The organism is Aeromonas sp. FDAARGOS 1406 (assembly GCF_019048565.1).
Classification (GTDB): domain Bacteria; phylum Pseudomonadota; class Gammaproteobacteria; order Enterobacterales; family Aeromonadaceae; genus Aeromonas; species Aeromonas caviae.
This window is the reverse complement of the sequence record NZ_CP077378.1, coordinates 863,819-979,161: the sequence shown is the minus strand read 5'-3', so window position 1 is coordinate 979,161 and position 115,343 is coordinate 863,819. Positions and strand designations below refer to the sequence as shown.

Sequence of the window (115,343 nt, the reverse complement as noted above, 5' to 3'; positions counted from 1 at the left end):
ACCGCCCGGCACTGACCCATGGCGGCTATGCCAAGTTCCTCGATGCCGAGGAGCTGTTCGACCAGGCTCGCGAGCTGCAACTGCGCGACGAGCTGGACTTCACCCGGGCTCGCGTCATTTCCGTCACCAAGCTGCTCAAGGGGTTGCAGCAGGATTTGGTCAACGCCAGCGAGATGACCGACCGGATTGCGCTCTACGACAAGATCCTGAAGGCCGAGCAGGCCCTCGACCGCAACATCCAGCGGATTGAGTCCATCGAGCGGACCCTGAGCGCCCTTCGCATCGACGAGGTGAGCGTGCCGAAGATTGAGGAGGACACTCGCCGGATCCGGGCTGCTGCGCGCAAGCTGACCGCCGAAGCCGATCGGCTCGAGAAGGATGGCGGCAGCGAGTCCACCCCGGTCAGCGAGATGGTCACCGAGCTGCAGGGGATGGGGACTGGTGGATTGATGTCGTGATAGCATACAAAATATAGCAACCGGTATAATTGGAGTGTGATGGTGGCTTCTAACGCGGAAATGGAAGAGCTGTACCGAAAACGACTAATGGTTGTGGCGACTGGAATACTTATTTTTGTAATTGCAGGCGGGTCTCTTAGCAAGGCAGATCCGAACGCTAATGCTACAGAAATTGTGATGTTTGGGGTGAAGCTGATATTCAGTCGCCCTAACTGGTTGGAATGGGCTGCGCTAGCCGTTATGGGATACCTCTGGTTGAGGCATCAACAATTTTCCTTTGAGGAGAATGAAAAGCTCAAAGCGCAGGTTTACGAAAACACTAGAATTAGCCGAAGAATTTCAGTAAAGGCCCTCGGGGCTGAATCAACATACTATCACGGCCCAGGCGACTATGGAGGAAAGTTCAGGAGTGTGAGATACTATCGCACAGCGTGGAAAGAATTGTTCGATGAGCACGAACCATATAATTACCCCATAAGCATCTGCGTTTCATCTTTTTATAAAATCATCGTATGTGTGACATTAATAGATAGAGACAGTGATAGGGCTGTTGGATGGAAGATGGAGAGGGTGAAAGGTGTTGTTGAACATCTTCAGTTTTATTTTTCATACGCAGTATCATATTTACAGTGTGCCTATAAGTATCCAGAGTTTTGTCATGCAAAACTGCCATCTTGGTTAGCCTGCATTAGCGCCATATCGTATTTAACAAGCCAGTTTATTATTTAGAGTCCAATATTAAGATAAACCCGCCTCGGCGGGTTTTTTATTGCCTGAGATCCCCGATGACTGAACCCGATACCTCCGCCATGACTGAGCAGGAGCAGATGGCCTACATCCGCTCGAAGCTCAGCGATAAGTGGTGGCGGATGAACAACCTCTACATGATCGAGAACGAGCAGGGCCAGCTGGTGCGCTTCCGGCTGCGCCCGGCGCAGGAGCTGCTGTTCCGGACCATGTGGTACCTGAACATCATCCTCAAGGCGCGTCAGCTCGGGTTCTCCACCGCCATCGACATCTATCTGCTGGACGAGGCGCTGTTCAACAAGAACCTCAAGTGCGGGATCATCGCCCAGGACCTGACGGCCGCCGGCGAGATCTACCGCACCAAGATTGAAGTCCCGTTCGATAACCTGCCCAGCTGGCTCAAGGCCCAGTTCAAGGTGGTCACCCGGCGCGGTGGGGCGAATGGCGGGCACATCCTGTTCCGGCACGGCTCCAGCATCCAGGTGGCCACCTCATTCCGCTCCGGTACCGTCCAGCGCCTGCATGTCTCCGAGCACGGGAAGATCTGCGCCAAGTATCCCGAGAAGGCCAAGGAGGTGCGAACCGGGACGCTGCAGGCGATCCACCCTGGCGCTGTGGCCTTCATCGAGAGCACCGCCGAAGGGGTAGGGGGCGACTTCCACGCTATGAGCATGAAGTCCCTCGAGCTGGCCAGGGCATCCGGTGAGCTCAGCCAGCTTGATTGGAAGTTCCACTTCTTCGCCTGGTGGCAGGATCCCAAGTATCGCGCCGACGTCCCCGCTTCCGGTGTGGTGATGAGCAAGACCCAGGCGGAGTATTTCGCCGCGGTCGAGAAGTCGATGGGTTGCACCATTACCGACGAGCAGCGGCAGTGGTACGTGCTGAAAGAGTCCACTCTGGGCGCCGAGATGAAGCAAGAGTTCCCCAGCACGCCATTGGAGGCCTTCCTGACCTCTGGGCGCCGGGTGTTCGACCCCATCCATACCATGGATGCCGAGGGCGATTGCATGGCCCCGCTCATCGTCTACGACATCGACCCGGTGACCGGCAAGCGGGAGAAGGCTCGCAAGCCTGAGAAGCTGGACGAGCGTGGCCAGCGCTCCCTCGAGAACATGCTGTTGGTCTGGGAGCTGCCAGACCCTGACGAGGATTACGCCATCGGCGCCGACGTGGCGGAAGGGCTAGAGCACGGCGATCGTTCAAGCCTGGATGTCACGGCCAAGAGCGACGGCCGTCAGGTGGCCCACTGGTTCGGGCATCTCGACCCAGGGCTATTTGCCCAACTGCTGGCCCACGTTGGCAGGTTCTACGGCACCGCAGAGCATGGCCCGGCCTACATCGGCCCAGAGCGCAACAACCACGGCCACGCTGTGCTGCTCAAGCTCCGTGAAATCTACCCGACCCGACGCATCTACACCCAGGAGCACATCGACCGGGACCGCGACGACGAGACGCCACGCCTCGGATGGCTCACCACCCGGCAGTCCAAGCCGATCCTCGTCGATGGCCTCAAGGCCCTGCTGCGTGCCGGGCAGTCCGGGATCCGCTGGATAGGCACCATTCACGAGGCCACCACCTACGTCTACGACAAGAGCGGCAGCATGAACGCCCAGGACGGCTGCTACGACGACCAGCTCATGAGCTACATGATTGCCCAAGAGATGCGTGCCCGGATGCCGGCCCGCATCGTCAAACCTGAATCCTTCCGCAAACCCAAGCACTGGATGGCCAACTGATGATCAACGCCCAACCCAAGACCCCTGAAAAAGGCGGCCTCGATACCCCGCGCCTGCTCAAACTGATGAGCGATATCAACGGCCAGCCGGACTGGCGAAGCCTTGCCAATCGAGCTTGCGCTTACTACGACAACGACCAACTGCCACCTGCGGTAAAAAAGGCACTCGATGAACGCGGGCAGCCCATCACGATCCACAACCTCATCGCCCCGACTATCGACGGCGTGCTGGGGATGGAGGCCAAGAGCCGCACCGATCTGATGGTGATCGCCGATGACCACGACGACGAGCTGGAGCAACTGGCCGAGGCCGTCAACGCTGAATACGCCGATATGTGCCGCCTTGGCGGACTGGACCGCGCCCGGGGCGAGGCGTATGGCGGCCAGATCAAGACCGGTGTGGGCTGGGTTGAAGTATGCCGCCGCGATGATCCGTTCGGCCCGCGCTACAAGTTCAGCAATGTCCACCGCGACGAGGTTTATTGGGACTGGCACAGCAGGGAGCCGGACCTAAGCGACTGCCGCTGGTTGATGCGCCGCCGCTGGGTCGATCTGGATGAGGCCAAGACCATGTTCCCGAGCAAGGCACAGGCGCTGCAGTGGGGCGTCAACGACTGGGAGGGGATGGTAAGCCTGACCGCCATCGAGGGGATGGATCCCAACCTAGTCAGTGCCTATGACGAGTGGAGTCAGTTCAGCGGCAAGGAGATAGAGTGGTGCAGCCGGGAGCGGGACCGGGTGCTGCTGCAAGTGGTCTACTACCGCACCTACACCATGCGTCAGGTGCTGAAGCTCGACTCAGGCCGGGCGTTGGAATACGACAAGACCAATCAACTGCATCTCGCTGCTGTGGCCATGGGGCGCGCCAAGCTGGAACGCTGCCCGGTGGCCGTGATCCGGGAATCCTGGTTCGTCGGCCCTCATCATCTGGTTGATCGACCCTGCTCTGCTCCCCACAACATGTACCCGCTGGTGCCGTTCTGGGGGTATCGCAAAGACCGCACCGGCGAACCCTATGGGCTGATTGCTCGAGCCATTCCGGCGCAGGACGAGGTGAACCTGCGGCGCATCAAGCTGACGTTCCTGTTGCAGGCCAAGCGCGTCATCGCTGACAAGGACGCCACCAACATGAGTCGAGAGCAGGTGCTTGAGCAGGTCGAGCGCCCTGATGGCTACATCGAGCTCAACCCGGACCGCGCCAACAAGACCAGCGTGAGTGATGCCTTCAAGGTGGAGCAGGACTTCAACGTGGCGGCCCAGCAGTTTCAGGTGATGCAGGACTCGGTGAAGCTGATCCAGGACACCATGGGGGTTTATGCCGCCTTCCTGGGGCAGGGCTCCACCGGGCAGTCCGGCGTGGCGATCAGCAACCTGGTGGAGCAGGGGGCAACCACGCTTTCCGAGATCAACGACAACTACCGGATGGGTTGCCAGCAAGTGGGGCAGTTGGCGCTGGCGTACCTGCTGGAAGACATGGCCAGCAAGCGCAACTACAAGGTGACCGTGAACCGGGATGACCCCCGCCGCCGCAAAACCGTGGTGGTCAACGTGGAGCAGGAGGATGGCAAACTCACCAATGATGTGACCCGGCTGCGGGCACATATCGCACTGGCGCCGATCCAGCAGACTGCCGCCTACAAGCAACAACTGGCCGAGCGGATGACCCAGGCTATGTCCCAACTTCCGCCAGAGGCTGCAGGTGCCTGCTTCGATTTGCTGGTTGAGCTGATGGATGTGCCGCGCAAGGCCGAGTTTGTGGAGCGGATCCGCAATGCCCTGAACATCCCGAAAGACCCGGACGAGATGAACGAGGAGGAGCGCGCCGCCGCCGAGCAGCAGGCTCAGCAGGCCCAGATGCAGCAGGAGCTGGCCATGCGCGAGATGCAGGCCAAGCTGGCAGAGTTGGAAGGCAAGGCTGCCAAGTGGCAGGCAGAGGCTCAGCGCATCGCCAAGTTGACCGACTCTATCCGGTTCGAGGATGCCCTCAAGCAGGCCCAGACCGGTAAGACGCTGCAGGAGATGGAGCAGTTGGCAGCCCAGCAGCAGGCGATGCAGACAGAGCAGGCAGCCCTGCAGGCGCAGCTGCTGGACAGCATCCAACAGCAGATCGACGCCATCGCGCTCTGATAGTTGCTTTCCTGACCTGCCAGCGTTACGATTTCCCCAACATGGCCCAGTCTGTCGAGATTGGGCCTTTTCTTTGGTTGAGTTGTCAATCAGTAGCGTAACTGACTCCCTTTGAGTATGATTTGTGGTGAGTCTAATGACTCCCGCACTTGTTTTAAGCCCGCCCTCCCGCGGGCTTTTTTTATGGACCAGCCTCGAGCTGGTTTTTTTGTGCCCAGCTCCAGCCGGAGAGGGCTTTCACCGAGAGCCTTCCCCCGCTTGGGCAGCGATACCACCCACTGAAAACCCACGAGGACAACCATGGATATGAACATCGACGACCTGAACGGCACTGAGAGCCTGGACGAACTGGAAGCCATGCTGGAAGCGATCGAGCGTGAGCCCGATGGCGAGCTGGATGATGGCACTGCTACCGAGCAAACGGACGTACAACCCGCGCCGTCGGCGGGCGAGGTGGCAGCCGGTAACGAACAGGGCTGCACCGAGCAGGGCGGTGAAGGGGTCGCGGAGCCTGAGAAGGTGATCCTGGCCAAGAGCGGTCAACACACCATCCCGTATGAAGTGCTGGAGCAGTCGCGCAATGAGGTCAAGGTACTGCGTGAGCAGTTGGCCGCATCGCAGCAAGCCCAGGCCGAACGGGACAAGCTGCAGGCGCTGATGGAGAAGCACGGGATCAACCCCGACGTGGACCCCGACGACATCAGCCAGGAGGAGCTCGAGCAGTTGGCGCAGGACTACCCGGATCTCGGCAAGTCCATCGCCGCCATTGCCCGCAAGCTCCAAAAGCTGGAGCCCCAGGTCGCCCCGCAGCAGGTTCAACCCACCCTCAACCCGGTACAGGCCGCACTGCAGGCGGTACCTGATCTGGTGAGCTGGCGGGAAAAGGACCAGGACCGTTTCGACTTCGCCATCATCGTCGATGAGAAGCTCCAGGCTGATCCCGCGTGGCAAGGCAAGTCGCTGGATGAGCGATTCGCAGAGGCGGCACGCCGCACCAAGCTGGCCTTTGGTGATGAGGTCATCCCTCCCGCCAAGGTACCCGGCAAGGGTGCAGAAAAGCCCGCTGATTTCATCCCGTCCAGCCCTTCGGCACTCGGCCAGACCCATCATGCCGCTCCCACTGGAGTGGAGCGCTTTGGCGCCATGTCTCAGACCGAGCTTATCGGCGAGATGGGCGCCATGACGGACGCCCAAATGGAGGCGCTGCTGGAGCAGGCCGGGTACTAACCCACCACCCATTTCAATAAGCCAACCCCGACCACTGTGTCGGGGTTTTTGTTTTCATGCAGGAGAGGATCATGACCCAAGTCACCTCGGCGCAAGCCAACAAGATTTTGCAGGCCGCACTGTTTACGGCGGCCAACCGTTCTCACTCGCTGGTGAACATGCTGACCGAAGAGGCCCCCAAGGGTGCCAAGGTAAACGGCGGCAAACAGACCAGCGCCGGCGCCCCCGTGGTGCGCATCACCGACCTCGGTAAAGGCGCCGGGGATGAAGTGGACATGCAACTGTTCCACCAACTGTCTGGCCGCCCGACCATGGGTGACAAGAAGCTGGCAGGGCGCCTCGAGAGCATGTCCTTCGCGGACTTCTCGCTGAAGATCAACCAGACCCGCCACGGTGTGGACGCGGGCGGCAAGATGAGCCAGAAGCGCACCAAGCACGACATGATCAAGACCGCACGTGTGCTGTTGGGCGATGGCTACTACGGTCGCCTGGTTGACCAGCGTGGCTTTGCTCAGCTGGCCGGTGCTCGCGGGGATTACTCTGCCACCGATATCATCCTGCCGCTGGCGGATGACCCCGAGTTTGCCGACATCATGATCAACGAGCTGACCGCGCCGACCTACGAGCGCCACTTCTTCGGTGGTGATGCGACCAGCTTCGAAGCCCTCGATGCAGCGGATCGCTTCAACCTCGGCTGCGTGGACAACATGGCGCTCTATCTGTCCGAGATGGCCAACCCCATCCAGCCGATCCGCATGGTGGCGGACCCGTCAGGTGGTGAGCCGCTCTATGTGCTCTACGTGACCCCGCGCCAGTGGCACGACTTCTACACCTCCAGCTCCGGCAAGGACTGGAACGCCATGCTGGCGGCGGTGGCGGAGCGAGCCAAAGGCTGGAATCACCCCATCTTCCGCGGGGAAGGCGCCATGTGGCGCGGCATCCTGGTCAAGCCCTACAAGGGCATGCCGATCCGCTTCAACCAGGGCAGCATCGTCAAGGTGTGTGCGGCCAACTCCGCGACCGGGGCGGAAGTGGACAAGGTTGCGGGCACCCTGATCGACCGCGCCGTGCTGCTTGGTGGCCAGGCGCTGGCCAATGCCTTTGGCTCTGGCGAGCAGGGGGGCTCTTTCGGCATGCACGAAGAGAAGACCGACCACGGCAACAGCACCGAGATCTCCATCAGCTGGGTGTCCGGTCTGCAGAAGATCCGCTTCAAGCAGCGCAACGGCAACATTCAGGACCATGGCTGCATGGTGCTGGATACCGCGGTGAGCGCCATCGCCCGCTAAGCCGCTGACCCATGGGGCTTCACGGCCCCATCACATCACTATCTGACCAGACAAGGAGCCATATCATGGCCAAGACTACCCTGCTCGCCCGAGCGTACCGCTGGTTTGTCGGCGCGTTCGGCAACCTCTCTATCTCTCCGACCCTGGTGGCCAAGCTGGCGGCAGTGCCCTCCGGCGACGTCATTGCCTTTGGTGACAAGGTGGAGCCCAACCTGAAAGTGGTGGGTGTGACGATGTTCAGCACTGCGCTGGGCGCGAGTACCACCATCACAGCCAAGATCGGCACGACCACCATCATCAACGCCGAGAGTACGGTGGGGACGGTGGCAAAGTATTACCCGGTCGATGACTTGCTGACCGAGCCTGACCAGGAGCTCACCCTCACGGTTGGCGGCGGCGCTGCGACGGGCACCGTCAAGCTCAAACTGCATTACGAGGTAGTCGGCAACCTGTAAGGCAGCCGATCACTGTCCGCCCGGCCCCGTGCCGGGCTTTTCGTTTCTGAATAGGAGTCATCGCCATGAGCGACAAGATTGCCGTGGTTTACATCGGCGACAAGCCGAGCAAGAAAGACACGGTCACCGGCAGCCGCCTGGTCTTCCCGCGCCATACCGCAGTGGATGTGGAGAGTCACATCGCCATGCAACTGCTGGAGTTCCCGAGCGTCTGGGTCCGCCATGAGGCACTGGCTGGCGAGCTGGAGCGGCAGGAGACCACTGCCCAGGCTGCCGCCAAAGAGAAGGAGCGCCTCGCCGCTGAAGCTGCCCGCCTGGCGGAAGAGCAGAGCATGGTGGTCGGTGAGCGCGATCTGGCCAAGATGACCTCTGCCCAACTGGCCACCCTGGTGGAAGGGGAAGATCTGGATATCGAGCCGCAGGGCCCGCAAGAGAAAGTGCCCGATTACCGGGTGCGGGTGCGTGATGCCCTGAAGGCCAAGCTGGCAGAGCAGGGGGAATAGCATGCAGATGGTGTCGCGTGAGCAGTTCCTGCCCACTGTCAGGCTGCACATCACCGGCCCGCTCGAAGTCATGCTGAGTGAGGCCGTCACAGAGGCGGCCATCACGTTCTGCCGGGAGTCGGCCTTGCTGACCCTTGACCGGCTGATGCCCAGCGCGTCAGCCGGCAGCCTGGTGGAGGTCTGCAACATCAGCGGGATGACATCGTGCAATGTGCTGCACCTGACCGGAGAAGGGGGCGCGCCATTTGTCAGCGGGCGAGACTACTTCGCCATGTCTGCCAATGAACTGAGCATCCTGACAGATCTCTGCAATGTGCGGATCTGGTATGTGGCTGCCCCGGCCAAGAACGCCACCGAGCTCCCAGCCCAGCTCTACCACGATCACGCCGATGCCATTGCCCATGGCGTCGCTGCCTTGCTCTATGCACAGCCAGACCGCCCCTGGTCTGACCCTAAGCGGGCAGGATACCACCGGACTGAGTTTGTCGAAGGTTGGCGTCGCGCTGGCCGGTTCCGCAAAGAGCACAGCGCCCCGACCCAGGTCGAATTCCACAACCCGCCCCGCAAACACACTTTTTTCTAAAGGACTCCACACATGGCAACCGTTACCGTTGACTCTATCTTGAAGCGGGTAAATACCCTGCTCAATGATCGCACCTGGGTTCGCTGGCCCAAGCAGGAGCTGTTGGACTACTACAACGATGCCGCAAAGGCGATCGTGTTGATGCGTCCTGACGCCCACACCAAGAACGTTCAGTTCAACTGCGCCGCTGGTACCAAGCAGACTCTGCCAGCAGATGCCCTGCGGCTGATCGAGGTGCTGCGCAATGCCGACGGCAAAGTGATTCGCTTTGTGCCGCGGCGCGCTCTCGATGACAGTTACCCGGACTGGCATGCAGGTAAGGATGGCACCAGTGTGGCCGCCTACACCTATGACGATCGGGACCCCAAGAACTTCTATCTCTACCCGGGCCCCGCCGCCGCAGTGGAGGTGGATGTGATCTACTCCGTGGCGCCGCAATCTAAGATGCTGGCGGACGTGGAAAACGTGGGCACGCCGGCGATGGCCGATCTGGATGACATCTACATCAACCCGCTTATCGACTTCATCATGTACCGGGCCTTCTCGAAGGACTCCGAATACAGCGCCAACTCCAATCGGGCTGTCGGCCACTACAACGCCTACCTGCAGCAGCTGGGTGAAAAGACCCAGGTTGACGCCAACTTGGAGCAGCGCAAGACCGAAGGCTTCTCCCGCGTGACCGGGCAGTAAGGGGGTAGCATGGCTGGAGTGTGGAAGCGTGACGGTACGGTGGCTGTCACCAATGGCAACAAGAAGGTGACCGGTACCGGGACCACCTTCGCAGGCACCAAGAACGGGGTGGCCAAGGGCCACCTTTTTTGTATCACCAGTGGCACCTCGGTGGATTTCTACGAGGTGGACTACGTGGTGTCCAACACGGAGTTGTATCTGGTGCAGGCCTATCGTGGCGTTACTGCCACGGGCAAAGCCTACGAGATCATCACGACTTTCTCGGATTCCGTTCCGGAGTTCGCCCGTCGCCTGACGGCCACCCTGAGCGCCTATCAGCAGCAGAGCGATGCCTTCCAGGCGCTGCTGACGAGCACTGCCACCACTGTTGAGGTGACTGCACCGGATGGAACCAAGCAAACACTGATCCCGTGGAAACGTGTGACCAGTGAAGGGGAGGGCCAGGCTGCCCGCGCCAAGACGGAGGCGGACAAGGCAGCAGCAAGCGCGGCCCTGGCTGGCGATATTGTCGCAGCGTCGGCCCTGCCGCTGCCGGATGTGTGGGCACCGCTCTCTGACAGCCTGCGCCTTATCACCGGTTATGGCCGTGACGTGCTGGTCGGGTCGGATGTGGTGGCGAGGATGGTCAACTTTTCCCGCAACTCAACGGCTACCTACATCGGCAAGGATGGCCAACTTAAAACCGCCGCCGCGAATGAGCCGCGCTTTGAGAAAGAGGGTCTGCTGATTGAGGGGCAGAGCACAAACTTAGTGCCACGGGGTTCACTGAGAATTTCAGAGGTCGGAGGGGTGGAAGGCTGGAGCTTGTCTGGGGCGGCGGGTATCACAAATAGCGTCTCTGAAGTGGTTGACCCACGTTACGGCACCCTCGTGAGATTCGGAGCCGGCGTGTCTCGGACAGCATATGTTTTGCAGTCGCTAGGAGGGTTTGAGGTCGGGGCCACGTACACAATTAGCGCGCATTGCCCACACGATGATACAGGGCTACCCATCATGCGCGTGCTGGATAAGGCGCTCACATACTCACGCGTCGGAGATCGGGTTTTTGCGACTTTTGTGGCCGAGGCTACAAGTCTCGCATTTCAGATCGGCAAGGGCGTTATGGCGGGCACGACCCCACTAGAGAGTTCGGTCGTCATGGGGAACATCCAGATCGAAAAACTCCCCTTCGCCAGCTCTTACATCCCAACAAATGGCGCTGCGGTAACTCGGGCAGCAGATGTGTGTTGGATACCGAACGCGCTCAACGTCACGCCTGACTATGGCGATATCACAATAACGGCGGAGGTGCGCCGAAATATAGCCATTCCCGCCAATTTATTCCCTCGGGTCATTAACATCTCCCTACATCAGTTTGTGGTAGCTGACAGCACCCGGATCATGGCCAGAGGCGGGGGCATTGATCAGGTTAATCTCGCCACAGCCGCTACGGGCAAGCTGGAGCGAGTAGCCGCAACAGTCAATGGGAACACAATCGCGTGTTTCCTGAACGGGGCAAAAGCCACGATGCAACAGACGCCAATATTGCCAGTGTCTGAAGGGGAGAAGTGCTTTATTGGCTCTCGCAATGGATTGAATGGGCTGTTTGGCCACATTCGTAATGTGCGGATTTGGCAGCGCACTCTCTCTGACGATCAAATCAAGGCGGTCACATGACAAACTATATCGACCTCAACCTCAAGGCGGCCGACAAGGCCGCCATGACCAAGGCCCTGCAGGCCGCTGGCTTCGTAAAAGACAGCGAAACCGGCACCCTCTATCACCCTACCGCCTCACTGCAACTGCTGCCGCCGGGCATGGTAACCAGACCGACTGGCGAGGTTCAGCTGGTCGATGGGGTGGAGATCGCCGTGCGCGAGGCAGTACCGGGCTATCACGCCAACGTCAGAACCCAAGACCCTGCCATGGCCGCCGCGTTGGCGCCGGTGACCGTGGTTGTCGAAACTCCCCAATATGTCTGGGCATCAGATCCCGCCAGTATGTGAGCCTTGCCTCCTGGCGCTCCCGGCGTTAGGATTCACCCATCATGGCCCTGCTCTTTCGAGCGGGGCTTTTTCGTTTCTGCCTCTCTGAGATCCCCATGCCCATACTCGATATCGTCACCATGCGAGGGACTATGCCGCGCGTGGAGCCGCACCTATTGTCTGATGAGGTCGCAGTCATCGCCCGCGATTGTCATTTCGACCACGGCATCATCTCACCGCTTGAAGACGATGCCAGCGCAGGCGTGGAGCTGCCACTCGTGCCGACCACACTCTTTCACTATGGCCAGCACTGGTTTGCCTGGAGCAAGGTGGTGGAGGCCATTCGTTCCCCGATCGCTCAAGACCCGTATGGCCGGGTTTACTACACGGATGGCGAATACCCCAAGGTGACCCATGCCCAGATCGCGACTGGCGGGGCCAGCAAGCCTACTGCGTGGTATCGGCTAGGTATTCCAGCCCCCGGTGTTCCGGTCGGGGTTGGCACCATCACCCCACCTGTTGGTGGTGTGGATGATGACCTGACAGATGACGAAACTCGCTTCTACGTGGATACCTTCGTCACTGCGATGGGGGAGGAAGGCCCCCCTGGCCCTGTCAGCGGAAAGGTGAATATCGGGATCCCTGGGTCATCCGTCACCTTGATGCTGAGCCCACCGACAACCCAGAACAGTAACATCACCCAGCGCCGGATATACCGGTCAGTGTCCGGTGGCGGCTTGGCTGATTACCTGCTGGTCGCCGAGCTGCCCATTGCCCAAGCTTCGTTTGTCGATACCCGGGAGGATGGGGAGCTGGGCGCCGTGCTGGAGACCTACGACTACACCATGCCGCCGGATGGCATGCGTGGCTTGTGTCAAATGGCGAATGGCATGTGTGCGGGGTTTGCTGGCAACTCCCTCTACCTGTGCGAACCCTACCTTCCCTACGCCTGGCCGGAGAAGTACCGGCTGACCACTGAGCACGACATCGTGGCGATCGCTGCCATCGATACCACCTTGGTGATCGGGACCAAGGGGTACCCCTATCTTGCCCAGGGTGTGAGCCCGGCATCGGTGACCACCCAGAAGCTCAGCCAACTGCCGCAGTCCTGTGTCAGTGGTCGCTCTATGGTGGCTATGGATGGCGTTGTGCTCTATGCCTCTCCGGACGGGTTGGTCGGCATCGGTGCCAACGGTGGTCAGGTGGTCACCGAGGGGATCATCACCCGAAGCCAGTGGCGGGCAATGAAGCCAGAGAGCATGCGGGCATGGCACCACGAGGGGAAATATGTGGCCATGACCGACACCCACGCATTCATCTTTGACCCGAAAAGTGGCGACTTGCGTGAGCTGACGAACCGGTGGGATGCAGCTGTCTCCGATATGGAGAGCGATTCCCTCTACATTGCCAAGGGGCGCAGCTTGCAGATTTGGCGCGGCGGGAGCCCCAGCAATGGTCAGTTCGTCTGGCGGTCCAAGCCATTTATGGAGCCAGAGGGTTCGTCTTTCAGCTGCTGCCGGGTGTTGGCTCAGGATGTTGGCTTGGTCGGGATCAAGTTGTTCGTTGACGGGGAGCAGGTGATGGAGCTGTCCCCTGGCAACCTGGTGCCCGGGGCGTTCAGGTTGCCGCCAGTGCGGGGCCGGTTCTGGCAGATAGAGGTCTTCGGTACCTCGGAGGTGAGCCGCATCACTCTGGCGAGCAGCATGGCGGAGATGGTGAACTGATGGCCAAGAAACCCGCATATCGCGCCGGCCGTGACCAGGCCGCAACAGCCGAGAACGTGGAGCTGCTCACCGGGCAGCGTGGCGATCGCCTTGATAAGGCAGTCACGTTCAGGGAGCTGGCGGCATTGGGGCTGTCTACGTTGCGTCCTGGTGCTGGCGGTGTTTATGTCCCTGGCAAGAACCCAGACCTTTTCCCGCCGGGCCAGATGGAGTTTCCCCACGCTCCGGTCAATGTGATCGCCAATGGCGCATTTCACACGGTCCTTGTTGAGTGGGATCCGCCGCAGTACCGGGGGCATGCTCACGCCGAGATATGGCGAGCTGAGAGTGGCAACCAAGCCGAGGCCACCCTGGTGGGGACCTCTTCGGCCAATCTCTTCTCTGACGCCATTGGCAAGGGCGCCAAATTTTACTACTGGGTGCGCTTTGTCAACGGCAAGGATGACAAGGGCCCCTTCCAGGGTATGCAGGGAGTCGAGGCTGAAACCAGCCGGGACGTGCAGGACATTCTCGACGAACTGCAGGGGAAGATAGAGGAGAGCCACCTGGCCCAGGCGCTGCTGCGGCCAATAGAGCAAGTTCCCCAACTCCAGCTCGACATTGCGATCCTGAAGCCTAAGGTTGATGAAATCGAGGTCATGCGCCCCAAGGTCAATGAGATCGATCTCATTCTCCACAAGGTGGATGAAATCGAGGTCATTCTCCCCAAGATTGATGAAATCGAGGTGATCCGCCCCAAGATTGCCGCCATCGAGGGCAAGATCCCAGGCATCGAACAGGAGCTGGCCGGGTTGGATGAGCGCCAGAAGGTAGCGCAAGAGCTGCTGGATGATGCCCAGCAGCAGCTTGGGATGTCGAGCATTGAGCTCGGTTTGGTGCAGGACCGCCTAAATGCCAAGCTGGACAAGTACAAAGGCGACTTTGACTCGTTCCGGGATGCCGTGTTTGTCATCGACCCAGAAAACGGCAGCATGACCATGGATGCGGTCAATGCCGTGCGCGAGGAGATGCGGACTTCTATCACTGAAGTCCATCTGGGGCTTGATGCCGTCGCCGGCCAGATCGACAGCAAGGCCGACAATGTAACCGTGGATAGCCAGGGCTCGCGTCTCACTGAAGCTGAGCTGCGCATTAATGGTCTGGATGCCAGTCTGAGTCAAACGGTCACCAAGGGGGAGTTCACTGACGAACAACAGCGAGTCACCCAGATTGGGCAGGAGCTAAACGCAACAAAGGGGGAGTTGACCCAGAAGGCCGCCCAGCAAGAGGTGGATGAGCATGGCCAAAGGCTGGCCAACGCAGAAAGCAAGCTGACGGTGCATGCTGAAGCTCTATCCACCCAGGCCCAGCGCATCGATGGCCTACAGGCGACCGTCAGCAGTAGCAGCGGAGAACTGGACGCCAGGATCACAGAGTTGGCTCGAGTGACGGCTGATGCCAATGGGGCGACCGCACAGCGCATCGATGGCCTGCAGGCTACTGTCAGCAGCAGCGGTGAAGAGCTTGACGCTAAGATCACCGAGCTGGCGCGCGTGACAGCTGACGCCGATGGCGTCGCCGCCCAGCGAGTCAGCGGACTAGAGGTGAGGGCCAGCAAGGCGGAAGGCAAGATCCTAGCGCTGGAGGAGGTTATCGAGTCGGAGGGGGGGATCACTGCCGGGCGGTTCGATGAAATTCAGGTTGAGATTGAGCTGGCAAAGGATAAGGCGGATGGTGCCTTGGATGTCGGCCAAGCTGCCATTGATGCAGCGCTGGCTGGTGATGAGCGAGATAGGGGAAATCGCAGTGCATTTGGCTCCATTCGCACCCAGCAGCAAGTGATCGTGGATGAGCAGTCCGCTCAAGCCAAGCGTATCACCGACATGAACGTCAAATTTGAAGGGAGGGATGCCAATACTCAGGCACGGATTAGCGGCGTGGAGGTAGTGCTTGCTGACACTAGTGGCGCGCTGGCCCAGCGCATCGACAACCTGAGTGCCTCAACAGACACAGCCCTTGATGAGACGACCGCCACCATCAAGGCACTGGAGAAGGTATCGAGCGACGCTGACGCTGCGCTTGCACTGAGACAGGATCAGATGCGCGTCGAGATGACCGAGGCTGATAACACGCTAAGTGCAGATATCGCCAGTGAGTCGGAGGCCAGGGTCACCGCCGATGAGGCCATCTCGAGGCGGGTGTCTGAGGTCGAGGCGCAGTTCAGCAGCGACCTCGAGGATGCGAAAGCGAGGATTGCGGCCGAGGAGCTGGCTCGGGCAACAAAAGACGAGGCGCTTGCCCAGCAGATCAGCACTGTAGATGCTGCTTTCAAGGCCGCGGATACAGAGCTGTCTGCCTCCCTCGCTGAGTCGAGCAAGGCCCTGGCAGATTCCGACCGAGCGCTTGGTGAGCGGATCAGCACCATCGATGTGACGGTCGGAGAGAACTCGGCCAGCATCACTGAGCTGCAGCGGGTCGTGGTGAGCAATGAGGAGTCGCTGAGCCAGCGCCAGGACAAGCTGGAATCAGAGGTAGATGTTGGCGCCGCCAGCCTGGTTGAAGGGGCTCTGGCCGGGGATGAACGCGACCGGGAGAACCGGAAAGCTCGCGGTGTCATTCTCCAGCAGCAGAACACGCTGGCGAATCAGCAGGAGGCGCAGGCCAGGACAGTTGAACAACTGACCGCTGAGTTTGATGCCGAAACGGCAGATCTGAAGGCGCAGATTACCAATGAGCAGTTGACCAGGGCGACGGCTGATGAGGCGCTGTCACAGCGGATCAGTGTTGTTGATGCCGAGTTCAAGGCGGCCAATGCGGATACCAATGCCGTTATCAGCGCGCTTGAACAATCGAACGCATCGGCAAACGAAGCGCTGTCTCTTCGCCAGAATCAACTGGCTGCCGCACTTTCAGATGCTACTGCCGAGCTTGTCGCAAACATCACCAGCGAGGAGTCGGCCCGGGTCACCGCCGATGAGGCCATTTCGAGGCGAGTTGTCGAAGTGGAGGCGCAGTTCAGTAGCGAACTCGCGGATACGAATGCAAGGATTGCGGCCGAGGAGCTGGCTCGGGCAACAAAAGACGAGGCGCTTGCCCAGCAGATCAGCACTGTAGATGCTGCTTTCAAGGCCGCGGATACAGAGCTGTCTGCCACCCTCGCTGAGTCGAGCAAGGCCCTGGCAGATTCCGACCGAGCGCTTGGTGAGCGGATCAGTACCATTGATGTGACGGTTGGAGAGAACTCAGCCAGCATCACAGAACTCCAGCAGGCCGTGGTGAGCAATGAGGCCTCGCTCAGCCAACGCCAGGACAAGATGGAGTCGGAGATCGTTGTCGGTGCCGTCAGCCAGGTTGAAGGTGCCTTGGCCGGGGATGAACGTGACCGAGAGAACCGAAAGGCTCGCGGCGTCATTCTCCAACAGCAGAGCACGCTGGCGAATCAACAGGAGGCGCAAGCCAGGACTGTTGAGCAACTGACCGCTGAGTTTGATGCTGAGAATGGGGAGATCAGGGCGCAGATCACCAATGAGCAGTTGACCAGGGCGACGGCTGATGAGGCGCTGTCACAGCGGATCAGTGTTGTTGATAGCGAGTTCAAAGCGGCGGACGCCGCGACGAATGCTGCTGTTGCAGCTGAAGTGCGGGCGCGGAGCGATGCTGATAGCGCGCTGGCTGAACAGTTGTCCACCTTGGATGCAGAGTTCAAGGGGGCGGAGCAGGCCCTGGCGGCCAGCATCGATGAAGTGTCCCGTGTTAGTGCTGAAGCAAACCAGTCCCTTTCTGAGCAATTGAGTCAGGTGAAGGCCACAGCAGAATCGGCGGGCACCGCTGCGGCAGGAGCCCAGAGTAGTGCAAACCAGGCAAAAGAGGATGCAGCGGCTGCTGCGGGGATAGCCAATGGAAAGGGCAAGGTGCTCATTCAGTCAGCAGCTCCAGCAGTAGCAGATCGGCTTGCTCAGAATCTCTGGATTGATACGACCAGCGGCATCAACACTCCGAAGCGGTGGAGTGGGTCAGCCTGGGTTGCAGTAACAGACAAGGTCGCGATCGATGCAGCTCAAGCCGCCGCCGCAGCTCAGGCAAGCGCTGATCAAGCCGCACAGGGTGTTGCGAGAAATACTGCTGCCATCAATGACGAAGTGAAGGCGCGGGCTGATGCAGATTCGGCCATGGCACAGCAGATCCAGCAGGTAACGGCAAACTATCAGCAGGGAGATCAGCAACTCCAAGGCCAGATCACTGCAGAGTCAGTCGCCCGTGCCGATGCGATGCAAGCCCTCGGCAGCCAGATTGATACGGTGTCTGCTGTTGCAGGTAGCAAGAATAAAACGTTCTTCCAAGCCACTGCCCCAGGGTCAGCGATGGGCACCGGTGATCTGTGGTTTGACACAGCCAACAACAACAGGCCGTATCGTTACAGTGGAACTGCGTGGGTTGCCACTGACGACCCGAGGATTGCAGCCAATGCCGCCGCCGTTCAACTCCAGAGCCAAGCTATTGCCGACTTGCAAAATGGTGCCCAGGCCATGTGGACAGCGAAAGCCAGCGCGGGCCAGATCACTGCCGGGATAGGGTTGATTGCAAACTCTGACGGCACGAGTCAGGTGGCTATCTCTGCTTCCCAGGTGTTCGTATTCAACCCGAATAGCTCAACGCCCATGGCGCCGCTGTTTGCCATCGACAATGGCCAGGCGGTCATTGCAGAGGCCATCATCCGCAAGGCCACTATCCAGATCCTGACGTCCGAGAAAATCACGGCGGACTACATCAAAGCAGGGGTCAGCATGTCGGCGCCTGCGATCTCGGGCGGTTCCATCGATATGGGCAATGCCTTCCTGTCTGGTGGGGCAGCAGGGTTCGGTAAAGGCGGGCCTTATGCCAGTTGGGGATTCGGCTGGTACACGATGATCTATGCGGACGGCAGCATCTATACCAATCGACTTCGTGCAGAAGGCGGTTATGTGAAGAACATGACCATGAACAACTGCACGATTGCTGCCGATTGCGTGGTCCTGGGGACGTTGGAAGCGGATCGGATTGTGGGTGATATCACAAGGATGATTAGGGCGTCAGGTAACTTCTCTTTGGCAGGTTACAAGCGAGCCAGAAACATGGTCTGCATCAAACCACTCACAGGTCTAGCAGAGGTTTCCGGAGCCGGCACGATAGGGCTCATATTGTTGTGCAAGCTCAACGGCACTGAAGTAGCCAGGGCTACGTCCACAGCCTCGTTCCCTGTGGGTACGAATAGAGCGCCAATGAGTGTGACCTTCCAAGATGCTTTCGTGATCCCCGCTGGGACTGCGACCGTCAACATCACCTTCGAAGTGGTGGCCTATCCTGGGTCATCTATCCAGAACCAGCGCCTTATCGGGGAGAGCCTATGGCTGATGGGTCTATGGTGAGGGCTGCTTTGAACCGCATAGTCAGGGATACCGGGAATCCTAATCTCCCTCTCAAACTGCAAGACGCCATCCGAAACCGGATGGCGTTTTTATTTGTGCGTGGCGATGACGGGTTTGTGCTCAAGCCACAGGCAGAAGATGGCGTGATCGGTGTCCTGGTCTGGGTGGGGTGGGGGGATGGTGGGGCACCTGAGCGGCACCTGCCGGAAGTGAAGCGCCTGGCACGCCTGATTGGGGCACGCTGGCTGCGCTTCCACTCGGTGCGTAAGGGGTGGCTCAAGGTTGCGCCAAGAATGGGATGGGTCCGTCAGCCGGATGATGCTGATGGGCTCTATGTGTTTCAGATCAACCTATGAGGTGTAGGTGATGGGGAAGGGTGGCTCGAACGAAATTCAGGAGACCGAGGCTCAGAAGGCTGCGGCCAGTGTGGCCATGGAGCAGTGGGATCTCTACAAGAACGACCTGCAGAAATACGAGGACATCTTCATCGAGAAGGTGGATGACCTCAACAGTGAGGGGGAGTTCGACAAACTGGCAGGCACGGCAGCGCTTGGCACTGCTCAATCCTTTGGTGAATCGCGCGCAGGGCTGGCTGACTCCATGGCTGCCAGTGGAGTAGATCCAACCAGCGGCAGGTACCAGGAGGCGATGGAAGGACTGGCAACGGACCAAGCCCTGAGTCAGACCGATACCACTAACCGCGCACAGTCCAGCCAGCAGGACAAGCATGTTGCTGGGCTCAAGGATGTGGTGAGCATTGGCGCAGGGCAGAAGGCTGAATCGCTGGCTGGTATTGGCGATGTGGCCACAACCAGCTTGCGCAAGGCAACCAGTGATGCACAGAGCTCTTACCAAAGCCAGCAGGCGACGGCTGGTTTGGTGGGAACCCTGGCAGGAGCCGCCACCTCGTATGGGCTGGCCAGCCTGAAAGCGCCGGCTGCAACGGAGATCAAGAAAATCAGCCCGACAGCATCCGTGCTGCAGGGTAAGGGTTACTAAGGGGGTTCCATGGGTTACGCCGCAGACACTTACGCCAAAATCACCCGAGAGCAGTACCAGGACTGGAAGACACGCTTCTACCCCAAGCAGCAGGAGTTGATGGAGTTGGCCACCAACGGTCAGCTTCTGCGGGAGCAACTTGGACGGGTGGATGAGAACAACGCCAACGCGCTCCGCTCAGCTCAGCAGGCTACGGCCAACCGCAATGCGCGGATGGGGCTGAGTACCAGTAGCAATGCCAACGATAACAGCCAAGGGCTGCGCATGGCGCTGATGACGGCGGGTACCGAGAACGGCCTTCGTGAACAGGAGCAGACCCGACAAATGGGGATCCTGACCGGCGCGGATGCGGGGCTACGTGAGGCAATCAAAACCGGAGGGGGTGTGTGATGGGGTACGGCATTTTGGATATCGGCGGCCAGACACGCCAGCAAGGCCTGGCGGGGTTGCGCGATGCTGCCAACCGAGAGTCGGAGATGGAGGCTGCCAACAAGAGTCTCAAGACCGCTCGCAAGGGGCAAACCCTGAGCACAATCGGTACTGGCGCATCGATGGGCGCCGTGTTGGGCATGGCGGGTTCACTCGGTGGCCCTCTGGGCGCACTGGCAGGTGCTGGGGTTGGGTTTCTGGCAGACAGCTTGTTTTAAGGGGGCATGATGAGCGTATCGGGATTGGCGGAAGGTTTTCTGGCTGGCTTCAACACCATGGACCGTTATCAACGTGGCCAGAAAGAAGATGAGCGGATGGATAAGGCCATGAGCCTGCGTGATGCCATGTGGCAGAACGAACAGGGCCGGCAGAAGGTGGCGGATGAGCGCTACCAGAACGAGCTGGTGTACCGCGAGGGGCGCGATAAGCTGGCTGATGCCAAGTATGACAGGCAGTTCGCCCTCACCGAGCGTCAGGTGAAATCTGCAGAGGCGCGAGTCGGTGCTGCTGAGCGGCGAGCGGCGGCACAGGAAGCTCGGCAGCAGCAGGAGTATGAGTGGCAAAAGACACTGCGGGACAAGCAGCTTTTCCAGCAGGAGAATCTGCCAATTTACCAATCTGGCTGGCAACTATTGCGAGAGGGTAAAGACCCTGGAGAGCAATTTTGGGCGGCAGCTAAGGACGAGCGAGCAGGTCTATTTAACCCTCATCGCTGGGTGGAGCCGGGTGCACTTGACAAATCTACCTACGTAGTCAAACACACCGGCAATCTTATGAATTTGCTCAAAGATGGCAAATTGGACCCCAGCACGCCGGAAGGGAATGCACTGATTAATGACGCTAAATACCTTGAGGGAATGGACTATTTGTATCGGGATGAGGTGCGTAAAGGTGTGGGAGATATAGATCCCGCCAGCGGCAAGACCATCACCGATAAGAAACTGGCGAATATGATGATCACCCCTGATGGAAGAGGCTTGGTGTTGGGGGTGGAGGTCACCTATAACGATGGCAGCAAGGATGTGCGCCCAGTAACGAATAACCGAACTTCTGCGCCGGATGACCACCCCAAGGTGATACCCATCAATGACTTCCTGAAGCCTGCCTTCCAGCGAGCAGCTTTAGTAAAGGAGATTTCCTCCAAAGCTGGCGACATAAGTAGATGGATAGGCCTGGCGGCCGGGCCTGATCAGGGTGGCTACAAGAAGGCGGTCACCGAGCTGGAGAAGCAGCACGGCCAGAACAGGGCGCGCATCTCTGCCAGCAACGCAGAGGATAAAGACTTGCAACTGGATGCGCTGGACGCCCAGCTGGAGCAGAGCAAGGCGGCGTTGGCCGACACCTTCGGCATGACTTCCAAAGCTGAGGAGAAGGAGGCGGGGGCCCCTATCAAAGAGTGGACTGGCGGCGATCCCGAGCGCCTGCAGTTCGTGAAGGAGGCCAACCAACATGGCAAACTGAGCAGTCTGCTGGAGTCCCCGGCCAAGATGAACACGGCCTTTGAGCTTTGGCGCCAGCAGGCGGCCAAACAGCGGCAGACTGAGCAGGCTACCGTCACGGCCAATCGACTCCGTGCCACGGAGACCAACGCCTATCAGGCAATGAGCCTGGCCCAGGCTCGCCGATAGTTGCCTTTCACCTACCCCAGCGTTAGCATCTCTCCATCGTCGATCAGTCTGCATGCTGATCGCCCCATCTCAAAAGCCCCGAACGGTTCGCCGCTCGGGGCTTTTCTTTTGCTCGAAATCCGAGGACACCATGGACAAACCTGGACTGCGTGACGCCCTGCCACAACCGCGACAATCTGACACTCGTAATGACCCCTTCTGGAGCTCGCTCGATAGCAGCCTGTCTGCCGCAGCGGCTGCAACACCCCAACCATCCGAGCCTGTAGCCAAACGTGATCTTGATGTCGGCCTGGGCGATGTCGCCCGCGGGGTGGGCGCTGGCGCACTTGATCTGGTGGGCGGCATTGGTGAGCTCGCACGGCAGGTAAGCAACTTCGGCAAAGAGAATGCCGGGAAGCAGGGGGGCGACTACCTGGAACAGGCTCGTGCCAATATGGCCAATAAGCTGAGCCCGTTGCTGGATGTGGTCGCAGGTGCAGGCGATCTGGCCGCATCTGGGGCAGAGTCTCTGAATGATGGGATGAGTGCTGACGCCAAGGAGGCACTGGGACGCCGACTGGTCGATGAAACGCCAGAAGGCCGGTTGACCCTGGGGGATGGCGCAGGGGATATCGATGTCTGGGCGATGAAAATGGCGCAGGGCGTTGGCTCTTTGCTACCGACACTCGCCGCTGGCGGGGTGACTGGGGTGGCCGCCAAAGCCTCTATCGGCCGCGCTGTCACTGCATCCATGGTCAAGCGTGGCGCGACCCAGGAGGTAGCCGAAGCGGTCGCCGCCAAGGCAGTATCCAAAATTGCCACCGGCGCCGCTGTGACCACCGGGGCGACCGGATCGGTTGGCAGTGCCGGGGTGAACACCCGCGACACTGTGCTGGGAATGAGCTTTGACGAGCTGGCGGGCAGCGATACCTTCCGCCAGTCGTTTACTCGCATCGACCAGGATCAACAGACCGCCCATCTCTCTGATGAGGAAAAGCTGGGGCTGGCCCGTGAGGAAACGGCCAACTTGGCCAGCCGAGCCACTATGAGCGACGCCAAGGTGTGGGGAGCTGCCGCCATGGGCTCCATGATGGGCGACGCCATGCTGTTCAAGATGCTGGCTGGCAAGGCAGCCACCGGTGGAGTGCTGAAAGGTGCTGCCAAGGGTGCGGCAGGTGAGGGTATCAGCGAAACCCTGGAGGAGGGGGTGCAGCAATACGCCGTCAACGAATCCCTCAACGAGGTGGCCGCCGCTGATATCGACCCGATGAAGGGGGTCATGTCGAGCGCGATCGAGGGTGGCTTGATAGGGATGGGGACAGGTGGTGCGGTAGGTGCTGTCGGTGGGGCGCGAGGCGGTAAGCATGCCAGCCAGGAAGATGGCGTTGGGACCGATCCGGTTGCAGAGCCTTCCGCGCCGGTGACGGAGGGCGCTGCTGGTCCGGCAGTGGATCCGAACTTTGCTTCTGTTCCACTGGAAGACGGCGAGCAGGCGCCCTCCGCCTCGCAGGCCGAGGGGAAGCTGAATCCGCTCGGCCCCAGCGCCAGCCAGTTTGACGAGCTGCGTGATGTGCCGGCCTACCTGCGCCGCGACGATACCGCAGCGCGGTTCAAGGGCATGGCTGCCGATAGCGAGGTGCAGCGCGCCCTGGCTGGTGAGTTTGGCCAGTCAGTGCAGGAGCTGGTTGCTTCCCAGATGCAGGCTGGCGATCAGGGCAAGAGTCTTTATGAGCGAGCTCAGGCTGGTGAGCTTGGGCTTGACCCGTTCGCAGGAAACAAGAGCGCCCAGCAGGTAGCCATGGAGAACCAGCGCCTAGCCCTGCCGCTCAAGGATGTGATCTTCGCCGGCGATGCGAATGCCAAACCCGTGGGGGAGGCTGTGGCAGCCCCAGGGGATCATGATGACCGACAGGCAGGCCCTGGCCCGCAGTTTCGAGGTGGTGAGCGAACCCATTGGCAGAACGGGCAGGAGGGGGAACTGCTCCCGCCTGAGGCTGGCACGGCCCACCCTGTCGGCGAGCTGCCGGGAGCCGTGATCGATGGCGAGTCCCGCGAGGTGGGAACAGAGCTGCCCTATCGCGACTTCATCGTCGGCGAGGATGGCCGCCCGGCCCAGCGCCGCGCCGCCGACATTCAGCGCCGCGCCGCCGATCTGGCCCGCCGTGAGCGCGAGCTGAACAACCAGCCCCCGCAGATCGGTCAGTCAGAGACCCTCTTTGCCGGGGGCACGCCGGGCGCTGACCCGCGCAATAGCGCCTATACCCCGCCCAAGCTGTCACGGGATCAGGTCGATACCAGCATGGGCGAGCAGTCCACCCGCGATCCGCGCAGCCCGGTGGCGCAGTCCATCGAGCAGGCAGGCAGCGCCACCGATTCGGTATTTGGCCCGCTCAAGTCGTTGCGCATCACCCGCAAGGGCAAGCCGTTCGCCAGCGAGAAAGAGGCCGCCATGGCCAGCCGCAAGGGCAAGGAAACCCCGGTTCCCCTCAATGGCGGCGGCTTCGGGGTAGCGGCTATCGGTGAGGTGCAACAGGCCCAAGCGCAGCAGGGCGCAGTCAAGCAACCGTCAAGCAATTCGGCCCAGCAGGATCGCCAAGACGGAAAGACTGAGATCGCGCAAAATGGCATGGTGATCGTTCATGGTTCCGGCAATCCAGGCATGAGCGAGCAGGATATTCAGATTGTCCGCGCAAGTGGTCAGAAGCAGGGCAAAAAGGGCCGTGTCTATGGTGGCTTCTATGGCTCCAGCGAGCAGGACGCGCACCAAGCGCAAGCCTACGCCGATATGATGGGCGGCACGCCCACCCTGTACGATGTCAAGATTAAGCCTGGCACCAAGGTGTTGCACAAGCAGGGTGATATTACCCGCCTTTCTGAAAGCTACATCAACGAGTTGGTGAGTCAGGGATATGGAGTGGTCACCGGCACCGACCCGCGCGGCCAGACAGAGCATGTAGTTATCGACAAAAGCGCCGTAGCAAGCATGGCCCCGCGCGGCGCGCAAGCAACCCCGTCCCAAGTCAACGACACGAATGTCGCTGACATGCGTCAACCATCTGATCAGCCAGCTGCAAGCGTAAGCGCTGAAACAGTTCCGGCGCCGTCTGCCACCGCGGGCGAGGCCAGCCAACTAGCACCAGCCATCGATACCGGATACCGAGAGGTTATCCCCGTCAAGCAACCCAAGACAGAGGTGAGCAATGAGCCAGTTACCCCAGTACCTGCAATCAGCAGTGAGCGATCAGGTGATCAGCCTGGCGCAGGCGATCCGGTTGCAACAAGTGTTGGACCAACCCCTGCCGAACTCGCGGAGCGAGCTGGACCCGGAGATCCGGCAGATGGCACTTCTCTTGCACCTGTACCTGTTACCCAACCAGGAGAGGAAAATTCACTGACAGCCCCGGCACCTGCCGGGGTTGCTGTATCTGAAGAGGCGCAAACTGAACAGGCTCGCACGACTGCCGGGCCAGCGGCGGCGCCGACACCCTGGTCGGAGATGATTGATAACCCTGATGGCACCATCACCCTGAAAGGCGAAGTGCCGATCATCAAGCAGTGGGCTAAGGATAACGGCGTGAAGGCGATCCCGGGTAAGGGTGGCCTGGTAGTAGCCAAGTCGTTCACTGCCAAGGTGCGAGGCCTTACTGCTCCGGCCGCCAATGAGCCTTCGGCACTGGTCGAGGCTGCTCGAGGTGGGGTAGTTCCGGAGCCAACCGAGGTAGATCTTATTGATCGCGACTTGCTGAAGGAGCATGCCGGACGCTGGAAGTACCGATCTGCTGTTGGGGCTGGCTGGTTTACCTCCAACACCAAAGAGGGCGCTATTGACAGGGCGCGGGAGGCCTACCGGAGGGCTTTCGAGAAGGGGGACCCCGTGCCGACTCGCGAGGAGCGCTGGGAACAGTCTGAGCGCGAGTTTGCTGGGCGCATGGACAACCGCTTTGGCGGGATGACCATAAATGAGTTGGAAAAACGCCACCAGAACCTCGGCGGTACCATTGCGGATTTGCAGTTGGCTGGCCGGCACGAGATGAATGGCAATGGCGGGCGTCGCACCGGTGCCGCAGTAGCCAATGAGGGGGCTCGTCAGGCAGGCCAAGAGAAGATGGATCTCGAGCGTTATATCCAGTTGCGCCGTGATCGAGAAGAGATGGCAGGCAGTGCGCCGGCTCGGATGATAGAGGCGGCTCGCTCCGAGGTTGCGCCGGAACCCACCGAGGCGCAGAAGGAGGCGGGGAACTACAAGAAGGGCCACCTCACGCTGCAGGGGTTGGATATTGCGCTCGAAAACCCCAAGGGATCCACCCGTTCAGGTATTGACCCGGATGGCAAGGAGTGGCAATCCACCATGGCCCACGACTATGGCTATATCAAGCGTACCCTGGGGGCGGACGGCGATCATGTCGATGTGTTCATCGGCGATAAGCCGGATAGTGAGACGGTCTATGTGGTGGACCAGGTGGACCCCAAAACCGGGAAGTTTGACGAGCACAAGGTGATGATGGGCTTTGCCGACGAGCAGGCCGCCCTGGAAGGCTACCTTGGCAATTACGAGGAGGGCTGGCAAGGCCTGGGTGCCATCAAGGCCATGACAGTGGTGGACTTCAAGCGCTGGGTGAAGGAGGGGGATACCACTAAGGCAGTCAGTGACTTGCCCGCCAGTGAACCAACCATCAAGCAATGGGTTGACTCCGCCCCAGACGACCTGCTGGGTGGTATGAGCAGGCTGTTCAAGGGTGACATGAGCTATGGGGAGTTCCGCGACTTCGCCGAGCGGACCATCATCAGCGGTGAGGGCATCAAGGCCATGTTCGGCGGCTGGACCGTGCCCAGGCTGAAGGAGTACCTGACCGCCAACAATGCCTATGTGTTCAGTGGCACCAAGAAGGCTGAGCTGGTCGAGCGTGCCACCCGCATCATGCAGGGCGAGGTGCGCTGGCCGTCTGCCGGTGGAGCCGGCGTGCTGACCACCACCAACAACCCCTTCGCCAAGAGCAATGCCAGTCCGGCCGATGCGCTGCGCGCCGAGGTGCAGGGCATCACCGAGGCCCGCTATGGCGAGTTCGTTGCTCGCCGCAAGGAGCTGAACGCCGCACACGAGGCTCGCAAGCAGGCCATCGCCAAGGCTATCGAGAACCCGCAGACCCTGGACGACTATCGCACCCTGGCCCGCATGAAGGGGCGCGAGGGCATGACCGCCGAGCAGGTGGGCGAGTATGAGCGCCTGCTGACCGAGGCTCAGCTTGATAAGCAGGACGCCGACAAGGCCGCCGAGCAGGCCGCCAAGCTGACCGCCACCCCCAGCGGGGACATCATCAAGACCAAGCACACCAAGCACGGCTACGACCTGTTTGTGGTGCAGATGGCCAACCGCGTGGAGAAGGACGAATACACCCGGATCAACGCTAAGGCGAAAGAAACGGGCGGCTGGTACTCCTCCTTCAAGGGATCCGGTGCCGTGCCCGGCTTCCAGTTCAAAGAGGAGGCCCAGGCTACCGACTTCCGGGCATGGTTGACCGGTCAGGGGCAGGCAGAGAGCAAGCCCAGCGTGACCGCCGAGGCGCCGACTGTGAACATGGAGGAGCCCGCCAGCAGCCCAGACGATAACGTGGCCAAGCAGATCGCCGGCCTGCGCCAACGCGCCGAGACGATCCGCACCAAGGCCAACGCTGCCCTGGCAGTGGACCGCAAGGCCAACACCCTGCGCCGTGCTGGCATGGCAGCCCGCGCCACTGCCGCTGCCGAGGAAGAGCTGAAAACCGCCGATCTGCTGGACGCCATTGCTGACGGCGTGACCACGGGCAAGGCCAACATCCTGCGCAACCTGACCACCAAGGCCCAGCTTGCCACCCTGCGCAGCCGACTGGCCCGCGCCATGTATGATCTGCCGAACGCCGAGTACGAGCGCCTGAAGGGTGAGGGGCTGATCCGCATGGGTAGCCAGGGTCGCCACGAGTGGACCGATAAGGCTGGCCCGCTGGTGCGCGTCGAGGGCGCCAAAATGCCAGGTCTGGACTACTGGACTCGCCAACTGGACGATCTCGCCAGCGAAATGCAGGCCAGCAGCAACCGCAGCCACAAGGCGGCCGGGGTCAAACTGAAGAATCTGGCCAAGGCGGCTGAAGCGAACCAGTTGCGGCAGGTGGCCGTGACGGATCGCGACCTGATCGACAAGCTGACCGCGTTCGTTCGTGGCAGCCAGGAGGGCACCCAGGCGTTCCGCGTAGCCGAGCAACTGACGGATGCTGACCGCCTCAACAAGATGGGGATCTTCTCCCGCGCCAACCTGAGAGCAGCACTGGTGGAGCTGCAAGCCATCGAGGCAGGGCTGGGCAAGCGGGCCGAGGTGAGCCCGCTGCGCACCAAGGAGCAGGCGCTCAAGCTGAAGCTGCTGGGCAACCGCAATGCCTTCATCGACTTCTTCCCCACCACTGAAGACGACGCCGCCGATCTGGCCGGTCGCCTCGGGATTGAGCCTGGCATGACCGTGCTCGAGCCTTCGGCCGGTCACGGGATGCTGGCCGATGCCGCCCGCGATGCCGGGGCCAAGGTGGATGCCGTCGAGATTGCCGGCGACCTGCGCGACATTCTGACCGAGAAGGGGCACACCCTGATCGGCAACGACTTCATGGCGCTGACCCCGACCGCCAGCTATGACGCGGTGATCATGAACCCGCCATTCTCCAACGGCATGGACATGGACCATGTGCGCCATGCTTATGACTTCCTCAAGCCGGGCGGGCGACTGGCGGCCATCGTGTCGGCCGGCGCAGGCCAGCAATCCACCCGCAAGGGGCAGGAGTTTGCGGCGTGGCTGGATGCCCTGGGCGCCGAGGTGGAGCTGATGCGCGAGGGAGCATTCAAGGACTCGCTGAACCCGACCAGCGTCAGAACCAAGATCATCGTGCTGGAGAAGCCGGTCGGAGAAACCGCTCCGTCGCCGTCTTCCGAGGGCAAGCGCGTGACCGTGGCCACGCCGAAGGGGAATGCGGTCGAGGTGCAATACCGCGTCGTGGAAGCGGCGGATCTGGTGACGTCCCACGACTTCGAGGGGAACATCAATCACAACTACCCGCAGCAACTCCAGCCCCGGGATCGCTCCAAGCAGACCTACCGGGTGCAGGTGGGCCAACTGGCCGCCGCGCCGGACGGAGCGCGACTGGCGGCCAGCCCGGAGACAGATCGCGGCGCCCCCATTGTCAGTGGGCTTGTCGTGGAAAGCGGAAACGGTCGCTCTATCGGGCTGAGGCAGGCTTACCAGCGCGGTGACGCCGACGCTTACCGCCGCTACATCGAGGCCAATGCGGCCGACTTCGGGATCGACCCGGCCGTGATCGGCGCCATGAAGCAGCCCGTACTGGTGCGCGAGCGGATCACCACCATGACCGACGACCAACTGCGTGACTTCGTGGTGGACTCCAACACCGACGCCAAGATGGCGAACAGTGCCGCCGAGGATGCCGGCGCCGACGCGGGCAAGCTGACCGACGACATGCTGGATCTGCTCAACATCCCTGAGGGGGGCGACGTACTGGCGAGCCAGAACAACCGATTCCTCCAGGCGTTCCTGTCTGCCATCGGCGAGAACCAGAGCAACAGCTATGTGAGCCGGGACGGGCAGTGGAATGATGCCTACCGCAAGCGGGTGACGGCGGCCATCTTCGCCTACGGCTACGACAACCAGCGGCTGCTGGATGCGGCCACCGGCGAAGTGGACGCGGACGGCCGTAACATCACTACCGCCCTGATCAACAACGCCGTGGGCATGGCCAAGTTGCGCCAGCACTCGCCGGAGCGGGCCAAGGTTATCTCCAACTACCTCGCCGAGGCAGTGGAGAGCATCGCCCGCGCCAAGCGCAGCGGGCAGTCCCTGCAAGAAATGGCCGCTCAGTCTGATATGCTGGGAGGCGACACCAGCCCAGAGGGCAGCCTGCTGGCCCAGGCCATCGCGGCCAGCGCCCGCAGTGCCAAGGCGATCACCGGCATGGTTGGCGACATCCTGACTATGCTCAACAAGACCACTTCCGCCGACATGTTCGGCGCGGCGGTGGACCCTGCAACCCCGGAGACAGCGATCAATGAAACCCTCAAGGCCATCAGCGCCTACAACCAGCAAAAAGCCAGCCAACCCAAGCCCGGCGGCGATCTTTTTGGCCTCGCCGGAGCACGGAATAACCACGGCGCAGCGCCAAGCGTTCCGCGATCTGGTGACGCAAGCGCAGCAAAAGGCGCAGGAGGAGTAACCGAGGGGCGCCTCGAGCTGGACGGGGTAAGTATCCGTATTCCGGCCATCGACGAGGAGCAGCAACGCCTCTACAACCAAGCCACCCACCGGGGCCAGGGCGTGAACTTTGCCAGCGGCATCAGCACCGGCGTGGGGCGGATCCTCAATGACCTGAAGGATGCCGGCCTACTGGACACGGCAGAGCAGAGGGCGGCCGCCGAGGCTGAGGTGCAAGCCTGGGCCAATGAGGAGGCCACCAACGCCCGCAAGCTGATGCGCGACGGCATCAAAAACCCGAGCTGGGCGATCACCGGCCGTTCTGGTCGCAAGGCCCAGAGCAGCGCCGCCCAGGACGCCGAGAACCGCCGCCAAGCCGCCCACCACAAAGACCAGTCAGACCGCATCACGGCCCTGCGCGGAGAGCTGAAGAAGCTGCGCCCGAAGGAGGTGATCGGGAAAGAGTCGTTCAACTACGCATGGGGCAAGGCCAAAGGCATGATCGCCGACTACGCCAGCGCCCAGAGCAACGGGCAGCCCAATCTGCTGGCCAGTCTGCGCAAGAGCATGAATGCCGAGCTGGCCCGCTACCTGCAATCCATGGGCAAGATCGACGCACCCAACTTCATCAAGACCCTGAAGGAGCAGGATCAGCGCCTGAAGGCCGCCGGCCATGACGGCTTGGTGGCCATCGTGGGTGCGCGCTCCAACCCGGGCAAGATCATCTCCAACGCCATCGATGGTCGGATCCGCTTCTCCAAGCAAGCCATGTCACAAGGGATGCGACCTGCTAAACACCTGACTCGCAAGGAGGCTGAGCTGGTAACCAAGGGGTGGTTCAAGCAGTACCGCGGCGCTTCCGGCATAGATGTGCAGATCCACGCAACCCAGGCTGAACTGGAGGAATCCCTCGGGCTGGATGCCAAGGAGGGATTGATCCGCCGCGCCGCGTTTGACGACGATGCCGGCACCCTGCACGTTGCTGCGGACACCATTTCCGACCCCAAGCGGATGCGCGAGATCCTGCGCCATGAGGTGCTGGCCCACTATGGCCTGGCCAACGTCCTGGGTGACGGGGAATATACCAAGCTGATGAGCCGCCTCATCGGGTCCCAGAAGGACCCCAGCATGAAGCCGGTGTGGGACTGGGTAAACACCCATTACGCCGACGAGGACATCGGCACCAAAGCCGAGGAAGTGGTGGCTCATCTGGCGGAATTGGAGCAGGGGGCCTGGGGCCGTGGCTGGGATCGGGTCGTGGCCTGGGTCACCCGGGCGCTGCGTGCGGTCGGCTTTGTACCTGATGGCATTACCGCCGCGGAGACGCGTTCCCTGATCGAGGGGCTGGGCAAGAAGTTGCAGCGTAGCGGCCCAGACGACAGCGGGCCGGATGGCGGGAAGAAGTTCAGCCAGGAAGCCGAGCGGCCAGCACAGAAAGGCGGTATCAAGATGAGCCAGGCCAGTACCGCAGCTGATGCGGCCATGGAGAAGCTCAACCTGGGCCCCAAGCCCGACATCATCGACAAGACCAAGGCCAGCCTGAACAAGCTCCGTCAAGTTGACCGAGGCGTGGTCAGCTCATGGATCGATCGCGTCATCAAGAAAGCCAACACCGAGGTGCTCGACGCGCTGGCCCCCATCAAATACGCCGAGGAGGCTGCCGGCATTACTGATGCCGCAGACTCCGGTTATGTGGCGGCACGGATGGCGACGGGGGCCGCCTCCACCATGCAGGCTACCATGCTCTATGGTCTGCCGGAGTGGAATGACGGGGTGATCCAGCGCAAGGCGGGTACCGGCGAGAAAGACGCGCTGCTGGGCATCTTTGCCGACCTGGGAGCTGATCTGCACAACTGGCTTGGCTGGATGGCTGGTCACCGGGCGGAACTGCTGATGGCGCAGGGCAGAGAGAACCTGCTCGATGCCAATGACATTGCGGCGCTCAAGGGGCAAGGCAAGGGCAAGGAGGCCAAATTCCTTGATGCCAAAGCCCGCTGGAACCGCCTCAATGCCGCAACCCTGGACCTGGCACAAGAAGCTGGGCTCTTCACCAAAGAGGCGCGGGCCGAGTTTGAAAGCGAATGGTACATCCCGTTCTTCCGTGAATCAGATGACGGCGACGTGATCGCCCCCTTCAAGACGAAGGGCATTGCCAACCAGAACTCCGGCATCAAGAAGCTCAAGGGCGGGGAGGCCAACACTAACGACCTGCTCGAGAACATCTTCACCTCCACCTCCAAGCTGATCGACGCGTCCATGAAGAACATGGCGGCCCAGAAGACGGTTTGGAACCTGGCGGATACCGGCATCATCGAGGTCATTCCGAAGCCAAACAAGATGGATTACCAGGCCCTTGCCAATGGCAAAGACAGGATCATGGTCAAGCTGGAGGGGGAGGACTACATGATCCGGGTTGAGGATCCGGACCTCTATCGCGCTATGACCTTCTTCGACCGCAAGCCGTTCAGCGCCATGGTCAATGTGGCGGCCAAGGCCAAGCGCCTGCTTACTGCTGGGGTCACTGCATCTCCCGAATTCATGCTGCGCAACTTCCTGCGCGACTCACTCTCCAGCTGGGCGATCAGCAAAGACGGCTTCAGGCCGGTGATCGACTCCATCAAGGGGGTGAAAAAGACCCTGGCGATGGACGGCAGTACCATTGATGTGATGTTCAGCGGAGCCTCCTTCCTGGGCGGCTACGTGAATGGCAATGACCCAGAGGCGATGGCCGATACCGTGCGTAAGTCGCTGCGACGCAAGGGGATGACCCCGGAGCAAATCGCCCGCTACGAAAAGAGCATTATCCGCAACGCCGCTCAGGCAAAGGGCGTGGTTGCCAATGTGTGGGAGAAGTACAACCGCTATGGCGAGGCTTTCGAGAATGCCAACCGCGAGGCGGTCTATGCCGCAGCCATCAAGGCTGGCAAGAGCCACGCCCAGGCGGCGTTCGAGTCGAAGGACCTGATGGATTTCTCCATGCTGGGAGCCTCACGCACCATGCAGGTCATGACCCAACTGCTGCCGTTCTTCAATGCCAGGGTCCAGGGTCTCGGCAAGCTGAGCCGTGAGCTGCGCGACAACCCGCGCGAGATCGCCAAGCGTGCCGGCATGATCACGGCAGCAAGCCTGGCGCTGCTGGCCCTCAACTGGGATGACGAGCGCTATGAGACGCTGCCGGACTGGGACAAGGATGCGAACTGGCACTTCTGGATTGGGGATGAGGAGTTCCGCATCCCCAAGCCGTTCGAGATTGGGGTGTTGTTCGGCACCATCCCGGAGCGCATGGTGCGCGCCATGGGCGGGAAGGACACTGGCGCGCAACTCGGCAAGGCGATAGCCAGGGCGGTCGGTGAAACGTTCGCGCTCAACCCCACGCCGCAGATCGTCAAGCCGTTGGTGGAATCCTACTTCAACTACGATGCCTTCCGTGGCATCCCCATCGAGAACGCGCAGGACCTCGCAGTGCAGGCGGAGGCTCGCTACAACGAGCAGACCAGTCTGATGATGCGTGAGCTTGGCGAAACCCTGGGTATGTCACCCAAAAAGCTGGAGCACCTGCTGATCGGCTACACGGGCACGATCGGCAGCTATGTGATGGCCACGGCTGACGGCCTGATCAGGGCATCTCGCCCGGGCGAGTCTGCCAGCTGGCGTGCTGACGAGATCCCGCTGGTGAAAGCCGTGTATCGCGGCACTGGCCCTGCAAAGTCCACGCAGCACATGGAGGAGTTCTACCGGATGCTTAACGAGGTGAACCAGCTCAAGCGCACAGTTGACCAGTACCGCAGTGAAGGGCTGACCGACAAGGCGAACGAGCTACTGGAGGAGCAGGGCGGGATCTTGAAGTCGCGTCGCAGCCTGAGCCGCACTCAGCAGCAGGTCCGGGTGGTGCGCAACAAGATCGAGCTGATCCAGCGCGACCGCACACTGACCGCAGAAGAGAAGCGCCGGCGCATCGATGAGATGCTGGCCCGCCGTAATGACCTGGTGTATCTGGCGGTCAACAAGAACAAGGCGAACTGGGAGTAAGGGGGGAATAGCGGCCCTGGCTTGCCCCGGACAACAGGGGGTAAGCTGGGCCCTGACCAGTGAGGACCTGACCATGTGGATACTGTTTGCGTTGATAATGATGGTGGTGGCGCTCAAGGCGTTCAGCTTTAGCTTCACCCTGGCGCTGATACCCTTTGCTGCCGGGTGTTGGTGTTTCAGCAAATCCAACCGGGAGAGCTTGGAGACCTTTATGGCATTCAGCTTTTTCATTGCCCTGGTTGGATTTGCCGTTGTAGCGCTTGTTCAGCTCTTTTAATTATTTATTTTTGCATGGGAATGCTTGATTAAGGCCTTGCTCAATTAAATCTATCGCCGGCCCATTTAATTTTTCTGGGTGCTCTCGCATATATTTAACTGATATTAGCTGCAACTGACCTATTGTTATATTTTTGGCGTTATTCTCCGGGCAAATTGTTATGCCTTCATAGCTATCATAAACCCCAACTAGATACCCCATGCAAAAAGCATTTTTTTGAAAGTGATTATCACTCCTCTCATCACTAGAGCAGCGGTCAAGAATATCATTTCCTGAGTAAAATACTGCGTGTGAACTAAAACTTAGCAATGAGAAAACAATGGCTAGTGGAATTAATCGAAACATCATTTAGTAGCACCCATACTCATTGCAAATAACGGAGAAGGAATCGCCATCACTATCTGAGCCATTAATTATAGTAGAGTCGCCCATTTTGGTTGCGGTGCTATCCCACGAATTACCATCAGCATCCTGGCCGGTGGTATAGGTACTATTGCCAAGTCGCTGACTCTGCTGATTCCAGCTTGATCCCGTGCTGGGGTTCTGCCCGTTGACGTAAGTAGAGTTGCCAAATTTCTGAACGGTATATGTATTCCCGCTATCGTCATAGCAGGTCTTAAAATTACCAGTTCCAATGCAGTCTGCTGATACTGAACCAGACAAAAGCACCAGCGCAGCGATGAATGCTACACGCATCAAGATTCTCCTTTTCTATCTGCAAAAATCAAATGCTGCATCGTTTGAGGCTGTGCGTCAGTGACTGCGATCACATCAGCTCTTCTTGTTTTTCATTTCCTGCCTGATGTAGTCCAGCACTTCCTGTATTTCCTCGCGCCGAACGTAAGGGGTATAGCGAGGATCATCCTTGTCGATCTCGTGAGGAGTGAGGACAGTGCCGGGTGGCAGTGTAAATGCAGAACGATTGATACTCATGCCCTCGATGATCTTCACGCCACTATCAGCAATCTCGGCATCTTCATCAAAAGTCCGCTGTAATCGGTAGACGATCTCTGCGTTCATCGTGCGCCCCGCAGCGGCAGCAGCTTCATGGATAGTGCTGTGAAGATCTCTTGGTAGGCGCAACGCAGTCTTCTGTATGTCTTTGCTCATGAGGTGTGACTTTGGTTTGTTCAGTAAGCATTAGCTTAACAAAAGCAATAGGTGAATTCATTCGGACTTTATCAAATCGCTTGCCTTCACTGTGAAGGCTAACTATCATCAATTTAGACTTCACAGTAAAGTCTGTGTGAGAAGGAGGAGTGATGATAGAAGACAAAGTACGCAACACATCCCTGCGCTTACCGCGTGAGATACGCGATTGGTTAACGAACCGAGCAGTAGATAACTGCCGCAGCTTCAACGGTGAGATCACTATGATCCTGAAGCAGCAGATGGAGAGGGAGCGAGATAGTGAGAAAGCAGAGTCGGTCTGAAGTCAGAAAGAGTTCGACCCCAACTGGTGGAACAGTTGAGGCCGAGAGATGTAAACCCACCACGCAAATGATTGGAGTTACTATATGACTATACAACAACAGTATCAGCAAACCAAAGTTTTGGCAGGACCGCTGAATTCCATGCCGGTAATCGCCGGGGTGGAGATCACCACTGACGAGGCGGGGCGGTTCAACCTGAACGCCCTTCACCGGGCCAGTCAACTTGGTTCGAGCAAAGCCCCAGCTCAGTGGTTGCGCACCAAGCATGCGCAGGAGCTGGTCGCTGAGGTGGAAAAACAAACTGTGCAGATTTGCATAGTTTCCGTTGAAGGCCGTAACGGCGGTACCTTCGCCCACGAGTTGCTGGCGATCTCCTATGCTGGCTGGATCAGCCCATCATTCCAGCTTCAGGTCAATCAGGTGTTTCTGGATTACCGTATCGGCAAGCTGGGCTCGGTCACCCCACAACTGACCACCATAGAGATCCTGCAGATCGCCATGCAGTCCGAGCAAGAACGGCTGCGCCTGGAGGCCGCCAACCACGAGTTGGAACTGCAGATGGAGGCAGCCAAACCCATGGTGGAGGCGCTGGAGAGGATCGCTTTGGCCGATGGCTCGCTGAACCTGACCGAGGCCGCCAAGGCGCTGCAACAGCAGCCGAAGAAGTTCAATCAGCACCTGTGCAGCCTGCGCTGGATCTACAAGCGTGCCGGTGGCAAGCAGTGGCTTGGTTATCAGGACAAGGTGCAGCAGGGACTGGTTGAGCACAAGGTGACGATGGTGCCCTTGGCTGATGGCGGTGAGCGTCTTTGTGAGCAGGTTCGCATCACACCAAAGGGGCTGACCAAGCTGGCCCAGCAATTCTGTGTCGGGGGTGTGCAATGAGCGCCGCCCAACTACAGGATGAATTGAATGCACTGCTGGGAGAGTTGGAGGTTATCGATCTCTGTCCCCAGGAGCGCAGGGCACTGGTTGACAGGATCCAGCGCATTATGCATGACAGAGCTGAATGACACCGATGGGGCTGCGGCCCCATTTTTAATACCCAAATCAGTCCGAAAATGATAAATTCAAGAAGTGCACTGTATGGGTATACAGTGCTTCACAGTCGAGAGACTGGGAGAGCAAGGGGGAGATCGGATGGAATCACTACTAAGCGAACTGGAAGAGTTTGTTGAGACGCTGGACCTGGCGCCTGAGGAGGAGAGCAAGATCGCGCGCATTCTGGAAAAACTACGCGATGAAGCCACCGTGTCAGCGTGATGCGGAAGGATTCGGATTGGCCCGCCACTGTGCGGGCTTTTCTATGCCTGCGTGATACGAGATCCTGAGGGAAATTCTTGGGGCATTTTTGGGGCAAAACGAGGGGTAAAATGCGGGGGAATGCGGTGTTTGCTGGGGTATGAGTGAGGCCTAAAAAAGGGCCATAAGCCTTATGCCAAGCGGCTTGGCAATGGATCCTGATAGAAATCAGTCATTCCTTTGCCGATAATCCGGGGTCATAATATCGCAAACTGCACTTTCTCTGTAGCAAGGCCTGAGTAATGAAGTTATTTGTTAGAGATTTGACTGTGATCGATTCCAGCTATTTATGCGAGCGCCGCGGCATGGTGGGCGAGAGCTGGCTGGTGGACATCGAGATGAGTGGCGAGCTCAACGAGATGAGCATGCTGCTGGACTTCGGTCGGGTGAAGAAGCTCATCAAGTCGATCATCGATGAAGAGGTGGATCACAAGCTGCTGGTGCCGACGGAATGTCCCCTGGTCCATGTCCACGCGCTGGAGAACGACGAGAGCACCGTGGATCTGCTGCGTCCGGGTCGCGCCATCCACCTGCGTTGCCCGACCCAGGGCTTTGCCTTCATTCCGGCCCCCCAGGTGGATAAAGAGTCGGTGACCCGCTATCTGCTGGGGGTACTGGCCAAGCGCCTGCCCGGCAACATCAAGGATCTCTCCCTGACGTTGCGCCAGGAGCGCATCGAGGGCGCCTTCTACCACTACAGCCACGGCCTCAAGAAGCACGACGGCAACTGCCAGCGCATCGCCCACGGCCACCGTTCTCCCGTCGAGATCCTGGTGGACGGGGAGCGTGACGAGGAGCTGGAGTTCAACTGGGCCGAGCGCTGGGCCGACATCTACCTGGGCACCGAAGAGGACAGGGTGGCCCTTGGCGAACTCGCCCTGAGCGAGCGGGCCGAGGCGTCACTGAAAGAAGGGGACGCTCACTACATCGGCTTCAAGTATGTGGCGCCCCAGGGGCTGTTCCAGCTCGCCATGCCGGCGGCGGAGGTGGAGATGATCGACACCGACACCACCATCGAGCTGCTGGCCCACTACATCGCCCGCGAGGTGAAGAAGCAGGTAGGGGACAAGTTCGTCAAGATTGTCGCCTATGAAGGGGTCGGCAAGGGCGCCATCGCCTACGCCTGATCCAGGTTCTTCGCTGCCATGAAAAGGCCCCGCCAATGCGGGGCCTTGTCGTATCGGGTCGTGGCCATCAGGCACTGAGGCGGAAGCGCTGGACCAGCCCCTCCTGCTGCTCGGCAAGGGAGTCGAGCTGCTGGCTGGTCTCGGCGACCCGCTCTATGCCCTGATAGTTGAGATCCGAGATGTCGGAGATGCGGTTGAGGTTGGTGGCGATGTCGGCGCTGGTGGCCTGCTGCTGCTCGGCGGCGGAGGCTATCTGGCTCGACATGTCGCTGATGAGCACCACGATGCCCTGCACCTCTTCCATGGCGTTGTTGGCCTGGGAGCTCTGATCCACGCAACTGTCCATCTCGCGGGAGCACTCCTGCATCACGTTGACCGCCCGGGCGACGCCTTGCTGCAGGTTCTCGATCATGGTCTGGATTTCGCTGGTGGACTGGGCGGTGCGGCCAGCCAGGTTGCGCACCTCGTCGGCCACCACCGCAAACCCGCGTCCCTGTTCGCCGGCGCGGGCCGCCTCGATGGCGGCGTTGAGGGCCAGCAGGTTGGTCTGCTCGGCGATGCCGCGGATGACGTCGAGGATGTTGCCAATCTGGCCGCTCATGGCGCTCACGTCGCCAATCACCTTGCCGGTCTGCTGCAGCTTGCCCGCGAGCTGATGGGTGGTGGTGATGTTGCCTGCCATCACCTTGCGCCCCATCTCGGAGGCCTTCTCCACATCCTGCACCCGCTCCAGGGTCTGGTTGGCGGCCTGGGCCACCTCCCGCACCGAGGCCTCCATCTGGGTCATGGCGGCGGCGACCGAGGCGGTCTCCTGACGCTGTTTCTCCAGATCCGCCCGCACCGATTCGGTGGTGTGGCGGTTGTCGTGGGCGGCGCTGTTGAGCTGGGTCGAAGCCTGGGAGAGCTGCTTTAGCACATCCCCCATCTGGTGGATCAGCAGGTTGATCTGGCTGGCGAGCTGGCCGAATTCGTTCTGGCTCTTGAAGCCGACGCGCTGGGTCATGTCACCCTGGGTCACCTCGGTCAGCACCCGCAGCAGCTCTTTCAGGGGGCGGCGGATGGCCTTGCCCAGGGTGAAGGCCACCAGGATGGCGACGAAGATGGCGATGGCGATGCTGATCCCCTGGGTCAGGGTACTCTGGGTCTGCACCCGATCGGAGGCCTGGATGCTGGCGTTCATCAGCTGCTGGCTCTGGGCGGTGATCCCCTCCAGCTTGTTCTGGATGCTGAGGATGAGCTGGCTCGCCTGCTTGCTCTGCTCGCGCATGGCCTGCTGCTGCTTCATCAGAGCCAGGTATTGGGAGAGCACGCCGTCATTGCCCGTGGTGTCGCGCACGAAGCCATGGACGTAGTGGCCCATGTTGTTGTCGAAGTCCTTGAGCTCCCCCTGGAGATCCTTGATGGTGCTGTTGAAGCCCTCGATCTGCATCTTGTTGCGCTTGAGAGCCGCCTCGATGGGGGCGGGGATGCTCTGGTTGAGGGCATCCATGGTGGAGAGCTCGATGGCGGAGAGCTTGGTGGTCAGGGTCTCGGAGAGCATTTTGATGAAGCTGTCGTCGATGGTGACCATCATGTCCCCCAGGTTCTTCTTGAACTGGGGCAGGCTGACCTGGAACTGGCCCTTGGCCTGATTGACCTTGTGCAGCCGGGTGAGCAGGGCCTCGTGTTCGCCGGGCAGGGTCTGGGTCAGTTGCAGGTAGTCATCCACCAGCTTGACGAGGGCAGTCATGTCCGCCTGCAACTGGGGATGAACCGCCACCTGCTGTTTGAGGCTGGCGACCATCTTGTCGACCTGGCCCTTGGCCTGTTGCAACTCGGCCACTTCCGCCGGCAGTTGCTTGAGATCCTGCTCGGTCAGCACGTTGGTGAGCCATTTGTTGGCGCTGAGCAGGCTTATCTGGGTCTGGCTGCTGGCGAGTACCAGCGGCATGGACTCCTGGGTCACCTGATCCAGGGCGCCGCTGAGTTCGCTCTGGCCGCGAAAGGTCAGTACCGCACTGGCGACCATGACGGCGACCAGGATGGCAAAGCCCAGATAGACTCTCTGTAGGATCGAGAGGTCTGACATTGTTTGTTTCATTATTGTCCCGCTGTCTGTGCAAAAGTCCCTTGCCTGAGTACCCCGTCCCTTTGATACCCTGCATGCCCCGAAGGGGATGCCGTTGTGGTTCGCGGGACGTCTCCTCGCTATCGGTATTCTTCACAATAACTGAAGCGATTGGGACAACGGCTGTGCCAAATGTCGGCTTGTGTCACACTTGGCGCGTTGCGGCGGCCTGTTTGGGAGCCGCTTGAGCTTTATATTGAATTTTCTTTTTCCTATAAAGGAGTTACCCATGGCGCAAGAAACCATTTTCAGCAAAATCATCCGCAAGGAGATCCCCGCCGACATCCTTTATCAAGACGATCTGGTGACCGCGTTTCGCGACATCCAGCCCAAGGCCAAGACCCATATTCTGATCATTCCCAACGTGCTCATCCCCACCGTCAACGACGTGGAGCCGGATCACGAGCTGGCGCTGGGCCGGATGTTCACCGTGGCCCGCAAGCTCGCCAGCGACGCGGGCATCGCCGAGGACGGCTACCGCCTCATCATGAACTGCAACCGCCACGGCGGGCAGGAGGTCTATCACATCCACCTGCACCTGGTCGGTGGCGAGCCCCTGGGACCCCTGCTGAGCCTGTGATGCGCCTCGTCACGTCGACCGGCCTGCTGTTGGCCGGTCTGCTGCTGGGGGGCTGTGCCTCCCAGTGGAAAGACATGTTCGTCTCCTACTCGGATCAGATGGTGCCCTTGCGCAACCAGCTGCTGCTGGGCCATGCCGCCGAGGCCCTGCCCGAGGTGCGCGAATCGACCCCGGGGGACGACACCTTCGTGCTCGACCAGCTGGAGAAGGGGCGCATCGCCTGGCTGGCGGGTCAGGACGGCCCCAGCAAGCAGGCCTTTGCCGCCGCCGACAGCCGGCTTGCGTGGGAAGACAATCAGGCCGAGTACCGCCTGAGCCAGGGACTGGCCCAGGCGGGCAGCCTGCTCACCAACGATCAGACCCTGGCTTACCAGGCGCCCGATTACGAGCGCACCATGCTGCACCACTATCTGGCGCTCAACTACTTGCAGCGCGGAGATGCCGACGGCGCCCTGGTAGAGGTGCGCCGTGCCAATCAGGTGCAGGAGCAGGCCCTTAAACGGCGGGCCGACGAGGTGCGCAAGGTCGCGCAGGAGGGGGAGCAGGAGGACGAAGCCGGGGAGATGCGCCAGCTGATGTCGCGCGGCGCCCCCGAGCTCGATCGCCTGATAGGCCAGGTGAAAAACGGTTTCCAGAACGCCTACACCTTCTATTTCTCCGGCGTGCTTTACGAGGCGGCCGGGGATCTCAACGACGCCTGGGTCGATTACCAGCGCGGCTACCAGATAGCGCCGGACAACCAGAGCCTGCAGGATGCCCTGCTGCGCCTGGCCCGGCTTCGCGGCTCTCCCGAGGAGCTCAAGGAGACCGAGCAACGGATGGGCCGCAAGGCGCCGCCCTTGGCCAAGGATCAGGGCCAGCTGGTGGTGCTGTTTGAAGATGGCCTGATCCCGGCGCGCCGGGAGCTCTTCCTGCCGCTGCCCATCTCCACCTCCAGCGGCGATTTTCGTACCTTTACCGTGGCGGTGCCCTATTACGACAATCGGGCCAGCGACGGCGCCCCGCTTACCCTGTCGGTGGGCAAGGGGGTGGCACAGACCAGCGAGCTGGTGAGGCTGGAGGCGCTGGCGGCCAAGGATCTGCAGGAGCGGCTGCCCGGCATGCTGACCCGGCAGGCCCTGCGGCTGGTGGCCAAGGAGCAGGTACGGCGCACCGCCGCCAAGGAGGGGGGGGATGTGGGCAACATCCTGGTGGGGATCTTCAACACCCTCTCGGAGCGGGCGGATACCCGCAGCTGGCTGACGCTGCCCGCCAAGGCCTCGAGCTGGCAGGGGATGGTCCCGGCCGGGAACGTCACCCTGACCCTGGGGGCGGGCAGCGCCATGCGCACCCTGCCACTCAGCGTCCACGCCGGGCGCACCACCCTGGTGTGGGTACAGCGCCTGGGGAGCGGGCTCACGACCCGGGTGATGCCCCTCTAGGGGGAACCGGATATGGCAACTCAGATGAATGACCGGTCAGGCCGACGGCCACCGGCAAGGAGAACAAGATGAAAGCACAAGGGTTGGCCCTGGGCCTGGTTCTGCTGCTGACGGGCTGTGCCACCAATACTTCCGGCGTGGCGCTCTATGGCGCGGCCGGTGCGGCGGCGGTGGCCGAGCAGCATCAAAACGTCAACGTCACCCTGACCGAACTCAGCCGGCGCCAGCAGAACGGCCTGTTGCAGGTCAACGTGGCGGCGGCCAGCACCCAGCGTGGTGACAACAGGCTGCAATATCTCTTCTACTGGTATGACGACGCGGGGCAGGAGGTGGCCAGCGATGGCCGCGGCTGGACCCCCCTCAAGCTGCATGGCTACCAGACCCGCACCCTGTCCGCCCTGGCGCCGAGCCCGGCTGCACGGGGTTACCGGATTTACGTTCGCGAAGTGATGGAGGAATCCTACTGATGAAAATGAATCATGCCCTGCTGATCCTGACCGGCGCCCTGCTGCTGGGCGGCTGTTCCAGCACCACCGTCAGCTATGGCGATCCCACCGAGACCGAGACGGTGACCGTCGATTACGGCTCCTCCGACTTGCAGGCCATCGCCGACAAGATGGCGGATTCCATGCTGGCGTCCCCGGCCACCAGCGAGATCACCGCCGGGGGCCGCCCGGTGATGTTCATGGACTCCATCCGCAACAAGACCTCGGAGCACATCGACACCGAGGCCATCACCGACACTATCCGCACCAAGCTACTGCGCTCGGGCAAGTTCCGCTTCGTGGACATGAGCAAGGTGGCGGCGGTCAAGCAGCAGCTCGAATACCAGCAGGGCAGCGGCATGGTGGATCCCGCCACCATGGTGCGGCTCGGCAAGCAGACCGGTGCCCGCTACATGGTCTATGGCAACCTCGCCAGCATCGTCAAGGACAACGGCAAGGTGAAGGACGTCTACTACCAGATGACCATGAACCTGATGGATGTGGAGAACGGCGAACTGCTGTGGGCCGATCAGAAAGAGATCCGCAAACAGGCCAAGAAGTCCACCTTTGGCTGGTGAGGACCCGCGGGGGCAGGGGGATCTGGCGGAGCTGGCGCTCCTCGCCAGCCTGCCGGCGCCCTGGGATCAGGGGCGCCTTGAGCCGCTGGGTCAGGGCCTGACCAACGGCAACTACCGGCTCTGCCTCCCCACTGGCGAGCAGGCCTTCCTGCGCCGCGGTCATCCGGATCCGGTGCGCCTTGGCATCGACCGGGCCACCGAGTGGCAGCTCTACCAGGGGGCGGTGGGGCAGGGGCTGGCGTTGCCCTGTCATCACGGCGATCCCGCCACCGGTCTGATGCTGCTGGCGTGGTGCGACGAACCCAACTGGGCCGAGCAGGCGCCGTCTCTCGCCGCGCAACCCCGCCTGATGGCGGATGTGCTGGTGCGGCTGCACCGCCTGCCGGTGCCGACCGTGGTGATGGCGGTGCGGGCCCACAGCGGCGGGTATCGGCAGCGTCTGGCCCATATCCCTCCCTGGCTGCCCGCCCTGGAGCGGGCCCTGCTCTCGAGCCGGGAGCCGGACGACTGCTGGCTCCCTTGCCATCACGATCTCAATCCGGCTAACTTGTTGGGGTCGCGGCCCTGGGTCATCGACTGGGAGTACGGCGCCGCCGGCCATCCTGGGTTCGAGGTCGCCAGCATCCAGCGCACCCACGGCTGGAGCGAAGAGCAGCGGTGCCAGTTGGAGAGCTGCTATCTTGAAGCCATGGACGGGGCAGCGACGGGGCTGGGGCCCCGGGGATTCCAGGCCGATGCCTTCCTGCCCTGGGTCGATTACATCGGCCTGCTGTGGGCGCTGCTGATGGCCGAACAGCAACCCGGGCCCGAGTATCAGGCCCTGATCGACATCAACCGCCAGCGCCTGGAGTGATGCCAGGCAACGGCCCGCGCGACGCGTGTATTCAATGAATGGGAGGCATGCATGGTGACCACATTCTCATGGCGTCAACCGCGTAGCTGGAGCCTGCTGCTGCTCTGCCTGCTGCTGACGGGTTGCGCCACCCGGGTGATCTACTACTGGCTCGACTCGGCCATCGTCTGGCAACTGGACGACTACTTCTCCCTGGACCGCAGCCAGAAGAAGCTGCTGGACCAGGAGGTGAAGGGGCTGATGGCCTGGCACCGGCAGCATGAGCTGCCCATCTATGCCCGGGATCTCGACGCCCTGGCCAAGGCGGTGGCCAGCCCCATGAGCCCGGCCCAGGTGACCCTGCATCTGGACAGAACCCAGGCGAGCCTGACCCGTACCCTGGAGAACGCCATTCCCCGCACGGTGCGCCTCGCCAAGACCCTGACCGACGATCAGGTGGCTCGCTTCATGGCCGATCGGGTGAAGCGCCAGCAGGAGCGCCAGCACGATTTTGCCACCCAGTCGAAGGCCGAGATGATCAAGGGCTTTCGGGAGAAGATGAACGAGCGCCTGGTGTTCTGGATTGGCAAGGTGAAGCCGGCCCAGGAGCCCCTCATCACGCAGTGGGCCGAGTGGCAATACGAGATGATGGCCCCCTGGCTCGACTTTCAGGAGGCCTGGACCAAGGAGCTGGATCGGCTGATGAAACAGCGCCAGAGCCCGGATTTCGGCCAGGAGCTGACTCGCTTGCTCCAGCAGGGGGACGGCCTGATGGATGGCCGCTTCACCGGCTACACGGACCAGTCCCGCCAGCGCACCATCCAGTGGCTGAGCGATCTCAGCCACTCCATGGATCTCTCCCAGCGGGCCCACCTCTACACCCTGCTCAAGGACTATGCCGAGGACTTCGAGGCCATGACCCGCAGCCGCTGAGGACGCGGTGAGACAACACAAGGGCGGCGGGCCCCGGGCCTGCCGCCCTTGTTCTTGTGGGGCAGGCTGTGGTAGCTTGCCCTTTCTATTGTGTGGGAATTAACTTTTGAACCTGACCGACAACGTGAAACTGGCGGCGATGACCCTGCTCATCACCCTCGCACTGTTGTTCTCTACCCTCTCGGTGGAGGGGGTCAAGGTACCCGCGTTCCAGCCCTCGGCCCAGCAGGCCCACTCGCTGGCGGAGGGGGCGGCACCTGCCGACGCAAGCCCGGCGGCCCACGGCGTCAGCGGCAGTGACGATGGCATCGTCAAGTTCGTCGGCTCCCACCAGAATCACCTGCTGCGCCTCGAGCACTCCCTGAGCCGCGATCATCAGCCCGGCAGCGTGATCTACGAGCTGGTGATGAGCTGGTCCCAGCAGGCGATCCTGCTGCTGCTGTGCGGCCTGCTGTTCTATGCCGCCCTCTTCTACCCGGGGACGAGCTTTCGCGATCACTTCGCCGGCATTCACAGGCGCCGCCTGCAGCGCCGGCATCTGCAGTACCGCTTCGCCCAGAGCTTCCTCGCCTGATCCCGATGGGGTCAGCTTGCCACCTGTTGCCTCATCTTCTCTCTGTTGCTGTTCACTTTTAGTGAACGGCTAGGCTGTCTTGTTTCATTTTTTTGCACGGCGCGACCCCGGTGTCGCCCCTTGCCATCGCCTGACAGAGGCCGACTTCATGAGAAAAAAGAGTCATACCGTGTTGAACCGCATGAGCCTGTGGCAGTACGCCCTGTTGCTGCTGATGCTGGTCACGTTCGCGTTCTATTCCCTGCCCACCTTCTTCGGTGAGCAGCCCTCCCTCGGTCTGCACGGCCAGTCGCGCCTGAGCGACGCGCAGCGCACCCTGCTGGCCGAGAACCACATCGACCCCCTCAAGCAGATCGCCCAGGGTGGCCGGATGGCGCTGGTGTTCGCCAGCCAGGGGGAGCAGCAACTGGCCAAGCAGTTGCTGGAGCAGCAGGGGCTGGACAGCGCCGCCCTGACCCTGGAGTTCTACTCCAACGCCCCGGCCTGGATCAGCCGGCTCGGCGCCGACCCCATCAAGCTCGGGCTGGACCTGCGCGGCGGCTCCCAGCTGCTGATCGGGGTGGACGTGGATTTCGTCATCGACAACCAGACCAAGAACCTGGTGGATACCCTGCGCACCCGTTTTCGCGAGGCCAACCTGCGGGGGGCCAGCGTGATGCGCACCGCCCAGGGGAGCGTGGCCGTCACCCTGCCCGACGTGGCGGGGCAGGAGGCCTGGCTCTCCATCATCAAGGAGAGTGCCGGTACCCGCCAGGATCAGTGGACACTGAGCCGTTCCGGCAATGCACTGACCCTGGTGCTGAGCGACGCCGAGCGCACCCTGCTGGTGAACAACGCCGTGACCCAGAACCTGTCGATCCTGAAAAAGCGGATCAACGAGCTCGGCATCGTCGAGGCCTCGGTGGTGCGTCAGGGGCAGGACGGCATCCGCATCGAGCTGCCGGGGGTGCACAACCCCAAGCAGGCGAAAGAGGTGATCGGCGCCACCGCGTCCCTGGCCTTCTATGAAGCCAAGGCCGACAGCCGCTTCTTCATGGCGGATCGCAGCGGCCAGGCAGTGGGGCTGGCCCGCCAGCCGGTGCTGAGCGGCGAGCATATCGTCGATGCCCGCGCCAACATGGGGGAGATGGGGCAGCCCCAGGTCAACATCGTGCTCGACACCCTGGGGGGGAGCAAGATGAACCAGTTCAGCCGCCAGCACGTGGGCAAGCCCATGGCCACCGTCTTCACCGAGTACAAGACCAACGCCGAAGGCAAGCTGCGCGCCCGAAGCGAGGTGATCAACGTCGCCACCATCCAGACCGCCCTTGGCAACCAGTTCCGCATCACCGGGATCGGCAGCCTGCCGGAGGCCCAGGAGCTTGCCATGCTGCTGCGGGCCGGGGCCCTCACCGCGCCGCTGAAGATCCTGGAGGAGCGCAGCATTGGCCCGACCCTGGGTCTGCAGAACATCGAGGCGGGCTTCACCGCCCTGGCATTCGGCATGGCGGGCATGATGCTGTTCATGATGGCCTGGTATCGCAAGTTCGGCTGGGTCGCCATCACGGCGCTGGTTGCCAACCTGCTGATGCAGGTGGGCATGCTGGCGGTATTGCCGGGGGCCGTGCTGACCCTGCCGGGGATCGCCGGTCTGGTGCTCACCGTCGGCATGGCGGTGGATACCCATGTGCTGATTTTTGAGCGGATCAAGGACCGGCTGCGGGAAGGGGGTTCGTTGGCCAACGCCATCGACTTTGGTTATCGCTCGGCGTTTCGCACCATCTTCGATGCCAACATCACCACCCTCATCTGCGCCGTGGTGCTCTATGCCATCGGTTCCGGGCCGCTGCAGGGCTTCTCCATCACCCTGATCCTGGGGCTCATCTCCAGCATGGTGACCGGCATCTGGGGCACCCGCGCCATCATCAACCCCCTGTGGGGCAACAGCCGCGCCAAGCTGCTGAGGGTATGACCATGAACCGACTTCATCACCATGACGCCGCGCCCGTGAGTCTGCATGACCTGCGCACCGACCGCTTCCTGCCGGGAAGCCTGAACCACCTGACGTCGAGGGAAGAACAATGCTGAGAATGATCCTGGCCATGGGGCTGACCCGCTGGCGCTATATCGGGCTGTGGGCCTCCGTGCTGCTGACCCTGGCCTGCGTGGCCATCCTTGCGACAAAAGGGCTCGCCCTCGGGCTCGATTTCACCGGCGGGATCCTGCTGGAGTTTCGCATCCAGACCCTGAAAGAGGCCCATGAGCTCAATGCTCTGCTGACGGCGCCCCTGGCGGGGGTGGTGGAGCTGCACGGCGCCGGTGTGCCCGGCGAGTGGCTCATCAAGCTGCCCCCCCACGCGCTGCCCTGGGCGGCGGAGGATCTGGCGACCATGCTGGGGCAGCAACTCGCCTTGCCGGTGGAGCTCTTGCGCACCACCATCGTCGGGCCCCAGGTGGGCGCAGAGCTGTTCCAGCAGGGGATGCTGGCGGTGCTGGTGGCCTCGCTCGCCATCTCCGCCTACCTGGCGGTGCGCTTCGAGTGGCGCCAAGCCATCGGCATCCTGGTGTCGGTACTGCACGACGGTCTGGTGGCCATCGGGCTGCTCGCGCTCTTTGACATCGAGTTCGACCTCAACGTCATCGCGGGCCTGATGGCGGTGATAGGCTACTCCCTCAACGACAGCATCGTCATCTCGGACCGGTTGCGGGACTTGCTGGGGTCTCGTACCCGCATGGGGATCCACGAGTGCTCGGACGTGGCCATCAAGGCCACCTTCAGCCGCACCATGATCACCTCGGGCACCACCCTCTTCACCGTGGGGGCCCTGCTCCTGTTCGGCGGCGACGCCCTCTACGGCTTCTCCTTCACCCTGTTCGCAGGCATCCTGGTGGGGACGCTCTCCTCCATCACGGTGGCCTCCACCGTGCAGGAGCTGCTGGGGCTCTCCCCCCAGGCCTACCAGAAAAAAGAGGAGGAGCTGGCCGAGGCGGCGTGACCGGCGAGCGCCCTGTCACGGGGCTCATGGGCGGCCAGTGCGGCCGCCCCGGGCAAAAAAGGAAGGCGAATGCCTTCCTTTTTCCATTCTGCCAGAGGGGGGCGGCGGTCCCGAAGGCCGGGTTGGGGCGGCGGGTGTGACGCGGCCGAGCAGAAGTTGAAAAGTGTAATGAAATGCATGTTTTAGGCGCTATTTTCGGGGCCCGCATCGGCTACCCTGGCAGGGAGTCTATGGATGGAGTAAGCACTCATGAATATCGCTCGTCGGCTTCAACTCATTGCCCTGCTGGTCATGCTGGCCCTGGGGTGTCTCAGCTGGTTCAGTATCAGCAGACTCTCCTCCGCCAATGCGGATCTCAGCTATGTAACAGACAACACAGTCCCCAGCATTTCCACGATCAAGGAGATACAAACAGACTTCTACGCCCTGCATTCATTGATCCAGGCGCACGTGCTCAACACCGACGACGGCAAGATGAGTCAGATAGAGCAGAGCATTGCATCCCTTCACACCAAGATGGACGCCCTGCTGAGCCAGTATGAAAGCGGGATGATCTCCAATGAGGAGGACAGGCAGCTCGTCGCCGATGATCGGCGCCTGGTTGCCCAGTACGGCAAGGCCTCTGAAGACGTCCTGCGCCTGTCCCGCGAGAACAAGAATGTGGAGGCCAGAGAGGCGATCGACAAGGAGCTTGCCCCCTTGTTTGAGCAGCTTTCCCAGGCCATCGACAAGCACGTCCACTTCAACATCCAGCAAGGTGACGCCGTCAAGCTGCGAGGCGAGCAGAATGCCGATAGCAGCATGCAGGCCCTGTTGTTCATCTCGGTGGGCGCGGGTGCCCTCACGCTGGTGCTCTTTCTCTGGCTGTTCAGGCAGGTCGCCAATCCCCTCCGTCTGGCCATGGCGACCCTGTCCGAGATCCAGCGCGACCTGAACTTCACCCTGCGGGCCAATGTGAGCCAGCAGGACGAGATCGGCCAGACGCTGACGGCGGTCAACCGCCTGCTGGACACCTTGCAGCAGACCTTCACCGAGTTCTCAGTGGGCAGCCTGCAGATCAAGAGCACGGCAGAGTCCCTCTCCCAGGCGGCCCAGCACATGGCGGAGTCGGCGAGTCAGGCCAATGACGCCACCAGCCTTATCGCCGCCGGGGTGGAGGAGATGAGCGTGAGCATCACGGACATCTCCCAGCGCACCCAGGAGACCAGCCGCATCACCAATGAATCCGGCAAGCTCGCCAGTGACGGCGGGGCCACCATAGAGCGCACTGTGCTCGCCATCAACGACATCGCCGACGCCATTCGTCAGGCCTCCCGCGATGTGACGGCGCTGGGGGAGGGGATCTCCCGCATCGGTGGGGTGGTGAACGTCATCAACGATGTGGCGGGGCAGACCAACCTGCTGGCGCTCAACGCCGCCATCGAGGCGGCGCGGGCCGGTGAGCAGGGACGCGGCTTTGCGGTGGTCGCAGACGAGGTGCGCAAGCTGGCGGAGCGGACGGCCCAGTCGACCCAGGAGATCTCAAGGACGGTGGAGGCTATCCAGCAAGGGTCCGAGGCCACGGTGGCCAGAATGGTCCTGGTGGAGGAGAAGGTGGCGCAAGGGGTGGCCATGGCGACGGAAAGCGGGGCCATCATCACCCAGATCCGCCAGGCCTCCCATCGCGTCATGGATCAGGTCGGCGAGATCACCCTGGCCATCCGCGAGCAGACCTCGGCGGCGGAATCCATCGCCCTCCAGGTCGAGCAGATAGCCCAGGTGGTGCAGCAGACCAGCAGCACGGCGGAGGAGACCTCCGCCGCCGCAGAGGAGCTGAACGTGACCACGGAGAATATCCACCAGCAGATCTCCCGCTATCGCATCCAGTGAGGTGCGGATCGGTTGTTCTCTCCCCGCCATGCCCATGGCGGGGATTTTTTTATGTCAGAACCCCGAACCGGGCTGTTGCAGGAAGGCGGCCTCTTCCTACGTGCTCGCCCTGCTCAGGATGGCTTTGCGGTGGGGGAAGCGGCCAAAGCGATCGACGATCACCTGGTGGCGCCGGGCAAAGTCGGCAAAGCCTTCGAAGGTGGCCCGGGCCGGGCCTGTGGCCTGCTCGTCGGCCAGCGCCTCGAACAGGGCGACGCTTCTGGACTGCTGCTCTCTGGACTCCGCGTGCTCGAGGGGCAGATAGAAGAAGACCCGGGCCAGCGGCGAGAGCCCCTTGTCGACCCCGAGGGTGAGCCCCTTGAGGCACAGCGCCCTGGCCTTGTCGTCCTGGGCGAAGGCGGCGGGGGTGTTGCGGTGAAGGTTTCGCGGCAGCTGGTCCAGCAGCAGGATGAGGGCCAGGCGCCCTGCGGGATCGTCCTCCCAACGGGCGAGCTCGCCCGCTGCGGCACGGGCCGCCAGTTCGCCGAAGCGTGAGGCCAGCAGGGCATCGGTCTCGCTGCTCTTGCCCCACCAGAGGGGGGCCTGACGGGCGGCACGGGGGGCGTCGTCTGCGTCATCGCCAAACCAGAAATCGAGCAGAGGTTGCCAGGGTTGCATGGGAACTCCTTGGGCCGGTGGCCGTGAGGTGAAAACGGAGCAGGGGATCTGCCATGGGGGGCTGCAGCCGTGGCGGCTTCCCGTTACACTGTGCCATCTTTTGCCCCAAAGGGTGATCCCCGGATGGGCCCGTGATCCCCTGACCCCCTCATCACCCTGACCGGGGCAGCCCGGATGTGTCCCACTCAATAGAAGGAATGCCAGATATGGCCGGAGCCAGTTTGTTGACCCTGCTCGATGATATTGCCAGCGTGCTCGATGATGTCGCCCTGATGACCAAGGTGGCGGCGAAGAAGACGGCCGGGGTGCTGGGGGACGATCTCGCCCTCAATGCAGAGCAGGTCTCCGGGGTGCGGGCCGAGCGTGAGCTGCCGGTGGTGTGGGCGGTGGCCAAGGGGTCGTTTCGCAACAAGCTCATTCTGGTGCCTGCCGCCATCGCCATCAGTGCTCTTATCCCCTGGCTCATCACCCCGCTCCTGATGCTGGGGGGGGCCTACCTCTGTTTCGAGGGGGCGGAGAAGCTGGTCCACAAGTTCCTGCCCCACGAGGAAGAGGCGCATCAGGCGGCGCCGGTGCCCGAGGATCTGGCGGCCTATGAGCGCCAGAAGGTGAAGGGGGCCATTCGCACCGATTTCATCCTCTCGGCGGAGATCATCGTCATCGCCCTCGGTACCGTGCAGGGGGCGAGCCTGGGCCTGCAGATCGCCGTGGTGGCGGGCATCGCCCTGCTGATGACCGTCGGGGTCTATGGCCTGGTGGGGCTCATCGTCAAGCTCGACGACATCGGTCTGCACCTGTTGCAAAAGCCCGATGGCGGCGCCGTGCGCCGGGCGGTGGGGCAGGGGCTGCTGGTGACGGCGCCCCGTCTGATGCACCTGCTTGCCCTGGTGGGCACCATCGCCATGTTCATGGTCGGCGGCGGCATTCTGGTCCATGGCTGGCCCTTCCTCCATCACCTCATCGAAGGGACGGCGGACATGGTGGCCGCCCTGCCCGGGGTCGGCGGGGTACTGGCCGTGGTGACGCCCACCCTGCTGAGCGCCCTGGCCGGCGTGGTGGCAGGGCTGGTGCTGGTGGTGGCCATGACCCTGGTGAGCAAGCTTCAGCCCGCCAAATAGGCCGCTTGTCGGGGGAGGGCCGACAGGGGCCGTCGCACCCGGGGGCGCTCTTCTGCTGGTTGCCTCGAATGGGGGCTAGGCAAGTGCCTGGCCCCCTTCGTACTATCCGGTTTCACCCGCCCGCAGAGGCGGGGTGACCCGATATGGACGCAAACAGACAAGGACAACCATGAAACCACCCGTTTGGCGAGATGATCACATCTATGCCGCCCCCGACGATCCTGCCATCGAGGCCGCCTTCCAGGAGGCTGCCCGCGCCCTCACCCGGCTTGACGCCCTCCTGGCGGACCTGCCGGATCCCGCCCATCCCGTTGCGGATGCCAATGCCCTGCGCCACCTGCTGCGGGCCATCCGCCGCGAGGCCAACGGGGTGAAGACCCTGGCCTGGAACAGCCAGGTCTATGGTTACAACCGGCTGAGCCAGAACGGGCGCGACGAGGAGGCCCGGGTACTGCTCTCCCGGGGCCAGCAGCTGGAGGCGACCCTGGCCCAGCGCAGCAAGCCGGTGGACCTGTTTTGGGTTCGCGCCCCCGAGTCACTGGTGCGCACCCTGCTGCAAGATCCCGAACTCTTCGAGCTGGCCTACCAGATCCATCACGACAGAGCGCTGCAGGATCAGTGGCTTTCGCTCGAGAGCGAGCAGATCATCGAGGGGTTGGCGGTGGACGGCCTGCAGGGGTGGGGGGATCTCTACGACAACCTGGTGGGGCGGCTGCTGCCGGTGGTGGAGGGGGTGCCCATGGGGCTTGCCCAGGCGGACAACCTGCTCGCCCACCCGGACAGGGCGCGGCGCGCCAGTGCCTGGCACGCCATCCAGGGCGCCTGGGAGGCGGAGCAGGAGACGGTGGCCGCCATTCTCAACGCCATCAACGGCTGGCGCAACGAGCTCGGCCGCCAGCGCGGCAAGGGGCGCAGGCTGGATGCCCTTGAGGTCACCTGCCATCAGGAGCACATCACGGGCGCGACCCTGGAGACCCTGATGGCGGCGGCCGGGGAGCACAGGGAGCTCGGGCGCCGCGCCTTGCGGGCCATGGCCTGTGCCCAGCAGATCACCGACTTCGCCCCCTGGGATCTCTTTGCCCCGGCGCCCCAGGCCGTACACGGCAAGTTCGGCGTCGAGCAGGCGCTGAATCTGGTGATGGAGGCTTTTGCCGCCTTCGATCCCGAGATGGGGGCGTTTGTCCGCATGATGGCCGACAAGGGGTGGATCGATGCGGCCCCGAGCGAGCACAGGCGAAGCGGCACCTATTGCACCGAGTATGCCGATCCGCCCGAGCCAAGGGTCTTCCTCACCTTCGAGGGGACCATGGACAACGTCATCACCCTGGCCCATGAGCTCGGCCACGCCTGGCACAGCTGGTTGCTGCGGGATCTTCCCTTCGAGCAGCGGGGCTACCCCAAGACGCTGGCGGAGACCGCCTCCCTCTTTGCCGAGATCCTGGTGCGCGATGCCTTGCTGGCCGCCACCGACAAGGTGGAGCAGCGCAGGGCCATCGCCTGGCTGGACGGGGAGCGGGCCGCGAGCCTGCTGCTCGACATCCCCGCCCGCTTTGCTTTCGAGCGCGCCCTGGTGACGGCGCGGGAGGCGGGTTACGTGGGGGCGAGCCAGATGCGGGAAATGATGAAATCGGCGCAGCAGCAGTGCTATGGTGACGCCCTCAGCCAGTATGACGAGCTGTTCTGGGCCAGCAAGGGTCACTTCTCCATCGCCGAGTCCGGGTTCTACAACTACCCCTATCTGTTTGGCTATCTCTTCAGCCTGGGGCTCTATGCCCAGCATGCGCGGGCCGGGGGCGAGTTTGTGCCCGCCTATCGCGCCCTGCTGCGAGATACCGGCCGCATGAGCGCCGAGGCCCTGGTGGAGAAGCACCTGGGGGTCGACATCCGCGAACCCGGGTTCTGGCAGGAGAGCCTGCGCTATGTGGAAGAGGCGGTGGTGCGCCTCGAGCGGCTGGTGTGAAGCCTGCCCGCGAAGGTGGTGGCTCTGGCCACCTGGATTTCACGACGGGCCAGGCCCGTCCCTGACGATGAGCGTTCGATGCAACAACGAGTCTATCCACAGCAGTGGCAAAATGATCACATCTACCCCTCCCTCGACAGCTGTGTCCTCGAGGCGGACATGAGCCTGGCCCGCGCCAGCCTGGCCGAGCTGAGCGGTTTTATCGAGGGACTGGCCCAGGTTCCGCGCACCCCAGGCGCCTTGCAGGACTTCCTCAGGGAGGTACGCCTGCGGGCCCGGCGCATTCGCGACATCGGCTGGAACATCGCCGTGCTGGCCGCCTGCAAGGGGAGCCAGGACGCCCGGGATCCCCTCGCCAAGCAGGTTGCCTCCCGGGCCCGTGCCCTCAATGCGGATCTGTTCAAGACGCTTGCCCCCATCGAAGATCTGATGCTGGGGCTGCCTGCGCCCGAGTTTGAACAGCTGATGGCCGACCCCCTGCTCGGGGAGGAGGAGTACCGGCTGCGCCACGAGCGCCGCCTGCAGGATCAGCGGCTGCCGGTGGAGGCGGAGCAACTGGTCATCGGCCTTGGCACCGATGGCCTGCACGCCTGGGGCAACCTCTACAACGATCTGGTGGGCAAGATAAGGCTGGTGATCGCGGGTCGCGAGATGGGGCTGGCGGAGGCGAGCAACCTGCTCTCCAGCCCGGATCGGGCCCTGCGCAAAGAGGCCTTCGATGCCATCAGCGCTGGCTGGGAAGGGGAGCAGGAGACGGTGGCGGCCATCCTCAACGCCCTCAACGGCTGGCGCCTGGAGCTCTCGCGCCAGCGCGGCAAACACCGGCGCCTCGATGCCCTGGACGTTTCCTGCCACCAGAGCCACATCGAGCGGGCGACCCTGGATACCCTGATGGCGGAGACCTGGCAGGCCCGCCATCTGGGCCAGCGAGCCCTGGGGCTGATGGCCGGTCACCTCGGCCTCGAGGTGCTGGGGCCGGAGGATCTCTTTGCGCCGCCCCCTGCCGCCAGCCGCCGGGAGATCCCCTTCGAGGAGGCGGTCGACATCATCGCCCAGGCCTTCGCGCGCTTTGACCCCGAGATGGGGGACTTTGCCCGCATGATGGCCGAGCGCGGCTGGATTGATGCCGCCCCCACCCCCAACCGGCGCACCGGGGCCTATTGCACCAAGTTTGCCGAGCCGGTGGAGCCGCGGGTCTTCATCACCTATGCGGGCACCATGGACAACGTCATCACGCTGGCCCACGAGCTCGGTCACGCCTGGCACAACTGGCTCATCCGCGACTTGCCCATGAGCCAGCGCAGCTACCCCATGACCCTCGCGGAGACCGCCTCCATCTTCGCCGAGACCCTGGTGCGTAGCGCCCTCTACGAGCAGGCCCGAAGCGCCGAGGAGCGTCTGGCCATCGCCTGGGCGGATGCCGACGGCGCCGCCACCTTCCTGGTCAACATCCCGGCCCGCTTCGACTTCGAGCGGGCCCTGGTGGCCGAGCGCGAGCAGGGCTATGTGTCGTCGGCCCGGCTCAAGGGGCTCACCGACGAGGCCTGGGGACGCTGGTACGAGCAGAGCCTCGACCGCTATCACCCCCTGTTCTGGGCCGCCAAGGCGCACTTCTCCATCGCGGGCTTCGGTTTTTACAACTACCCCTACCTCTTTGGCTATCTGTTCAGCCTCGGGGTCTATCAGCAGCTGATGAGCCGCCAGGCCGCAGGGGAGGAGGGGGTGGCGAAGGCCTACCGCGCTCTGCTGCGAGACACAGGTCGCATGAGCGCCGAAGAGCTGGTCGAACGGCATTTGGGGCAGGACATTCGAAAACCCGCCTTCTGGCAGGGGAGCCTGGCCCTGGTGGAAGCGGCGGTGGCGCGCTTCGCCCAGTGCGGCAGTTAACCTCGCCAGACCCGGTTTGCGCCATGTCCCGCCGGGGCATGGCGCTGCCACAGCCGCCCCGACGCGCGGTTTGGTGGCCCGAAGGGGCGTGATCCAAAGCAAGAAAGTGGGATGTTTTGGTGGCGCAAGGCCCTGTCGCTGGGGTAGTTTCGATAGAACCGACACAGTTTTTGAGGTCTTGTCCATGATCATCTATCTGCATGGCTTTGATGCCACCAGCCCCGGCAATCATGAAAAAGTGCTGCAGTTGCAGTTTATCGATGATGATGTGCGTTTCGTGCACTACAGCACGGTTCACCCCCGCCACGACATGAGCCACCTGCTCAAGGAAGTGAAGAAGCAGCTCGACATGAGCACCGATCCCAAACCCCTCATCTGCGGCGTGGGCCTGGGTGGCTACTGGAGCGAGCGGATCGGGTTTCTGTGCGGCATCAAGCAGGTGGTCTTCAACCCCAACCTGCACCCGGAAGAGAACATGCAGGGCAAGATCGACAGGCCGGAAGAGTACGAGGACATCGGCACCAAGTGTGTAACCGAATTTCGTAATAAAAATTCAGGAAACTGCCTGTGCATCCTTTCCGTCCAGGATGAAATCCGCGATAATCGGGACACTGAACGTGAATTAAAGAACTATTACGACATCGTATGGGATGAGCGCGAGACCCATAAGTTCAAGAACATCTCGCACCATCTGCAACGGATGAAGGCCTTCAAAGAAGCCTGAGCCATCACGTCAACCGATTTCGTTTTAGGGAGCCAATGGCTCCCTTTCGTTTTGAGGAACCAAGGAAAATCATCATGATGAATATTGTCGTTGTAGGCGGTGGCGCCGGTGGTCTCGAGCTTGCGACCAGCCTGGGCCGCAAGCTGGGCAAGAAGAACAAGGCCAGGATCACCCTGGTGGATCGCAATCGCACCCACCTGTGGAAACCCCTGCTGCACGAAGTGGCCACCGGCTCCATGGATGCGGGCATCGATGCCCTGAGCTACCAGTCCCACGCCAAGAACCACGGCTTCGAATTCCAGCTCGGCAGCCTGACCGACATCAAGCGCGACGAGAAACGCATCGTGCTGGCCCCCATCCACGACGAGAGCGGCGCCCTGGTGGTCAACGAGCGGGAAGTGGCTTACGACATTCTGGTGATGGCCATCGGCTCGGTCTCCAACGACTTCAACACCAAGGGCATCAAGGATCACTGCATCTTCCTGGACAGCCCCTCACAGGCGCACCGCTTCTACAACAGCATGATGAACCGCTTCCTGCAGTTCGCCACCGAATACCAGCCCGGTGACAAGGTGAAGATCGCCATCGTCGGCGGCGGCGCCACCGGTGTCGAACTCTCCGCCGAGCTCTACAACGCGGTGGAGCAGCTCTACGCCTACGGCTTCAAGAACCTCACCACAGACAGCCTCAAGGTGACCCTGGTGGAAGCGGGCCCCCGCATCCTGCCTGCCCTGCCGGAGCGCATCAGCGGCTCCGCCCATCAGGAGCTGGTGAAGCTGGGCGTGGACGTGCGCACCGCCACCATGATCACCGAAGCCACCGCCGAGGGTCTGCATACCAAGGATGGGGAGCTGATTGAAGCAGACCTCATGGTGTGGGCCGCGGGCATCAAGGCGCCGGACTTCATGAAGGAGATCGCGGGCCTGGAAACCAACCGCATCAACCAGCTGGTGGTCCACGAGACCCTGCAGACCACCCGGGACGAGAACATCTTCGTCATCGGCGACTGCGCCGCCTGCCCGCAGCCGGACGGCAAGTTCGTGCCGCCCCGCGCCCAGTCCGCCCACCAGATGGCGACCCAGGCGTTCAAGAACATCCTGGCCAAGATGAATGGCGGCGAGATGAAGCCCTACCGCTATCACGATCACGGCTCCCTGGTCTCCTTGAGCCGCTTCTCCACCGTGGGCAGCCTGATGGGCAACCTGATGCGGGGCTCCATGATGGTGGAGGGTTACATCGCCCGCATCGTCTACATCTCCCTCTACCGGATGCACCAGGTGGCCCTGCACGGCTACATCAAGACCGGCCTCATCATGCTGGTGGGCCGCATCAACCGGGTGCTGCGCCCGAGCATGAAGCTGCACTGAGTGCATGGCGGCTGCCGCTGCGAACATCAAAAAGGAGAGGCTTGCCTCTCCTTTTTTTATGGCCGATGCGGGGCGACGCTAGAAACGTCTGCCGTAGTTGAGGGCGAAGAAGTAGAGGGCCGGTGCAGCTGCCGTCGTGTCTGCATCATCAAGGCCCCGCTTTCATCGTGGCCCGGAAGCCCTCTCCCCAGCACCGGTGCCCAAGGTCGCTTTGCGGGGGAAAGTGTCACGACACAGGCCCTATGGATGGCACCTTGATGAACCTGGCGGGCGCTGTGCTTGAAGCCCCTGGCCACGCCGGGCTTATGCTTTGGCAAACGCCTTGCTACCATGACGGCAACGGTGCTTCGCGCACCCAGCCCAACTCACAGGAGACCTCATGATCCTCTCAACCACCCCCACCCTGGAAGGCAAGACCATTCGCGAGTACCGCGGCATCGTCGTGGGCGAAGCCATCCTCGGCGCCAACATCTTCAAGGATCTGTTCGCCGGCATCCGCGACATCATCGGCGGTCGCTCCGGCGCCTACGAAAAAGAGCTGGCCCGGGCCCGGGAGATCGCCTTCGAGGAGCTCAAGGAGCGTGCCCAGGCGCTGGGGGCCAACGCCGTGGTGGGCATCGACATCGACTACGAGGTGGTGGGCCAGAACGGCAGCATGCTGATGGTCAGCATCAGCGGCACCGCCGTGGTAATCTAGCCCGCCAGTGCCCGGCCCTGCATGGCCAAACGCCCCGTCACAAGCCGACCCCGAGGTCGGCTTTTTGTTGGGTGTGACGCGCAAAGGTGGGCGCAAGTGAGTGGGGCTCAAGGCCTGAACGTATCGAACGCTCCGATGGCTCTGGGCTGGCCGGGAATGAGGGAGAAAATGGCCCGGCCCGGAGAAGGTGCGGGAACATGGGGGGGCACAGGGCATGAAGGTCGGCAAAGTTGTTCAATTTTGCTATTCGATAATGAGTTATCGTTTGATATATCTAAACAAAAAATGACCTGTCAGGGGTCGCAGAGCACAGGTCGGGACGAACATGGCGAGGTGCAGGCGGCACTGTACTCGCATCCCGCCCATAAAAAGAGGTCGCCCGGGCGACCTCTTTGTCGTCTGCTAGTTCGCTGCGGATCAGGGCAGGGCATCGGGCCGGAAGGTGTTGCAAGGATCTGTGTCCCTCGTGTCTCAATCGATCAGGGTAATGCATCGGGCCGGAAGCTGGCGCGGATCTGCGGCACCAGGGGGGAGGGGTCGAAGCCTTTCTCCTCCCCGAGCACCGGGTGGAGCAGGGGTTGGTCCCGGATGGGGGTGAGGTCCCCCGCCAGCAGCGGCCTTGTTGCCTGGCCCATCTGGTAGAGCTGGCGCACCGGGTCGAACTGGCGGGCGAGATCCAGCCCGTCCCCGGCCCGGGTGAAGGCCATCATGGGGATCTGGTAGCTGGCATCCCGTGGCGGTTTGGCGCCGTGGATGCCCTTGCCCGCCGACATCAGGAAGGGCTGGTGGTCCCCGAAGGCCACCACCAGGTAGCGCTTGCCGGAGTTGTCCAGGGTCTTGAGCAGCCGCTCCAGGGAGGCCATGGCGTCCACCACCCCGGTGTAGTAGGTGTTGAGCAACTGGGTATCCGCCGGGCTCTGATCCGGGCAGGCGCCGCTGCGTTGCTGGGCCCGGTAGCGATCCCCGTCGAAGGGGCCGTGCCCCTGCATGGTGACCGCGTAGGCGAACAGGGGCTGATCGTCCTGGTTGCTGCGTTTGAGCAGGTGATCGATGAGGGCATCGTCGGAGATGTAGAGCCCCTTGTGCTCGAGGGCGGTGAAGCGGGTATCGAACCAGCGCTCCTGATAGCCGAGAGCCGGGATCGCCTTGGCGCGGCCCCAGAACTTCTCCACATAGGGGTGGGCGAACAGGGTCTGGTAGCCGCTTTGGGCTGCGCTGCGCGCAAGGCCGGGCACCTTGTCCGAGAGGTAGTAGTAGGGCACCACCCCCTGTTTGAGCAGGCCCACCGGCAGGCCGGTGTTCATCTCGAACTCCGCCAGTACCGTCATGCCCCCCGTGGTGGGAGAGTGGATGGTCTTGCGCCATTGGGCCACGCTGGCGGGCAGGCTCAAGGTGGGGGCGGGGGCGCAGAGACGGCCCTGCCAGTCAAGCCAGAGCGACTCGTATTGCAGCACGATCACCAGATCGAAGCGGGGAGCCCTGGGCTGGGCGGGCAGGCTCAGCTCCGGGGTGCGCTCGTTGATCTGCAAGGGGTAGCGAAACACGTTGCCGCTTTGCAGCATCTCGTCCACCAGGTTGAACAGGTAGAGGCCGGGGCCGGCACGGATGATGTCCCTGTGGTAGTTCACCGCCCTGTCCACGTAGCGGATGTTGGCCCCGAGCAGCTTGTTGCCGGTCTGGGTGGCGAACACGCAGAGGGCGAAGAAGGCGGCGGTGGCGGCGGTGGTGCGCAGCAAGCCCCGCAGGATCCAGCGGGAGAGGGCGAAGCGCCACACCAGAAAAAGGAGCCCCAGCACGACGAGCACCGGCACCACAGGGTGCTGATCGAGCAGGATGTGCAGCAGGGCCAGCAGGTTGCCCAGATCGTCCCCCCCCAGCGGCACCCCGTAGATGGCGATCTTCATGAAGTTGGCGAGCAGCCCGATGCCCGAGAGGGCGGTGAAGAGCAGCCCCATATAGAGGCTGAAGCCTGCGAGGGCACAGAGGCTCCAGCCCAGCACCATGCTGCCCCAGGCGAGGTAGTAGTGCTCTGGCCGAAAGCCCGACCAGAACAGGAATTCCCCCAGCTTGAACACCACGAAGCCGTGCAGCAGCACGAAGGTGAGGTTGCCAAGCAGCAGGCTGCCTGCCACCCGGGCGCGGTAGCTTCGGCGCAGCCGCGGCAGCAGGGCCTTGAGCACGGCGGCGCTCACCAGCAGCACCAGCAGCAGGCTGGTCATCAGGTAGAGGAGGTTGAAACCGCGCTCCGGCAGGGTCTGGAGGATCTGGCTGTATTCGGCGCTCTCCGGCCTGTCTGCCAGCAGCAGCCCGATGCGCAGCTGGTAGCGGCTGTCCAGGGCGTCGTCGGGGGCGCGCAGGGCGCTGTTGAGGCTCAGGGTGCAGCGCTCCTTGCGGCACTTCTGGCGCTTGTCCACCGCCTGGCTCAGCTGATCGATGCGCACCCCTTTGTCGTTGAGCAGCTCCACCCGCACCTTGTCCCCCTCCTGCAGGGGTTTGAGCAGTTGCCACTGGCTGCGCACCACCAGATAGAAGCCCCGGTTGTCACTTTTGTAGAGCAGGCTGTAGCGATTGAGGGTAGCGATGGGCTGATCCGCCGGGCCCAGAATGAGGGGGGCGGCACGCCCGAGCCAGCTGACGGGGTTGAGCAGCGGCAGGGCGAGGGTCAGCAGCAGCAGGGCGGTCAGCAGACCCAGCAACAGCCCGGCCAGGGGCTGGGAGGCGGGGCGGTGGCCGGTGACGGGGGCATTCATAAGGGCTCATCCTTGGAGCGGTCATGGCAGCGACGACTGCCTCTATTTTGACCCGATGGTGCGTGGCTTGTTCCTTGATGTCAATTTAATGACAACAAGATGAATATTCCGTGATGAGCACTGTGAAGCAATTTGTGATCCCGATCCGCCAGGGGCACTCATTCTGTGATGAAAGCGTCATCATGAGCCTTTGCTGCTGGTCTGGGAGGGGGGCGCTGTTTAGTCTCTCAGTAACGATTGGAGGTACATGTATGAATCCCAAAGTTGCGGCGCGTCAGGCCAGATTGCTCCAGATGCTGGAGAGCAAAGAAGAGATCCGGATCGGGCGGGAGCGGGACTGCCCCCTGCCGCTGCCCCAGCTCGTCCGGCTGACCGAGGATCACCCGGACGTCGTCAAGGTCTACGGTCACGGGCTCACCGCCGAGGTGTTCCATCTCAAGGTGGAGGGGCACCACTGGTGCCTGAAACGCTGCCGCCAGGACTCTCTGGTGGCCAATGTGGACGGCAAGACCGCCTTTCTCACCGAGCTGGAGCGCCGCCGGGAGATAGAGAGCCTGCGGGAGCTGCACCCCACCATCCTCTCCAACGTGGTCTGCACCAGTTTCGGCTCCGCTCGGGCCGGGGTGCTGGTCTCCCCCTGGCTGCGGGGGGAGCCGGTGCGCACGCTCTGCGAGCGCAACCTGGCGCAGATGCTGGCGGTGGAGGCGGAGCTGGCCCGCTGGGGCTGGTTTGACTGGGATCCGAGCCCGGGCAACCTGCTGGATGACGGCCAGCATATCTCGGTGTTCGATTTTGGCTACATGTGGCCCTTCGATCCCCTGCACGAGTTCAATTCCAACGGCCTCACCGATCCCGACTTCCATGTGCCTGAGCGGCTGGAAACCCGCACCCTCTCCGGGCTCTGGCTGGACGAGGCGGATCCCTTGCCGCTGTTTCGCCGCTGGCGCGAGCTCTGCCTCGCCTGGGCCAGGGGAGAGCTGCAATACCTGTCGCGGGAGGGGGCGAGCGCCCCCGTGCTGGCGCGGATGCAGGGACTGGTGGGGGAGTGGAGTGCGGCGCTGGCAAGCGACGAGGCGCTGGCGGCCAACTGGTGGCGCGACATGTACCGCAGCCATCGGCTCGACATCCTGGACGATCTCAGCGGCAAGAGCTGCGGCCCGCTCACCCTGCGCCGCCTCGACTGGCTGGAGCAGGCGGTACGGGAGCACTTCCCGGCCCTGGTGGACAATCTGGCCCCTGACGAAGCGGGGCTCGGTCAGGCCGGGTTGCTGCAACGGCTGGGAGGGCTGCGCGAGCAGATCCGGGCCAATCAGCTGCCCACCCGGGCCACCCTGGTCACCAGCTGATGGTGGAAGAAGAGTGACAAGAGGGGCGCCGCGGCGCCCCTCTTTGCTGAGTGGGGAAGGCCGCCCCGGGTGATGGGGCGGAGGAGGCTCGTTGTGTGCCAGCGCCGGGGCGACTCAGTCGAGCAGTTCCCGGTGCAGGCAGTTGACGATGTGGCCCGCCTCGTCCTCTTTGACCAGGAAGCAGAGGTTGTGGGCGCTGGCGCCGTAGCAGATCATCCGGATGTTGTGCTCGCGGATGGCGTCGAACACCTGGCTGCCTACCCCGGCCGCCTCGCTCATGCGGTTGCCGATGAGCGCCACCAGGGCGAAGCCGGTCTCCACTTCCACCTTGCACAGCTGGCCGAGCTCCGCCAGCACCTTGTCGTTCAGGATGGGTTCGCCGTTGCTCTGGCTGCCGGTGTGATCCAGGGTCAGGGAGACGCTCACCTCGGAGGTGGTGATGAGATCCACCGAGATGCGGTGACGGGCCAGGATGCCGAACACCTCGGCCAGGAAGCCGTAGGCGTGGAACATGTTGAGGCTGTGCAGGGTCACCAGCACCTGCTGGCGGCGCAGGGCCACGGCCCGGAACAGCGGGTTGCTGCGGGTGGTGGCGCGGATCCAGGTGCCACCGGCGGCGGGGTCCTTGGCGGAGCCCACGAACACCGGGATGTCCTGGCGCAGCGCGGGTTGCAGGGTGGCCGGGTGCAGCACCTTGGCGCCGAAGGTGGCCATCTCCGCCGCCTCCACGAAGCTGATTTCGGGGATGGGGCGGGCGCGGGTGACCAGGCGGGGATCCGTGGTGTAGATGCCGGGCACGTCGGTCCAGATCTCGATGCTGCCTGCGTCCAGGGCCTCGGCCAGGAGGGCCGCGCTGTAGTCGGAGCCGCCACGGCCGAGGGTGGTGGTGCGGCCATCGCCGTCGGCACCGATGAAGCCCTGGGTGATGACCAGGCTGTCACCCAGCAACGGACCCACCGCCTGCTGGCAGAGGGCGCGGGTCGCCGCGAGATCCACGGTGGCCTTGCCAAAGCGGCTGTCGGTGCGCAGCAGTTGGCGCGCATCCTGCCACTGGGCCTTGACCCCGCGCTGGTGCAGGAGTTCGGTGAAGAGACGGGTGGACATCAGCTCGCCGCAGGCGATGAGGCGATCGGCGAGTTCGGCGTCGGTGTGCTGACTGGCCTGGCGGGCCATGGTGCGAATGTCGCCGAGCTGGGCATGGATGAGGGCGCTCACGTCGCTCGGGTTGCCAAGGGCGGCCAGAATGGCCAGCTGGATGTCGGCAAGCCTGGCAAGCTGGGCATCCTGTCCGGCTTCGTCCAGTTCACCCTGAGCCAGGCTCACCAGCAGGTTGGTGACGCCGGCGCTGGCGCTCAGCACCACCACCCGGGTCGCCGGATTGGCCAGCACCACGTCGGCGCAGTGGTTCATGGCCGCGGCATTGGCGACGCTGGTTCCGCCAAACTTGGCGACATTGATCGGGTTCATTGCATACTCCTGTCTCAAGGTGAAAATCCGGTTTCATCGGGCAAATAGAGAGGAGGAGGCAAAAAATGGCAGGAAAACGCGAGGATCCCGGCCAGAAGCACTCCACCTGCAGAGCCCATCCCGTACCGGCCCCAAGTGGGGCGCGGTGTGGGATGACCACTACCGATGACAACCCGGGGGATTCAGCCCCCGCAGCCGACGTGGCGGTGTCCAGTCACTCGCCTCGTCTCGGCGCTGCTCCCCCTGACCCAAGTTCACCGGACACTGGTGTCCTCCCCTGGGCTGCCTGGGCAGCGCTCCTCTTCTGGTGCCACCTGTGACAGGTGGCGTGCATGTACAAATACCTTGGTCTGGATTGCACTGTCAATCGAGTTCGTAAAAAAGAACAAAATTGACGGTAACCAGGCACAAGATCAATCAGTTACGAAATGGTCTTGGACAAAACCTTGGAGCGACGCTGCCAGTTGTAGAAGCGCTGGCGCTCCACCGGCAGATCTTCGACTTCCAGGGGATCGAAGCCCCGCTCCCGGAACCAGTGGATGGAGCGGGTGGTGAGCACGAACAGGCGACGGATGCCGAGCCGCTTGGCCCGCTCGGCCACCTTGGCGATCAGGGTGTCTCCCCGGTTGGAGTTGCGATACTCCGGGTGGATGGCGACGCAGGCCATCTCGGCCATGGCTTCTTCCATGAAGCAATAGAGCGCGGCGCAGCCGATGATGAGGCCGTCCCGCTCGATGATGGTGAACTTGTCTATCTCCATCTCCAGCTGCTCCCGGGAGCGGCGCACCAGGATCCCTTCCTCCTCCAGCGGACGGATGAGATCCAGGATGCCGCCGATGTCCTCAATGGTGGCGGCCCGGGCCCGCTCGGCGCTTTCGCGCACGATCTGGGTACCCAGCCCCTCGCGGCTGAACAGCTCCTGCAGCATGGCGCCGTCGTCCTGATAGCTCACCAGGTGGGAGCGGGGCACGCCACCCCGGCAGGAGGCGATGGCCGCGCGCAGGTAGCGGGCGGTGCCTGACATCTCTTCCCCCGCTTGCTCCAGCGCCACCAGCAGCTCTTCGGCCTGCTCGGGGAAGAGCTCGGAGATGGCCTCCCCGTACCTGTCCATGACCCCCTGGGTGCTGCTGAAGCAGATGAGCTTGTCGGCTTTGAGATCCACCGCCACCCGGCGGGCTACCTCTTCCGAGCTCAGGTTGAAGCTCTCGCCGGTGACCGAGCAGCCGATGGGGGAGATGAGCACCAGGCCGTGCTGATCCAGCTGGCGGGTGATCCCCTCCACATCGATGCGACGCACCCGGCCGCTGTGGCAGAAGTCGATGCCGTCATCCACACCCAGCGGCTGGGCGGTGACGAAGTTGCCGCTCACCACGCTGATGCGGGCCCCCTGCATGGGGGTGTTGGCGAGCCCCATGGAGAGCTGGGCGGTGATGTCGTATTGCAGACCGCCGCACACCTGCTTGATGATGGCGAAACTGGCATCGTCGGTGACCCGGATCCGCTTGTGATACTGGGCCTGGATGCCGGCGCGGGCCAGGGCCTCGTCATTTTGCGGACGCGAACCAAACACCAGTACCAGGCGGATCCCCAAGGTCTGCAGCAGGGCGATGTCGCTGACGATGTTGGCGAAATTGGGGTGACAAATGGCTTCCCCGCCGATCATCAGGACGAAGGTGGCACCCCGGTGCACATTGACATAGGGGGTGGATTGCCGAAAGGCATGGACCAGGCTGGGTTCGCGTTCACGCACGTGTTTCATTCCATAAAAAAGCAGCAATTCGCCCAATATATGAAAATAAATTCACAAATCAAGACTAAATATCGACTTGGTGTTTTTTTGTCGCCATTTTGACCAGTGTGCGAGGGGAGGGGAAGACGCAGGCGAGGGCGGGAGGGTCGCCCCGGGGGCCGCTCCCTGGTTGATCCGGGCTTATAACCTGATATCTTCGGTGTTCCTTTTCGTCAGCCGCATTGCGCGGGGTTTTATACAAGGACAGGGCATATGGAGCAGATTATTTCACCGGCAGAGGCGCTGCCGGGACGGCGGGAAGCACTGGAGATTGGCCAGGTGCACGCGGTAAACGGTCACCCGACCCAGGGGCCCTGGCCCGAGGGGATGGAGCTTGCCTGGTTCGGCATGGGCTGTTTCTGGGGGGGGGAGCGTCTGTTCTGGCAGCAGCCCGGGGTCTATTCCACCGCCGCCGGGTATCAGGGGGGGCTGACCCCCAATCCCACCTACAAGGAGGTGTGCAGCGGCCTGACCGGCCACGCCGAGACGGTGCAGGTGGTGTTCGATCCCAAGGTCATCAGCTATGGGGATCTCGTCAAGCTGTTCTGGGAACACCATGATCCGGCCCAGGGGATGCGCCAGGGTGGCGACATCGGCACCCAGTATCGCTCCGTCATCTTCGTCGGGGACGACACCCAGGAGGCGATTGCCCAGCAGAGCCTGGCCGCCTACCAGCAGGCCATGACGGCGAGCGGTGACGGGCGCACCATCACCACCCGCATCCTGCCGCTGGCCCCCTTCTATTACGCCGAGGATTATCACCAGCAATATCTGGAGAAGAATCCCGAGGGGTATTGCGGCCTGGGGGGCATCGGCGTCTGCCTTCCTCCCAGCCTGAATCGCTGAGGCGTCATTGCATACCACGGGGGCCATCAGGCCCCCGTGTCATTGTGATGAAAAATAATTGAAAAAAATGCGTCAGGTGGGGAACTAAACTGAACCCTGGCTGACCAACAGGGTAGCGACCACGGATGGTTGCCAAGACCAGACACATTTTTTTGCCCCGAAATTCATTACTCTGACAAGCGCGATGAATTGACAATGCTAGCAAGCAGGGCTGCCCGATGAGGCGGCCCTTTTCATTTTTCATTGGGCGTCCCGCCTCACTCCTCGCCTCATTGCATCTCGTCCCCTTGCCGTCACGGCAGGGGTGGGATCAGCTGATGGTGCTGTCGAACAGGTTCTTGATGAGGTCGATGAACTCGATGAGGAAGGCTTGCTGGGCTTCGCTGGGGGCGGACAACCAGACGGCGGAGAGCACCTCTTCCAGGTCGGCGACCACGGCATCGGCCTCCTGCATGATCAGGAAGCGCACCTTGGGGTCGAGCTGGGGGTTCTGCTCGCAGATGGCCATCAGGTTGTCGGCCACCCGGCTGCTCACCAAATCCTCGATGGTCTGGGCACCGCAGCCTTGTTGCTGGTTCTCGAACAGACCCAGACTCTCTACCAGATACTCGATCAGCGCAATGTAACCGTCGCTCTCTACCACCATGATGGCTGCCCTTTCTTCATTGCCTTGGGGAAATGGTGCGTATTTTAGTGGCTGAACCCGTCATGGCAAGCGGCAGTGGAGCCGATGGCGGATAAATTGGACACCGCCGCGCTCCACCGTCTCCAATCCGGTCAGCAGGAAGCCGTGACGCAGGAAGAGAGCGAGGCTGAAGGCGCTCGCCTCCGTGGTGAGGCTGCCAAGTCCCATCTGGCTGGCGGCTGCCAGCACCCGCTCCAGCAGCAGGGTGCCGAGCCCCTGGCGCGGATGATCCGCGCTCACGTAGAGCAGGCTGAGATGACCGTCATCGCTCAGGGTGGCAAAGCCAAGGGGCACATCGTCTTGCTCGATGACCCAGCCATGGTGCTCGCGCAACTGGCTGGCAAGCCCCGGGTGATGGGCGCCCCTGGCCCACTGCTCCACCTGATCCGGGCTGTAGTGTGCAGGCCCCAGGCGGCGTACCGACTGCTCGAACAGATCCAGCAGCCTTGGTATGTGCGCCTCCTCGAGGGGGACGATGCGGGAAGAAGAAAGAGACGGCATGGGTCAACCCTCCCTGATGGTCGCGCGGGGGGCCTGGGGCCGCTTCGCCCTGGGCAGGCCCGCCACCACCCGCTCATAGGAGTGGACTATCCAGCCCTGCCAAAGATCGTCAGACAGGCCTTCACTCAGTGTCACCGTGTTCCAGTGCTGCTTGTTCATGTGCCAGCCCGGTTTCACCTCGGGGTGGATCTCCCGCAGCAGCAGGGCGAGCTCGGGTTCGCACTTCAGGTTGATGGAGAGGGGCTCCGCCTGCCAGTCCACCAGGGCAAACATCTTGCCGGCGATGCGGTAGACCAGGATCTCCGGGCCGAAGGGGGTGTCCTCGGTGGCGCCGGGCTGGCTGAGCAAAAATTCACGCAATTGAACGAGGGTCATGGGGACTCCAGGCTGGTCCGATCATGGTGGAAGCATGTTCACCGGGGTGAGCCTTCTGTTAATATGCGCGCCGAGTATACCCCCCATCACCCCGGGAGCCCATGAGATGTTGTACCACAAGACCTTTGAACTGGGTCCCGATCGGGATTGGGTGGTGTTCGTGCACGGTGCGGGCGGCAGCTCCTCCATCTGGTTCAAGCAGTTGCGGGCCTACCGGGAGCACTTCAACGTGCTGCTGCTGGACCTTCGCGGTCACGGCCAGTCCAACCAGCTGCAGCAGGTGGTAAAGGGGCACTACAGCTTTCGGGCCGTGACCGAGGACATCCTGCGCCTGCTGGATCACCTGCGCATCCCCCACGCCCATTTTGTCGGCATCTCCCTTGGCACCATCCTCATCCGCCACCTGGCGGAGCTTCGCCCCGAGCGGGTCAAGAGCATGGTGCTCGGCGGCGCCATCCTGCGTCTCGACATCCGCTCCCGGGTGCTGGTGCAGCTTGGCCGCCTCGGCCAGCACTTCCTGCCCTACATGTGGCTCTACCGCCTGTTCGCCTTCATCATCATGCCGCGCCAGCACCATCAGGAGTCCCGCAACCTCTTCGTGCGCGAGGCCAGAAAGCTGTGCCAGAAGGAGTTCAAGCGCTGGTTCCGTCTCGCCACCGAGGTGAACCCCCTGATGCGCTACTTTCGCGAGCGGGCCCTGCCCATTCCCACCCTCTACGTGATGGGGGAGGAGGATCACATGTTCCTCGCCCCGGTGCGCGAGCAGGTAGCCCGCGACCCTTACAGTTGCCTCGAAATTATCGAAAAGTGCGGCCACGTCTGCAACGTGGAGCAGCCGGATCACTTCAACCGCCAGTCCCTGGCGTTTCTCTCCCGTCAGGCGGCGTCATCCGCCCTTTGAGGCCCGGCAAGGGCCTCAGATGAAGTAGTGGCCAATCTCCAGATAGCGCTGGCGGATGTGCTCGATGAGCAGCCTTATCTTGCGCGGCGGCTGGCGGGTGAAGGGGTAGACGGCGTAGATGCCGAGCTTCTTGCCCACCCGGTCGGGAAACAAGTCCACCAGATCCCCCTGCATCAGGTCGTGATAGACCAGACAGCGCGGCACATAGACGATGCCGCGCCCCCCCAGCGCCGCCTTGCGCAGGGCCCCGGCGTTGTCGGTTGAAAAGCTCCCCGACACCGACACCAGATAGTTGCCCTCTTCCCCCTTGAAGGCCCACTCCGAGGCCCCCGTGCTCTGGTAGGCGTAGCGCAGGCAGTTGTGGGCGAGCAAGTCTGATGGCTCGCGCGGTGCCCCGAAGCGGCGCACATAGGCGGGGGCGGCGCAGATCACCCACTGGGAGTCGAGAATGTGGCGGGCAATCATGCTCGAGTCATCCAGATAGCCGGTGCGAATGACCAGGTCGAATCCCTCTTCCACCAGGTTGACGAAGCGGTTGTCCAGCGACATCTCCACCGTGAGCCCCGGGTGCTGCTGGCAAAAATCGGCCACCGCATCGGCCAGCAGCAGCTCGCCGGAGATGGTGGGCACCGACATCCGCACATGGCCGCTCACCTTTTCACCAAAACCCGCCACCGCATCGAAGGCGTCCAGTGCGGCGGCCTTCACATTTTTGGCACCCTGATAGAGCTCCTTGCCCGCCTCGCTCAGGGTGAGCCGGCGGGTGGTGCGATAGAGGAGCTGCACCCCGAGCTCCTCTTCAAGACGCCCGATCCGTTTACTAACTACTGAATTTGTCAGGGAATTTTGTTCAGCCACCTTGCTGAAGGAGCCGGCCTCCACCACCTGGGCGAAGAGGATGAGGTCGTCGGTACTGGCCATATTGATCAACTTTTGGAACGAATGTTGTTCATTATTTCCATATATCGTGAAAAAGGAACAGGGTAAGGTCACGTCCGCTTAACAAAACAACAACAAGGTGCGCCTCTGCACCCCTCTGGACAAGGACGAAATGATGACAGACACCCTGCTGGCCCTGGTGGCCTTCTCGCCGATCCTAGTGGCCGCCGTGCTGCTGGTCGGCCTCAACTGGCCCGCCAAGCGCGCCATGCCCGTCGCCTTCCTGTTGACCGTGTTCATTGCCCTGTGGGGCTGGCAGATGAGCCCGACCCGGGTCTTCGCCTCCACCCTGCAGGGGCTGGTGATCACGGTGACCGTGCTCTGGATCGTGTTCGGCGCCATCCTGATGCTCAACACCCTGAAACACACCGGTGCCATCACCGCCATTCGCGGCGGTTTCACCAACATCTCGCCGGACCGGCGCATCCAGGCCATCATCATCGCCTGGTGCTTCGGCGCCTTTATCGAAGGGGCCTCGGGTTTTGGCACCCCGGCTGCCATCGTCGCGCCCCTGCTGGTGGCCATCGGCTTCCCGGCGCTCGCCGCCGTGCTGCTCGGCATGATGATCCAGTCCACCCCGGTGTCGTTCGGCGCGGTGGGCACCCCCATCCTGGTGGGCATCAACAAGGGGCTGGATAACCAGGCCATCGGCCAGACCTTGAGCGCCGGTGGCAGCAGCTGGGACATCTACCTGCAACAGGTGACCACCAACGTGGCCCTCATTCACGCCACCGTCGGCACCCTGATGCCGGTGCTGATGGTGATGATGCTGACCCGCTTCTTCGGCCGCAACCGCAGCTGGACCGAGGGGCTCTCCATCCTGCCGTTTGCGATTTTCGCCGGGCTCGCCTTCACCGTCCCCTATGCCCTCACCGGCATGCTGCTCGGCCCCGAGTTCCCGTCCCTCATCGGCGGTCTGGTGGGGCTGGCCCTGGTGGTGACGGCGGCGCGAGCCGGTTTTCTGGTGCCCAAGAACTCCTGGGATTTCGCCCCCGAGAGCGAATGGCCCGCCGAGTGGCTGGGCTCCTTGAAGCTCGATCTCAAAGAGGCCGCCGGCCGCCCCATGTCGCTCATGCTGGCCTGGTTTCCCTATGTGGCGCTGGCGCTCCTGCTGGTGGCGAGCCGGGTGAGCCCGGAGTTCAAGGCGAGCCTCCTGTCGGTGAGCCTCGCCTTCACGGATCTGCTGGGAGAGACGGGGGTCAGCGCGTCCATTGAGCCGCTCTACCTGCCGGGGGGCCTGCTGGTGCTCTGCGCCCTGCTCGCCACCTGGCTGCAATCGCGCTCCCTCGCCCCCTTCGGGCGGGCACTGGGGGAGTCCAGCCGCACCCTGATCGGCGCCGGCTTCGTGCTGATTTTCACCGTGCCCATGGTGCGTATCTTCATCAACTCCGGCGTCAACGGGGCGGATCTCGCCAGCATGCCGGTGACCACCGCCAACTTTGCCGCCGGGCTGGTGGGGGAGTTCTTCCCGGCCCTCAGCGCCACCATCGGCGCGCTGGGGGCCTTTATCGCCGGCTCCAACACGGTATCGAACATGATGTTCAGCCAGTTCCAGTTCGAGGTGGCCCAGACCCTGGGGGTCTCCACCGCCGCCATGCTGGCCCTGCAGGCCGTCGGCGCCGCTGCGGGCAACATGATTGCCATTCACAACGTGGTGGCGGCCTCGGCCACCGTGGGGCTGCTCGGCCGTGAGGGGGCGACGCTGCGCAAGACGGCGCTGCCGACCCTCTACTACCTGCTGGTCACCGGCCTTATCGGGCTGGCGCTCATGTACAGCTTCCACATCTCGGACGCACTGCTGCAGCTCAAGTAAGGAGAGCAAGTGATGAAGGTAATGCGGGTCTACCCGGCCAAGCCGGCCGATGTCTATCTCTACGCCACCTGTCTGGTGGACCTGTTCGACCCGGTGGCGGGGCTCGATGCCATCGCCCTGATCGAGCGGGAAGGGATAAGGGTGCACTTTGTCGAGAAACAGACCTGCTGCGGGCAGCCGGCCTACACCTCGGGTCACGAGGAGGAGGCGCGCAAGGTGGCGCAAAGCCAGATGGCGCTCTTCCCCGAGCCCTGGCCGGTGGTGGTGCTGTCGGGCTCCTGCGGCGGCATGATGCACCACCACTACCGCCGCCTCTTCCCCGAGAGCCCCAAGGTGGCGGATTTTTGCGATCGGGTGTTCGAGCTCACTGAGTTTCTGGCCCGGATCTGCCGGGTGCGCTGGCACGGGGTGGGGGAGGCGAGCATCGTCATGCACACCTCCTGCTCGGCCCGGCGCGAGATGCAGGTACACACCACGGCCCGCAGCCTGCTGGGGCAGCTCGATGGCGTCACCTTGCATGAACAGGCCTACGAGAGCGAGTGCTGCGGCTTTGGCGGCACCTTCTCGGTGCGCCACCCTCACATCAGCCAGGCCATGGTGGAGGACAAGACCCGCCACCTGCTGGCCACCGGCGCCGAGACCCTGGTGAGCGCCGACTGGGGGTGCCTCTTGAACATCAAGGGATCCCTGGCCTATCAGGGCAGGATCTTGCCTGCCACCCACTTGGCGAGCTTCCTGCTCGCCCACAGCCGCCCCGAGAGTGACGAAATAGCTCATAACGGCGCCGCTGTTAGCGATTTGGCTCATACCAAAGAGGCCCTGCCCCATGTCTGATCACGCCAAGTATTCGCCGCGCCGCTTCCATCCCCAGGCCGAGGCGGCCCTGGCCGACCCCGTGCTGCGCCAGAATTTTCGCGGCGCCATGGATTACCTGCGCGCCAAGCGCCGGGATGCCTTCGCCGACCCGCAGGAAGAAGCGGCGGTGCGCGATGCGGCGGAGCAAATTCGCCAGCGCTGTCTCTCGCGTCTGCCGGACCTTTTGGATCAGCTCGAAGCCAACTGCGAGCGCAACGGCATCCGGGTGCACTGGGCCCAGACGCCGGCCGAGGCCAACGCCATCATCCTCGGCATCGCCCAACAACACGGGGTGAGCAGCATCGTCAAGGGCAAGTCCATGGTGAGCGAGGAGATAGGCTTCAACCACGAGATGGCGCGCCACGGCATCCGCTGCCTTGAGAGCGACATGGGGGAGTTTATCGTCCAGCTCGACGGCGACACCCCGTCCCACATCATCATGCCCGCCATCCACAAGAACAAGCAGGAGGTGAGCGACACCTTCGCCGGCAACCTGGAAGGCTTCACCCCCACCACGGACGTGGACGCCCTGATCCAGACCGGGCGGCGGGCCCTGCGCGAAGAGTTTCGCCGCGCCGGCATGGGGCTCTCCGGCGTCAACTTCGCGGTGGCTGAGACCGGCAGCCTGTGTCTCGTCGAGAACGAGGGCAACGGGCGCATGTGCACCACGGTGCCGAAAGTCCACGTGGCCATCACCGGCATCGAGAAGGTGGTGGAGTGCCTATCCGACGTGCCGCCCCTCTACAGCGCCCTGACCCGCTCGGCCACCGGACAGGCCATCACGACTTACTTCAACGTCATCAGCGGCCCGCGCCGGGCAGGGGAGCTGGACGGCCCGGACGAGGTGCACCTGGTGCTGCTGGACAACGGCCGCAGCCAGGCTTACCGGGATGAGGAGCTGCGCAAGACCTTGCAGTGCATCCGCTGCGGCGCCTGCATGAACCACTGCCCGGTCTACACCCGCATCGGCGGCCACGCCTATGGCACTATCTACCCGGGCCCCATCGGCAAAATCATCTCCCCCCACCTGCTGGGGTTAGAGAGCACGAGCGATCTGGTGACGGCCTCGAGCCTGTGCGGCGCCTGCGGCGAGGTGTGCCCGGTGCGCATCCCCATTCCCGACATGCTGCAGCGCCTGCGCCGGGAGGCCAAGCACGACGCACAGCCCGGCCACGAACCGCTGGCGGGGCAGGGGGCGGCCAAAAGCCGACTTGAGACCCTCGCCATGCAGGGCTTTGCCTTTGCCGCCACCCACCCGCGCCTCTACCACGCCGCAACCGGGGTGGCCGGTCGCCTGCGGGGCTTGATGCCCAAACACCTGGGCCCCTGGACCCAGTGCCGCGAAGCCCCCAAACCCGCCCCCCAGAGCCTGCACGCCCTGCTGCGCCAGAAGAAGAAGGAGTCCTGAGATGTCGAGCAAAGAGGCCATATTAAGCCGCCTGCGCGGCGCCGCCGCCCCCATGGCCCACGCCCCCCATGGCTGGCAGCCTTGGCGCGGGGAGGATGATCAGGCGCGGCGTGAGCGCTTTGTTGCCGGGATCAGCGCCAGCCACGCCGAGATCCTCACAGTCCAACAGGCAACCCTGGCCCGGGATCTGAGCGCCTGGCTGGATGGGGAAGCAATAACGCATCTGGCCTGTGGTCAGGGCGGCCGTTGGCAGGAGGAGGTCGCGGCCGCTTGCGACGGGCGATCTGTGTTGACCCCCTCTGGCGAGTTCGCGAGCTGGAAAGACGATCTGTTCGACGTCTGTCAGGCGGGTATTACCCACTGCGCGGGGGCCATCGCCGATACCGGTACGCTCGTATTGCTGCCCGATGGCGGCGAGCCGCGCACCCTCTCGCTTGTGCCCCCCTGCCATATCGCCCTGCTGGCGGCCTCCACCATAACCGACAACCTGGCGGGGCTGGTGGAAGCCGGGCGCTGGCAGCAGGCCATGCCCACCAATCTGCTGCTGGTCTCAGGCCCCTCCAAGACCGCCGACATCCAGCAGACCCTGGCCTACGGCGCCCACGGCCCGAGTCGCCTGCTGGTGGTGCTGGTGGAGGATTGCTGATGCGCTGGAATGAATTTGACGCCGCCGTGCTCTCGCGCATCCCGCCGGAGCGGTTGGTGAGCGACCCGGACTTGCGATTGGCCCACGGCACGGACGCCAGCTTCTACCGCCTGGTGCCCGAGCGCATCGTGCGCCTCGACTCTTTGGATGAAGTGTGTTTCGTGCTGGGGGTGTGCCGCGAATTGGGCCTGCCGTGTACCTTTCGCGCCGCCGGCACCAGCCTCTCGGGCCAGGCCCTGAGCGAATCGGTGCTCATCACCCTGACCGACAGCTGGCGCGGCCACCGCATTCTGGACGAGGGCGAGCGCATCGCCCTGCAACCCGGGGTGATCGGTGCCGATGCCAACCGCTATCTGGCACCTCTGGGGCGCAAGATTGGGCCGGATCCCGCCTCCATCAACGCCTGCAAGCTGGGTGGCATCGCCGCCAACAACGCGAGCGGCATGTGCTGCGGCACCGCCCACAACAGCTACCACACCTTGCACGCCATGACCCTGCTGCTGGCCGATGGCACCGTGTTGGACAGTGGCGATCCGCAAAGCCGCGCCGCCTTTGCGGCTGTGCGCCCGGAGCTGCTCACGGGGCTTGCCGCCCTGCGCGCCGAGGTGCTGGCGAACGCCGAGCTTGCCGCCAAGATCCGCCACAAGTACCGGCTCAAGAACACCACCGGCTACGCCATCAACGCCCTGCTCGACCATGAAGATCCCGTCGATATCCTCACCCACCTGATGATTGGCTCGGAGGGGACCCTCGGCTTTATCGCCGAGGTGGTGCTCGATACCGTGCCCGAATACCCCCACAAGGCCTCGGCCCTGCTGGTGTTCCGGGATGCCGAGCAGGCCTGTCTGGCCACCTCGCGGCTCAAAGCTGCGCCGGTGGCGGCGGTGGAGCTGATGGATGGGCGCTCCCTTCGCTCGGTGGCGGGCAAGCCCGGCCTGCCGGACTTTATCAAGACCCTGGATCTGGCTGCCTGCGCCCTGCTTGTGGAGGTGCATGGGGAATCGAAGGAAGAGCTGGTGGATCGCTGCGAGCAGGTGACGGCCATGGCCGCCGAGTTCGTTCAGGTCGCCTCTGTGCCTTTTACCAGCGACAGCGCCGGGCTCTGGGCCATTCGCAAGGGGCTTTTCCCGGCGGTGGGGGCGGTGCGCACCACCGGCACCACCGTCATCATCGAGGATGTTGCCTTTCCCATCGAGCGTCTGGCGGAAGGGGTGGCGGGGTTGCAGCAACTGTTTGATCGCTTCGAGTACGGTGAGGCGATCATCTTCGGCCACGCGCTGGAGGGGAATCTGCACTTCGTCTTTACCCAGGGCTTTGATGATCCGGCCCAGGTGGCCCGCTACGGCGCCTTTATGGATGCGGTGGCCGAGCTGGTCGCGGTGCGCTTTGGCGGGTCCCTCAAGGCCGAGCACGGCACCGGCCGCAACATGGCCCCCTATGTAGAGCTGGAATGGGGGCCGGAGGGGATGGCGCTGATGCGCCGCATCAAGGCGCTGCTGGACCCCGATAACCTGCTCAATCCCGGCGTCATCATCAACGACGACCCCAAGGCCCACCTGGCCCATCTCAAACCCATGCCGGCGAGCGATGCCATCGTCGATCCGTGCATCGAGTGCGGCTTTTGCGAGGCGGTCTGCCCCTCGCGCACCCTGTCGCTGTCGCCGCGCCAGCGCATCGTGCTCTATCGCGAACTGGCCCGCCGCACTCGTGCCGATGAGCCCTCCAACCAGCTGGCCCGGCTGTTTGACTATCAGGGCATCGATACCTGCGCCGCCACCGGGCTCTGCGCCGATCGCTGCCCGGTCGGCATCAACACCGGAGCGCTCATCAAGAAGCTGCGCACAGACAAATATCAGCGCTTCGTGCCCATCGCCCGCTGGAGCGCCGATCACTTCGCCGGCGTTACCCGCACGGCACGCGGAGCCCTCGGCCTAAAAGCCATTGCCGGGAAGGTGTTGGGAGAGAAAGCGCTGGCAGGATTGGTGAACGGGGTTCGCCATCTGAGCGGCCAGCGCACACCCGCCTGGCTGCCCACACTGCCGGGGCCGAGCCGCTACCAGTGGCCACAAGGGGAGGGGAGCAATGACGAAGCAAGGGATCGCACCGTGGTCTATTTGCCGTCGTGCGCCAGCCGGGTGTTCGGCCAGCAGGAGAATGCCCCGTCACAGCCACAGGTGGTGCAATCCCTGCTCAAGAAGGCGGGCTGCCGGGTGATAGTGCCGCAAGGCATTGAGGGGCTCTGCTGTGGCATGCCCTATGACAGCAAAGGAATGATGGATCTGGCAGAGGCCAAGCGTACTGAGCTGGCCGAGGTATTGTGGCAGGCAAGCGAGCATGGGCGCTGGCCCGTGCTGCTCGACACCAGCCCCTGCGTGCAGCGGTTGCTCTCGGGGGCGCTCGGCAAGGGCCTTCGGGTGTTCGAGCCCTCCGCTTTTGTGCTGGAACACCTGCTGCCCCACCTTGAGCTGACCCCCATCGATGAGACCGTCATGCTCCATATCACCTGCAGCAGCCGGCGCATGGGGCTGGGGGATAAGATGCTGGCGGTGGCCCGCGCCTGTGCCCGCGAGGTGATCGTGCCAGAGCATATCCAGTGCTGCGGCTTTGCCGGTGACAAGGGGTTGATGACCCCGGAGCTCAACGCCGCGGCGCTTGCCAGCCTGCCCGCCCAGGTGCCCAGGGATTGCCGTCAGGGATTCAGCAATAGCCGCACCTGTGAAATGGGACTCAGCCAGCACGCTGGCATTCCCTATCACAGCATTCTCTATCTGGTGGATCAGGCGGCGAGATAGGGGAAAAAAACGGTTCTTCGCGGGATCCTGGGAAAGTGGAAGTTGACAGACAGGGTGCTGGTAAACTGGTTGTCGCCAAACACACCACCACCATCACCCTGCTGTCGCCGTGCATCATATTGATATTACCTCCTTCTGGCCAGGTTATACCGTCATCGCCCAAGCGCTTTCTGCCAACCATCACACCCTGTTTACCCTTGAGCCTCGCGCCGACTTCTTGCCCCGTTGTCGCCGATGCCTGCAACCCACGCCATTGATCCACGACCAACGTATCCGCCGGGTGCGTGAGCGAGACCTATTTGACCGACAAGTCTGGTTACAACTGCCTGTTCGCCGCGTCGACTGTCTGCGCTGTGGTCGCGTCAGTGAACATATCGACTGGCTCCCCTCTGGCTCCCGCCTCACCCGGCGCATGCAGTGCTGGATTGAAGCGCTCGTTCAGTACCTCCCCATCCGCCATGTCAGCCAGCTCACCGGGGTCGGTTGGCACACCATCAAGGAGATCGACAAGCGCCGTTTGCAGACTAGTGTGGGCACCATCGAACTTGGGGAGGTGCGGCGGCTGGTGATGGATGAGTTTGCCCTGCACAAGGGACACCGCTATGCCACCGTGATCATGGATGCCGAGCGAACCCGCGTCCTGTGGGTGGGGCACGGCAACAGTCGGGCCGCTATCCGTCCCTTCTTCGAGCAGCTCGGCGAGCGATGCCAGCAGATTGAGGCGGTGGCGATGGACATGAACACGGCGTTCGACCTGGAGGTGAAGCAACACTGCCCGCAGGCGGAGGTGGTCTACGACCTGTTCCACGTGGTGGCTCGCTATGGCCGAGAGGTGGTGGACCGGGTGCGAGTGGAGCAGGCGAATGCACTGAAAAGCGATAAACCGGCGCGAAAAGTGGTCAAAAGTGCGCGTTGGTTGCTGCTACGTAATCGGGCGAAGCTGAGTGAAAAACAGGATGTGAAGTTGCAGGAGCTGTTGGCGGCGAATCAACCGCTGGCGATGGTGTACGTGCTGAAAGAGGCGTTGAAGGGCATCTGGTATGCGCCGAGCGTGTGGGAAGGATGGCGACGATGGCGGAGCTGGATGCGGCAGGTGAAGGAAAGCGGGCTAGCGCCGCTGCAACGATTTGGTCGAAATTTATCGAAATATATGCGGGGGATCCTGGCGAGTGCAAACTACCCGATGCACACGAGTGTGCTGGAAGGGGTGAACAACAAGATCAAAGTGATAAAGCGCATGGCATATGGATTTAGGGACTCAGAATACTTTTTTCTGAAAATCAAGGCGGCCTTCCCCGGAAAGCCGCGATGAACCAAAAAAACGGCAGGATAACTATCCTGCCGTTTTCAATGGGGTGAACAAGGTGGCTTAAAAACGGGACTTGTCTGGTGCTACGTGCTATGAAAGGGGCCGATGCTGATACGAACGATGGCAAGGAAGGATTGATGACGCCGCTAAACCACTATCTGCCTGCCTATCACTTCTGTGAAGAGCACGCTCGCGACATTGCCGCCGACCCGCGCACCGTCATCCAGGCGGCGTCCAACTATCGACCGGAAGCGGATCCGGCCTTTCGCCACCTGATCGGCTTGCGGGAAGTGCCGATGCGCCTTGGGCATCTTCTTGGCCGCCAACAGAGCGCCAGCCCGCCTCCCTTTGGCTTGGACAGATTCGTGCCGCTCGACAGCCAGGACGACAACACGCTGCTCTACGGCCTTGTCGGCCGGTTCTGGCGGCCGGACTTTGGTCTGGTGACCATGGCGGACAGTCAGGCTTATCTGGACTTTGCGGCGCCAGGCGTCGCCAAGCTCGCTCTGGGGTTTTCGGCCAGCCGCCAGCCAAACGGCACCACCCGGTTGACCACCCAGACAAGGGTGTTCTGCCCGGATCTGGCCTGCCGCCTCAAATTCGCACCTTACTGGTATCTGATCCGCCCCGTCAGCGGCCTGATCCGGCGCCGGATACTGGGCGCCATCAAGGCAGAAAGCGAAAGAGGGTTGTAAGGCCATGCCGGAGTGTTCACCTGTACTTTCACTTTTTGGCACAAACAAGAAGATGAGGGATTAATGACGTCTGAGTTCCCCATTGCCGTGCTTGCAGCCATGGAATACAGCCGCACCTGCGAAATGGGGCTGACCCAGGGAAGGTGCGAACAAGTCCCTGATATGAGATCATGTTTGTCATCTGGAGCCATGGAACAGGGTTCATCATGAGTCATCAACTTACCTTCGCCGACAGTGAATTCAGGGAAAGTGCGAACAAGTATCCCACGAACAAAAAATGAAAATTTTAGTCATTTAATATCAATGGGTTACCAGTAAATGCTCTCGTGCCATATGACTTATTCGCACCTTCCCTTAGTCTTTCAAGTCGATGATAGAAATCATATATACTGGGGTAGCACAGAGTTCCAAGCGGAAATGTTACCAAGTGCACTCCCATCTGTTTAGTAAATAATCATCCACTGCATAGAGTTTTCATGGCTGGCTACAGGCTGTCAGATTTAAGACGGTAAGCAGCGTGAACCAGCCTATCAATACCCCGTCATCTCCAGATAGCCAACGCCTTTTGCATCCCCCGAGACGGACACCGCCCCTTCCCAGTAGTCAAAGCGCCCCGTCATGGCCTGATTGGGTTGACGCGCTTTAATAACGAGATTCAAATCGGCGGCTTCCAGCTGCCACTCGATGGGGTAGGCTTGCCCCTTGGGGCCGCGCCAGGTCTTGCCGGGGGTGAGGCGGATGCGATCTGGGCTTAATACCCGACTGCTGCCGTCTCGTTCAATCAGGATGCCGTAGCGGTTCTCAGGCTCAGTGTGGCCCGCTTTGGTGCGCAGGCGAAACAGCATCAGCTCGCGCCCGTCATCAAGTTGCAGGGAGAACCAGTCCCAGCCCGATTGCCACTCGGCCAATACCGAGCTGCTCCACTCGTGATCAAACCACCCCTCACCGCTGACGGTGCGGGTCTCGCCATCCAGGGTCAGGGTGCCGCTGATGGTCAGGCGCGGGTAGGAGTAGTAGAAGGAGGCGTTGCCCGGGCTCTTCTCGCTGTAACCCGCTTTGCCTTGCAGCACCGCGGGCTTGGCGGCGCTCACCTGCACATCAAGATCCCCCGCCTTGCTCTGCACCTTGAGGGTGGCGGGAAAGAGCGCTTCCCCTTGAGAGGCCAAGACCCACTCTTTCAGCCAATACTCACCGCCGCTGGCACCGGCGAGCCCAGGCCCCTGGCGGCTGGTGCGCTCGTCCTGCTGGTGGCTGCCTTTGCTCACATCCGTGATGGCGAACTGGGCCAGCCAGAGTTGAGGGGTGAGCCAGGGGTTTTCCGATGTGATCCCCTGCTCGATGCCTTGGCGAAACAGGGTCCACTGCATGCCGTAGCCGCGCCCCTGATCGTCTTTGAGGTTGCCGGTGAGATACCACCACTCGGAGCGGTAGTCGGGGTGGGCAGCGTGATCCGCGGGCAGGTTGATGGATTGACCCGGCTGGGCCTTTTTGAAGTGATCGTTGCCGCCACCCAGGATGGCCCCCAGAGCACTGGCCTGCGCGTGGCCGCTTATGGCAATAAGCGGGATCAAGCGGGCTGCAAGCCACAGGGTCCGTAAAGAGGACAAGATTCCCCTCACCCTGGCCCTCTCCCGAAGGGAGAGGGGATGGTTCGCGGCAGCTCTGTGCGCTTCTCTGCGCTGAATCAAGTGCGGTGACAGAGATCTGGTCAATGGGGACGTCAAGCCATGGCTGAGCCAGTGCGCCAACCGATATGTCATACCACTCTCCTTGCGGCGTACCAGGAGGCCAGCGCCCCGCACACCGGCGCCAGCAGAAGCGCCGTGACGGCGTGCAGGGGGGCGGCCTCGAAGGCCAGCCGCCAGCCAAAGGCGCGGGGGTTGACCACCTCAATCAGCACCCAGGCAAGGCCATAGCCCACCGGCAGGGCCAACAATGCGGTGAGCAGTCCCAATCCCGCCCCTTGCCACACCAGCAGCCGGCGGCAGTGGCGGGGGCTCAGGCCAAGGCTTTGCAGGGTCTGCAACTCGCCGCGCCGGGCCAGCCCCAGCACCATAAAGGCCGAGCCGATGCCGACGAAGGCGATCCCCAGAATGAGCAACTTCAATAGCTCGGTCACCACAAAGGTCTGATCGAACACCCTGAGGGCGGCGGCGTGGATGGCGGGGGCGGGCAACAGGTTCACCTGCTCGCCAAACTGGCTCCTGAGCCTGTCGCCAAGGTGCTCGGGGTCCGGGCTGAAGAGGGCAAGGGATTGCACCTTGCCCCCTTCGAAGGCATGCAGTATCTGCCCCTTGTCGCTGCCGTAATCCTGATAGACGCCGGTGACGGTGAAAGCCCTCGGCCCCCCCTCGCTGGTTACCTCGAGGCGCTGGCCCACCCTGACCCCGAGGCGAACCGTCAGCGGTTCGCTCGCCAGCACCTCGTCGGGAGCGGCGGGCCAGCGCCCGGCCAGCAGGGGATAGGCGGCTTTGAGCTCGGGAATAAAGTCCATCTGCGCCCACTCGATGGGCTGCCCCTGCCAGCGGGCGGGGAGCACGGCGCGGCGGGAGGCGGCGCGCACGTCCGGCGAGGCGAGGATGGTGTTGAGGGTCTGCTCGCCGAGGGCGCCCCTGCTGCCTGCCACCCCTTTGGGGGCGGTGACGTAGAGATCGGCGGCCAGACGCTGGCCGAGCCAGATCTCCACGCTCGAGCGAAAGCTCGACACCATGACCCCGATGCCAATGGCCGCGGCGATGGCCAGTTGCAGCGCCATCACCGCAATGGCGGTGCGATCCAGGTGATAGAGGGTTTCGGCCACCCCGAGCCGGGCGGTGAGGGGGCCGCGTGCACTCAGCCGCCCCAGCAAGGAGCGAAGGGCATCGGGCAGCAGGAGGGCCATGGCGAGCAGCCAGCCTCCGGCCACGAAGAGGGCGCCGCCAAGGCCGGTTTCTGGCCGCCATAGACACAGGGCGCACAGCAGCAGGATGGCGATGGCAAGGCCCCGGCGTTGCCAGGGGTGAGCCGGTGGGCGACTGTTGCCCTCTCGCAGCGCAAGGGGGGATTGGCGCAGCAGTTGCCACCAGCCGGGCAGGTTGGCGGCAAGCATCCCCAGAAGGCCAATCACCAGCGCCTTGCCAAGGCTCGTCGGGGAGAGGCGCAGCAGGTCGATGGGGTTGGGGCCATAAAGATCGGCCAGCGCCTGGGTGAGCTGCCCCATCAGGGCGAGGGCCAACAGGCTGCCCAGCAGCAGCCCGAGCAGGGTGCCGATGCTGGCGAGGATCAGGATCTCCAGGGTCAGCCAGCGCAGCACCCGGCGCGGCGGCATCCCGAGAATGATGAGCTGGGCGAGCAGGGGGCGGCGCACGCTCTGCACGAAGCGCTGGGCGTTGAACACCAAAAACAATCCCACCGCCATGGCGAGCAGGGAGAGGGCGGTAAGGTTCAGGGCCAGCGCATCCCCGAGCTGGCTGGCATCGAGCGCCGGGCTGATGGGCTCAAGCCAGAGGGGTTGATGGGGGGCATTGGATTGCAGGGCCGCCTGCAAGGCTCTTTGCAAGGTATTGGCCTCTTGCTCGCTGAGCTTGAAGACGATGCGATCCAGTCTGCCTTCCTTGCCAAGCAGGGGCTGGGCGAGGCCGATGTCGGTCACCAGCAGCCGCTCCATGGGGACGGCGCCGGGCTCGAAGGTGCCCGCCAGGGTCAGGGTCAGGGGGCGTTGCCCCTCATCCCCCAGCACAAAGGTTCGCGACTGGCCCGGTTGCCAGTCAAGGCGCCTCGCCTCGGGGGCGGCCAGCCAGACGCTGTCGGCGCGATTCAACGAGACATCGGGTTGGCTGTCTGGCGCATCGCCAAAGAGGCGGCGCAGGGGGCCGGGGTTGAAGAGATCCATCCCCAGCATCTGGAAGCTGCGCCCCTGCTCGTCCTTGAGCCAGGCGTGAAGCTCTGGCATGGCGTCAAGGTTCGGCTGGCTTCGCACCAGCCTCACGTAGACTTGCTCATCCAGGCCACCCTGGGGGGCCAGGCGGTAGTTGGCCTCCCCGGCGAGCTGGCTGCGGGCGGCGACGAAGTTGGTGCGGGCGCTGTGGTTCAAGAGCTCGATGGCCACCACCAGGGTGACCCCGAGGGTGAGCCCGGCCAGGCTCATCAAAAGCAACCAGGGGTAAGCGCGATAGAGGCGCAGCAGCGCCTTGAGCGGCAACATCAGCAGGCCCCCCGGCAAACGTCAGCCATGGCGGCGCCCCTTGAGCTCGACCAGTTGCCCCCCTTCAAGGCGCAGCACCCGATCCGCCAGGTCGCCATAGCCCGGGTTGTGGCTCACCAGCAAGAGACCGGCGCCGGTATCGCGCACCGCCGCCATCATCAGGGCCATCACCTGCTCGGCGTTGTGTTCATCAAGGCTCCCGGTGGGCTCGTCGGCAAGCAGCCAACGGGGCTGATGAATGAGGGCGCGGGCCAGCGCCACCCGCTGGCGCTGGCCGCCGGAGAGCTGCTCCGGCCAGGCGTGGCGCTTGTGGCTCATGCCAAGGCGCGCGAGCAGGGCATCGAGGCGCCCATCGTCCTGGGGCAGGTTGTTTATCTGAAGGGGCAGGGCGAGGTTCTCGGCCACGGTCAGGGTCGGCAGCAGGTTGAAATCCTGATAGACGATGCCGAAATGGCGCCCGCGAAGCCGGGCACGCTCGTCTGTCGGCAGGGTGTCGAGGCGGGTCTCTTCCAGCCAGATCTCCCCCTCGTCCGGGGCGATGAGACCGGCGATGAGGTTGAGCAGGGTGGACTTGCCACAGCCGCTTTGCCCCAGCAGCAGGCAGGTTTCCCCCGGGGTGAGGGCGAGATCCAGCCCCTCGAACAGGGGGAGCGTCTCGCCGCCGTTGGCGAAGCGTTTACTGAGGTTGCGCAGGCTAAGCATGGGATAACCGTTTGATGGTCAATGGCTTTCACAATGTCCGTCACTATGCCAGTTAGTGATCGCGCCTGCAAAAGGGATGGGGATCCTCGCTGGATCCCGCTCGCCTGAGGTGGTTAGAATAGGGTCTTCCATGGGTCACAGGATGAGCAAGGATGTTACACAAGCAAGTCAGTTTTATCGTCGACAGCAAGGGCGTCAAGCAGGCTGCCGTGGTCCCCATCGATATCTACAACGAGCTGATGACCCTGCAAAAGGCCCTCTCCGACAACAAGCCGGGGGAGCGAGAGCTCTACCACTTCAACGGCAAGGGGGCAGAGGCCCATGGTTATCCGGTGGGCAAGCGGCAAAACCCCGGTTTCATGGTCCAGGCGGGCTCCACCGCCAACGGCGAGGATGCGGCCTCCCTGCGCGAGGCGGTGATCGAGCTGCGCCAGGAGCTGCTGGGCAAGGGGGTACTCGTTCCTCACCCCGAAGGGGGCTTCATCTTTACCGCCGATCAGCTCTTCAACAGCCCGAGCCTGGCCGCGAGCCTGGTGGCGGGCAACAACCGAAGCGGACTGGATGCCTGGCAAAACAGCGCAGGCTACACCCTCAAGCAATCGGGTTTTGGCAAGAAGACCTCCTGATGACGGGGCCCGGCAACGGGCCTCGCTCATGTTTGCCTGAGTGCCCGCGGCGGGCCGCTCATCAGGATGACAAAGAGAGCAGCTTCCCTTTGCGCTGCTAGCCTCAATGCCAGACGCCTGCCAGGAGATGCCGCCATGTCTGGACTCCTTCGCCTCGTGCCCGGGGCGGCCCTGCTCAGTGCCCCCGCAGTTGCGGGCAACGGCCCCCTCGATCTGACCCACAGCGGGGTCGGGCTCTTCGCCCTCGCCATCTTCGCCCTGGCTTATGCCCTGGTGATGGCCGAGGAGCACCTGAAGCTGCGAAAATCCAAGCCGGTGCTGGTGGCCGCCGGCATCATCTGGATAGCCATCGGCCTGGTCTATACGGGGCAGGGGCACAGCGAGCTGGTTCAGGCCGGTTTTCGCCACAACCTGCTGGAGTATGCCGAGCTGATGCTCTTCTTGCTGGTGGCCATGACCTATGTGAACGCCATGGAGGACAGGCTGCTGTTTGCCGTGCTGCGGGTACGCCTGGTGCAGGCGGGCTTCAGCCTGCGTACGCTCTTCTGGCTCACCGGTTTTCTCGCCTTTTTCATCTCCCCCGTGGTGGACAACCTCACCACGGCGCTGCTGATGTGTTCAGTGGTGCTCAACGTGGCCAACGGGGAGCGCCGCTTCATCAACCTGGCCTGCATCAACATCGTCGTGGCGGCCAATGCGGGCGGCGCCTTCAGCCCCTTTGGCGACATCACCACCCTGATGGTGTGGCAGGCGGGCAAGGTGCCGTTCCAGCAGTTCTTGCTGCTCTTCATCCCCGCCCTGCTCAACTTCCTGGTGCCGGCCACCCTGATGAGCCTGATGGTGCCCCGTCTGGTGCCCGCCATGCCGGGCGAGATGGTGGTGCCAAGGCGCGGCGCCGTTGTCATCGTGCTGCTCTTTGTGCTCACCATAGTGACCGCCGTCGCCTGCCATCACTTCCTGGGGTTGCCCCCCGTGCTCGGCATGATGATGGGGCTGGGCTACCTGCAATTTTTCAGTTTCTATCTGCGAAAGACCCAGCCCGTCACCCTGGCCCGGGCACGGGCGCTGTATGAGCGCACCGGGGACGAGGCCAGGCTGCTGCGTCTGGGCTCGGTGGTGCCGTTCGATGTGTTCAACAAGATTGCCAAGGCGGAGTGGGACACCCTGCTCTTCTTCTACGGGGTGGTGATGTGCGTCGGCGGCCTCGGGTTTATGGGGTATCTGGCGCTTGCCTCCCATTTCCTCTATGACGGTGGCGATCCAACCCTGGCCAACGTCGCCATCGGCCTGCTCTCCGCCCTGATCGACAACATTCCGGTGATGTTCGCCGTGCTCTCCATGGAGCCGCAGATGAGCACGGGGCAGTGGCTGCTGGTGACATTGACCACCGGGGTGGGGGGCAGTCTGCTCTCGGTCGGCTCCGCCGCCGGAGTGGCCCTGATGGGGCAGGCCAGGGGCATGTATACCTTCGTCGGGCACCTCAAGTGGTTGCCTGCCATTTTGCTTGGTTATATGGTCGGCATAGGGGCGCACCTGTGGCTCAACAGCGCCCTGTTTTAGGGAATCCGGTTCCAGGCACCAGGGAGAGGCAAGATGGGACAACTGTTCGAGGCGCTTTCGCCGCGCCATGTCACCTTTATCGAGGGGCAGAAGATCTTCTTCGTCGGTACGGCAGCCGCGAAGGGATCGGTCAATCTCTCCCCCAAGGGCGGGGATTCGCTGCGCGTCCTCGATGCCCACACCCTGGCCTGGCTCAACCTGACCGGCAGCGGCAACGAGTCCGCGGCCCAGGTGCTGCAACAGCCGCGCATGACGGTGATGTTTTGCGCCTTCGAGGGGGCGCCGCTTATTCTGCGAGCCTATGGCCAGGCACGGGTGCTGCACCGCACTGATCCGCAGTGGCCGTCGTTGCTGGCGCTGTTCCCCCCAAGCGTCGCGGCTCGCCAGATCTTCCTGCTGAACATTGAACGGGTCCAGACGTCGTGCGGCATGTCGGTGCCTCTGTATGAGTACCAGGGAGACAGGGAGGATCTTGCCAACTGGTCCGAGCGGCAGGGCCGGGAGGGGATTGAGGCCTACTGGCGCAAGAAGAACCAGCTAAGCCTGGATGGGCTGGAGAGCGAGATCCTGGCGCGCAGCGGGTTGCAGGCCGATGACTGAGGCCTGCGCCCCGATGCAAAAAGCCCTGTCCATGGACAGGGCTTTTTCATTGCAAGGCATCAGGGGACGCGCTTGCCGCTCAGCAGCCAGTAACTGAGGGCCGACCCCAGGCCGCAACCGGCGATGGCGATGGCCATGGGGAGCGGCGATTCGGGGGGATTGAGGTTGACCAGTACCCCCACCAGGGCCCCAAGGCCAAAGCGCAGGGTACCCGCCAGCGCCGAGGCGGTGCCTGCGGACTGGGGGAAGTGGCCCATCAGGCCGGTCATGGCGTTGGCCCCCACCAGGCTGATGTGGCCGACGAAGAGCACGACGGGGATGACGATGCCCCACAGGCCCCCGGTCTGGTTCCAGGCGTTGTAGATGAGCAGGGCCCCGGCGAGCGGCAGCACGGTCAGGCCGTATCGCAGCATGCGTTCGGCACCCACCCCTTTCACCAGCCGGCTGTTGGCGAAGGTGACCACCATCATCAGCAGGATGTTGAGACCAAAGAGCCAGCCATAGTGCTCGGTCGGCACCTTGAAATACTCGATGTAGACATAGGGGGATGCGCTCAGGAAGGCAAACATGCCGGAGCTCGACAGGGCGCCGCACAGCACATAGCCCATGGCACCACGGTGGGAGAGCACCCCCCAGTAGTTGCGAAGCACCTGCCCGAGTCGCAGGGGCTGCTTGTGCTCGGGTTTGAGGGTCTCCTCAATCTTCCACTGCATCACCAGGCAGATGAGCAGGCTGATGGCCACCAGCAGCCAGAAGATGACCCGCCAGTCGCTGTGAGCGCTGATGTACCCCCCTACCACCGGGGCCACCAGGGGGGCGAGGGTCATCACCAGGATGACGAAGGACATGGCGCGGGAAAACGCATCCTTCTCGAACAGGTCGCGCAGCAGGGCGTTGACCACCACGGAACCCGCGGCGCCCCCTGCGGCCTGCAACATGCGCCAGGCGAGGAGCTCAGGCAGGGAGTCCGCCATGGCGCAGCCCACGGAGGCCACGGCAAACATCGTCAGGCCCGCCAGGATCACCGGCTTTCTGCCGAAGCTGTCGGCGAGCGGCCCGTAAAAGTGCTGGCCGATGGCAAAGCCCCCCAGGAAGGCGCTGATGGTGAGCTGGGCGCCGTCGATGCTGGTAGCCAGATCCCGGGCGATGGCGGGAATGGCGGGCAGATACATGTCCACCGCGAGCGGAGTCAGGCCCGCCAGGGCGCCGAGCAGGATGAAGAGGAAACGGGGGGAGAGGGGGGCGTGGGGCATAGGCTATCCAGTCTTGATGAGTGCGAAGTCAGGGAGTGACAAACATCCAGTCTACCAGTTTTGGTGACGGGGGTGATCCTGTATGCCGAGCCAGAGGCCGGGCTCGGCGTGAAAGCGGGGGGCAAACCAGACTCGCTGGCCACCAGCGGGCAGATCCTCCGGGCCGAGGGGGCGCCGGCTGAGCCGGCAGGCCCTTTGCGCCAATGCAAGGCGTGCATCCCCCTGATACCAGCCGTCGGTGACGGGCAGGGCCGTGGTCTCTCGCAGCAGCCTCACACCCCACTGGGTCACCAGCGCCGGGCACGCTTGCTCGGCCAGTCTGGAAGCCCGGGTCATGGCTGGTGCCGCCAGCGGGGTGAGGGTGCAGAGCAGCAGCACGAGGGCCCCCAGCATGGCTGGCAGCTCGCCCCGGCGTGGCAGCCAGCCTGCCAGCAGCACGATACCGAGCAGGGTGATGGGCGCGAGATGGCGGGGATTGTCCGGATTCTGGCCAACCAGGGTCCAGAGCAGCAGGGCGAGCCAGTAGAGCGTCCAGAGCACGGAGGGGGTCGCATTGTGATCTTTTGACCGTTGCCAGAGTGGCAGTATCAGCAAGGCTCCCATCAACAGGGGCCAGAGCGGGGTGAGCTGATCGTTGAAGGTATTCGCCCAGCTCAGCAGTCGATCCCCGTGGGCCGCCGCCGTGTTGCCCCACAAGGTAAAGTGACCGTCGGTAAAGCGGCGCCCCTCGCTGAAATAGGCCCAGCCATCGGCCTGCCAGACAAACAGCAGGCAGGCTAACCCCACCAGCGTGATGGGGAGCATAAACCTGACGCGCATTCCCTTTTGCGCCATCCCCAGCCAAAGGGGCAGCAGCGCCAGCACGAAGTAGGAGGGGCGCAGCGCCAGCATCAGGCCCAGCAGCAGACCCGCCAGCGTTATCTTGCGCTGTTGCAAGCCCAGGAGAGCTCCGAGCCAGGCGGCCAGCGCAGGCCCGTCCGAGAGGCCGGAAAGAGCGAGAGTCGGGGTGAGCGGCAGGGCCAGCACCAGCAGCCAGACCGGCGCCAGCAGGCTGGGCCGTTGCCACAATCTGACCGCCAGCGAGGCGGCGAGCGGCGCCAGCAAACAGCTCCCCAACAGGCTTGCCCACTGCACCGCGCGGGCCGGTTCGTCCACCGCCAGATTGATCAGCCGCGCCAGCCAGATAAAGGCGGGGTAGCCCGGAAAGTGGGGGGAGAACTCCAGCACGCTGAAACGCACCACCCCGTGGGCGAAGTTGAGGGCATCGTCGGAATCGAGGGCCACCGGGAAGGCCAGCAGCCAGCCAAGCCAGACCAGTTGTAGAAGGATCAGCAAGTAGGGTCGATTAGCGAAGCGTAATCGGCCGTGGTAACGCCCCCCTTCTCCCCTTGCGGGAGAAGGGGCGGGGATGAGGGGGGCCGTCGTCATCGATGAGAGGTCATCAAAGTGCGTAGGGTGGGTAGCGCGCAGCGAAACCCACCGCTTGTCACAGCGAGGTGGCGTAGTGATGGGCAGGTAGCCATCAGAGCGGTGCCAGCACGGCCATCAGCGCTTTTTCGGCATCGCTAAAGGCGGCCGCATCGGCGGGCTTGGCGCCCACCCCGAACACCCCAGGGTTGCCGATGGCATCGAGCACCTTGGCCAGCGCCTGTTCGGCGGCCTTGCGATCCCCTTCATTGAGGGAGGGGAGGATGAGATCCAGGAAGCGCTTGCTCTTGACCACCAGCACCTTGGCGGTCTGGTAGTCGCCAAGGTTCTGGCTGGCCCCCTCGAGGCGGCGCTCGATCTCCGCCTTGTAGGCCCGGTTGAGCAGGGCGGCGGTGGCTGCGGCGTCTTTGGCCTTGATGGCGGCTGCCAGCGGTGCTTGCAGCTCGACCTTGTGGTGCTGTTCCAGATAGGTCAGCTCCTCGGCAATCTCGCTCAAGGTGGCACTGGCATCCTTGCCGTCAGTGGCGGCGCCCAGCAGTGCCTCGCGAGCATCGATCAGCGGCTCCTTGCCGGCAGCGGCGTAGGAGTAAGCCTGCGCCTGCCCGCAGAGGGCCAGCAGCAGGGTGAGGGCAAGTAAACCCGGGCGGATGGTCATCCTGTTCTCCTTACTTATGCCAATGGCGCGGTCAGGCCACGCTCTGGGTTTCGATCACGGTGTTTTCGTTGCGATGATTGAAGATGGCGTGGCGTCTGTCCACCCCGTCGATCACCATGTCGGCGGCCATCATCCCCATCTCCATGGCGGTGTCGGTGAAGATGTAGCGGAATGTCCCCTGACGGCCGGTCATGATGAGGTTGGTGATCGGCATCAGCGCCTTGATGGCTTCGTTGCGGCGGGCCTGATAACCCAGATCCATCAGCGGATAGGCGTACTCGCTACGTGCTTCAAAAGTCTCATCGCCAAGTTTCTGGGTGTCGACGCCGAGGCTTGCGAGATCGGCGGTGACCCGGCCGCGCAGATCAGAGAGCGGTGCCTGCCAGGTGGCATCCCCCGGGTTGCAGGGGATCTCCAGCATCACGGATGTTTGCCCCATTGGTGCCATAAAGGGGCTGCGCCGGCGGGGCTCTTGCAGACGGGTCGCCAGAATATGGGGGTCGGAGAGGTACTGCCAGGTGTTGTCCGACAGGTTCTCCTGTTTGAGGGGCATATTGACGAAGCGAAGCGACCGGTAGTGGAGATCGCACGGCAAGCCCAGATGCTGGCAGGTGAGCGGCAGCGGCAGGGTGGAGATCACCTGATCAAAGCGCTCGCTCTGCTCCACGTCATCTTGTTTCCAATACACCCGTTCGATGCGGCCATCAGCCTGCTCGAGGCGGGTGATGGTGGCGCCGGTCTTGAGTGTGACGCCTTCTGTCACCAGCCGCTCCCCCAGGGTGGTGAAGATCTGGCCAAAGCCATACTTTGGATAACGATATTTGCGGGCATAGGTGCGCACCGAAAGGCTGCCGTTGCGCCTTGGCAACAGGCGGCGCGCCACGTCTTTGAGATCGATCAGGCTGATGCGCTGGCCAGCCCAGTCGGCGGAGAGCTTGTCCGGATTGATGCCCCACAGCTTGCCAGTGTAGCCCTCGAAGAACTGGCGGTAGAGGGTGCGACCGAAGTGGCTCTGGATCCACTCGGCAAAGCTCGCCTTGGCAAAATCGGTGGGCTTCCTGGCAAAGGGCAACAGCAACAGATCCTTCACCGCACCGGCCATCAGGGCCAGCGGCGCCGTCTTGAGCAAATTGGGCAGGTTCAGGGGGTAGTCGTAGGTGCGCCCGCCAAAGCGGATGACGCTCTTTCGCTCGGCGTGGAGCAGGTCGTCCCCCATCAGCTCGTCGATAAAGGCGAGCAGCTCGGGGTTCTTGGTGATGAAGCGGTGGCCGCCGTAGTCGAAGCGATACTCGCCGTCGCGCCCCTTGAAGGTCTGGGTGGCGCACATGCCGCCCACGACCGGCTCCTGCTCGAACAGGGTGACGGTAAAACCGGCCTGGCGCAGGCGCCAGGCGGCCATCAGACCGGCGGGGCCGGCGCCCAGCACCGCAATGTGCTTCTTGTTGCTGTCGTTCATGAGTGTTCCGAAACGGCGTGATAGCTGGGGGAGCGCGCCTGTGCGCGGCTCCCGAACAGAGTGTTATCCCGGGCTCAGCCCCTGGTCGGGGCGGCGCTCCCCTGGGGGCGATAGTTGCGATGCCAGAGGGTGACAAAGATGATGAGGTAGCTTGCCCAGGTCAGCAATTGCAGGCCGGCCGGTGAGGCGTTGTAGCCAAACAGGGCGCGCAGGAAGGTGCCGAATACCCCCTGATCGTCGAGGATGTGGCTGATGTTGAAGACAGGCGTGGTCCAGAAAGTGATGACGTCCGCTGCCTGCAACATGTTGACGGCGGACGAGAGCAAGCCTGCGGCGATGATGATGATGAGCAGGCCGGTCCAGCGGAAGAAGGGGGCCAGCGCCACCTTGCGGGTGGAGCGCAGCAGCCCCCACACCAGCACCACAGAGACCAGCAGCCCCGCCAGCGCCCCCATCAGCCCCTGGTGCAGATCCACCCCTTGCCCGGAGTAGACCAGGGCCGAGAAGAAGAGCACGGTTTCAAAGCCTTCGCGCATCACAGCCAGGAAGGCGAGCAGCACCAGACCAAACAGGTTGCCACCGTCGATGGCGGCATCGATGCGCGCCGTCATGGCCCCCACCTGGGATTTGGCCTGTTTTTGCATCCAGATAGCCATATAGGTGAGCACCAGGGTGGCAAAAATCAGGATCCCCGCCATCAGCAAATGGTTGTAGCGCTCGCTCTCGAACTGGCTCACCACCACCTGGAACAGGAAGGCGATGACAAGGGAGGCGACAAGACCGAGGCCCACCCCCAGATAGATGAACTTGTTGTAGCGGCTCGCCCCCAGCTTGGCGAGGTAGGAGAGGCAGATGCCGACCAGCAGGAAGGCTTCCAGCCCCTCGCGCAGGGTAATGAGAAAACTTGCGAACATCAGGATTGAGGCTCCGTATCGGGCGTAACGGGGAGGGGCTGCAGGGTCAGTTGCAGCCGATTGAGTTGCACTATGGGTGGCTCCGGCAAGCTCGGCTCGGCGGCGCGCACCGCATCATTGACCCACTTGGGGTAGGTGCGGAAATTGAGTCTGATATCGGCCTTGAAGGGCCCCTGGGCATCAGCCGGCAGCGGCCAGACTTCATCGCGCCAGCCATCGGCCGGGATGCGGGTGTCTTCAAGGAGCTTGGCGTAGTGCCAGAACTTGAGCCCCACCGGCTTGCCCTCGGCATCGCCGAACACCTTTCTAAATAGCCGTGCATCCTCAGGGACTGCGCCATCCACCGGCTGGCCGCTTTGGAGCACCAGCTTGCCGCTGGCGTCGGTGACGGTCAGCTCCAGCCAGAGTTCACGGAAATCGGCGACCCCGGTGGGCAGGGCGTGGCCGGCGCCGGTATTGGCGACTCTCACCACCAGCGCGGGTTGGCCACTCTGGTTTTCAATGCGGGCCGAGAGGGTGGCGCTGGAGCGCAAGAGCGCCAGGCTCTCCTGCTCGAGGGTTGCATTTCTCAGCCCCACCAGCTGATGCTGGGCGCCGGTAAAGTTGTGGCGATAGAGCCGCTCTTTCACGGTGCCGTTTTCGGTGGACTGGCCCGCCACCGGCGCGCCGCCGTTGCCAGGTGTAGGATTCATGTGGCAGTCGATGCAGGTGCGCCGTTTGGCAGGATCTTCGGCTTTGGCGAAGCTGGAGCTTTCCCACTCATCCCAGGTGTTGACGATATTGGCGCCGGTGCCGGGGGCGAACTCGTTGTGGCACGACTTGCACAGGGCCGCGTCCCGGTAGAAATCCTTCTGGTAGGAGGCCTTGTGCATGGCGGGGCGGGCGTTGATCTGCCGCTCTGCCAGCCAGTGCTGGAGGCTGCCGCCGGCGGCATCCTCGAACACATAGCTCTCGCGGTCTTTCAGATTCACGGTAAAGGCGCTGTTGCCGCCGGCATCCTCGAGCCGGGTGATGCGATGACAGAGCACACAGCCGGTGCCTTCTTCCACCACGGGCTCGCCTTTCTGGTGGGCCGCAATGAGCGAAGCACCGCCCTGCTCGAACATGTGAGAGCCCTTGGGCAGATCAGTCTGACCGTTCATCACCTGCTGGGGCATGTGACAGCCCTGGCACCACTGGCCGAAGGCCTCCCCTTCGGTTTCGCGGGCCAGCGCCTGCACCACCTTGTAGTAGGGGTGGGAGTTGCCCATCAGCCGGTGGTTGCTCTCGCTCCAGTCCTTGAACGCCTGTTGGTGGCAGTTCTGGCAGGAGGCGGAGTTGAGCCACTCTTTCGGGTGGGTGGTCGGCGCCTTGGCAGGATCCCTGCGCGGGGCATCGAGCCGCAGCCAGTTGGCCAGATAGGGGAGGTTGCCGTCACTGGTCACGAAAGCGTGCAGATCCTCCATCATCGCCTGCACCTCGGGCTGGGGCCTCGCGGGGTCAACCGCATCGGCCCCATCGCGGGTGTCATGACCCATGCCGCCCTGGGTCTGCTGGGTCATGCGCAGGTATTCGCCGATAAAGTCCCCCGCCACCATGTTGGCGAGGTTGGCGTGGCCGTTGATGGCGTTGTCACCGCTCTGCTGGCGATGGGCCGCCATCAGATAGCGGTTGGTGAAGTTGAACCCGTCCAGATGGCAGGAGTTGCAGCTCATCCAGTTGTCCCCCGCCATGGGGAAGCGGCTATTGGCGGCGGTATTACCCAGGTTGAACAATCGTTCACCGCGCTTGAGGGCTTTGGGGCGGGGATCCGTCTCTACCAGCTTGGCGAAGTGGGGCACATCGACGGTGACCCGGGCAAACGGGCCGCTGCCGCCGCTATTGAGACGGGTGAGATCCTGCCCCATGACGTTGTGCACCAGGATATGGTCGCCATCGATCAGCAGATCCCGCGGATTCTGGCCCGGCAGGTGACGCAATAGCTGGGTCGCCTTGGCGCCACCCTGAAACTTCTTGCGGCGGTGGCGGTTGTTGTTCTGCTTGCCGCTGCGCGACAGGTCGAACACCAGCAAGTCTTCAGAACCCGCCAGGGTCAGATAGACCCGCTTGCCATCGGCGGCGAAGCGCGCCGCGAACGGGTTGGAGACGATCTGGCTGCGGTTGCCGACGCTGGGCAGGTTGATCTGCAAGAAGAGCTGTTTTCTTTCATCGACCCGCTCCTTCTCTTCATCGAGATCGATGATGGAGACGGCCGGGAAGACGGTGCTCTGAAACTGGAAAGGGTGGTCGAAACTCCAGAGCACGTGGGGCAGCCAGGCTTCGCTGCCATCGGGGGAGAGGGCGATGCCATCCAGCAGGCGTGGCAAGCCCTGCGAGTCGCTTGGGGTATCGCTGTGGGTCTCGGCCAGGGTGATGAGCTTGGGCTTGGGCAGGGTAGCCCCCTTAGCGTCCTTCTCAAGCTTGGCGAGATCATAGATGGCGAGCTGGCCGGTCATGGCGTGGGTGAGCAGCAGGCGATCGTCGTCGGTCAGGGCCAGCCCGCGGGGTGTCTCGGCGGTTTCTGCATCCAGCTGCAGCTTGCCCGTGGTGTCGTAGGCTTGCAGGCGAGCGGATTCGAACAGCGTGACCCAGAACCACTGTCGCTTGGGATCGAAGATGACGCCGTAGGGCCTATGGCCGGTGGGGATCGCCTCTTCCAAGTCGAGATCACCATCCAACAGCAGCAGGCGATCGCCGCTGTAGTCGGTGACCAGCAGGGTGCCATCGCCGGCGCGGGCCAGCTGGCGCAGATCGCCCCCCAGTTGTGCCTCTTTAAGTCGCTTACCGCTATCGCGTTCAAGCAGGGTGACCGAGCCTGCGCTCTGGTTGGCGGTGACGAGGCGCGGGGCGTTCCCCTCGTCATAGGCAATCATGGCGGTGCCCATCTCCTGGGCCGAGGCGGTCCCCAGCAGCAGGGCGGCCAACATCAGGGATAACAACAACTTCAACATAAGATCAGGTGCGCCATTTCAAGATGGTCCAGCGCCAGGCGTGGCGAAGCACCAGGGGAGTCAACGCGAGGGCGCTCAGCCAGTGGGCCCAGCTGGCAAGGTTGCCGAGGCTGTCCCCCGGGGTGCCGTGCAGCACCAGCACCAGTCCGCTTGCCAGACAGACCAGCAGCAAGGCTTCGATGATGCGCCCCGTGGTGCGCAAAAAAGGCTTGCGGCTCTTGCGCAGCAGGCTGCGATGGGAGAGCCAGAAGGCGCCAAACAGCAGGGGGAACAGGGTGAGCGAGAGGGCGACGTGCAGGAACAGATTCCAGCGTGCCAGCGACCAGAGCGGGGTCAGCGGTTCCCACAGCAGCAGGCCGGAGAAGAACATCAGATAGAGGGAGCCCTCGGCGGCCTGATGGTGATAGGCCAGCCACTGCCAGCAGTGTCGTGGTGAGAGGGAAAGGCTTGTCATAGGTGCTCCAACGCCCGGGCAGTAAAGCCCGGGGGAGCAAGTTTACAATGCAGTAAAGGTAATGAAAAGAGTTATCAATTCGGCCTTTGATGAATAAAGGCTGAATGGAAACCGGAGTTACTTGTGGTCCGCCAGCCGCTCGGTGACAGCGTAGATGAGCGCTGCGGTGGAGAAGGCGAGGAAGACGATGACCGACCACTTCATCTCGATCTCGTTGCCGGTACCGTCGGTCAGGAAGGCCTTGAGCACCTCGATCCCGGCGATGGTGACCAGGGAGTTGATGACGATAAGTTTGAGGGAGGCGAAGTTGATCTTGCTGAGCCAGTTGTCGCCAAGGGCTGCCCGCTGCTCCGGGGTCTTGATGAACTGCACGTAGCCGCAGATGGCCACCAGGATCAGCATCTGGGCCACCAGCACGAAGTCCACCAGGGTCAGCACCCCTGTGATGAGATCCAGATAGGGGATGTCGATGATGTCGCGACACAGCTCATAGAGCTGCATGGCGAACTTCACCATCAAGAGGGCGACACAGACAAGGATGCAGACATAGAAGGGAAACATCATCAACCGGCTGCCATTGAGCATTAAGTTGAAACGGCGCATGAAAACTCCTGAAGAGGGTAAGGTTGCGCTGATTATGGCGCGAAATGGCCCTCAGGGGGATCCCTGTCGTTCACAACCCTTGATGACGAGCAGTGCGAGCCGGGCGACAGAATGCAAAAAGCCCAGCCAAAGGCTGGGCTTTCGAATGTGGCTCCCTCGACAGGACTTGAACCTGTGACATACGGATTAACAGTCCGCCGTTCTACCGACTGAACTACGAGGGAATTGGCTCCTCCTACTGGACTTGAACCAGTGACATACGGATTAACAGTCCGCCGTTCTACCGACTGAACTAAGGAGGAATGGCCTGTCTCGTCGAGACGGTGCGGATATTAATGGCCCGTCCGCCGGGTGTCAACCCGCGATCCGCTGCAAAAAGGGGATTTTGGACCGTTTGCCCAAAACTTGGCCGCTGCGGACTATTTTCAGCACAATCAGCAGCTTGGAGTGAGCCTCGCAGGCTCGCCAAGGGGGAAGCAGCCGAGTAAGGAGGTAGATGAAATGCATTGGCTGCCGGGACAAGATGAGGGAGGGGCGAGCGTCGGCACAGTATCCGACGGGTAGATATAAAGAGGGGGAGGGCGCGCGACCAGGATAAGGAAGGGGAAAATTGGTTAGCAGGCGAAGTGAGCGTGCTGCGTAATGGTGAGAAAAATGGTCGATATGCTGACTATCACCGGCAATATTGCGTGGTAACGGCCATTCATTGATCCCGCCCATCGAAATATTTCATCGGCTGGGGTATGGTTGGCCAAGATACCATCGCCGTGTCGACAGCTCTGCCGGCCCTTGATGATGATCGGGCGCCGGTTCAATCCGGCCTTTATCTCCCTCTTCTGGTATTACGAATACATGCACAACCAAGCACCTTTGCAAAGCGTGAAGCTGGCCATTGCTTTACGCCAATCCTGTATTGACGAACCCTACAGCGTTCCCCGCTTCGGCCGCGACCTGATCGCCGGCATCACGGTCGGCATCATCGCCATTCCGCTGGCCATGGCGCTGGCCATCGCCAGTGGCGTGCCGCCGCAGCACGGTCTCTATACCGCCATCATCGCCGGCATCGTCATCGCCGTGACCGGCGGCTCCCGCTTCTCCATCTCGGGGCCGACCGCCGCCTTCGTGGTGATCCTCTATCCGGTGGCCCAGCAGTTCGGCGTGGGTGGCCTGTTGATGGCGACCCTGATCTCGGGTTTCTTTCTGGTAGCCATGGGGGTGGCCCGGCTCGGACGACTCATCGAGTACATTCCGCCTTCGGTGACCCTGGGCTTCACCGGTGGTATTGCCATCGTGATTGCAACCCTGCAGATCAAGGACTTCTTTGGCCTGCACGTGCCCGAGATGCCGGAAACCTACATCGGCAAAGTCGAGGCGCTGGCCCATGCCCTGCCCAGCTGGCAGTGGGGGGATACGCTGGTCGGGGTTGCGACCCTGGCGGTGCTGCTGCTCTGGCCGCGCCTGCGCCTGCGCCTGCCGGTGCCAGGCCACCTGCCCGCCGTGCTGGTGGGGGTGGGCCTTGGCTTTGGCCTGCATCAGTTCGGGGTGGACGTGGCCACCATCGGCAGCAAGTTCAGCTATACCCTGGCCGACGGCAGTCAGGGCATGGGGATCCCGCCCATCGCGCCGACCCTGGTAATGCCCTGGGCGCTGCCGGGGCCGGACGGGGCACCGGTGGAGTGGAACCTGGCCGCCATCGAGCGGCTGCTGCCTGCCGCCTTCTCCATGGCCATGCTGGGGGCCATCGAATCCCTGCTCTGCGCCGTGGTGCTGGACGGCATGACGGGTCGCAAGCACAGCTCCAATGGCGAGCTGCTGGGGCAGGGGCTCGGCAACATACTGGCGCCCTTCTTCGGCGGCATCACGGCGACGGCCGCCATCGCCCGCTCCGCCGCCAACGTGCGGGCCGGTGCCACCTCGCCCATTTCCGGTATTGTCCATGCGCTGGTGGTGCTGGCTGCCATCCTGGTGCTGGCGCCCTGGCTCTCCTGGTTGCCGCTCTCTGCCATGGCCGCCCTGTTGCTGCTGGTGGCCTGGAACATGAGCGAGGCCCACAAGGTGGTGGATCTGGTGCGCCGGGCGCCCAAATCCGATGTACTGGTGCTGCTGGTCTGCCTGTCGCTGACCGTCATCTTCGACATGGTCATCGCCATCACCTTCGGGGTGATCCTGGCCTCTTTGCTGTTCATGCGCGAGATAGCCAAGATGACCAGGCTGCACAACCTGGCGGATCACAAACGCTATGCCAGCGAGGTGTCCCCCTCGACCCTTGTCTACAAGATCAACGGGCCACTGTTCTTTGCTGCCGCCGAGCGGGTCTTTGACGAGTTGCTTGCCCAGATGAAGGACCACAAGGAGTTGATCCTGCAAATGGAGGCGGTCTCCATCCTGGATGCTGGCGGTCTCACCGCCTTCCAGCAGTTCGCAAAACGCATGGCCAAGGCGGGGGCCCGTCTCAAGGTAGCTGAATTGCAATTCCAGCCTCTCAAGACCCTGGCGCGGGCCAAGGTGCGTCCGGTGGCGGGAGAGCTGGAGTTCTACGGCTCGCTGGAAGAGGCGATTCGAGGAGAACATTTGCACGAAGCGGTTGAAAATTGATGGAAAGGTATAGGAAATGGCATATTTTTAGTCACTTGGTTCGCTTATTGAGCAAACAGTGGCAAAAGATAAAAAATTGCATTGACCGCCTCGCGCCTATCCCTTACATTACGCCCCGTTCCAGCGCAACGGCGCAGCGAATTCGTGTTGGCTGAACACGTTAAAGCACAGACCAAAATTGGGTGCGGTGTCCGAGTGGCTGCCCACCGACGAAGTCGGCAAGATGCACGCGCAGCGTGCTCTGAAAGCCACTTCAAGCAGTGAAAATTTGGTGAGGTGTCCGAGTGGCTGAAGGAGCACGCCTGGAAAGTGTGTATACGGCAACGTATCGAGGGTTCGAATCCCTCCCTCACCGCCAAATATAACCCGTTGAATTTCAACGGGTTTTTTCATTTCTAGACTTACGTGATTTTTTTCCTGGATCAACTGGGTGGAACAATCATGTATCTGAGTAAAAATGCCTCCGGCACCTACTACACTCGTCTCCCGCTGCCTAAGTCACTACGTGATCGTGGCTTGCCCTTCGCTATCCGTACTTCCCTTTGCACCAAAGATCGTCAGCTCGCAGTAGACCGAAACCTGGCTGTGGCAGCTCGTACTCGCGCACTTATCGCGGCTACCCCTGCTGATACTTCCCCTCGCAGTTTCTATCGCTGGATCCGCGCCGATCTAGACGCGTTCAAAGCTGCGGGGTTCATCCCTCTTCAAACACCTTCCACACCTCGTGAACCTTCTGTTAATGCCTCAGCTTGCCCTAGCAGTGGGATCACGCTCAGCCATGCACTGGCGAGATTCATCGAGACTAAAGCCAGTGAGGGGATCCAGCACAAGACGATGGGCCAGCTCCAACTTCGGATCAACGCCTTCGTCACCTGGGCCAAAGGGGTTAAGGTCGATGAGGTGACGCCCGCGCAGGCACAGGAGTATCGCAACGGCTTGCTGCGTAAGAGCGACATCAGTTTCAAAACCAAAGGAGATTACCTCGCCGCCCTGAAACAGTTCTTCCGTTGGTGCGTGGCGCTGGACTATTGCAGCCGTAACCCTTTTGATGGGTTGACGGCAGGCAAGAAGCCGCACAAACGGGCGGATGAGGAGCGAGTGCGCTGGCATCGCCCTCAACTGGCTCAGCTGTTTGCCAGCCTGCGCAGCAAACAATCCCAGAAAGGCCAAAAATTGAGAGTTCAAGACTGGTGGGTGCCCCTGCTGTGCCTGTATGCCGGGCTGCGACCCTCCGAGGCTTGCCAGCTCAAAACTCAGAACATCAAACAGGTTGAGGGGATTTGGTGTCTGATGGTCGATGCGGGAGAGGCGGATCAACAGCTCAAAACTGCCAATGCGTACCGTACCGTGCCGTTGCATAGTGCGTTGATTGGACATCAATTCCTGGATTATGTGGAGAGTCGTCGCAGTCAAGGGAAGGTATTTTTGTTCGATGACCAACCATCAGGCAAAGACGACGACTGGGCGCATAACATCACCTGTCGCTTCCAACGCCACCTCAATGATGCTGGCATCGTAGGTCAGGGCCGTCCCACGCTTTACGGGCTGCGGCATAGCTTCATCGATGAGTTACAGCAGGCGGATGTCGCTGAGCATTTTGTGGCCGAACTTGCGGGACACAGTAAAAACGGCCTGACGTTTGGGCGCTACGGCAAGCGACTAGGTATTGCGTTGCTGCGAGAAAAAATCGAGTTAATCCCCAGCGATTTAGTCGATTTTTGAATATCAGGCGAAATAGGCATTCCTGATTACCCATGACCCTCAGCCAGCTTCAAGAGCCGATATGGCATCGGAGGGCTTGCCACGACTGCATGCCCCAATTCAACCAACATGCTCTTGAGGTCAAAACGATGATTAAACCGGAAGCAGTATTCCGCAAGATGCCTTGGTAAATGCTTCGCTCCGAGCGTATGGCAACTGCCCCGCAGCGAGTTTTTCACATTTCCTATCATCGTGTTTACCCAGTTGAATGCCGGATGATCCAGCCAGTCCAGGTTGCCCCCGGTGACAACACCCAGGTGCTCACAATTGGCCTCCTTGACCGCTTTGAAACAGGCCAATCCATCGGATATCACCGCGCTGCCACTGGCAATATGCCGTTTTGCCCAATCAGCAACGGACTTGGTTTTGAAACCATCGACCACCGTCATCCGCATCTTGATTGGATGTCCTTCCTTGTTCAGGGCCACTGCTGCCACAAACGGCGTCTTGCCTGCCGCGCCCCGACCCCGTTTGCCACCACGGCGCTCGCCCCCCCAGTAGACATCATCGAGCTGAATGATGCCGCTGATGGGCTGCTTGTCATCGGACTCTTTCATGGCTTGCAGCAGCTTGTGCTTGAGCATCCAGGCGGTGTCATATTTGACGTCCAACTGGCGCTTTAGCTCCATCGCTGACAAGCCAGTTTTGGTCTGTGACAACAGGTGCATTGCCAGAAACCACTTGGTCAGTGGGAGCTTGGTGTTTGCGAAAATCGTGTTTCCAGTCAATGACATCTGGTGACGGCAGTGATTGCATTGCCACACACGTGGCCGCCTTCTCAGGCGACAACAGGTCTTGTTGGCACATTCAGGGCAGACAAAGCCGTTAGGAAAACGCCAAGTGAACAGCGCGTTTTCGCACTGAGCCTCAGTGCCATAGTCCTTGAGAAACTCAAACAGGCTGTAGCCTTTCTGGAATTGGATTTTGCTTTTGGCCATGATCTCGCACCTCGATAACTGTACGTAAGTTCAGTATAGTTCGTGGTAACTGACTGCTAATCATGGGTAATCAGGTAGGCATTTGAGTGGGTGAGGTATACCCACTCACGTGCTCACCTGGCAAGGTAACATGTTGATTTTCATCATTAAAACAGTATGGCTTGCTTCTGCTGTTACTGGTCGTTAATTTGACAATTTATTTATTTCAAATATATTTAAAATTGACATTAAATTAGTTTTTGTTAGGTTTCACTTTTTATTTGACTTGGTTTTTGCTGAATGTAATCCTGCGCAAAATTATAATAATAAAAACAGGGTACACATGAAAAATAACAACAATCTAAAATCAGATCCTCGTGAAAAAACGTTCAAAACCGCAGTAGAGGAACACCTGAACATAAAATATCAACAGGTATCAGACGCAACCTATGATGTTTTGTGTAGAAAGGCCAGGCAGCTTATCCGTAAATGGGGAAAAAAGAAGCTGATTGATATTAATGCAACCGACATCGAAATGTATATAGCCAAACTGCTAAAACGCCTCAAAGGGAACACGGTCAATCAGTATATTGACATTATGCGACAAGTATTTAACAGGGCCTATCGAGATGGCATTATAAAAATCAATCCGATGTGTCATGTCAAAAATTGTCGATTTGAGGTGGTAGAGCCTCAGCCATTCCTGCAATCAGAGATCCAGTTATTTATTGCACATCAACATATCAACCCTATTGGTGCAGCAATAATCCAGGTTGGTATTTCCACTGGACTGCGGATCAGCGAATTGTTGGCAATTAGCCGTGAGACTATCGACCTGGATAAACGCACACTGCGTGTTGATCTGGCCCTGGTAGATGGTTGCTATAAAACGCCGAAAACCAAAAGCTCCTGCCGAACAGTCGAGTTGACTGTCCCCGCAGTGCAGGCACTACGCACTCTTCTGGAGCATGCTAGGCATCGCAAAGAGAAAGCGATTTCGGTCATGTGTGCTGACAATCGTACGCGGATCAAACTGCGCCGGACTTTATTAGCCTATTATCCGGATAAACGACGTCAATACACCAGCGTCGATGAATTCAGAGAGGATTTTTTTGAGCCGTTTTGTGCCACTGCGGGCGTTGCCTACCGAGGGCCATCGCAATTTAGACATACCTATGCCAGTCAACTGTTGTCCGCAGGTGTTAATATCGAATGGATTGCCAAACAGATGGGGCATACAAGTACCGCAATGATCAGGCGTCATTATGGAAAATGGTTAGTTGAGGATGCTGCGGATTTCAAAACATTAGCCGAAAACGCTCTTGCTCGTTGTTTCCGCCTTAATGAGACGCAGGCTCTGGTTCCGGCCAACAACTCAGAACTGGACATGACTAAACTAATTGCCGACCCACAAATTCAGCAATATTTATTAGGGCTGGTTGCTCAATCAATGAAAAACATACATGTTGGTGAACCGCATTCTCAATCAGATTAGCGATAACTACTGTGATTCACATCGATATATTATTGATTCGATAACACGTTAAATAAGGGCCGTTAAGAGCCTAAGGAAAAATGATGGCGACTGATAAAACAAAAATTGAATATGAAAAGATTGCAAAGCATTTTTATATTCGTTTGGAAAGAAAATGTATCAAACTTACTGCTAAAAATATCTCAGATGAATTGTTGGCTTGTGCTCCTGAATATCGGCCCGCCTACTGGCGTCGCCTACGCGGGGCTCTTGCACATCATCAACGCACCTTAGGATATGACGATGCAGCTACACGCATTCTAGCATTGCATAACCCAGTCACAGCCAAAGGCAGCACGCTTTCCGTTAAACAGAAGCAGACTCGAGTTAAGTCGATCGCAGCAGAAGATGAAACTGCGCTTATTGACTATTTTAATGCACGGAATGATAAGTGCATGGTGGCTGCGATTAAACTGTTCAAACTCACCGGTATCAGACCCACAGAGCTGGCTGGCGTAACAGTCGATAGTAATCGGCTAACTGTTATCGGAGCAAAAAAGAGCCATCATGGTACACGCGGAGCTGACAGAGTGTTACAGCTGGATGGAATAACAGCACTGACGTTGTATATGCTTGTTACATTAGCACAAAAAGTAAATGTTGGGTGTCTACAAGACAAACTACGCGCTGCGGGGAAGAATTTATGGCCGAAGCGCAAACATCTCCCTACATTTTATAGCTGGCGTCATCAAATGGGTTCGGAGCTCAAGGCATCAGGTATGGGGCGTTTACAAATTGCCTATTTGATGGGGCACCAAGCGACAGCCTCGATTGATCGTTACGGAAATCGAAAATCAGCAAAAGGAGGGCGCTTGCCGAGCTGTCCTGCTGATGCTGACCTGAGCCATATTAGAGTGACTCATAGCGTGCGGTCTAAAGATAATAAAAATTACATCCAGCCGAGCACTCCAATTTTGGTAGTCGAGCCAAATGAGGGTTCAAATGCGAAAGATAAATCAACCGGGATGGCTGCCTATATAAAAAGAAATAAACAAAAAGATGATGGTCTTTCACGATAATCAGATCCACTATCACTCGACAAAATAAACATGCTAGAAAATACAAACACCTAACTATGATCTTCATTGGCGTAAATATAACATGTGACACTTACGAATGCGCACGTAAGTGCGCCATGAAAACAATCGTAAGTACGCAAAGAAATACAACCGTAAGCACGCTATTGAAAACCATACTTACGCACGTAAGTATGGGGGTGTGTCGAGGTTACGAGACCGGAACCCCCGTAGGTTGCGCAGCGACCGGAGTGGGGTGGAGAACCCTTTTTTATGGATGGTATGAAGCGGTCAATATGGGATGACGAAGGAGGCGGGTATAGGGGTCAAGGTGGAGTCTGACTCGGGACGAGGAGGAACAACCTTGACGCCTATATCTCGGTGACGGTCATCCCATATTGATGGCGCAATACCATTCATAAAAACGGTTTGAATTTAATTGAGTGGAGCCATGTATGTTTTAACTACCCCACTCAATTAAAAAGTAGAAAATGGCAGAGGTTATATATAACAACAATCAGGTGATAACACCGAGGATAATAAAAATGAAAAATAATAAAAACAAAACAGCGGGGCATGATATTTCGTCATATGACGGTCAGAAGGACGGTGCTGCCACACAACAGGTGCAGCAGGCTGCCAGGTCGGTGATGCAGGGTAAACTGCTGACTCTGCCGGATATGAGCCCTACTGGCCGCCCCATCAAAACCAGCTCGAATTTGTTTGCTCTTATCACATTCAACGGTTGGGATCCACGCTACAACCTGATGACGGGTGAGGCAGAACTGGCTGATGCGGATGGTGAGCGTCTGGGAGGCTCTGAGGCGGGTCAGCGATCCGCGCTGGTTGATGCCTGCCAGTTGGCAGGTGTGCCGGATGCCGTGATTGAGGAGCACCTGATCGCAATTTGTGAGCGCCACAGTTATCACCCTGTGCGTCAGTGGCTCGAACGTGGGGCACCGTGGGATGGGAAACCGCGCATCGATGCGGTGATTGCTACCCTCAATGCTGCTAATCCCGTCTATGCGAGTGCGGTGTTACATGCATGGCTGGTTGGGTGTGTCGCTGCACTCTATCAACCGCGCTGGTACTCGAAATTGGTGCCTGTGTTGGTGGGGGCACAGTCCTATCGAAAAAGCGCCTGGGTGAGCCGTCTGGCTGCTGTGGTCCAAGGTTCGACCCTCGATTGTGCCATCAATCCAGACAAGCCTGATGATGTTCGTCGCGCAGTGTCTGCATGGGTTGTGGAGCTGGCTGAGCTTGAGAGTACGACCCGACATGAGGCGGGTAGCCTCAAGGCTTTTTTGACCCGAGAGAATGACAGCTATCGCCTACCCTATGCCCGCAGCATGACCACCAAAAAGCGCCAGACTTCATTTATTGCTACGGTCAACGGGACGGATTTTCTCAAGGATACAACCGGTAACGCGAGATTTGCTGTTATCGAGTTGGCTGCGGCAGCTGATGTTGAGCGCCTCAATACGGTCCTGGGCTGGAGCTGGAGTGCAGGCCGTTTGTCCCAGACAGACCCTGAGCAACTGCGCCAGTTTTGGCTGGAGGTAAGGGAGCGCTATGAGTCAGGATCAACGTGGTTTCTGGATGATGCAACAGCTGCACTAGCTGCATCGGAAAATGATGCTCACACAGACAAGGGTCCATATTATGAGGTTATTTACCACCACCATCTATCGCGTCCACTGGCCTCATCTGAATGGCTCACGGCGAGCGAGCTGTGCGCCCGCCACGGTGAGAGGCTGAGCATGGCGAGTAGTTGGGGTAAGGCACTCCGGTTGCTCGCGAGCGAGGGCAAGCTCCAGAGCCGTAGGGCGCGTTCTAATAGGACCGAGTACCTGCTGCCCGTCGATAGCCCCAAAGAGAAGGGCAAAGCCGATAAATAGCCCACAAGCCCTGCCGACAAGGCAGGGCTTTTTTCTGCCCGTCTGTTGGACAGATGATTAATTGGTTAAGCGCAGGTTAAGTAGGTTTTTTAGCTTCTTAACCAGCCTCAAACCCTCGCCATTACTGACCTACAGTGTTTTTTGGTTAATTGATTAAGGTGATTTATATATAAACACTGAATAAACCTTGATAAGAGCCCATCCAGCACTCATCACGCTTCATAGCAACTTCCCTTACTCAGCTTAACCATCATTACCTCAAACGCAGTCATGGCAAGGGTCTGAGGCTGATTAAGAGGGGATTCACTCGCTTAACCGCATCTAACCAAAGTACCCCATGACATTCAATAAAGATTACCGATCACCATCACTCGACAGGTGAATTAGGGCATGAGGCTGTAAAGCGCAGGGAGACTCAGGTTTTCTTATTGCCGTTGAGCGCTCAACGGCAGATTAGCCATATCAACCCATCACTGTTGATCAGCGCACAAAAATAACTAGGTTTCCGGGGTTTTTAGCGCCCAATTTTGACCACCCCAGAGTGTTTGCAACTATCCGATCTTTGGATCGGAGAACATTCTCTATTTCCCTCTCCATGTAGCAAAAGGGCTGGGTGAGGGAAATATCCGTATCCTCTGCTGACCAAACTGCCAGTTTAACACGGCAGTCGCTCACTAATTGATTGAGCCTGCTCATGTTTTTATCAATATCCTCTTTCCATGTCTCGATCTACTCCCTTAAGATAGCCAAACGAAAATCCATCTCTCAGGGAAGCGTCATGGGAGCGATTCGTGACACCAGGTTGGTTAACAGCAGCGAGCTGAGGGCTGTAACTCAGGGGCGGTAGCCTTGCCTGATGAGATAGGTAAGCGAGTGGCGACCCGTTACTCAACATGGTGGCTGTATTAATTCATAGGTTTCCAATTGGCAACACATTTTCGTTCGGCGGCAAGCCGGGTGAGAAAGGCATTGACCTCAGCAGAACCGAGTTCCTGCTGGTGTCGCAGTTGATGAAAGTGAATGAAATTGCGGAGCCAGAACCAGTAGGACTTTTCTGTTCGGATGCTGTAGTGATGCAAGCGCATCACTATTTTGACCTGTTCACGCAGGCGGGGTTTGGCGGTGCCTTCCATGACTGTCCTTACACTGTTTATTCATACAGTGGTAATGGTAGAGTAAAAAGAGGAGGTCAAGCGAATACGATCAATTATCAGAGAAATACTGGTAATATTTTTATTTAATTTGATTTTTTCCGTAGTGACTATCAAGGCAAAGTGGAGTTATACGGAAGGCTCTGTTAACGGATTAGTACCGCCTTCCATCTAATCACTGTTATGTTTTATTTTAAGCCTATAAATTTCTGAAGTTTACTGTGGTTTATGAAGCGGCACTAAAATGTTTTTTAATGGATTTGTATTGAGATCTATTTATTAGCCAAAACGTTAGGAGTAATTTATGAAAAACAATAAACTTAAAACATTAACTGAAGACCAAATTCTAAAAAGACTAGTAAAACTTGAAAGCATTGGAGGTTATGATGCAAATATAATTGCAACAATTCGTGGCGAAATATCTAATGAGTTTATCACAGCAGATGATCTCGTGTCCCGAGTTACTGAAAATCTACTAAGAAATGAATACATACACTCCAAATTAGATAGTCTGAGAATTGATCCAGAAACTGCTGTTTTCATTGGTTTCGTTATAGGCTTGTTGATTACGATAAAAAATTATTCCCCTGGTTCAATGGTTATTACAGAAAAAGAAATTAGCAGCCGCCTTAATTTGCATGAAGAAAATGATACTTACGAGAAGGAATTTATAGAAATCATTCGAGAAGAGCTAAGTATAAACTATACAACCGTAGATGAATTAGCTGTTCGCGTAGCTAAAAGGCTCCGTGCGGATGGGTATAAGCCGTTATATACGATAGAATCTAAAAGTTTAGTTTTGGCTGGCTGTTTTATTGGTGGGGTCGTTGCTGGGTATGTGGCAGGGAAGTTAATTAGTAGATAACAAACATAACAAGGCAATTAAATCGGACACGTTAACGGCTGTCATTGTTTTTGCAAAAGAAAAAGCGAAAAAAATGACTGTCTACGTGCCGCTTATTGCGGCGTTAGGTGAACAAATAGACGAGAAGATCGTGGAATTAATTAGACCAAGAATTACAGATCATCACGGTATATACAAAGGTCAAGCAGATCTCGATTTTGCAATTCAGTTCTTTGATGAGGACATTCCACTATATGTCGATCCTTTCCTTTTGTGGAATTCCCCTTCACAGCAAGACCAAGCATTGCATACTGCGATTACTAATTCGTTTAACTACCTGAATTTTTTGAGCAAGAAAGGAAAACCTGAACTCGCAATTGATATTTTAGTAAGCTTATCTGAGTGTGATGAAGTTGGCCTAGGGGTGTCTAAAACACGGAAAGGGTCAAAAATAAGTAGAGCTCAAGCTCAGGAAATCCTTAATTTATTTCGAGACATTCCTGAGTATAGTCAGTTTGGTTTTACGCACTTTGAGATCATTCAGCTGTATATTCAAGGGATATCTAAAGATCGCATTAGCGATTTTTCATGCAATTACATTAAGTCATTTTTAATTGACTATACTACTGAGCAATGTGAAATAAATGATATCCCAATAGAAGGCGTGATTTTAGATTCTGTATACAATTACCAGAAAAACGCATTAGATATAAATCAAAAAGCTTATCTTCCTGTCAATCCGGTATCTAAAGAACCTATAATTTTTACCCCCAAACGGTGGCTCCGATTTAATCCATGGATCAATTACGAAGATTACTTTAAGTCACATTGTCCAAGAGATGAGGTTTTTAATCCAAACGAGCCAGTTGAAAGAGTAAAGGTTCTTAACTTTAATAGAGAAAACTATGGCGTAGTTGAGCAATATATAGAGTATAAGGTTAAGACCTCTGTAGACTGCAAGAATGATCCGCTTTTTAGCCAAATTCCAGTTTTGTCGGCAAAGCGAAAGCTAGCGGATATTCTTAAACTGGATACAGGTAAGGAAGATGGAGCCGACATGAAGTATGAAGATCTTTCGGCTGATTTAATGGCTTCGCTCTTCTACCCGCATTTAGATTTTGCCCAAACACAGAGTAGGACAGAGTCAGGTCGTCACATAAGGGATCTCATATTTTATAATAACCGTGATATTGATTTTCTTGATGAAATATTTGCAGATTACGATAACCGACAGTTGGTCATCGAAATGAAGAATGTTAAGAAAATTGATAGAGAGCACATAAATCAACTGAATAGATATTTGCAGGGTGGTATTGGGCGTTTTGGTATATTTCTGACTAGAAATCCTTTGCCTAAAGCAATGTTTCAAAACACTATTGATCTTTGGTCTTCTCAACGCAAATGTATTATCGCTCTAACTGACGAAGACCTAAAGCTAATGGTGGATGTCTATGAAAGCAAGCAGCGTGCGCCGATAGAGGTCTTAAAGAAAAAGTACATTGAATTCAGAAGAAGCTGCCCCTCGTAAGGAAAAATCATGAATAAAAACGATGTAGATATATTTGAAAAGCTATCTGGTCAGCTTTTAAGCGTCTATGAAGAAATATCTCTCCTCTCTAAGAAGAGCCCGAATGACGCTGTTAATAAGTTCAAGCTCAAATTTGTAAATAGATTGATCGGTGCTAGCAATGAATACTTAAGTGAGAAGTATAGGCCGTTTGATGACTTTGAAGTATTTGATGAAGATGACGTGCCGCAGAATAGTGATGTAGTGTTCATACTGTCTCAATACATACAATGTTTTGAGAAACTTAGATCTGACAATGTTGTGGGCGGAGTAGGTGGTTGGTACTGGTATGTTGAAGGTGAAGATGGTGATTCGATAGATGAACACGGAATGATCAAGATAAAGACTGTAAGACCCAAGAAACTAAAGGATTAATAGGATGAGGCGTGATCAGCAGTATACAACTAGAGAGAAGGCATCGGTATACGACACTGTAATGCCACTTTTAGATTCTATGTATTTAGAATTCAAAGAGCTATCAAAGAAGAAGCCTGATGCGGCTGTAAGTAAAAGCAAAATATCAATAGCAAATAGATTGCTTTTAAAAGTTAGAGAGGTATTGGACGGTGAGGCGAGCGTCGATTTCCTTGACCTTCTGGATGAAGATGATGTCCCTCAGTCTAGCGACGTAACTTTGATTCTTTCACAGTACGTGGCCGCAATGAAAGGTTTTAAAGAAAAGTTTTATGGTTGGGATGGCAGCAATGATGTTTGGTTTACGGGGTGAGTGCCCCTATCACCTAACAAATACATCAATTAGGACGCTCGCAAGCTCGCGCCTATTACGCGGGCGTTAGTGCTATATGGATATGAAACATAGCCATGATTTTTAGAGAACAAGAAAGAAAGACTGTTCGAGAATGTAATCTCGAATGGCATTGTCACGAAATAGTGATTTCTCAGCCAGCATTAAAAGATGGCTATACGCTGAAAGGTTACGGAATCATTAAAAGTCATGAAAGTGGAAGCATATATCTAGACTTTATATGTCTAGACTCTAATAAAAGAATTGACTTCAGAAAACCAGTTCCAGAGGACTCTTTGGACAAACTTCAATGTGTTGTGATGCATGCTGTAGCTATTAATGGCATTGAAATTTCCTCTAGTGATTTAAGAATTGAATCTAATTTTCAGCAAATGCTTGGTGATGGGCCTAAGTTATATCGGATAGGCCTAAAAAGCATTGAGTTATTCGAAGAGGGAGAACCTGAGCCAAATGAAAGCTCTTTTTTGCATTTAGAGTTTGGTGAAAAATGTAGAGTCCCATTTAACAAATCAAACACAACTGAGTCTTCGCTTGGATCGAAGTCGTTCGCGTGGAACCAGGCAGTAATAGAGCACGAAGGGATCGAAATAAATATTATAAAACATGAAAAATTTACTGAGGTTTATGCTAAGGGCAAAGAACTTCAATTAATCGAACTAAGGGAGGCATTAGTATTCTATATCGGATTTTCATCAGGTTATTATATTCAACCTTATTTTGAATACTACAAAGATCCTAGTTTTTCTAAAACAATTATAAACAGCATTGACATTAAAAAGACAAGAAAAAGTATTCCGCCTCCCGTGTCAGATTTGGTTCATGATGAAAATAATAAAAGCTTAGACTATCTCCACTACGAGCTTCTTCAGAACATTTTAATTATTGCCAGAGAAAAGGATAGCTACTTTGAAAGTATTTATTCTCAGTGGAGACGAATTTGGCATTCATTCCTGTCCCCTGAATTTAGTGTTCCGATGCTTACTATTGCCGTGGCAGTGGAAGGCGTTCTAAATGATATATTCATACCAGTAATAGAAAAACTGGTAAAAGATGAAGAGTTTGAGAAGGAAAAAAATACTATAAAGAACATTATTTCTTCCGTTGAAGGGGTGTCAGACCAACATTTGGAGTCTATCCAAAGGTTCATTGAAAAATGGGGTAATACTCACGCTAAGAAAGCCCTTCAATATCTATCAAAACAGAAAATTGTGGAAGATCATCAGGTTAAATGTTGGGAAAAGCTACGCAACTCATCTGCGCATCCTAAACTTCTAAAGCAAGATGAAGCTAGAAGAAGAAAAGACATAGAGCGAACAATAGTGTGTTTAGGGCTTTTTTATCGTCTTGCTTTGAATGTGTTCTCTTATAAAGGGGCTCAATACGCGTATGAGAAGCCTAAAGATGACAAATTGGTTATTTATGAACATGTTAACATTCTGCACTAACAAGGCGCTGCTGTCGGACAATTTTTCCGCTGCACTACAACATTTCCGCAGAGCGCGGCGTTATGCGCTAAGATCAATTTCGATATAGGAGAGTTTCAAGTTGCCGCTAAAAGAAGACGACTTTTTTGCTGATGTGTGGTCTTTCGACCAGAACGGGAAAAAGGTTCATCCATACAAGGGTGAGCGAGGAGAGAAGACTGGGCTGTATTCCGTCAATTTCACCAACGATACAAATAACTTTCAGGGGTATACCGAGGCTCAGCTTGTGGATGCCATTGTATCGGGGAAATTCAAGCAGCGTGGGACAATTAGAATGTTACCAATGGACTACAAGCCAGGTGCGGAGCGCAATGCTTTTGGCCCACAGTTTTACAAAGGTAAACTGATCAAGGATTTCGGATAGAGCGCATAACCAGTCGCAGCAGTACGCGGCCCGTGGCCGCCGGACGCGCTAAAGCGCGCCGCTGTGCTCAGCGTTAGGCTAACAGCTGAAACCATCGAGGTATGCACATGCTAAATAGCTGTTCCGAATAGTAGATCACCGGAGGAAGGGAACTCAGTCCAGTTTGTGCGATCTGATTAGTCGCTAAACAAAACAAGCCACACCCAAAGGACTGAGTTGATGCCTATCCTACCACCTCTGCCACGACCACAACGGCGCCGCATTCACAAAATCATCCATGCCACCCGTGATAAAGGACATGCTCGTCGCTTGATGGCCATCTTGCTGTTACATGAAGGACGCACGATCACCGATGTTCATCACCTTACCGGCGCTGCGCGCTCGACCATCGGTCGTTGGCTTCGGTGGTATCGAGATGAAGGCATAGATGCGCTAGAAGCCTTACCGGCTGGCCGTGCCCCAGTCTTACCTATCGCCAAGATTGTCACCCTACTGGTGCTGCTCATGCAGTTTTCTCCGCAAGATTTTGGTTATCAGCGCAGCCGTTGGTGTACTGAACTATTGGCTATAAAAATCAATCGGTTAACAGGGCTCAATGTGGCAGCCTCCACGCTCCGCCGATGGTTACCTCGTATGGGCATTGTCTGGCGCAGGCCCGTGCCGACCTTGCGGATAAAAGACCCAGCCTATCAGGAAAAAATGGCGAATATCGACGCCGCGCTGGCCCGCTGTGATGCCGATAATCCGGTGTTTTATGAGGATGAAGTCGATATAGACCTCAATCCCAAATTAGGAGCCGACTGGATGTTCAGAGCGCAGCAAAAGCGGGTTGTCACACCGGGGCAGAATGCCAAGCATTATCTGGCAGGCGTTCTCCACGCAGGCAACGGAAGGGTACTTTACGTCAGCGGGATCAAGAAAAACTCATCGCTGTTTATTGCCATGCTGGAAAAGCTGCGCCACCACTACCGACGAGCCAAAACCATCACGTTGATCCTCGATAACTACATCATTCACAAAAGCAAACAGACCGAGCGATGGTTGAAGAAGAATCCCAAGTTCTGCCTGGTGTTCCAGCCAGTTTACAGCCCTTGGGTTAATCACATAGAACGGCTATGGCACAAGTTACATGAAACCATCACGCGCAATCATCAATGCAGAGGGATGGCAAACCTGCTGGCCCGAGTGAAACACTTCATGGATACCGTGTCTCCTTTCCCGGGGAATGGCTATGGCACAGCGAAGGTGTAGCACTATTGGGATCAGTTATTTAGAGACAGTTCTTGCTGCACTTGAGGCACTTAGAGCCGCTAACAAAACCAATTTGATTCGAACGATGCCAGTCTCCACATAGCCGGCATGACACGAAAAATCATCAGTAACCAGCTATGGAAGTCCTTGCAGCCACTTCTGCCACCTCAACAGCCTTCGCCACGGGGTGGCCTTCCACGCCTCGATGACTATGCCGTTCTCAACGGTATTCTGTTTGTCCTTACTACCGGGATCCCGTTGGAGGACTTACCCCAGTCTCTGGGTTTGGGCAGCGGAATGACGTGCTGGCGTCGCCTACGTGATTGGCAAGCTCAAGGCATCTGGCAGCGACTTCACTTGGCGCTCCTGATCCAGCTACATCAAGCTGGCCACATCGACTGGAGTAGAGCAAGCCTCGATGGCGCTAGCGTAGCCAGCCCCCGGGGGGCCAGGAAACAGGACGTAACCCGACAGACAGAGGCAAGCTGGGCAGTAAACGACACATAGTGGTTGACCGTCAGGGCATACCGCTCGCAGTGCTTGTCTCAGGCGCCAATCGCCATGACTCGATAATGTTTGAGCTGTTGGATGCACTTCCGGC

General features: G+C 60.4%; 92 protein-coding genes, 3 tRNA genes and 1 riboswitch (2 of these 96 running past the window's edge). Of the genes, 68 read left to right on the top strand and 27 right to left on the bottom strand.

What is annotated here, in order from left to right; translation table 11 throughout:
- The 21 genes from I6L36_RS04370 to I6L36_RS04260 form a co-directional block, all read left to right on the top strand.
- Positions 1-458, top strand: partial view of a terminase gene (locus tag I6L36_RS04370; protein ID WP_216987008.1) — the 3' portion only. 412 nt of this gene lie to the left of the window's left edge; the window shows 458 of its 870 coding nt (coding positions 413-870); its start codon lies beyond the left edge, outside the window; the stop codon is at positions 456-458.
- Positions 459-497: 39 nt separating this feature from the next.
- On the top strand, positions 498-1,187 hold the full coding sequence (locus I6L36_RS04365) for a hypothetical protein (protein ID WP_216987007.1): 690 nt from the start codon (positions 498-500) through the stop codon (positions 1,185-1,187).
- Positions 1,188-1,243: 56 nt separating this feature from the next.
- The gene (locus I6L36_RS04360; RefSeq protein WP_216987006.1) at positions 1,244-2,941 is read left to right on the top strand and encodes a terminase; all 1,698 of its coding nucleotides are present in this window, start codon (positions 1,244-1,246) and stop codon (positions 2,939-2,941) included.
- Positions 2,941-5,067 (top strand): portal protein, encoded by a 2,127-nt coding sequence (locus I6L36_RS04355; protein WP_216987005.1) that lies wholly within the window; start codon positions 2,941-2,943, stop codon positions 5,065-5,067. The genes I6L36_RS04360 and I6L36_RS04355 overlap by 1 nt, the downstream gene beginning before the upstream one ends.
- A gap of 300 nt (positions 5,068-5,367) precedes the next feature.
- Positions 5,368-6,294 carry a hypothetical protein gene (locus I6L36_RS04350; RefSeq protein ID WP_216987004.1) on the top strand — a complete coding sequence of 309 codons (927 nt, stop codon included), beginning with the start codon at positions 5,368-5,370 and terminating at the stop codon, positions 6,292-6,294.
- A 71-nt stretch (positions 6,295-6,365) separates the two neighbouring features.
- Positions 6,366-7,583 carry a DUF4043 family protein gene (locus I6L36_RS04345; protein WP_216987003.1) on the top strand — a complete coding sequence of 406 codons (1,218 nt, stop codon included), beginning with the start codon at positions 6,366-6,368 and terminating at the stop codon, positions 7,581-7,583.
- Positions 7,584-7,648: 65 nt separating this feature from the next.
- A complete protein-coding gene (locus I6L36_RS04340) occupies positions 7,649-8,038 on the top strand; it encodes a hypothetical protein (protein WP_216987002.1) in 390 nt (129 codons plus the stop codon).
- Positions 8,039-8,103: 65 nt separating this feature from the next.
- Positions 8,104-8,541 (top strand): hypothetical protein, encoded by a 438-nt coding sequence (locus I6L36_RS04335; RefSeq protein WP_216987001.1) that lies wholly within the window; start codon positions 8,104-8,106, stop codon positions 8,539-8,541.
- Position 8,542: 1 nt separating this feature from the next.
- A complete protein-coding gene (locus I6L36_RS04330; protein WP_216987000.1) occupies positions 8,543-9,124 on the top strand; it encodes a hypothetical protein in 582 nt (193 codons plus the stop codon).
- Positions 9,125-9,136: 12 nt separating this feature from the next.
- Positions 9,137-9,814, top strand: a complete 678-nt coding sequence (locus I6L36_RS04325; protein ID WP_216986999.1) for a DUF6682 family protein — start codon at positions 9,137-9,139, stop codon at positions 9,812-9,814.
- Positions 9,815-9,823: 9 nt separating this feature from the next.
- Positions 9,824-11,470: a LamG domain-containing protein gene (locus I6L36_RS04320; RefSeq protein WP_216986998.1), complete on the top strand. Its 1,647-nt coding sequence runs from the start codon at positions 9,824-9,826 to the stop codon at positions 11,468-11,470.
- The gene (locus I6L36_RS04315; protein WP_216986997.1) at positions 11,467-11,799 is read left to right on the top strand and encodes a hypothetical protein; all 333 of its coding nucleotides are present in this window, start codon (positions 11,467-11,469) and stop codon (positions 11,797-11,799) included. Before I6L36_RS04320 ends, I6L36_RS04315 begins: the two co-directional genes overlap by 4 nt.
- Positions 11,800-11,954: 155 nt before the next feature.
- Positions 11,955-13,502 carry a hypothetical protein gene (locus I6L36_RS04310; RefSeq protein ID WP_254203465.1) on the top strand — a complete coding sequence of 516 codons (1,548 nt, stop codon included), beginning with the start codon at positions 11,955-11,957 and terminating at the stop codon, positions 13,500-13,502.
- The gene (locus I6L36_RS04305; RefSeq protein ID WP_216986995.1) at positions 13,502-18,886 is read left to right on the top strand and encodes a DUF1983 domain-containing protein; all 5,385 of its coding nucleotides are present in this window, start codon (positions 13,502-13,504) and stop codon (positions 18,884-18,886) included. Before I6L36_RS04310 ends, I6L36_RS04305 begins: the two co-directional genes overlap by 1 nt.
- 80 nt (positions 18,887-18,966) lie before the next feature.
- Positions 18,967-19,242, top strand: a complete 276-nt coding sequence (locus tag I6L36_RS04300) for a hypothetical protein (RefSeq protein ID WP_254203464.1) — start codon at positions 18,967-18,969, stop codon at positions 19,240-19,242.
- A gap of 10 nt (positions 19,243-19,252) precedes the next feature.
- Positions 19,253-19,885 (top strand): hypothetical protein, encoded by a 633-nt coding sequence (locus I6L36_RS04295; RefSeq protein WP_216987134.1) that lies wholly within the window; start codon positions 19,253-19,255, stop codon positions 19,883-19,885.
- 9 nt (positions 19,886-19,894) lie between these two features.
- Positions 19,895-20,275 carry a hypothetical protein gene (locus tag I6L36_RS04290; RefSeq protein WP_180911615.1) on the top strand — a complete coding sequence of 127 codons (381 nt, stop codon included), beginning with the start codon at positions 19,895-19,897 and terminating at the stop codon, positions 20,273-20,275.
- A complete protein-coding gene (locus I6L36_RS04285) occupies positions 20,275-20,532 on the top strand; it encodes a bacteriocin (RefSeq protein ID WP_203762482.1) in 258 nt (85 codons plus the stop codon). Before I6L36_RS04290 ends, I6L36_RS04285 begins: the two co-directional genes overlap by 1 nt.
- A 9-nt stretch (positions 20,533-20,541) precedes the next feature.
- Complete coding sequence (locus I6L36_RS04280) at positions 20,542-21,942, top strand: hypothetical protein (protein WP_216986993.1); 1,401 nt, start codon at positions 20,542-20,544, stop codon at positions 21,940-21,942.
- Positions 21,943-22,072: 130 nt separating this feature from the next.
- Positions 22,073-34,171: an LPD38 domain-containing protein gene (locus tag I6L36_RS21880; protein WP_254203463.1), complete on the top strand. Its 12,099-nt coding sequence runs from the start codon at positions 22,073-22,075 to the stop codon at positions 34,169-34,171.
- A 73-nt stretch (positions 34,172-34,244) separates the two neighbouring features.
- On the top strand, positions 34,245-34,448 hold the full coding sequence (locus tag I6L36_RS04260) for a hypothetical protein (protein WP_043133156.1): 204 nt from the start codon (positions 34,245-34,247) through the stop codon (positions 34,446-34,448).
- Here I6L36_RS04260 and I6L36_RS04255 read toward each other — a convergent pair whose 3' ends face one another.
- The 3 genes from I6L36_RS04255 to I6L36_RS04245 form a co-directional block, all read right to left on the bottom strand.
- Complete coding sequence (locus I6L36_RS04255; RefSeq protein ID WP_216986992.1) at positions 34,449-34,796, bottom strand: Rap1a/Tai family immunity protein; 348 nt, start codon at positions 34,794-34,796, stop codon at positions 34,449-34,451.
- Positions 34,797-35,144, bottom strand: coding sequence for a hypothetical protein (locus tag I6L36_RS04250; protein ID WP_139751048.1), 348 nt, complete (start codon positions 35,142-35,144; stop codon positions 34,797-34,799). It lies immediately after the preceding gene.
- A 75-nt stretch (positions 35,145-35,219) separates the two neighbouring features.
- A complete protein-coding gene (locus I6L36_RS04245) occupies positions 35,220-35,558 on the bottom strand; it encodes an Arc family DNA-binding protein (RefSeq protein ID WP_216986991.1) in 339 nt (112 codons plus the stop codon).
- 152 nt (positions 35,559-35,710) lie between these two features.
- Here I6L36_RS04245 and I6L36_RS04240 point away from each other — a divergent pair, with 152 nt between their 5' ends.
- The 4 genes from I6L36_RS04240 (at position 35,711) to I6L36_RS04230 (ending at position 38,310) form a co-directional block, all read left to right on the top strand.
- Positions 35,711-35,881 carry an Arc family DNA-binding protein gene (locus I6L36_RS04240; RefSeq protein WP_216986990.1) on the top strand — a complete coding sequence of 57 codons (171 nt, stop codon included), beginning with the start codon at positions 35,711-35,713 and terminating at the stop codon, positions 35,879-35,881.
- Positions 35,882-36,022: 141 nt separating this feature from the next.
- The gene (locus I6L36_RS04235) at positions 36,023-36,766 is read left to right on the top strand and encodes a phage antirepressor KilAC domain-containing protein (protein ID WP_216986989.1); all 744 of its coding nucleotides are present in this window, start codon (positions 36,023-36,025) and stop codon (positions 36,764-36,766) included.
- 255 nt (positions 36,767-37,021) lie between these two features.
- A complete protein-coding gene (locus I6L36_RS22135; protein WP_258039730.1) occupies positions 37,022-37,144 on the top strand; it encodes a hypothetical protein in 123 nt (40 codons plus the stop codon).
- A 281-nt stretch (positions 37,145-37,425) separates the two neighbouring features.
- The gene (locus I6L36_RS04230) at positions 37,426-38,310 is read left to right on the top strand and encodes a 6-carboxytetrahydropterin synthase (protein WP_162540564.1); all 885 of its coding nucleotides are present in this window, start codon (positions 37,426-37,428) and stop codon (positions 38,308-38,310) included.
- Between the two features lie 67 nt (positions 38,311-38,377).
- On the opposite strand, the gene I6L36_RS04225 is transcribed toward I6L36_RS04230, so the two are convergent.
- On the bottom strand, positions 38,378-40,390 hold the full coding sequence (locus tag I6L36_RS04225; RefSeq protein ID WP_109112359.1) for a methyl-accepting chemotaxis protein: 2,013 nt from the start codon (positions 40,388-40,390) through the stop codon (positions 38,378-38,380).
- Between the two features lie 256 nt (positions 40,391-40,646).
- Here I6L36_RS04225 and hinT point away from each other — a divergent pair, with 256 nt between their 5' ends.
- From hinT to I6L36_RS04175, 10 genes are all read left to right on the top strand, one after another.
- The gene (hinT, locus tag I6L36_RS04220) at positions 40,647-40,997 is read left to right on the top strand and encodes a purine nucleoside phosphoramidase (protein WP_010674343.1); all 351 of its coding nucleotides are present in this window, start codon (positions 40,647-40,649) and stop codon (positions 40,995-40,997) included.
- On the top strand, positions 40,997-42,418 hold the full coding sequence (locus tag I6L36_RS04215) for a COG3014 family protein (protein WP_216986988.1): 1,422 nt from the start codon (positions 40,997-40,999) through the stop codon (positions 42,416-42,418). Before hinT ends, I6L36_RS04215 begins: the two co-directional genes overlap by 1 nt.
- A gap of 68 nt (positions 42,419-42,486) precedes the next feature.
- Complete coding sequence (locus tag I6L36_RS04210) at positions 42,487-42,885, top strand: YcfL family protein (RefSeq protein WP_039038972.1); 399 nt, start codon at positions 42,487-42,489, stop codon at positions 42,883-42,885.
- On the top strand, positions 42,885-43,481 hold the full coding sequence (gene lpoB, locus I6L36_RS04205) for a penicillin-binding protein activator LpoB (protein WP_010674346.1): 597 nt from the start codon (positions 42,885-42,887) through the stop codon (positions 43,479-43,481). The genes I6L36_RS04210 and lpoB overlap by 1 nt, the downstream gene beginning before the upstream one ends.
- Positions 43,471-44,334, top strand: a complete 864-nt coding sequence (locus tag I6L36_RS04200) for a phosphotransferase (RefSeq protein ID WP_216986987.1) — start codon at positions 43,471-43,473, stop codon at positions 44,332-44,334. Before lpoB ends, I6L36_RS04200 begins: the two co-directional genes overlap by 11 nt.
- 51 nt (positions 44,335-44,385) lie before the next feature.
- Positions 44,386-45,246, top strand: coding sequence for a DUF6279 family lipoprotein (locus I6L36_RS04195; protein ID WP_109113059.1), 861 nt, complete (start codon positions 44,386-44,388; stop codon positions 45,244-45,246).
- A 106-nt stretch (positions 45,247-45,352) separates the two neighbouring features.
- Positions 45,353-45,820: a hypothetical protein gene (locus I6L36_RS04190; RefSeq protein WP_109113058.1), complete on the top strand. Its 468-nt coding sequence runs from the start codon at positions 45,353-45,355 to the stop codon at positions 45,818-45,820.
- Between the two features lie 148 nt (positions 45,821-45,968).
- Positions 45,969-47,771 (top strand): protein translocase subunit SecD, encoded by a 1,803-nt coding sequence (gene secD / locus I6L36_RS04185; RefSeq protein WP_029314367.1) that lies wholly within the window; start codon positions 45,969-45,971, stop codon positions 47,769-47,771.
- Between the two features lie 109 nt (positions 47,772-47,880).
- Positions 47,881-48,795: a protein translocase subunit SecF gene (gene secF, locus I6L36_RS04180; protein WP_174213908.1), complete on the top strand. Its 915-nt coding sequence runs from the start codon at positions 47,881-47,883 to the stop codon at positions 48,793-48,795.
- Positions 48,796-49,044: 249 nt separating this feature from the next.
- The gene (locus I6L36_RS04175; protein ID WP_103858521.1) at positions 49,045-50,664 is read left to right on the top strand and encodes a methyl-accepting chemotaxis protein; all 1,620 of its coding nucleotides are present in this window, start codon (positions 49,045-49,047) and stop codon (positions 50,662-50,664) included.
- Positions 50,665-50,760: 96 nt separating this feature from the next.
- On the opposite strand, the gene I6L36_RS04170 is transcribed toward I6L36_RS04175, so the two are convergent.
- Entirely contained in the window at positions 50,761-51,321 is a 561-nt protein-coding gene (locus tag I6L36_RS04170; RefSeq protein WP_109113243.1) for a DUF924 family protein, read from the bottom strand.
- 206 nt (positions 51,322-51,527) lie between these two features.
- Here I6L36_RS04170 and I6L36_RS04165 point away from each other — a divergent pair, with 206 nt between their 5' ends.
- The 6 genes from I6L36_RS04165 (at position 51,528) to I6L36_RS04140 (ending at position 59,074) form a co-directional block, all read left to right on the top strand.
- Positions 51,528-52,439: a DUF808 domain-containing protein gene (locus tag I6L36_RS04165; RefSeq protein ID WP_048207424.1), complete on the top strand. Its 912-nt coding sequence runs from the start codon at positions 51,528-51,530 to the stop codon at positions 52,437-52,439.
- Between the two features lie 169 nt (positions 52,440-52,608).
- Positions 52,609-54,399 carry a M3 family oligoendopeptidase gene (locus I6L36_RS04160; protein ID WP_216986986.1) on the top strand — a complete coding sequence of 597 codons (1,791 nt, stop codon included), beginning with the start codon at positions 52,609-52,611 and terminating at the stop codon, positions 54,397-54,399.
- 78 nt (positions 54,400-54,477) lie between these two features.
- Positions 54,478-56,286, top strand: a complete 1,809-nt coding sequence (locus I6L36_RS04155; RefSeq protein WP_216986985.1) for a M3 family oligoendopeptidase — start codon at positions 54,478-54,480, stop codon at positions 56,284-56,286.
- A gap of 184 nt (positions 56,287-56,470) precedes the next feature.
- A complete protein-coding gene (gene ycfP, locus I6L36_RS04150; RefSeq protein WP_005331594.1) occupies positions 56,471-57,010 on the top strand; it encodes an alpha/beta hydrolase YcfP in 540 nt (179 codons plus the stop codon).
- Between the two features lie 74 nt (positions 57,011-57,084).
- A complete protein-coding gene (locus I6L36_RS04145; protein WP_041212859.1) occupies positions 57,085-58,377 on the top strand; it encodes an NAD(P)/FAD-dependent oxidoreductase in 1,293 nt (430 codons plus the stop codon).
- A 379-nt stretch (positions 58,378-58,756) separates the two neighbouring features.
- Entirely contained in the window at positions 58,757-59,074 is a 318-nt protein-coding gene (locus I6L36_RS04140) for a heavy metal-binding domain-containing protein (RefSeq protein WP_010674360.1), read from the top strand.
- A gap of 479 nt (positions 59,075-59,553) precedes the next feature.
- Here the strand turns inward: I6L36_RS04140 and I6L36_RS04135 are convergent, their stop codons facing one another.
- Entirely contained in the window at positions 59,554-61,824 is a 2,271-nt protein-coding gene (locus I6L36_RS04135; RefSeq protein ID WP_216986984.1) for an LTA synthase family protein, read from the bottom strand.
- Between the two features lie 251 nt (positions 61,825-62,075).
- Between I6L36_RS04135 and I6L36_RS04130 the strand changes: the two genes are divergently transcribed.
- A complete protein-coding gene (locus tag I6L36_RS04130; RefSeq protein WP_109113270.1) occupies positions 62,076-63,170 on the top strand; it encodes a hypothetical protein in 1,095 nt (364 codons plus the stop codon).
- Between the two features lie 114 nt (positions 63,171-63,284).
- Here the strand turns inward: I6L36_RS04130 and lysC are convergent, their stop codons facing one another.
- Both lysC and argA read right to left on the bottom strand, forming a co-directional pair.
- Positions 63,285-64,637 (bottom strand): lysine-sensitive aspartokinase 3, encoded by a 1,353-nt coding sequence (gene lysC / locus I6L36_RS04125; protein ID WP_010674363.1) that lies wholly within the window; start codon positions 64,635-64,637, stop codon positions 63,285-63,287.
- Positions 64,638-64,724: 87 nt separating this feature from the next.
- Positions 64,725-64,949, bottom strand: a riboswitch (Lysine riboswitch).
- A gap of 109 nt (positions 64,950-65,058) precedes the next feature.
- Positions 65,059-66,387, bottom strand: a complete 1,329-nt coding sequence (gene argA, locus I6L36_RS04120) for an amino-acid N-acetyltransferase (protein WP_109113249.1) — start codon at positions 66,385-66,387, stop codon at positions 65,059-65,061.
- A gap of 252 nt (positions 66,388-66,639) precedes the next feature.
- On the opposite strand from argA, the gene msrA reads away from it, so the two are divergent.
- A complete protein-coding gene (gene msrA / locus I6L36_RS04115) occupies positions 66,640-67,272 on the top strand; it encodes a peptide-methionine (S)-S-oxide reductase MsrA (protein ID WP_109113230.1) in 633 nt (210 codons plus the stop codon).
- Positions 67,273-67,582: 310 nt separating this feature from the next.
- Here msrA and I6L36_RS04110 read toward each other — a convergent pair whose 3' ends face one another.
- From I6L36_RS04110 to I6L36_RS04100, 3 genes are read right to left on the bottom strand one after another with little or no spacing between them, the layout of a single operon-like run.
- Entirely contained in the window at positions 67,583-67,918 is a 336-nt protein-coding gene (locus tag I6L36_RS04110; RefSeq protein WP_109113229.1) for a DUF3802 family protein, read from the bottom strand.
- Between the two features lie 60 nt (positions 67,919-67,978).
- Positions 67,979-68,458, bottom strand: a complete 480-nt coding sequence (locus tag I6L36_RS04105) for a GNAT family N-acetyltransferase (RefSeq protein WP_049636987.1) — start codon at positions 68,456-68,458, stop codon at positions 67,979-67,981.
- 3 nt (positions 68,459-68,461) lie between these two features.
- Entirely contained in the window at positions 68,462-68,833 is a 372-nt protein-coding gene (locus tag I6L36_RS04100) for an MmcQ/YjbR family DNA-binding protein (RefSeq protein ID WP_039038958.1), read from the bottom strand.
- Positions 68,834-68,939: 106 nt separating this feature from the next.
- On the opposite strand from I6L36_RS04100, the gene I6L36_RS04095 reads away from it, so the two are divergent.
- The gene (locus tag I6L36_RS04095; protein WP_104452773.1) at positions 68,940-69,734 is read left to right on the top strand and encodes an alpha/beta fold hydrolase; all 795 of its coding nucleotides are present in this window, start codon (positions 68,940-68,942) and stop codon (positions 69,732-69,734) included.
- A gap of 15 nt (positions 69,735-69,749) precedes the next feature.
- Here the strand turns inward: I6L36_RS04095 and I6L36_RS04090 are convergent, their stop codons facing one another.
- Positions 69,750-70,727 carry a LysR family transcriptional regulator gene (locus tag I6L36_RS04090; RefSeq protein WP_109113127.1) on the bottom strand — a complete coding sequence of 326 codons (978 nt, stop codon included), beginning with the start codon at positions 70,725-70,727 and terminating at the stop codon, positions 69,750-69,752.
- A gap of 61 nt (positions 70,728-70,788) precedes the next feature.
- Here I6L36_RS04090 and I6L36_RS04085 point away from each other — a divergent pair, with 61 nt between their 5' ends.
- From I6L36_RS04085 to I6L36_RS04055, 7 genes are all read left to right on the top strand, one after another.
- Positions 70,789-72,486, top strand: coding sequence for an L-lactate permease (locus tag I6L36_RS04085; RefSeq protein WP_109113128.1), 1,698 nt, complete (start codon positions 70,789-70,791; stop codon positions 72,484-72,486).
- A 12-nt stretch (positions 72,487-72,498) separates the two neighbouring features.
- A complete protein-coding gene (locus I6L36_RS04080) occupies positions 72,499-73,320 on the top strand; it encodes a (Fe-S)-binding protein (RefSeq protein ID WP_109113129.1) in 822 nt (273 codons plus the stop codon).
- Positions 73,313-74,749, top strand: coding sequence for a LutB/LldF family L-lactate oxidation iron-sulfur protein (locus I6L36_RS04075; protein ID WP_216986983.1), 1,437 nt, complete (start codon positions 73,313-73,315; stop codon positions 74,747-74,749). Before I6L36_RS04080 ends, I6L36_RS04075 begins: the two co-directional genes overlap by 8 nt.
- A gap of 1 nt (position 74,750) precedes the next feature.
- Positions 74,751-75,395, top strand: a complete 645-nt coding sequence (locus I6L36_RS04070) for an LUD domain-containing protein (protein WP_109113211.1) — start codon at positions 74,751-74,753, stop codon at positions 75,393-75,395.
- Entirely contained in the window at positions 75,395-78,187 is a 2,793-nt protein-coding gene (locus I6L36_RS04065; protein WP_109113212.1) for an FAD-binding and (Fe-S)-binding domain-containing protein, read from the top strand. The genes I6L36_RS04070 and I6L36_RS04065 overlap by 1 nt, the downstream gene beginning before the upstream one ends.
- Before the next feature lie 109 nt (positions 78,188-78,296).
- Positions 78,297-79,499, top strand: coding sequence for an ISL3-like element ISAeme19 family transposase (locus I6L36_RS04060; protein WP_080988673.1), 1,203 nt, complete (start codon positions 78,297-78,299; stop codon positions 79,497-79,499).
- A gap of 134 nt (positions 79,500-79,633) precedes the next feature.
- Complete coding sequence (locus tag I6L36_RS04055) at positions 79,634-80,191, top strand: hypothetical protein (protein ID WP_109113318.1); 558 nt, start codon at positions 79,634-79,636, stop codon at positions 80,189-80,191.
- Positions 80,192-80,721: 530 nt separating this feature from the next.
- Here I6L36_RS04055 and I6L36_RS04050 read toward each other — a convergent pair.
- From I6L36_RS04050 to I6L36_RS04040, 3 genes are all read right to left on the bottom strand, one after another.
- Positions 80,722-81,762, bottom strand: a complete 1,041-nt coding sequence (locus I6L36_RS04050) for a lipocalin-like domain-containing protein (RefSeq protein WP_162540702.1) — start codon at positions 81,760-81,762, stop codon at positions 80,722-80,724.
- Between the two features lie 185 nt (positions 81,763-81,947).
- A complete protein-coding gene (locus tag I6L36_RS04045) occupies positions 81,948-84,374 on the bottom strand; it encodes an FtsX-like permease family protein (RefSeq protein ID WP_216986982.1) in 2,427 nt (808 codons plus the stop codon).
- A 21-nt stretch (positions 84,375-84,395) separates the two neighbouring features.
- A complete protein-coding gene (locus tag I6L36_RS04040) occupies positions 84,396-85,076 on the bottom strand; it encodes an ABC transporter ATP-binding protein (protein ID WP_041215391.1) in 681 nt (226 codons plus the stop codon).
- A gap of 152 nt (positions 85,077-85,228) precedes the next feature.
- Here I6L36_RS04040 and I6L36_RS04035 point away from each other — a divergent pair, with 152 nt between their 5' ends.
- From I6L36_RS04035 to I6L36_RS04025, 3 genes are all read left to right on the top strand, one after another.
- Positions 85,229-85,702 carry a DUF4357 domain-containing protein gene (locus I6L36_RS04035; protein ID WP_010674381.1) on the top strand — a complete coding sequence of 158 codons (474 nt, stop codon included), beginning with the start codon at positions 85,229-85,231 and terminating at the stop codon, positions 85,700-85,702.
- A gap of 135 nt (positions 85,703-85,837) precedes the next feature.
- Positions 85,838-87,262 carry a sodium:proton antiporter NhaD gene (gene nhaD, locus I6L36_RS04030; RefSeq protein ID WP_109112993.1) on the top strand — a complete coding sequence of 475 codons (1,425 nt, stop codon included), beginning with the start codon at positions 85,838-85,840 and terminating at the stop codon, positions 87,260-87,262.
- Between the two features lie 33 nt (positions 87,263-87,295).
- Positions 87,296-87,862, top strand: coding sequence for a pyridoxamine 5'-phosphate oxidase family protein (locus I6L36_RS04025; RefSeq protein ID WP_109112994.1), 567 nt, complete (start codon positions 87,296-87,298; stop codon positions 87,860-87,862).
- Between the two features lie 59 nt (positions 87,863-87,921).
- On the opposite strand, the gene I6L36_RS04020 is transcribed toward I6L36_RS04025, so the two are convergent.
- The 10 genes from I6L36_RS04020 to I6L36_RS03975 all read right to left on the bottom strand — a co-directional run bounded on the left by I6L36_RS04020 (position 87,922) and on the right by I6L36_RS03975 (position 97,896).
- On the bottom strand, positions 87,922-89,115 hold the full coding sequence (locus I6L36_RS04020) for a Bcr/CflA family multidrug efflux MFS transporter (RefSeq protein WP_109112995.1): 1,194 nt from the start codon (positions 89,113-89,115) through the stop codon (positions 87,922-87,924).
- A gap of 51 nt (positions 89,116-89,166) precedes the next feature.
- Positions 89,167-90,450, bottom strand: coding sequence for a hypothetical protein (locus I6L36_RS04015; RefSeq protein ID WP_201920088.1), 1,284 nt, complete (start codon positions 90,448-90,450; stop codon positions 89,167-89,169).
- 187 nt (positions 90,451-90,637) lie between these two features.
- Positions 90,638-91,198 carry a hypothetical protein gene (locus I6L36_RS04010; protein WP_109113231.1) on the bottom strand — a complete coding sequence of 187 codons (561 nt, stop codon included), beginning with the start codon at positions 91,196-91,198 and terminating at the stop codon, positions 90,638-90,640.
- 31 nt (positions 91,199-91,229) lie between these two features.
- Complete coding sequence (locus tag I6L36_RS04005; protein ID WP_109113232.1) at positions 91,230-92,654, bottom strand: FAD-dependent oxidoreductase; 1,425 nt, start codon at positions 92,652-92,654, stop codon at positions 91,230-91,232.
- A 74-nt stretch (positions 92,655-92,728) separates the two neighbouring features.
- A complete protein-coding gene (locus tag I6L36_RS04000; RefSeq protein ID WP_201920091.1) occupies positions 92,729-93,568 on the bottom strand; it encodes an FTR1 family protein in 840 nt (279 codons plus the stop codon).
- Entirely contained in the window at positions 93,568-96,537 is a 2,970-nt protein-coding gene (locus I6L36_RS03995) for a YncE family protein (protein WP_162540661.1), read from the bottom strand. Before I6L36_RS03995 ends, I6L36_RS04000 begins: the two co-directional genes overlap by 1 nt.
- A 4-nt stretch (positions 96,538-96,541) precedes the next feature.
- Positions 96,542-96,991, bottom strand: coding sequence for a hypothetical protein (locus tag I6L36_RS03990; protein WP_109113071.1), 450 nt, complete (start codon positions 96,989-96,991; stop codon positions 96,542-96,544).
- A gap of 117 nt (positions 96,992-97,108) precedes the next feature.
- On the bottom strand, positions 97,109-97,594 hold the full coding sequence (locus I6L36_RS03985; RefSeq protein ID WP_005301997.1) for a YqhA family protein: 486 nt from the start codon (positions 97,592-97,594) through the stop codon (positions 97,109-97,111).
- Positions 97,595-97,742: 148 nt separating this feature from the next.
- Positions 97,743-97,818: transfer RNA gene (locus I6L36_RS03980), tRNA-Asn, on the bottom strand.
- 2 nt (positions 97,819-97,820) lie between these two features.
- Positions 97,821-97,896 (bottom strand) — tRNA-Asn (locus I6L36_RS03975).
- 490 nt (positions 97,897-98,386) lie between these two features.
- On the opposite strand from I6L36_RS03975, the gene dauA reads away from it, so the two are divergent.
- The 3 genes from dauA (at position 98,387) to I6L36_RS03960 (ending at position 101,911) form a co-directional block, all read left to right on the top strand.
- Positions 98,387-100,189 carry a C4-dicarboxylic acid transporter DauA gene (dauA, locus tag I6L36_RS03970; RefSeq protein WP_216986981.1) on the top strand — a complete coding sequence of 601 codons (1,803 nt, stop codon included), beginning with the start codon at positions 98,387-98,389 and terminating at the stop codon, positions 100,187-100,189.
- 270 nt (positions 100,190-100,459) lie between these two features.
- Positions 100,460-100,547: transfer RNA gene (locus I6L36_RS03965), tRNA-Ser, on the top strand.
- An 83-nt stretch (positions 100,548-100,630) separates the two neighbouring features.
- A complete protein-coding gene (locus I6L36_RS03960) occupies positions 100,631-101,911 on the top strand; it encodes a site-specific integrase (protein ID WP_254203462.1) in 1,281 nt (426 codons plus the stop codon).
- Between the two features lie 26 nt (positions 101,912-101,937).
- On the opposite strand, the gene I6L36_RS03955 is transcribed toward I6L36_RS03960, so the two are convergent.
- The gene (locus tag I6L36_RS03955; RefSeq protein WP_216986719.1) at positions 101,938-102,888 is read right to left on the bottom strand and encodes an IS1595-like element ISKpn3 family transposase; all 951 of its coding nucleotides are present in this window, start codon (positions 102,886-102,888) and stop codon (positions 101,938-101,940) included.
- 322 nt (positions 102,889-103,210) lie between these two features.
- Here I6L36_RS03955 and I6L36_RS03950 point away from each other — a divergent pair, with 322 nt between their 5' ends.
- From I6L36_RS03950 to I6L36_RS03940, 3 genes are all read left to right on the top strand, one after another.
- Entirely contained in the window at positions 103,211-104,362 is a 1,152-nt protein-coding gene (locus tag I6L36_RS03950; RefSeq protein WP_216986980.1) for a site-specific integrase, read from the top strand.
- A gap of 83 nt (positions 104,363-104,445) precedes the next feature.
- Positions 104,446-105,420, top strand: coding sequence for a site-specific integrase (locus tag I6L36_RS03945; protein WP_125117224.1), 975 nt, complete (start codon positions 104,446-104,448; stop codon positions 105,418-105,420).
- A 542-nt stretch (positions 105,421-105,962) separates the two neighbouring features.
- Positions 105,963-107,315 carry a virulence-associated E family protein gene (locus I6L36_RS03940; RefSeq protein ID WP_216986979.1) on the top strand — a complete coding sequence of 451 codons (1,353 nt, stop codon included), beginning with the start codon at positions 105,963-105,965 and terminating at the stop codon, positions 107,313-107,315.
- A gap of 905 nt (positions 107,316-108,220) precedes the next feature.
- On the opposite strand, the gene I6L36_RS03935 is transcribed toward I6L36_RS03940, so the two are convergent.
- Positions 108,221-108,448, bottom strand: a complete 228-nt coding sequence (locus tag I6L36_RS03935) for a site-specific integrase (protein WP_254203461.1) — start codon at positions 108,446-108,448, stop codon at positions 108,221-108,223.
- 322 nt (positions 108,449-108,770) lie between these two features.
- Here I6L36_RS03935 and I6L36_RS03930 point away from each other — a divergent pair, with 322 nt between their 5' ends.
- From I6L36_RS03930 to I6L36_RS03895, 8 genes are all read left to right on the top strand, one after another.
- The gene (locus tag I6L36_RS03930; protein WP_216986978.1) at positions 108,771-109,331 is read left to right on the top strand and encodes a hypothetical protein; all 561 of its coding nucleotides are present in this window, start codon (positions 108,771-108,773) and stop codon (positions 109,329-109,331) included.
- Between the two features lie 73 nt (positions 109,332-109,404).
- Positions 109,405-110,838, top strand: a complete 1,434-nt coding sequence (locus tag I6L36_RS03925) for a hypothetical protein (RefSeq protein ID WP_216986977.1) — start codon at positions 109,405-109,407, stop codon at positions 110,836-110,838.
- Positions 110,839-110,847: 9 nt separating this feature from the next.
- Positions 110,848-111,252: a hypothetical protein gene (locus tag I6L36_RS03920; RefSeq protein WP_216986976.1), complete on the top strand. Its 405-nt coding sequence runs from the start codon at positions 110,848-110,850 to the stop codon at positions 111,250-111,252.
- 4 nt (positions 111,253-111,256) lie between these two features.
- Positions 111,257-111,604 (top strand): hypothetical protein, encoded by a 348-nt coding sequence (locus tag I6L36_RS03915; protein WP_216986975.1) that lies wholly within the window; start codon positions 111,257-111,259, stop codon positions 111,602-111,604.
- A 95-nt stretch (positions 111,605-111,699) separates the two neighbouring features.
- Positions 111,700-113,088 carry a hypothetical protein gene (locus I6L36_RS03910; protein ID WP_216986974.1) on the top strand — a complete coding sequence of 463 codons (1,389 nt, stop codon included), beginning with the start codon at positions 111,700-111,702 and terminating at the stop codon, positions 113,086-113,088.
- 100 nt (positions 113,089-113,188) lie between these two features.
- Positions 113,189-113,491, top strand: a complete 303-nt coding sequence (locus tag I6L36_RS03905) for a hypothetical protein (protein ID WP_216986973.1) — start codon at positions 113,189-113,191, stop codon at positions 113,489-113,491.
- A 219-nt stretch (positions 113,492-113,710) separates the two neighbouring features.
- The gene (locus I6L36_RS03900) at positions 113,711-114,742 is read left to right on the top strand and encodes an IS630-like element ISAhy2 family transposase (RefSeq protein WP_001809438.1); all 1,032 of its coding nucleotides are present in this window, start codon (positions 113,711-113,713) and stop codon (positions 114,740-114,742) included.
- Between the two features lie 108 nt (positions 114,743-114,850).
- Positions 114,851-115,343 (top strand): IS5 family transposase gene (locus I6L36_RS03895; RefSeq protein WP_216986972.1). Its coding sequence is split into 2 segments (ribosomal slippage): positions 114,851-115,178 and positions 115,178-115,343, totalling 801 coding nucleotides; it runs 307 nt beyond the window's last position; the frame shifts between segments, so codons are not numbered across the junction.

Bases quoted from the DNA above. Each gene is read 5' to 3' on its own strand.
- I6L36_RS04100 (WP_039038958.1), bottom strand. From the start codon at position 68,833: ATGACCCTCGTTCAATTGCGTGAATTTTTGCTCAGCCAGCCCGGCGCC.
- I6L36_RS04245 (WP_216986991.1), bottom strand. From the start codon at position 35,558: ATGAGCAAAGACATACAGAAGACTGCGTTGCGCCTACCAAGAGATCTT.
- I6L36_RS04320 (WP_216986998.1), top strand. From the start codon at position 9,824: ATGGCTGGAGTGTGGAAGCGTGACGGTACGGTGGCTGTCACCAATGGC.
- I6L36_RS04230 (WP_162540564.1), top strand. From the start codon at position 37,426: ATGAAGTTATTTGTTAGAGATTTGACTGTGATCGATTCCAGCTATTTA.
- I6L36_RS03915 (WP_216986975.1), top strand. From the start codon at position 111,257: ATGAGGCGTGATCAGCAGTATACAACTAGAGAGAAGGCATCGGTATAC.
- I6L36_RS04255 (WP_216986992.1), bottom strand. From the start codon at position 34,796: ATGATGTTTCGATTAATTCCACTAGCCATTGTTTTCTCATTGCTAAGT.
- I6L36_RS04300 (WP_254203464.1), top strand. From the start codon at position 18,967: ATGGCGTTTTTATTTGTGCGTGGCGATGACGGGTTTGTGCTCAAGCCA.
- I6L36_RS04335 (WP_216987001.1), top strand. From the start codon at position 8,104: ATGAGCGACAAGATTGCCGTGGTTTACATCGGCGACAAGCCGAGCAAG.
- I6L36_RS04260 (WP_043133156.1), top strand. From the start codon at position 34,245: ATGTGGATACTGTTTGCGTTGATAATGATGGTGGTGGCGCTCAAGGCG.
- I6L36_RS04020 (WP_109112995.1), bottom strand. From the start codon at position 89,115: ATGCCCCACGCCCCCCTCTCCCCCCGTTTCCTCTTCATCCTGCTCGGC.
- I6L36_RS04160 (WP_216986986.1), top strand. From the start codon at position 52,609: ATGAAACCACCCGTTTGGCGAGATGATCACATCTATGCCGCCCCCGAC.
- I6L36_RS04085 (WP_109113128.1), top strand. From the start codon at position 70,789: ATGACAGACACCCTGCTGGCCCTGGTGGCCTTCTCGCCGATCCTAGTG.
- lysC (WP_010674363.1), bottom strand. From the start codon at position 64,637: ATGAACCCGATCAATGTCGCCAAGTTTGGCGGAACCAGCGTCGCCAAT.
- I6L36_RS04155 (WP_216986985.1), top strand. From the start codon at position 54,478: ATGCAACAACGAGTCTATCCACAGCAGTGGCAAAATGATCACATCTAC.
- I6L36_RS21880 (WP_254203463.1), top strand. From the start codon at position 22,073: ATGGACAAACCTGGACTGCGTGACGCCCTGCCACAACCGCGACAATCT.
- hinT (WP_010674343.1), top strand. From the start codon at position 40,647: ATGGCGCAAGAAACCATTTTCAGCAAAATCATCCGCAAGGAGATCCCC.
- I6L36_RS04065 (WP_109113212.1), top strand. From the start codon at position 75,395: ATGCGCTGGAATGAATTTGACGCCGCCGTGCTCTCGCGCATCCCGCCG.
- I6L36_RS04145 (WP_041212859.1), top strand. From the start codon at position 57,085: ATGATGAATATTGTCGTTGTAGGCGGTGGCGCCGGTGGTCTCGAGCTT.
- I6L36_RS04140 (WP_010674360.1), top strand. From the start codon at position 58,757: ATGATCCTCTCAACCACCCCCACCCTGGAAGGCAAGACCATTCGCGAG.
- I6L36_RS04010 (WP_109113231.1), bottom strand. From the start codon at position 91,198: ATGACCATCCGCCCGGGTTTACTTGCCCTCACCCTGCTGCTGGCCCTC.
- I6L36_RS04055 (WP_109113318.1), top strand. From the start codon at position 79,634: ATGACGCCGCTAAACCACTATCTGCCTGCCTATCACTTCTGTGAAGAG.
- I6L36_RS04110 (WP_109113229.1), bottom strand. From the start codon at position 67,918: ATGGTGGTAGAGAGCGACGGTTACATTGCGCTGATCGAGTATCTGGTA.
- I6L36_RS04225 (WP_109112359.1), bottom strand. From the start codon at position 40,390: ATGAAACAAACAATGTCAGACCTCTCGATCCTACAGAGAGTCTATCTG.
- ycfP (WP_005331594.1), top strand. From the start codon at position 56,471: ATGATCATCTATCTGCATGGCTTTGATGCCACCAGCCCCGGCAATCAT.
- I6L36_RS04040 (WP_041215391.1), bottom strand. From the start codon at position 85,076: ATGCTTAGCCTGCGCAACCTCAGTAAACGCTTCGCCAACGGCGGCGAG.
- I6L36_RS04250 (WP_139751048.1), bottom strand. From the start codon at position 35,144: ATGCGTGTAGCATTCATCGCTGCGCTGGTGCTTTTGTCTGGTTCAGTA.
- I6L36_RS04005 (WP_109113232.1), bottom strand. From the start codon at position 92,654: ATGAACGACAGCAACAAGAAGCACATTGCGGTGCTGGGCGCCGGCCCC.
- I6L36_RS04295 (WP_216987134.1), top strand. From the start codon at position 19,253: ATGGGGAAGGGTGGCTCGAACGAAATTCAGGAGACCGAGGCTCAGAAG.
- I6L36_RS04350 (WP_216987004.1), top strand. From the start codon at position 5,368: ATGGATATGAACATCGACGACCTGAACGGCACTGAGAGCCTGGACGAA.
- dauA (WP_216986981.1), top strand. From the start codon at position 98,387: ATGATGATCGGGCGCCGGTTCAATCCGGCCTTTATCTCCCTCTTCTGG.
- I6L36_RS04035 (WP_010674381.1), top strand. From the start codon at position 85,229: ATGTTACACAAGCAAGTCAGTTTTATCGTCGACAGCAAGGGCGTCAAG.
- I6L36_RS04365 (WP_216987007.1), top strand. From the start codon at position 498: ATGGTGGCTTCTAACGCGGAAATGGAAGAGCTGTACCGAAAACGACTA.
- I6L36_RS03900 (WP_001809438.1), top strand. From the start codon at position 113,711: ATGCCTATCCTACCACCTCTGCCACGACCACAACGGCGCCGCATTCAC.
- I6L36_RS04235 (WP_216986989.1), top strand. From the start codon at position 36,023: ATGCCGGTAATCGCCGGGGTGGAGATCACCACTGACGAGGCGGGGCGG.
- I6L36_RS03995 (WP_162540661.1), bottom strand. From the start codon at position 96,537: ATGTTGAAGTTGTTGTTATCCCTGATGTTGGCCGCCCTGCTGCTGGGG.
- I6L36_RS22135 (WP_258039730.1), top strand. From the start codon at position 37,022: ATGGAATCACTACTAAGCGAACTGGAAGAGTTTGTTGAGACGCTGGAC.
- I6L36_RS03985 (WP_005301997.1), bottom strand. From the start codon at position 97,594: ATGCGCCGTTTCAACTTAATGCTCAATGGCAGCCGGTTGATGATGTTT.
- I6L36_RS04210 (WP_039038972.1), top strand. From the start codon at position 42,487: ATGAAAGCACAAGGGTTGGCCCTGGGCCTGGTTCTGCTGCTGACGGGC.
- I6L36_RS03955 (WP_216986719.1), bottom strand. From the start codon at position 102,888: ATGGCCAAAAGCAAAATCCAATTCCAGAAAGGCTACAGCCTGTTTGAG.
- I6L36_RS04130 (WP_109113270.1), top strand. From the start codon at position 62,076: ATGAATCCCAAAGTTGCGGCGCGTCAGGCCAGATTGCTCCAGATGCTG.
- I6L36_RS04000 (WP_201920091.1), bottom strand. From the start codon at position 93,568: ATGTTCGCAAGTTTTCTCATTACCCTGCGCGAGGGGCTGGAAGCCTTC.
- I6L36_RS04175 (WP_103858521.1), top strand. From the start codon at position 49,045: ATGAATATCGCTCGTCGGCTTCAACTCATTGCCCTGCTGGTCATGCTG.
- I6L36_RS03935 (WP_254203461.1), bottom strand. From the start codon at position 108,448: ATGGAAGGCACCGCCAAACCCCGCCTGCGTGAACAGGTCAAAATAGTG.
- I6L36_RS04285 (WP_203762482.1), top strand. From the start codon at position 20,275: ATGGGGTACGGCATTTTGGATATCGGCGGCCAGACACGCCAGCAAGGC.
- I6L36_RS04325 (WP_216986999.1), top strand. From the start codon at position 9,137: ATGGCAACCGTTACCGTTGACTCTATCTTGAAGCGGGTAAATACCCTG.
- I6L36_RS04305 (WP_216986995.1), top strand. From the start codon at position 13,502: ATGGCCAAGAAACCCGCATATCGCGCCGGCCGTGACCAGGCCGCAACA.
- I6L36_RS04215 (WP_216986988.1), top strand. From the start codon at position 40,997: ATGCGCCTCGTCACGTCGACCGGCCTGCTGTTGGCCGGTCTGCTGCTG.
- I6L36_RS04105 (WP_049636987.1), bottom strand. From the start codon at position 68,458: ATGCCGTCTCTTTCTTCTTCCCGCATCGTCCCCCTCGAGGAGGCGCAC.
- lpoB (WP_010674346.1), top strand. From the start codon at position 42,885: ATGAAAATGAATCATGCCCTGCTGATCCTGACCGGCGCCCTGCTGCTG.
- nhaD (WP_109112993.1), top strand. From the start codon at position 85,838: ATGTCTGGACTCCTTCGCCTCGTGCCCGGGGCGGCCCTGCTCAGTGCC.
- I6L36_RS04075 (WP_216986983.1), top strand. From the start codon at position 73,313: ATGTCTGATCACGCCAAGTATTCGCCGCGCCGCTTCCATCCCCAGGCC.
- I6L36_RS04135 (WP_216986984.1), bottom strand. From the start codon at position 61,824: ATGAATGCCCCCGTCACCGGCCACCGCCCCGCCTCCCAGCCCCTGGCC.
- secD (WP_029314367.1), top strand. From the start codon at position 45,969: ATGAGAAAAAAGAGTCATACCGTGTTGAACCGCATGAGCCTGTGGCAG.
- I6L36_RS04070 (WP_109113211.1), top strand. From the start codon at position 74,751: ATGTCGAGCAAAGAGGCCATATTAAGCCGCCTGCGCGGCGCCGCCGCC.
- I6L36_RS04025 (WP_109112994.1), top strand. From the start codon at position 87,296: ATGGGACAACTGTTCGAGGCGCTTTCGCCGCGCCATGTCACCTTTATC.
- I6L36_RS03925 (WP_216986977.1), top strand. From the start codon at position 109,405: ATGACTGTCTACGTGCCGCTTATTGCGGCGTTAGGTGAACAAATAGAC.
- I6L36_RS04360 (WP_216987006.1), top strand. From the start codon at position 1,244: ATGACTGAACCCGATACCTCCGCCATGACTGAGCAGGAGCAGATGGCC.
- I6L36_RS04240 (WP_216986990.1), top strand. From the start codon at position 35,711: ATGATAGAAGACAAAGTACGCAACACATCCCTGCGCTTACCGCGTGAG.
- I6L36_RS04095 (WP_104452773.1), top strand. From the start codon at position 68,940: ATGTTGTACCACAAGACCTTTGAACTGGGTCCCGATCGGGATTGGGTG.
- I6L36_RS03950 (WP_216986980.1), top strand. From the start codon at position 103,211: ATGAAAAATAACAACAATCTAAAATCAGATCCTCGTGAAAAAACGTTC.
- I6L36_RS04315 (WP_216986997.1), top strand. From the start codon at position 11,467: ATGACAAACTATATCGACCTCAACCTCAAGGCGGCCGACAAGGCCGCC.
- I6L36_RS04280 (WP_216986993.1), top strand. From the start codon at position 20,542: ATGAGCGTATCGGGATTGGCGGAAGGTTTTCTGGCTGGCTTCAACACC.
- I6L36_RS03940 (WP_216986979.1), top strand. From the start codon at position 105,963: ATGAAAAATAATAAAAACAAAACAGCGGGGCATGATATTTCGTCATAT.
- msrA (WP_109113230.1), top strand. From the start codon at position 66,640: ATGGAGCAGATTATTTCACCGGCAGAGGCGCTGCCGGGACGGCGGGAA.
- I6L36_RS04165 (WP_048207424.1), top strand. From the start codon at position 51,528: ATGGCCGGAGCCAGTTTGTTGACCCTGCTCGATGATATTGCCAGCGTG.
- I6L36_RS04345 (WP_216987003.1), top strand. From the start codon at position 6,366: ATGACCCAAGTCACCTCGGCGCAAGCCAACAAGATTTTGCAGGCCGCA.
- I6L36_RS03990 (WP_109113071.1), bottom strand. From the start codon at position 96,991: ATGACAAGCCTTTCCCTCTCACCACGACACTGCTGGCAGTGGCTGGCC.
- I6L36_RS04355 (WP_216987005.1), top strand. From the start codon at position 2,941: ATGATCAACGCCCAACCCAAGACCCCTGAAAAAGGCGGCCTCGATACC.
- I6L36_RS04080 (WP_109113129.1), top strand. From the start codon at position 72,499: ATGAAGGTAATGCGGGTCTACCCGGCCAAGCCGGCCGATGTCTATCTC.
- I6L36_RS04330 (WP_216987000.1), top strand. From the start codon at position 8,543: ATGCAGATGGTGTCGCGTGAGCAGTTCCTGCCCACTGTCAGGCTGCAC.
- I6L36_RS04045 (WP_216986982.1), bottom strand. From the start codon at position 84,374: ATGTTGCCGCTCAAGGCGCTGCTGCGCCTCTATCGCGCTTACCCCTGG.
- I6L36_RS04290 (WP_180911615.1), top strand. From the start codon at position 19,895: ATGGGTTACGCCGCAGACACTTACGCCAAAATCACCCGAGAGCAGTAC.
- I6L36_RS03910 (WP_216986974.1), top strand. From the start codon at position 111,700: ATGATTTTTAGAGAACAAGAAAGAAAGACTGTTCGAGAATGTAATCTC.
- I6L36_RS03920 (WP_216986976.1), top strand. From the start codon at position 110,848: ATGAATAAAAACGATGTAGATATATTTGAAAAGCTATCTGGTCAGCTT.
- I6L36_RS04170 (WP_109113243.1), bottom strand. From the start codon at position 51,321: ATGCAACCCTGGCAACCTCTGCTCGATTTCTGGTTTGGCGATGACGCA.
- I6L36_RS04340 (WP_216987002.1), top strand. From the start codon at position 7,649: ATGGCCAAGACTACCCTGCTCGCCCGAGCGTACCGCTGGTTTGTCGGC.
- I6L36_RS04195 (WP_109113059.1), top strand. From the start codon at position 44,386: ATGGTGACCACATTCTCATGGCGTCAACCGCGTAGCTGGAGCCTGCTG.
- I6L36_RS03930 (WP_216986978.1), top strand. From the start codon at position 108,771: ATGAAAAACAATAAACTTAAAACATTAACTGAAGACCAAATTCTAAAA.
- I6L36_RS03960 (WP_254203462.1), top strand. From the start codon at position 100,631: ATGTATCTGAGTAAAAATGCCTCCGGCACCTACTACACTCGTCTCCCG.
- secF (WP_174213908.1), top strand. From the start codon at position 47,881: ATGCTGAGAATGATCCTGGCCATGGGGCTGACCCGCTGGCGCTATATC.
- I6L36_RS03945 (WP_125117224.1), top strand. From the start codon at position 104,446: ATGGCGACTGATAAAACAAAAATTGAATATGAAAAGATTGCAAAGCAT.